The following is a 103,225-nucleotide window of genomic DNA, read 5'->3' on the forward strand; positions in this document are numbered from 1 at the left end:
GAAGATCCACCGCGCGACCGTCACCGACAGCAACCTCAACTACGTCGGGTCCATCACCATCTCGCCGGAACTGCTCGAAGCCGCCGGCATCGGCGTCCACGAACTCGTGCACGTCGTCAACATCAACAACGGCGCGCGCTTCGAGACCTACACCATCCTCGACGAGTCACCGCAGGCGCCCAAGGGACACGTCGTCATCAACGGGGCCGCGGCCCGGCTCGTCCAGCCCGGCGACAAGGTCATCATCATCAGCTACGCCCAGCTCAACGACGAGGAGCGGATCGGCTTCAAGTCCCGCGTCGTCCACGTCAACGAGGCCAACGAGATCACCGACACGGCGCTGCTCAGCTCCTGACCGCAGATCAGCCCCGCTGCATCGCGCAGCCCCCCACGCGCAGAACCTGCCGGCGCCGCAGGGCCGCTCCAGGCACCTGCGGCAGCTCGCCGCAGGTGCCTGCCGCCGCCTTTGCACGCACGACAAGCCGAGGGACACCAAACGATGGAACAGATAGTCCACCCCATTCTGGGCATCGGGTTCGGACCGGCGAACCTCTCCCTGGCCGTGATCCTCGAAGAGGTCGGACGCCTGAGCGACGCCCATTTCATCGAACGCTCACCCGGCTTCCAGTGGCAGGACGAACAGCTCCTGTCCGGCGCGGACATCCAGAACAACCCCTTCCGCGACCTCGCGATGCAGCGCAACCAGGACAGCCCCCACACGTTCATCAAGTACCTGGCCTCCCGCGGAGCGCTGACCGACTACCTCCACCTCAACGCCAAGTTCCCGCTGCGCCGCGAATACGGCGCCTACCTCGCCTGGGTCGCCGGCGCGTTCGCCGACCAGGTCGACTACGGACGGAGCGCCGCGCAGCTCACGCTCCAGGACGACGAGGACGGCAACGAGGTGTTCCGCGTCAATACCCAGGACGGCCGGCACTACTTCGGCCAGACACTCATCCTGGGGACCGGGCGCTCCCCCCGCATCCCCCATCCCTTCCCCGCCAGCCTCGGCGACACCGTGTTCCACTCCACCCGCTACCTGTCCTCCATCAACGCGTTCAACGACCAGGACATCCGCGTCGCCGTCATCGGAGCCAGCCAGAGCGCCATCGAGATCGTGCTCAACCTGCTGGAGCGGCCCAACGTGCGCGAGGTGACCTCCATCCACCGCAGCATCGGGTTCCGCCTCAAGGACACCAGCCCCTACAGCCGCCAGGTGTTCCTGCCCGAATTCGTCGACTACTTCCACCCGCTGCCCGCGGCGGTCAAACGCCGGCTGCGCACCGACCTGCGCTCCATCAACTACGCCGCCTGCGACCAGGACGTCATCGACCGTCTCGTCACCGTGCAGCGCGAGTACGACCTGATCGGCTCCGACCGCCTCCGTCTGCGCCCCTTCACCGAGGTCACGGAGGTCGACACCCCCTCCGGCCACGGACCCCACCGCCTGACCATGCGCGAAATCAACCACCACACCTACGACAGCCTCGACGCGGACGTCGTCATCCTCGCCACCGGATTCAAGGACTTCGGCATCAGCGCCGACGACGAGCGCTACCACCCCCTGCTCGAAGGCGTAGCCCACCGGCTCCCCCTCGACGAGGAGGGCATCCCCGAGGTGGGACGCGACTACGCCATCGAACTCAAGGCCCCCGAGAGCGCCTCCCGCCCGCTGAGGATCTACCTGAACGGCCTGTGCGAGGCCAGCCACGGAATGGGCGACGCCGGCGCCCTGGCCATGCTGTCCGCCCGCGCCTCGGACATCGCCGACTCCCTCCTGACGACCCCCGCACCCTCCCTCCCCCGCCCCGCGCACGAGGCGTTGCGATGACGGCGGCGCTGAGGGCGGACGTCGCCATCGTCGGCGCCGGAATCACCGGCCTGGCCACCGCCGAACGGCTCACCGCCCACGGCGCCGACGTCATCGTCATCGACGACTCCGCCACCGACGCGGCCACGCTCGTCTCCGGCGGCCTGATACGCGCCTTCGACCCGGCCGGCGCCTACGCCGCCTGGCCCGTCGAAAGCTGCGCCCGCTACCTGGCCCGCGGCCCGCACGGCTCCTGGCCCGCCGTCCGCCGGCACGGCAGCCTCACCCTGATCGACGAGGGTGATCTCGGCCGGGCCGCACCCCGCATCGAGGCGGTGCGCGGCGCCGGACTCCCCGTCGACGTCCTCGACGCCGACGACATCGTCAAGCGCCACCCGCAGCTCACCGTCCCCGGCCACGTCGTGGGCGTGCTGGAGCCGCAGGCCGGCTGGCTGCCCGCCGCGGAGACCCTCCAGGCCCTGCACCGCGACGCGGGCCCCGGACTGCGCCTGCTCCGCGCCCGGGCCCTCGGCCTCACGCACTCCTCCTCGCGCGTCCAGGGCGTGCGGACCTCCGGCGCGGACGTCCACGCCGACGCGGTGCTCCTCGCCGCAGGCGTGGGCAGCACGCCCCTCGCGGCGTCCGCCGGCGTCCACCTCCCGCTGCGCACCAGAGCGGTGAGCTACTGCCTGTTCCGCGTCGAGGACACCACCGGCCTGCCCACCATGGTCGACCACACCACAGGCGCCTGGCTGCGCCGATGGGACACGGACCGCACCGTGCTGGCCGGCGTTCCCTCGACCCGCACCGACGTACCCGCCCGCACCCGCGACGGCGTCGACCCGGCCGAAGCGGAACGCGTCCGTGCCGTCGTCGCGCAGCGCTTCCCGCAGCTCGCCGGCGCCGCCGTCGTCGGCGGTGTCACGGCCTACGACGCGATGGTGCCGGCAGGCGGTCCCGGATCGGTGACCAGCCGGCCCCGTCCGCGCGGACTGGTGACCGCGGCCGGCTGGAACGGGGGCGGGTTCAAAATCGCCCCCGCCGTGGGCCGCCAGGCCGCCGACCACCTCCTGGAGGCGCTGCAACGATGACGCGCGCGACACGGTGGCGTCTGAACTCCACCGACGAAATGCTGCACCAGGCCGCCACGGCACTGGGCTCCTCCCGCATCGTCCAGGTCCTGTGGCGCCTGCCCGGTCCGCTGCCCGAGAGCGAACTGTACGCCGAATGGCAGCGCCTCGACGGCGGCCTGCTCAGCCGTACCGCGGCCAGGAGCCCGGTCCCCGCCGCCCGCCGCAAGTGGGTCATGGCCTCCAACACGCACCCCCTGGCGATCGACCGCACGCCCCTGACACCGGACACCGCGCTCGCCTGGGCCGACGCACAGACCCGCACCCCCCTGCCGGCGGACTCCAGCCGCCTGTGGCGTCTGGCGGCCGCCCCCTACGGCGACGGCTCCCTCGTCTCGCTGACCGTCCCGCACTTCCGGAGCGACGGACTGGGCCTGCTCCGCGCGATCGCCGCACGCACACCGGCACAGCAGCCCCCTGACAGCGACCTCACCGACGCGCTGGGGCAGACCACCCGGGCACTGACACGGACGGCGTCCTGGCTGCTGCGCCAGCCACGGCACCAACGACGGGCCGTCCTACGGGCCCTCGCCACCCTGTCCGCACCCGGCCCCGGCCCCCAGCCGGCCTCGACGCCCCGCTACTTCACCACGGCCATCGTCACGGCACAGGCCGAAGCGTGGGAGGCCGCCGCGCGGCGCCACCACGGCACCAGCAACACCCTCCTCGTGGAGATCGCCGCCAACCTCACACGCACCCACGTCCCGCGCACGCACCGCCAGGACGTACAGGTCGGCATCCCCATGAGCCTGCGCCGCTCCGCCGACGACGAACAGGCCAACGCACTCGTGGTCGTCCCGTTGAGCCTGCCCGGCGGCGCCGCGAACCACCAGGACCTGCGGCCCACCCGGCACGCCACCAAAGAGCTGCTCCGGCACTCCGGACAGCACAGCGCCACCCTCGTCCCCGAGGCCCTCTGGCACCTGCTGCCGTCCCGCGCCGCCGCGGCCCTCAAGACCCCCGGAGCGCAACAGACCGACGTCGTCGCCTCCAACTTCGGCGACGTCGACCACGACGTGCTGCACTTCGCCGGCCGCACCGCGGACTCCCTGGCGCTGCGCACCATGAACGTGCCGGGTCTCCTGCCGGACCGAGCCCGCCTGAGGGCCTCACTGTGCCTGGTGCGAAGCGGCCGGCAGCTGACGGTGACCGTGACCGGCATGCCCGAGCACTTCGGGGACGCCGCCCACCTGCACCACCTCGTGAGCGAAGAGTTCGCGGCCTGGGACATCCCCGTGCAGCCCTGGTGGACCTCGACCTCCTACCCCGTGCAGAAAGGCTGACCGATGCCCGGCCCCACGCAGCCTGCCGACCCCGAGCGCTGGTTCCGCACCCGCCCCGACTCCTCCGTCCTGACCCGGCCGCGCCTGCTGGCCCGTTCACTGATCCCGCTGCCGGACCTGGACGAGCACATCGGCTACTACGAGCGCCTCCTCGGCGTTCCGGCCGACCTGCGGATGCCCATCCCCGACTTCGGGGGCCTGGAACTGGCCGCCGTCGGCAACGTCCTGCTCATCGCCAGCAGTCGTCCCTTCACCCCGATCCAGCGGCAGACGCGCTACTCCCTCGTCGTGCCGCACCTGGGGCAGCAGCTGGACCTGCTCGAAGCCACCGGTACCACCGTGGTGGAACCGCCCGAGCCGATCCTGCCCGGCGCGCGGGCACGGGTCCGCTACCCCGACGGAACGCTGGCCGAACTCGTCGAACACCGGCCCTGGTCCGGCGAGCAGCCACGGACGGCCATGCCCGGCACCGCACGTCCGCAGCCGCGGGAGACCGGCCTGCGACTGCTGCCGCGGCACGCCGTCGCCGAGACCGGCTTCCCCGCCACCGTGCGGCTGTACGAAAAGCTCCTCCAGGCCCCTGCCCGTCCCGCCGGCCACCTGACAGGGCCCGTGGACGCACCCGCCGCCACCGTGGGGGACCTCCTCGTCGTCGGCCTTCCGGACAGCGCGGTCACCGACGCCGCACAGCCACGGGTGGCACTGATCGTGCCCGCGTCCGCCCCCGACCCCACCGCCGGCACGGTCCTCCTCGCCGGGCAGTGGGGAGCGGACGTCTGGACCGAGAAGGCCCCGGCGGCCTCCCGGCCCGCCCCGCGGGTGCGGCCCGGAGCGAGTCATGCCTGAGCCCGCCGCCGCGGCGCGCCGCCCCAAGCCCACGCGCCGGCTGCACCAGGTGGTCATCCGCTTCGCCGGCGACTCCGGCGACGGCATGCAGCTCACCGGCGACCGCTTCACCTCGCAGACGGCGGCCTTCGGCAACGACCTGTCGACCCTGCCGAACTTCCCCGCGGAGATCCGGGCTCCCGCCGGGACCCTTCCCGGTGTCTCGAGTTTCCAACTGCACTTCGCCGACCACGACATCCTCACCCCCGGCGACGCCCCCGACGTGCTGGTCGCCATGAACCCCGCGGCGCTCAAGGCCAACCTGCCCGACGTGCCGGCCGGCGCGGACATCATCATCAACAGCGACGAGTTCACCCCCCGCGCGCTGCAGAAGGTCGGCTACGGCGCCTCGCCGCTCGAAAGCGGCGCCCTGGACCGCTTCAACGCGCACGCCGTACCGCTGACCGCGCTGACCACCGAGGCCCTGAAGGACTTCGCGCTGTCACGCAAGGACGCGGACCGGTGCAAGAACATGTTCGCCCTCGGCCTGCTGTCGTGGATGTACCACCGCCCCACGACCGGCACCGAGACGTTCCTGAGGCGCAAGTTCGCGACGCGCCCCCACCTCGCCGAGGCGAACATCGCCGCACTGCGCGCGGGCTGGAACTTCGGCGAGACGACCGAGACCTTCGCGGCCTCCTACGAGGTCCCGCCCGCGGCCACGGCCTTCCCGCCCGGCACCTACCGCAACATCTCGGGAAACCTCGCCCTGTCCTACGGCCTGATCGCCGCCGGCAGACGAGCCGACCTCCCTGTCTACCTGGGCTCCTACCCCATCACCCCGGCCTCCGACATCCTGCACGAGCTGAGCCGCCACAAGAACTTCGGCGTGCGCGCCTTCCAGGCGGAGGACGAGATCGCGGCCATCGGCGCCGCGCTGGGCGCCGCCTTCGGAGGATCCCTCGCCGTCACCACCACCTCGGGTCCGGGGATGGCGCTGAAGTCGGAGACGGTCGGTCTCGCCGTCTCCCTCGAACTGCCCCTGCTGATCATCGACATCCAGCGCGGCGGCCCCTCCACCGGGCTGCCCACCAAAACGGAACAGGCCGATCTCCTGCAAGCGATGTACGGCCGCAACGGAGAGGCCCCCGTGCCCGTCGTCGCCCCCCGCACCCCGGCCGACTGCTTCGACACGGTGATCGAAGCCGCCCGCATCGCCCTCACCTACCGCACACCGGTCTTCCTGCTGTCCGACGGCTACCTCGCCCACGGCAGCGAACCCTGGAAGATCCCCAGCCCCGACGAACTGCCCGACCTGCGCCAGCAGTTCGCGGTCAGGCCGAACCACACCACCGACGACGGAACCGAGGTCTTCTGGCCCTACAAACGCCACCCCGACACGCTCGCCCGCCCCTGGGCCGTGCCCGGCACACCCGGCCTGGAGCACCGCATCGGCGGCATCGAGAAACAGGACGGCACGGGCCACATCTCCTACGACCCCGCCAACCACGACCACATGGTCCGCGTCCGCCAGGCGAAGATCGACGGCATCGGCGTACCCGACCTCCTCGTCGACGACCCCACCGACGACGCCGGACTCCTCGTCCTGGGCTGGGGCTCCAGCTACGGACCCATCACCGCCGCCGTACGCCGGCTGCGCGGCGAGGGCGAGCGCATCGCGCAGGCACATCTGCGTCACCTCAATCCCCGGCCCCGCAACCTCGGCACCGTCCTCGCCCGCTACCGCCGTGTCCTGGTCCCCGAGATGAACCTCGGACAGCTGTCGGCACTGCTGCGCGCCACGTATCTGAAGGACGTCACCGCGCACACACAGGTGACCGGGATGCCCTTCAGCGCGGAACGACTCGCCACGACCCTGCGGGAGGCCCTGCATGCCAAGTGACCCGCTGCCCCTGGTGCCCAGGGCCGAGACCAGGCAGTCCGCGACGGAGTTCAAGTCCGACCAGGAGGTGCGCTGGTGCCCCGGCTGCGGTGACTACGCCGTCCTCTCCGCGGTGCAGGGGTTCCTGCCCGAGCTGGGCCTGGCGCGGGAGAACATCGTCTTCGTGTCGGGGATCGGCTGCTCCAGCCGCTTCCCGTACTACATGAACACCTACGGCATGCACTCCATCCACGGTCGTGCGCCCGCCATCGCCACCGGCCTCGCCACCTCCCGCACCGACCTGAGCGTGTGGGTCGTCACCGGCGACGGCGACGCGCTGTCCATCGGCGGCAACCACCTGATCCACGCCCTGCGCCGCAACGTCAACCTGAAGATCCTGCTGTTCAACAACCGGATCTACGGCCTGACCAAGGGGCAGTACTCGCCGACCTCGGAAACCGGGAAGATCACCAAATCCACGCCGATGGGATCCCTCGAAACCCCGTTCAACCCGGCTTCCCTGGCCATCGGCGCCGAGGCCACCTTCATCGCCCGCACCCTCGACTCCGACCGCCGGCACCTGGTCGACGTGCTGCGCCGGGCCGCCGTCCACCAGGGCACCGCGCTGGTGGAGATCTACCAGAACTGCAACATCTTCAACGACGGCGCCTTCGCCGCCCTCAAGGACAAGCAGAGCGCCCAGGAAGCGGTGATCCGTCTGGAGCACGGCAAACCGATCCGGTTCGGCCACGCGGGCGGCAAGGGCGTCGTCCGTGACGCGGCCACCGGCCGGCTGCGCGTGGTCCCCGTCACCGCCGGCAACGAGGCCGACGTCCTCGTGCACGACGCGCACGAGACCGACCCCAGCACCGCCTTCGCACTGTCCCGCCTCGCCGACCCGCACACCCTGCACCACACACCGATCGGCGTCCTGCGCCAGGTCGAACGGCCCGACTACGACACGCAGATGGCCGGCCAGCTCGACGCCGCCGTCGAACGTGACGGCAAGGGCGACCTCGCGGCGCTGCTCGCCGGCACCGACACCTGGACCGTCAAGGAGTGACCCCATGACCTACGTCATCGCGCAGCCGTGCATCGACGTCAAAGACAAGGCGTGCATCGAGGAATGCCCCGTCGACTGCATCTACGAAGGCCCCCGGAAGATGTACATCCAGCCCGACGAATGCGTGGACTGCGGCGCGTGCGAACCGGTCTGCCCGGTGGAGGCCGTGTTCTACCAGGACGACCTGCCCGACCACTGGGCGAACTACCTCGGCGTCGAGCGGGACGTCTTCGCGACCGTCGGCGCCCCCGGCGGAGCCAGCTCCCAGCCCCCGCTCGAGGCGGACCACCCCTCCGTGGCCGGCGAACCCGAGCGCACCACCGCCTCCTGAGAGCCCACCGCCGTCCTCCTACCGGAATCGAGCCCCATGACAACCCCCATCGTGCTCCTGGCCGAAGCCCTCGCGCCGGCCACCATCGACGCGCTCGGCCCCCAGGTGGAGATCCGCCACTGCGACGGCGCCGACCGCGCAGGGCTGCTGGCGGCCGTGCGCGACGCGGACGCCCTCCTCGTGCGCTCGGCGACCCGGGTGGACGCCGAAGTACTCGCCGCCGCCCCCCGCCTCAGGGTCGTCGGACGGGCAGGGGCCGGCCTCGACAACGTGGACCTCGACGCCGCGACACGGGCCGGCGTCACCGTGGTCAACGCCCCCGCCTCCAACAGCGTCACCGCCGCCGAGCTCGCCTGCGGGCTCATCATCTCGGTGGCCCGCCACATCCCCCAGGCCAACGCGTCGCTGAAACAGGGACAGTGGCGGCGCAGCCGCTACACCGGGGTGGAACTGGCGGACAAGACCCTGGGCGTCGTGGGCCTCGGACGCATCGGACGGCTGGTCGCCTACCGCATGCGCGCCTTCGGCATGCGGGTCATCGCCTACGACCCCTACCTGTCCCCGTCCCAGGCGGCCGAGGCGGGCGCGAAGCCGGTGACGCTGGACGAACTCCTCGCCGCGTCCGACTTCATCACGGTGCACCTGCCCAGGACGCCCGAGACGACCGGCCTCATCGGCCACGAGGAGCTACGACGGGTCAAGCCGGGCGTGCGCATCGTCAACGCGGCCCGTGGCGGCATCGTGGACGAACAGGCCCTGGCCGCCGCGCTGACGGAGGGACGCGTCGCCGGAGCGGGCCTGGACGTCTTCGCCACCGAGCCCTGCACCGACTCGCCCCTGCCGGCCCTCGACAACGTCGTGTGCACTCCGCACCTGGGCGCCTCGACCGTCGAGGCCCAGGACAGGGCCGGCACCACGGTCGCGCACGCCGTCCGGCGGACCCTCGCCGGAGAGCTGGTTCCCGACGCCGTCAACCTGCACGTCACCGCTCCCCTCGCCGAGGTGACGCGCTTCCTCCCGCTCGCCGGCGACCTCGGCCGCATCTTCACGGCCCTGGCCGGTGGGCAGCCTCCCGTGGATCTCGACGTCGAGGTGCACGGCCCGGTCACCCAGCACGACGTCTCCGTGCTCGAACGGGGCGTGCTCACGGGCATGTTCGCCGACGGCCGGCGGGTCACCCTGGTGAACGCCCCCCTCGTCGCACGCGAGCGCATCGGCGCGGTCCGCTTCCTCACCAGCTCCGAGAGCGCGTCCCACACCGACCAGATCACCCTGCGCGGCACCCTGGCCGACGGCCGTGCGCTCGCGGTCTCCGGGGCCCTGTCGGGGCCGAGGAACATCCGCAGACTCACCGGGATCGCCGACTACGACATCGAGCTGGAGATCACCGACCGGATGCTGTTCCTCCAGTACAAGGACGTGCCCGGCATGATCGGCACCATCGGACGGATCCTCGGCGAGGCAGGAGTCAACATCGCCGTGATGCAGGTGGCGCGGGACACCGAAGGAGGCGAGGCCGCCGTCGCGCTGACGGTCGACAGCGTCGTCTCCCCCGGTGTGCTGCACAGGATCAGCGAGGTGGTCCGTCCTTCCTGGGCCCACTTCGTGGACCTGACCACCTGAGTGCCGCCGCGTCGCAGGCACGACGCGGGTGACGGCCGGCGCGGCCCCGCGCCGGCCGTCACGCGTTGCGCGTGCGGTGCGCCGACGGGGGCGGCGAGGTGATGTCGCCGGCGGGCATCTCGTTGATGGGGTGATCTCCCGTGGCCCACAGGTACTGCACGGCGTAGCCGCGCCACGGCTGCCACACCCGGGCGCGGCGCAGCAGCGCGGCCGGTGTGCCCGGCAGCTCCAGGGCGGCGGCGGCCAGCTTGACACCGAGGTCCGTGACCGGGAAGGCGTCGGGATCCCCCAGGGCGCGCAGGGCGATCGTCTCCACCGTCCACGGCCCCACACCGGGCAGCGCGCCGAGCCTGGCGCGGGCCTCCTGCCAGTCGCTGCCCGCGCCGAGGTCGAGACGCCCCGACGCCAGCGCGTCGACCACGGCGAGCACGGCGTCCCTGCGTTTACGCGGCAGGGCCAGGGCGGCCGGGTCGAGGGCCGACAGGGCGGCGGGGGAGGGGAACAGATGCGTCAGACCCCCCGTCTCGTCCAGCACGGGATCGCCGTGGGCCCGCACCAGACGCGCGGCGTGCGTGCGGGCGGCGGCCGTGGACACCTGCTGCCCCAGCATGGCGCGGATCGCGAACTCCGCGCCGTCGACCGTCTGCGGGATGCGCCGGCCCGGGCTCTTGCGGACCAGCGGGGCGAGCACGTCGTCGTCGTGCAGCGCTTCGCCGTAGGCCACCGGATCGGCGTCGAGGTCCAGCAGCCGCCGGCACCTGTTGATGGCGATGGTCAGGTCGCGCAGGTCGGACAGATGGAGCGTGCACTGGATGTACGACGCCCCCGTCGGCCTCAGTTCGACGATGCCGTGCCCATGAGGCAGCCGCAGCGTGCGACGGTACGCACCGGCACGCCATTCCTCGACCCCCGGCACGCCCGTGACGGCCAGATGCCCGAACAAGCTGTCGGGGCACAACGGGGAACGGAACGGCAGACGCAGGGCCACCGCCCCCGCGGTGGCCGAGGGACGGCCGCGACGGCGCAGTTCGGAGGGCGTCATGCCGAACACGCTCTGCACCGTGTCGTTGAACGTGCGGATGGACGCGAATCCTGACGCGAACGCCACCTCCGCCATCGGCAGCGTGCTGGTCTCGATCAGCAGACGGGCGGCCTGGGCGCGCTGGGCACGCGCCAAGGCAGCGGGCCCGGCTCCGACCTCCGCCTGCAACTGCCGTTCGACCTGGCGCGTCGAATACCCCAGACGGGCCGCCAGGCCGGGCACGCCCTCCCGGTCCACGATGCCGTCCTTGATCAGCCGCATGGCGCGCGCGGCGAGACTGGCCCGCACGTTCCATTCGGGCGAGCCCGGCGTGGCGTCGGGACGGCAGCGCTTGCAGGCCCGGAACCCCGCCTGCTGGGCGGCCGCCGCGCTGGGGTAGAAGACCATGTTCCGGGGCTTGGGCGGGACCACCGGGCAGCTGGGCCGGCAGTAGATCTTCGTGGTCAGCACCGCCGTGAAGAACCAGCCGTCGAACCGCGCGTCCTTGGACTGCACCGCCCGGACGCAGTGTTCCGCATTCTCATGCATGGGCCCATCCTGAGTCTCCGCCCCCGCGAGGGCTGGCAGGTTTACGACATCAACCTTGCGGCGTCTCGTGCGCCGCCGCGGCCCCCGTCCAGGGCGCCCGCGCGACACCGGCACGGCAGAACGACGCGAACGCCGCCGCCCGTTGGGTCACGTGCGCGCCCTCCAGACGCGCCAGTCCCACGTCGAGGGGCGCGACCGCGTCGGCGATCCGGCACACCTGCACCGCCCGCCCCTCGTAGCTGACGTTCAGGGCGGGGCGCTGGATGAGCAGGGAGTACCCCGCGCCCCGCGCCACGAGGCCGCGGACCACCTCGAAGCTGGACGTGCTGTGGCGTACCACCGGAGCGATCCCCGCCCGGGTGAGCAGGTCGCTGAAGTAGCGGCGGCTGGGCGGCACGTCGAGCATCACCATGTCGAGGCCGGCCAGATCGGAAAGACGCACACTGTCCCGGTCCGCCAGCGGATGGTCCTGCGGCAGGAGGACGTGCGGCTGGACGGAGTGGAGTCTGTCGAACGCGATGCCGTCGTCCACGTCCACCCCGTACAGCAGCGCCACCTCGCAGCGCCCGTCCCGGAGCAGCCGCTGCAACGTGGTCGCGGAGCCCTCGACGAAGTCCAGGGTCACGCCGGGGTGGGCGAAGGGGAACTCCGCCAGCAGCCACGGGACCAGGAACGGGGCCAGCGTCGTGAAACAGCCGATCACCAGACGCCCGGTCGGGCGGCGCCCCATCTCCTGCACACTGGCGCGCAGTTGCTCGCTGCTCGCCAGCAGGGCCTTGGCCTGGGGCAGCAAGAGGCGTCCGGCGGCCGTCAGGGTGAGCCCTTTGGCCCTGGCCCGCAGCAGCAGCTGCACCCCTACTCGGTGTTCGAGCTCGCCGATGCCGGCCGACACCGCCGAGGGCGACACGTACAGCAGCTCCGCCGCGCCGGTCAGCGTTCCCGCTTCGGCCGCCGCGACGAAATAGTCGAGCTGGCGCAGGCTTATTCGCTCAGACATAAAAAACCCCGCTTGATGCCCAGAATTTTCCGGTTTTCAAAACGGTCGGCGGCGGGTGAGACTGAAGGCCGCCGAGCCCTGGGAGTTTCGTTATGACGGACATGACGGCATGCCCGGTAAACCACAGCTTCAACCCGCTGGGTGACGCCTACGTCGAGGACCCTTACCCGATATTGTCCGCCGTGCGTGAAGAAGGACCCGCCTTCTATGCGCCGGCGATAGACATGTGGGTGATAACCGGGTACGAGGACATCCAAAGCGCGTTGATGAACCCGCGCGTCTTCTCCGCCGCCGTCGGGCAGCGCCCTGTGTTCCCCCTGACGCAGGAGGCCCAGACCATCGTCAAGGCCGGATTCCATGCCTATCCGGTCATGTCGGACTGCGACCCGCCTCGCCACACCCGTATTCGCCGGCACAACCAGAAGGCGTTCTCCGCCCGGCGGATCTCGGTTCTCGAGCCCAAGGTGTGGGCCAAGGCCACCGAACTGGTCGACGAGATCCAGCCCGGGATCGTGGACCTCGTCCCGGCGCTGACCTACCCCCTGCCCGCCTACATGATCTTCACCTTCATCGGCTTCCCCGATGAGGACATGGACATGCTCAAGTCGTGGTGCGGCAACCGCATCGCCTTCAGCTGGGGCAAGCCGACCCCCGACGAACAGCGCGACATCGCCAACAACATGGTCAACTACTGGCGCTACTGCGAGGAGTTCGTCGCCAAGCGCGCGGCCGACCCCGTCGACGACTTCACGAGCGACCTCGTCCGTATCCACCGGGAGGATCCCGAGAGCCTCTCGATCGCGGACATCACCAACGTCGCCTACGGCCTCAGCTTCGCCGGACACGAGACGACCACCAGCTTCACCGGGAACGCCGTGCGCCGGCTGCTGGCCAACCGCGCGCAGTGGGAGGAGCTGTGCGCCGACCGCTCCCTCATCCCCAAGGCGGTCGAGGAAGTGCTCCGCTACGACAGCAGCATCCCCGCCTGGCGGCGCATCACCACCGAGGCCGTCACGGTCGGCGGCGTCGAGATCCCCGCGCAGGCGAAGATCCTGCTGCTGCTGGGCGCGGCCAACCGCGACCCCGCCCACTTCGAGGAGCCCGAGGCCTTCGACATCCACCGCGAGGACTCCCGCAAGCACCTCGCCTTCGGCCAGGGCATCCACTACTGCATCGGCGCCGCCCTGGCCCGCATGGAGGCCCGCATCGCACTCGACCTCCTGGCGCGGCGCGCCCCCGGCATGCAGGTCGTCGAGGACCAGGACTTCGACTTCCCCGCGAACGTCTCCTTCCGCGGCCCGCGCAAGCTGCTGGTCTCCTGGCCCGGCTAGGACGCCGGGCGGAAACCGCCGGCGGTGGGCGGGGCGGCCCGTGCGCACGGCGCGGGCCGCCCCCCGTTCACCGCTCATTGACCAGCAGTGTCTGCGTCACCTGGCCGCACTCGCCGCTCTCGTCGTGCAACTGCCCGACCGCCAGCCCCGACCCGCCGGGGCTGGCGGCCGTGGCCGAGCGCACGCACAGCCACGCCCCGGCCGGCGGCCGGTGCAACGCCAGCGTCACGTCCGTGTTGATGACGAGCCGGCGGTGGTGGTCCAGCTCGAACGCGACGGCCCAGCTGCTGTCCGCCAACGTCAGCGCGCGGGTGAGCGCGGTGTCCGCGGCCCCCGCCACCAGGGGGATCCGCTGCCGCGCCCAGGCCACCCCCGGCCCGGGCACGTCGAAACCCCCGCCCGCCTCGAAACGCCACTCCATGGCCGCGATGTAGCCGTCGAGATGCGCCCCCGCCATGGTGTGCGGGGCCTGGGCGCCGGGCAGCGCGGGCGCGGGCGGATGGGGCCGCAGCGCGGGCGTGTCGGCCGGACTGGCGGCCACCCGCCAGGCCCTGGCCAGCATCACCGGACCGGCGTCCGAGCTGATCTCCCCTTCCAGCAGCTCGACGCGCCGGCCCGCGTGGACGGTCCGCACCGAGACCCGCAGGTCAGCCACGGGAACGGGGCGCGGCAGTTCCACGGTCACGCGGGCGATGTGGAAGCCCTCACGCGGTTCGTGCTCCTCCATGGCGCGGCCCAGCAGCGCCGACGGAGGACCGCCGTGCTGCCATTTCTGGCTCCACGGGCCGGCCGTGGCCGTACTGCTCTCGTAACGGCCGCTTCCCAGGTCGTAGTAGAAGGCGTCCGGCAGCGCCGGAGCAGGCTGGTTCGTCACACGCTTCCCTTTCCTCGGTGAACGGCGGGCGGGGCGGCGCCACCCGCCGGCGGCGCACGGTGCGCAGCACACGGCACTCGGGGCCGCCCCCCAGCCTCAGGCCCGGCCGGGCGGGCTTCCCGCCCCCGTGGCACGGAACCAACGACGATAGGCGTCCGGCGACAGGCCCGTGGTCCGGTTGAAGTGCCGGCGCAGGGTCGCTCCGGTTCCCATCCCGCACTGCGTCGCGATCTGTTCGACGCTCATGGCCGTCGTCTCCAGCAGACGCTGGGCCCGGTGCACCCGCTGCGACAGCACCCACTGCAACGGCGCCATACCGGTGTGCGAGCGGAAGTGGCGAGTCAGCGTGCGACGGCTGACCCGGGCCTGCTCGGCCATGTCGTCCACGGTCAGCTCGTGCTCCAGATGCTCCGAGACCCACGGCAGGATCTGCGCGAGGACCTGGTCCGTCTCGTGCTCGGCGATCGCGGGGGCGTCCGTGCCCGGGTCGGCGAAGGGGGCGAACAGGCGGCGAGCCAGCGCCTTCGCGACGGCACTGCCGTGATCAAGGCTGACCACGTGCAGGAAGAGCTCGAGACTGGCAGCGCCGCCCACGGACGTGAGCAGGTCGCCGTCGTCCAGGTAGCGCGCGGCCGAGTCGGCCTTGACCTGCGGGTAGCGGGCGGTCAGAGCGTCGGCGTGCGCCCAGTGCACACTCGCCCGCCGGCCGTCCAGCAGCCCGGCCGCCGCGAGTACGAACACCCCCGTCGACACGGCCACGACACGGGATCCGGCGCCGTGCGCGGTCCGCAGCGCCCGGACGAGGGCGGCCGGCGGTTCCTCGTGCACGTCCGGCCAGGCCGGCACCACGATGGTGTGCGCCTTCGGCAGCTGGTCTGTGCTCCACAGCCGCTCCACGCGGCAGGCATCGCAGTTCTCGGCATCGTCCGGGGCCCAGCCGGCGAATTCGTACCACGGGTCGACCAGATCGGAACGGTCGACACCGAAAACCTCACGGGCTGCTGAGATGTCCAATCCAGCAACTATTGAAGGGAAAAGTAGAGCCACGGATATCGGCATGGGGCCCACCCTCATCCGGCTCTCCGCACCGGTCAACGCAATCTTGCCGAAGTCGCACACGAGTACGCCCGCAGCGCACATATGTACGGCAATGCGCGTACGTCGCAGAAGGAACTTGCCCAAGTCGCGCATGAACTGAGCGACGTCGGATCTTCGCCGTGGAACCCCCTCATCAAACCGGTGACCTGCGACGACCGCGGGGACGCCGATGAGCGGATTTGCGACGCCACCCTTCGCGACGGCGCTCATGTCGCAGATCTGCCAGCCCTCGCCCCGCCGCGCCTGCTGAACTGATCAGGCAACAGCACACTCATCACAGGACGGAATTCATGGCTGCATCCACCACCGCCACCACGCGCGACCCTGGCGGGGCCGATTCACCGCACCGCTCCCCGGTGATCGGATGGCTGGCCGTCGTCGCGGTGATGCTGGGCATCTTCTCCATCGTCACCACGGAAATCCTCCCCATCGGACTTCTGACGAAGATCGGTGCGAGCTTCACCATCTCCGACGGCATGGCCGGACTGATGATGACCATGCCCGGCTTCCTCGCGGCGATCGCCGCACCCGTCGTCACGGTCGCGACCGCGCGGATCGACCGCCGCCTGATGCTGTGCGCCTTCATGGTCCTGCTCGCCGCGGCCAACTTCCTGGCAGCGGTAGCCCCCGACTACTGGCTGGTCCTGGTCTCCCGTGTCATCGTCGGCATCGTCATCGGCGGCTTCTGGTCCATCGGCGCCTCGCTGGCCGAACGGCTGGTCCCCGCCGAATCCGTCGGCCGGGCCACAGCGGTGATCTTCTCCGCGGTGCCCCTGGGTTCCGTGCTCGGCGTACCGGCCGGCACGTTCATCGGCGACCTGGCCGGATGGCGTACCGCGTTCATCGCCATGGGCGGCCTCACCGTCGGCGTACTGATCATGCTGCTGATCGTCACGCCGCCACTGCCACCGCGGCAGACCACCCGCCTGGGCGTCCTGCGGGGCATGCTCAACAGCGTCGCCACCCGCTTCGCCCTGCTCCTGACCGTTCTCGTGGTGCTGGCGCACTTCGGCACGTACACCTACGTCACCCCGTTCCTCGAGCAGGTCACCGACGCGGGCTCCGGGCTCATCACCGTCTTCCTGCTCATCTACGGCGCGGCGGGCATCCTCGGCAACTTCCTGGGCGGGTCCCTGGTCGCACGGCACCCGCGGGCCACCTTCGGCACCGCCGCCGGCATGATCGCCGCCGCCACCCTGCTCCTGCCCGTTCTGGGTCAGTGGAAAGCCGGAGCGGTCGCCCTCCTGATCGTCTGGGGCGTGGCGTACGGGGCGGTGCCCGTCTCCTCCCAGACGTGGTTCACCAAGGCGAGTCCCGACACCCCCGAGGCCGCCTCCGTCATGTTCACCGCGTCGTTCCAGGCCACGATCTCCCTCGGCGCCCTGACCGGCGGAATCGTCGTCGACGCCAGCTCGCCCTCGACGGTCATGACCCTGGGCGGCATGACGGCCGCCCTCATGGTCATCGCCGTATGGGTCCACTACGCCCGACGCCTGACCTGGCCGGACAACGCCTGACCCGCCCCGGCCCTCCCCAAGACCTGGCACGCCCGGACCTTGCCGCAGCGCGAACGGTCCGGGCGGCCGATCGCAGACCTCCGGTCCCCAATACAGCTACGAGAGGACATCACACATGTGCGGAATCGCCGGATGGGTGGACTTCGAACGTGATCTGACCCGCGAGCGTGCGACGGCGGACGCGATGACCCAGACCATGGCCTGCCGCGGCCCGGACGCCAGCGGCCTGTGGACGGACCGTCACGCCGCCATCGGCCACCGCCGGCTGTCCGTGATCGACATCGAAGGCGGCAAGCAGCCCATGCTCGCGGAGGACGACGGCCGCGCCCTGGCCGTCCTGACCTTCAGCGGGGAGATCTACAACTACCGGGAACTGCGCTCCGAGCTCGTCTCCCACGGTCACCGCTTCCGGACCCAGAGCGACACCGAAGTCGTCCTGCGCGCCTACCTGCACTGGGGCGTGGACTTCGTGACCAAGCTCAACGGCATGTTCGCCTTCGCCATCTGGGACACCCGCCGCGAGGAACTGCTCCTGGTCCGCGACCGCATGGGTGTCAAGCCGCTCTACTACTTCCCCACCCCCCACGGCGTCCTCTTCGGCTCCGAGCCCAAGGCGATCCTGGCCAACCCCGAGGTGCCCCGCCGCGTCAACGCCGACGGCCTCAGCGAGATACTCGACATGGTCAAGACCCCCGAACACGCCATCTTCACCGGCATGTTCGAGGTCCGTCCCGGTCACCTCGTCCGCGTGGGCCGGCAGGGACTGACCAAGCACCGCTACTGGGCGCTGGAAGCCAAGGAGCACACGGACTCCCTGGACCAGACCATCCGCACGGTGCGCGAACTGCTCGAGGACATCGTCTCCCGGCAGCTCATCTCCGACGTTCCGCTGTGCAGCCTGCTGTCCGGGGGCCTGGACTCCTCGGCGGTCACCGCCCTGGCCGCCAAGGCGCTCAAGGACCAGGGGGCCGGACCCGTACGGTCCTTCTCCGTCGACTTCGTCGGCGCCGCCGAGAACTTCGTCCCCGACCCGCTGCGCAGCACCCCGGACGCCCCCTTCGTGCGCGACCTGGCCGAACTGGTCAAGGCCGACCACAAGGAGATCCTCCTCGACAGCGACGACCTCAGCGACCCCGCCGTGCGGGCCGCCGTCCTGGCCGCCACCGACCTGCCGCCCGTCTGGTACGGCGACCTGTGGCCCTCCCTCTACCTGCTCTTCCAGGCCGTGCGCCAGCGCTCCACCGTCGCCCTGTCCGGGGAGTCGGCGGACGAACTCTTCGGCGGCTACAGCTGGTTCCACGACCCCGAGGTCCTCACCGCCGAGACCTTCCCCTGGCTCACCAGCACACCCGGACCGTTCTACGACGGCACCCCCCTCTTCGACACCTCCCTGCTCGACCGGCTGGACATACCGGGCCGCCGCAGCGACAGCTACCACACCGCCATCGCCGAAACCCCCGTACTGCCCGGGGAGAGCGGACTGGAGAAGCGGATGAGGGAGCTGTCCTACCTCAACCTCACACGCTTCGTGAACACGCTCCTGGACCGCAAGGACCGCATGAGCATGGCCGTGGGCCTCGAGGTCCGGGTCCCCTTCTGCGACCACCGGCTCGTGGAATACGTCTTCAACGCTCCCTGGTCGATGAAGAAGTTCGACGGGCGCGAGAAGAGCCTGCTGCGCGCCGCCACGCGCGACGTGCTCCCGCAGTCCATCGCCGAACGCGTCAAGGCGCCCTACCCCAGCACCCAGGACTCCGGTTACGAGAAGAAGCTGCGCGACCGGTTCGCCGAAGTCCTCTCCAGCGGCGACGCGCCCATCCTGCCCCTGCTGGACCTCGGCCGGGTCAAGGACCGGCTGACCCGGCCCGTCAGTGCCGAGAGCACGCAGATCACCCGGATCGACCTCGAGGTGCCCCTGTCGCTCAACGCCTGGCTCGAGTCGTACGACGTCACCCTCGACGTGTAGCACCACCGAGCCGGCCGGCGGCACCGCCGCCGGCCGGCGCCTTCGAGACCGCCCGACGTCCCTGTGAGTCCATCCCCCGTCAGCAGGGGCGTCGGGCACCTCAGCCGCCCGGCGACGACGTCCGTCGCACGAAGTTCCGAGAGGACACACCCATGCCGTCGCCCTCGTGCAGCGCCCCAGGAACGTCCTCCGGCGACCAGCCTGAGGCAGACCTCCCGCAGCACCGGGCCGCGGAGCTGGCGGCCCGCATCACGGGGATCATCAGGACCCTGGACGCGCTGGACCTCACCGGAACCGCACCGGCGCCCGTCTTCACCGTCACCGGCCGCGGCGGCACCGGGAGACTCCGGTGACCCAGCCCTACGAACTCACCGCAGCCGCCGCTGCCCGGGCCATCGCCGCGAAGGAGCTGTCCCCGGTCGAACTGACCGAGTCCGTCCTCCAACGGGCGGCAGACACCGAGGACGCCCTCAACGCCTTCGTGACCCGCACGGCCGAGGTCGCCCGGGCAAGGGCGGCCCAGGCGGAGCGGGACGTGATGGCGGGCCGCTCCCTGGGCCCGCTGCACGGCATCCCCTTCGCGCTGAAGGACAACATCGACGCCGCCGGCGTCCTCACCACGGCCAGCTCCTCCGTGTGGGCCGAGCGGGTCGCCGCCGAGGACAGCGCGGTCATGGACCGTCTGACGGCGGCCGGCGCGATCCTGGTCGGGAAGACCGAGATGCACGAGTTCGCCTACGGTCTCGTCACCCCCCAGACCGCCAATCCCTGGGCGCGCGACAGGATCGCCGGCGGCTCCAGCGGAGGGTCGGCCGCCGCCGTGGCGGTCGGCTCCGCCACCTTCGCCCTGGGCACCGACACCGCCGGCTCCATCCGCGTCCCCGCGTCGTTCAACGGGCTCGTGGGCCTCAAACCCACCTACGGGGTGGTCTCCCGCTTCGGCGTGGCCCCCCTGTCCTGGTCCATGGACCACGTCGGCCCCCTCACCCGGAGCGTCCAGGACGCGGCCCTGGTCCTCCACGCCATCGCCGGCCGGGATCCGCGGGACCCGGCGAGCGTCGTCTCACCGCATCCGCCCAGGCTCGGCAAGGGCACCGAGGACCTCCGGGGCGTGAGGGTCGGGGTCCCCGCGAACTACTTCTTCGACCACGTGGAACCACACGTGGCGGACGCGGTGCGCCGGGCGACGGCCCGGCTCGTCGACCTCGGAGCGACCGCGGTCGACGTGACCGTGCCCCTCACCCCGTATGTGATCCCCACGCTGTGGGGCCATGTCGCCCCCGAGGCGGCAGCGGCGCACGACGATCACCTGCGTCACCACCCGGAGCTCTTCAGCGACGGTCTGCGGACCCTCCTGGAGGCCGGACGGATGATCACGGCCGACGCCTATCTGAGAGCACAGCGAAGCCGCAGCCTCATCAGGGAGGCATGGCGCGAGCTGTTCACCACCATCGACGTGCTCGCCACACCCACCGTCGCCTGCACGGCGCCTCCGCGTTCGCAGGCCGTGATGCGGTGGAACGACGGACACACGGAAGACATCACCGACGGCCTCCTGCGGCTCACCTCGCCGGCCAACATCACCGGCCTGCCCGCCCTGTCCCTGCCGGTCGGGGAGGACCACCACGGCCTGCCCATCGGCATGCAACTCATCGGCGACCACCTGGCCGAACCCGAGCTGCTGCACATCGGCCAGGTCTACGAGGCCGCCCGCGCTGACGCGGACACCCGGCGTCGGGCGCCCCTGCTGCGCGCCTTCTCCGAGACCCGCACGCACGAGCCCCACGCACAGGTCGCGGGCGCCGGCGCTTGACACACAGGGGACGGTTCACCCGTGACTGACGACCTGCCCGGCCAGGCCCGGGTTCCCGCACGCGTCCTGTTGGCGACCATGGCAGCGGGGACGCTCGCTCTGAGCGCCTGCGCCACCCAGGGAGGCGGAAAAGCCGACGCGCCCTCCCCGCCGCGGTCCTCGGCGGGTGCCGAGGCAGCGCCCACGCCGTCGAAGACGGCCGGGGACCTCGGCGAGGCGGCACGAGAGGCGGCCGCCCAGCGCGCGGCCGCCGCCCCCGGCGGGGACCCCGTCAGCCCGGCCGGCACCGCTGTCCCGGATCCCGGCGATGACGGGTTCGGCAAGCCCGCGGCCACGGCGGCGCACGGGGAGGTCGTCGCGTACACCCCCCGCCTGGAGTCGGGACGTGAGGTCGTACCGCTGACCATTCACAACGACGGGGACGAGCGGATGACGTACACCGTCACCGTGACGGTCGTGGGCGGCGCGCGGAAGTCCCCGTTCTCGGTGACCGAGAAGGCCGACGGCGTGTGGCCGGGCACCACATGGCCGACCACGACGGACATCACGGCCTCCGGCCTCCGGGAGACGGCGGACGGCTGGAAGATCAGCCTGAAGGTCGTCAAGGCCGACCCGTTCGCCGGCGCCCGCTGACCCCCGGGCGGGACGCGCTTGTGACGCCGGCGGGCCGGTCTGGCACGATCCCTGCGTGGACTACCCGAACGACCAGGCCCCCGGCGCCCCGGTCCGCTCCGGCATCCCGGAGCACGGCCGGATCCCCAAGTACTACGCGGTGAAGGCGAGGATCGACCGCCACGTGCGCGAACTGGGGGAGGGCCGCCCGATCCCCACCGAGCGTGAGCTGGCCGAGGAGTACGGCGTCGCCCGCGAGACCGTGCGGCAGGCGCTGCGCGAGCTGGTGCTGGAGGGCAGGCTGCGGCGCCGCGGCCGGGGCACGGTGGTCGCCGGGCCCAAGCTGGAGCAGCCGCTGTCGCTGGCCAGCTACACCGAGGGCGTGCGCCGTCAGGGCCGTACCCCCGGCCGTACCCTCGTCACCCTGGACCGCTTCCCCTGCCCGGAGCCGCTGGCCGCCGAGACCGGGCTGACCCGGGGGGAGCCCGTGTGGCACCTGGAGCGGGTGCTGCTGGCGGACGACGAGCGGGTCGGCCTGGAGAGCACGTACGTGGCCGTCGCCCGCGTCCCGCGCCTGGACGCCGACTTCGATCCGGACTCCTCCTTCTACGGCTACCTCGAGGGCCTCGGCGTCTCCTTCGGGGACGCCGACGAACGCATCGAGACGGTGCTGGCCACCCCGCGCGAGGCGCTGCTCATCGGCACGCCGCCCGCGCTGCCGATGCTGCTGATCCACCGCGTCTCCCGGGACACCGACGGCCGCCCGCTGGAGCGGGTGCGCAGCCTGTACCGGGGCGACCGGTTCTCCTTCACCACGCGCCTGCGGGGCTGAGAGACGCACCATCCCCTCCCCGAGGGGATGTATCACGAATGGATAACGGGTCTAGCCCAATCGTGATGGCTCGTTCAGGCTCTCGTTGTCAGCCGGACTCTTCCGGTTCGCCGTTCGAGAGGAACTTTGCCGTCGTGAAAGTGACAATCGTCGGAGCCGGCGTGGTGGGCACCCTGCACGCCTGGCAGGCAGTGGAACGCGGCCATGAGGTCGTGCAGATCGAGCGCGAGGCCGAGGCCCGCGGCGCCTCGCTGCGCAACTTCGGGCAGATCTGGGTGAGCGGCCGCGCGGGCGGCGAGGAGCTTTCGACGGCCCTGCGCGCCCGCGAGCTGTGGGAGGAGATCGGCGGCCGGGTGCCCGCGCTGGGCTTCCGCGCCAACGGCTCCCTCACCCCGGTGCGCGGCGATCTGGAGCACGCCGTCGCCGAGGCGGCCGTGGCCCGCCCGGACGCCGCCGCCCGCGGCTACAAGCTGCTGACCCCGGGGGAGGCCCGCGCCGTCAACCCGGCGCTGCGCGGGTCGTTCGACGCGGCCCTGTACTGCGAGCGGGACGCCGCCGTCGAACCGCGCACCGCCCAGCGCGCCCTGCGCGCCGAACTGCTCAAACACCCCGCCTACACGTTCCTGCCCGGCCGCGAGGTGCGCGAGGTCGTCGGCCGGAGTGCCGTGCGCGACGACCACGGCGACGTGCACACCGCCGACGTGGTGGTGCTGTGCACGGGCGCCTGGCTCGGCGGGCTGGTGCGGGAACTGGCCGGCCCGGACCTGCCGGTGCGCCGGGTGCGGCTGCAGATGATGCAGACCGGCCCGCTGGGCGAGCCGCTGACCACCTCCGTCGCGGACGCCGACAGCTTCCGCTACTACCCGGCGTACGCCTCCGCGGCGCTGGACGAACTCAACGCCCGCCGGCCGCAGCCCGAGACGGCCGCCGCGCACCGCATGCAGCTGCTGATGGTGCAGCGCGCCGACGGCGGCCTGACCATCGGCGACACCCACGAGTACGAGCACCCCTTCGCCTTCGACACCGTCGAGGACCCCTACGACCACCTCACCGGCGTCGTGGAGTCCCTGCTCGGCCGGCCGCTGCCGAAGATCCGCCGCCGCTGGGCCGGGGTGTACGCGCAGTGCACCGACCCGGCGCGGGTGGTGCACCGGCAGCAGGTGCGCGAGGGGGTCTGGCTGGTGACCGGGCCCGGCGGACGCGGCATGACCTGCGCGCCCGCGATCGCCGAGAAGACCGCGAACGACCTGGAGTGGTGAACGACCCGATGACCGACACGACCACCCGCCGCACCCCCGGGCGTCCCGGCGAGCCCGGCACCCCGGCCGTCCCCGACATACGGCTGATCGTCCTGGACATGGCCGGCACCACCGTCGCCGACGGCGGCCTGGTCGAGCGTGCCTTCGCCGCGGCCGCCGCCGAACTGGGCGTCGAGCCCGGCTCCGCCGACCACGCCGGGAAGCTGGCCTACGTCCGCGCCACCATGGGCGAGTCGAAGATCTCCGTGTTCCGGCACCTGTTCGGCACCGAGCAGGACGCCCGGCGCGCCAACGCCGCCTTCGAGCAGGCGTACGGAGAACTCGTCGACGGCGGGCTCGTCGCCCCCGTTCCCGGCGCCCGCGAGGCCATCGAGCAGTTGCGGGCCGACGGCCGCACCGTCGTGCTGACCACCGGCTTCGCCCGGGTCACCCAGGACGCGATCCTCGACGCGCTCGGCTGGCGCGACCTGGTCCCGCTGACCCTGTGCCCGGCCGACGCCGGCGGGCGCGGGCGGCCGTACCCGGACATGGTGCTGGAGGCGTTCCTGCGGACCAAGGCCGCCGACGCCGTCCACCAGGTGGCCGTCGCCGGCGACACCTCCTACGACGTGCTCAGCGGCCTGCGCGCCGGCGCCGGCCTGGTCGCGGGGGTGCGCACCGGCGCCCACGGCGACGAGGAGTTCCACACTGCCGGCGCCACCCACGTGCTGGACTCCGTCACCGCCCTCCCGGCCCTGCTGCGGGGAGAACGGTGAGATGAGCATCCGGTTCGACTCCGTCACGGTCGCCTACGACGGCACCGTCGTCCTCGACGCGCTCGACCTCACCGTCGCGCCGGGCGAGGTGATGGCACTGCTCGGGCCGTCCGGCTCCGGCAAGACCACCGCGCTGCGGGCGGTCGCCGGGTTCGTACGGCCCGCGTCGGGGCGGGTGCTGCTCGGGGAGCGGGACGTGACGGACCTGCCGCCCCACCGGCGGGGCATCGGAATGGTCGTGCAGCAGTACGCCCTCTTCCCGCACCTGCGGGTCGAGGACAACGTCGCCTTCGGGCTCAAGGCCCGCAGGACCCCCAAGGCCGAGATCCGCGAACGGGTCGCCGAGGCCCTGGAGATGACCGGCATGGCCGGCTACGCCCGCCGCCGTCCGCGCGAGCTGTCCGGCGGCCAGCAGCAGCGGGTGGCCATCGCCCGCGCGCTGGCCATCCGGCCGGCCGTGCTGCTGCTCGACGAGCCCCTGTCCGCGCTGGACGCCCGGCTGCGCTCGGGCATGCTCGCCGAACTGGCCCGGCTGCACCGGGAACTGCCCGAGATGTCCATCCTGTACGTCACCCACGACCAGATGGAGGCGCTGACCCTCGCCGACCGGATCGCGGTCATGGACAAGGCGCGCCTACAGGCGTGCGGAACCCCGCAGGAGCTGTACCGGGCACCCGCGAACGCGTTCACCGCCTCCTTCGTCGGCAACGCCAACCTGCTGCCGGTCACCGTCACCGCCCGGGGCGCCGTCCTCGGCGACGCCGAGCTGACGCTGGACACGGCGGGCGCCGCCGCCGGCGCGCGGGCCACCCTGTGCGTCCGGCCGCACCTGGTCGGTCTGGGCGAGGGCCCCAACCGGCTCAACGGCAGCGTCCGCGAAATCCAGTGGCGCGGCTCCACGCACCGGCTGTACGTCGACGTCGCCGGCCACACGGTGATGGTGGACCGGCCCGAGCTGCGCGAGACGCCCGCGCACGGCGAGGAGATCACCGTGCACTTCGCACCCGAGGACGCGGTGCTGCTGGCGGCGGGGGTGAGCGGCGATGACCGGTGAACCCGCGCTGCGGGCGGCCCCCGCCGCAGGCACGCTGGACCCCGCGCCGCAGTCCGGCCGGACGAACCTCACCGCCCCCGGCCCCGGCTCGCGCGACGCGGGCGGCGAGTCCTCCGCCGCGGCGCGCGGCCGGCACGTCCGCACCGCGCGGCGGCTGCTGTGGGCACTGCCCCCCGTCGCCCTGCTCACGCTGTTCTTCCTGCACCCGCTCGCCCTCGTCGTCCGGCAGTCCCTCCGGCCCGGCAGCGGCGGCACGTCCTTCCAGCCGTACACCTACGTGTTCGCCTCGGCCGCGTTCCGCGAGGCGCTGTGGACCACCGTGTGGATCGCGCTCGTCTCCACCGCCGGCTGCCTGGTGCTCGGGTTCCTGCTGGGCCTGGTCATCGCGTTCGTACCGTTCCCCGGTGCCAAGGCGGTCGCCCGGTTCGTCGACGTCTTCCTGTCCTTCCCGTCCTTCCTGATCACGCTGGCCCTGCTGTTCCTCTACGGACGGACCGGCATGGCCAACGGGCTGTGGACCGAGGCCACGGGCGCGGCCCACGGGCCGTTCGACTTCCTCACCACGCCCTGGGGCGTGCTGCTGGCGGAGGTCACCTACTTCACCCCGTTCGTGATGCGCCCGCTGCTCGCCGCGTTCGCGCAGCTGGACACCGCGCAACTGGAGGCGGCCGGCTCCCTCGGCGCCGGCGCCCCGCGCATCGTCCGGCGGATCATCCTGCCCGAGGCGCTGCCCGCGCTCGCCGCCGGCGGCAGCCTGGTGCTGGTGCTGTGCCTCAACGAGTTCGGCATCGTGCTGTTCACCGGTGCCAAGGGCGTCACCACGCTGCCGATGCTCGTCTACGGCAAGGCGATCCTGGAATCCGACTATCCGGGCGCGTGCGCGGTCGCCGTCGTCGACGTCCTGATCTCCGTGGGCCTGTACGGCCTGTACCGGGTGGTGAGCCGTCGTGCTGGTGCATAGCCGCGGGGCCCGCTGGGCGGTGTGGGCGGTGTTCGCCCTGCTGATCCTGCCCCTGTTCGCCCTTCCGCTCCTCGTCGTCCTCGGCGCCTCGTTCGCCACCCACTGGTCCGGTGTCCTGCCCTCCGGCCCGACCACCGCCAACTACCGGACGGTGGCCCGGGGCGAGGCCCTGCACGCGCTCACCACCAGCCTGCTCACCGCCGCGGCGGCCAGTGTGCTCGCGCTGACGGTGGGCGCCTGGGCGGCACTGGCCGCCGCCGCGCTGGGCCGAGCACAGCGCCGGGTGATGGACGCGCTGTTCGTGCTGCCGGTCGCCGTGCCGTCGGTGGTGGTGGGCCTGTCGGTCCTGGTGGCCTTCTCCCAGCCGCCGCTGCTGCTCAACGGCACCCGCTGGATCGTGATCCTCGCCCACACCGTCCTGGTGACGGCGTTCGCCTACCAGTCGGTGTCCGCCGCCCTGGCCCGCCTCGACCCGGCCTACGAGCAGGCCGCCGCCTCCCTCGGGGCCGGCCCGGCGTACGTGCTGTGGCGCATCCGGCTGCCGCTGCTGCTGCCCTCGCTCACCGCCGCGGCCGGGCTGTGCTTCGCGCTGTCCATGGGCGAGCTGAGCGCCACGATGATGCTCTACCCGCCCGACTGGACCCCGCTGCCCGTGCTGATCCACGCCGCCACCGACCGCGGCGCCCTGTTCACCGGCTCCGCCGTCGCGGTGGTCCTCATGACGGCGACCCTGCTCGTGCTGTTCGCCGTCTCCCGCGTGCGCACCAGAGCCTCCTACCGCTGAGACCGGCCCGAGCGCCGGCCCCGCACCCCTCACCAGCCCCAGGCCCTTCCCCTGCCAGGAGATCACTCCGCCATGCCGAGAAACACCCGCAAGGTTGCCGCCGCCCTCACCGTCCTCGCCGCCCCGCTGCTGTCCGCGTGCGGCGGCTCCTCCTCCGCCGACGCCAACGTCGTCACCGTCTACAGCGCCGACGGCCTCAAGGGCGAGAACGGCGACGGCTGGTACGACCGCGTCTTCGAGGACTTCGAGAAGCAGACCGGCATCAAGGTCGAGTACGTCGAGGGCGGCTCCGGCGAGATGGTGCAGCGCGCCGTCCGCGAGAAGAGCAACCCGCAGGCCGACGTGCTGGTCACCCTGCCGCCGTTCATCCAGCAGGCCGACGGCAGGGGCCTGCTGCAGAAGTACGCCCCGAAGGGATCCGACCAGGTCATCGGCTCCGGCAAGGCCGCCGACGGCACCTGGACGACCGTCGTCGACAACTACTTCGGCTTCGTCTACGACAAGAAGGACCTCAGGCAGGCCCCCAGGAGCTGGCAGGACCTGCTCGACGCGAAGTTCAAGAACAGGATCCAGTACTCCACACCCGGGGTCGCCGGCGACGGCACGGCCGTGCTGATCAAGGCGATGCACGACCTGGGCGGCAAGGAGCAGGCCCTGGACTACCTGAAGAAGCTCCAGGCCAACAACGTCGGCCCGTCCGCCTCCACCGGCAAGCTCGCCCCCAAGGTGGACAAGGGCGAACTCCTCGCCGCCAACGGCGACGTGCAGATGAACCACGCCCAGTCCAAGACCATGCCCCACCTCGGCATCTGGTTCCCGGCCGGGCCGGACGGCAAGCCCACCACCTTCGCCCTGCCCTACGCGGCCGGCCTGGTCACCAAGGCCCCGCACAGCGCGAACGGCAGGAAGCTCCTCGACTTCATGCTGACCGAGCGGGCGCAGCGGCAGGTCAGCGCGATCGGCGGCGGCTTCGCCGCCCGCAAGGACATCAAGGCCACCGACGCCGACGCCACCGCCCTGGCCGGGCTGATGAACGGCGTGGAGGTCTTCCAGCCGGACTGGGCCGACATCGAGAAGAACCTCACCCAGTACGTCGAGGACTGGAAGACCGCGACCGGCAACTGACAAGCGCCCCTGACCCCGGCGTCACACGTCCGTACACCCGGACTCGCCGAACGCCCCGTATCTCAGACCAGCTCGGGTCGTGGGTCCGGCCGTGGTGCCGGAGCGGCTCTCGGTTCCCACAGCTCGGTGACGCGTACATACCGGTGGATCACCGACGCCATCGCCAGGAGGAGAAGTGGTCCGAACAGCCAAGGATGCCCGGCCATCTGCGTCGGCAGATAACGGTAGGAGACCAGGAGCACGGCGAAGACCGCCGTCCCGTACGCGACGAGCTGGACGCCCGACCGGTCCCAGCCGCGGTCGAGCGAGCGCAGAGCCACCTCGATCGTGAGCGCGAACACGACGCCGGCGATGAGGTCCGTGCCGTAGTGGTAGCCGAAGCCCAGCGTCGCGCCGAGCGTGGCGACCAGCCAGAACGTGCCCGCGTACCGCAGGAGCCGCGGGCCCTTGCGGGTATGGATGAAGATCGCGGTGGCCCACGCCGTGTGCAGGCTGGGCATGCAGTTACGCGGGGTGATCTCGTCGTAGAACATCGGGTGCGGGGCGGTGACGGGCGGTGGGGTATGGGGCCACAGGTCGGCCACCGCCCACTGCACGCCGCCGGTTCCGGAGGCGCCCGGGCCGTAGGCGAAGACGGGTCCGACCACCGGGAAGAGCATGTAGACGCCCGGCCCGAGGAGGCCGATCACCAGGAAGGTGCGCACCAGATGGTGGCGCGGGAAGCGGCCTTCGACCCCGACGTCGCGCAGCTGGTACAGCGCGACCACGACCGCGGCGACCGCGAGCTGCGCGTAGACGAGGGCGAGGACGTGCGTGCCGACCGGGTCGGTGGCCTGGAGTATCCGGCCCAGCAGCCACGAGGGATTGCCCAGCGCCTGATCGGCGGTCGCCACGTACTGATCGAGCACGGCCGGGCGGGTCTTCGCGGTGATGAGCAGCCAGATGTCACCGGTCTTGCGGCCGATCGCCAGCAGCAGGCCCAGACCGACGCCCTTCAGCAGCAGGACGCGCTCCCGGCCGTCGCGGCGCGCGACGGCGATGACCGCGAGGCCCAGCATCACCCACAAGGCGCCGTTGCCGAAGGCGTGACCGTCGGCCACCTCGGCGTCGGTCGCCCGTCGCACCAGTACGAAGACGACGTCGATGCCGATCGCGGCACCGGCGGCGACGAACCGTTGCCGCCAGGTGAGCACCACCATCGTCAGGGCCAGACCGGCGTACAGGGGCCCCGGCTTGGGCGCGAATATCGTCTCTTTCGCCTGTTCGGTCAACGGCCCCGGTATGCCGGCGCGACGACGCGCGAAGATCTCCAGGGCGATGAGGAAACCGAGTGCCGCCACACCAGCCGTGGCCCACAGTATCGCGCGTGGTTGACGCCACGCGGCGGGTGTCGTTATCCCGGGTATTCGGGGAAACTTCCGCGATGTTTCAGATGTCAACTGTCTGGCCGATGTGTGGGTAGCTGAACAGGGTCACTTTTCGCGCTGGGTGGCATGGATTCCGGTGCAGGCTGAAGGGGCGGTCGGCGCGAGTTCGAACATGTTATCGGAGTGGCGGGGAAATGTTCATGGCGCGTCTCGGTTCTGTCGAACGCGGTGGTGAAGAACGCGCCGGGCCACCGTTTTCACGGACACGCCGGGTTGGTCGGTTACGCGCTGTCGGTCGCCGTGGTGGCGGAGTGTCTCCTCGGTGTCTCCCCGTGCCGGCGCGCGACGGAGGGCAGGCGGTCGCCCGTCAGGTGCCGGCCGCCTGCCCCTCGCTTCAATGCCGCTGCGGCTTGCCGTCGCCGGGCGGTGCGGCCGGCCGGTGGTCCGCGTCGGCAACCGCGGAGGCGTCCTGGCGGGTGACGGTCTCGCCCCGGATCACGCGCGGTTGCGCCGTCGGCTGTCCGTCGTCCATCGCCTTGGCCTCGGCTTTGAGGATGCGTGCCGACTTGCCCGCCGACCGGGCCAGTTCGGGCAGCTTCTTGGCGGCCAGGACGGCTATGACGACGATCAGGATGATCGCGAGTTCGCTCAGTCCGAACACGGAGGGGCCGCCCGTCAGACGTTGACGCCGAAATCGGCGGCGATGCCGGCGAGCCCGGAGGCGTATCCCTGCCCGACGGCACGGAACTTCCACTCGGCACCGTTCCGGTACAGCTCGCCGAAGATCATCGCCGTCTCGGTGGAGGCGTCCTCGGACAGGTCATAGCGGGCGATCTCCGCGCCGCCGGCCTGGTTGACGATGCGGATGAAGGCGTTGCGGACCTGGCCGAAGCTCTGGCCGCGGTTCTCGGCATCGTGGATGGACACGGGGAAGACGATCTTGTCGACCTCGGCGGGTACGGCGGCGAGGTTCACCTTGACGGTCTCGTCGTCGCCCTCGCCCTCACCCGTCAGGTTGTCGCCGGTGTGCTCGACCGATCCGTCCGGGCTGGTCAGGTTGTTGTAGAAGACGAAGTGCCGGTCGGAGAGCACCTTGCCGGATGCGTCGAGCAGCAGGGCCGAAGCGTCCAGGTCGTAGTCGGCGCCGGTGGTGGTGCGCACGTCCCAGCCCAGTCCGACCAGGACGGCGGTCAGGCCCGGCGCCTCCTTGCTGAGCGAGACGTTGCCACCCTTGGACAGGGAAACTCCCACTGCTCTCCTCCTCGGTGAGACGATGACGTTCCAGAATGAATCTACAGGACTGTAGAAGGAGCGGGGGATGGCCGGAGGTCGGGACAACGCCTCCGCCATCGGCACCCTCGTCGAGCGGAGCACCCGCTTCCTCATGCTGGTCCACCTGCCCGACGGCCGTGCCGCCGACTCAACAGCCGATCACGCGAAACGCTCGGCTGGGACACTCCAGCCGAGCGCCTCGCGAACCTCCTGGAGACAGCCGGTTGATCACTGTGGCGCGACGACCGCCGGAATGCGCCTCTCGGCGGTGGGAGGTGTCACGCGGGTAGCGTCACCCCCAACAGCCTGACGCGGTATAGCCCGCGTAGTTGTCGTTGTAGACGTAGAACCAACCGTTGCCGTTCGATGTCCCGCAAGCGGTGTACCGGCCGCCCAGGATGACGCTATTTGCACCACAGGCCCACGTCTGCCCCTTCAGGGCAGTGGTCACCAGAGCGGCACTGGTGCTGGTACTGGTGCGGATGGCCACGTTTTCCAATGCTGTCGCCTTGCCGTCGTTACAGGCCGTGTTGGACCTGAGCTGGGTCGAGCCGTCCGCCGCACCGGCAACTCCCGGAAGGGCGAGGCCGACGACGGCGGCAACCGCCAGCGTGACAGTCAGCCTCGATCGCGTGATCTTTCCCATTGAGCCCCCTTTGATCGGCATTCATACAGTGAGTACCGACAAGTAGCGCCCGAGCTCCGCACCCCGTCAAGCGCCCCGTATGAGGTTGACCTGTTTTCAACGCGAGCACTGGAGACTCGTCGGCCGAGTGCAGCCGCCAGGAGGTGGACGCTGCCGCCGCCGTCGGTGTGGAGGCCGAGGGCCCCGATCAGCCGCCGCGCGAAGCGGGTACCCGGTGCCCGGGCGCAGGCGTCCGGGAAGGCGGTGGGATGGCCGTGACCAGGGATTCAGGCGATCGTGACGCACACGGCCTCACACCCCCGCCGCGCGCCGGCGGCGACGACCTCGACCGCCTCCAGCAGAGCCTGCGGCAACTGGCCCACGCCCACGGGCGGATGCGCTCCCTGCTGGACGCCGTGCTGTCGATCAGCAGCGCGCTCGATCTGACCGTGGTGCTGCACACCATCGCGGAGGCGGCCCGGGGCTTGGTCGGCGCTCGCTACGCGGCCATCGGGGTCCTCGGGGAGGAGGGGGAGTTCACGGATCTGATCACTTCCGGGTTCGGCGCCGACCAGTTCCGCGGCGAGGGCGGCCCCCCGCTCCCGCACGGCACCGGGCTGCTCGGCGAGGTGGTCCGCCACCCCGAGCCCCTGCGCGTGGACGACTTGGCCGCCCACCCGCAGGCCGCCGGCTTCCCCGAGGACCACCCCCTCATGACCACGCTGCTGGGGGTGCCGATCAGGGTGCGCGACACCGTCTACGGCAACATCTACATCGCCGACAAGGAAGCCGGTGTCTTCACCGGCGAGGACGAGGATCTCGTCACGGCGCTGGCGAGCGCGGCAGGCGTCGCGATCGAGAACGCCCGCCTCTACGAGAGGCTGCGGCAGGCCACTGAGGAGTTCCAGCGCCGTCTGCTGCCCGACCTGCCCACGCTGCCGGGACTCGAACTGGAGGCCCGCTACCAACCCTCCACCGACGTCCCCCGCATCGGCGGCGACTGGTACGACCTGATCCACCTGCCCGACCAGGTGCCCTGCCTCATGGTCGGCGACGTCATGGGCCACGGCCTGGAGGCCGCCACCGTGATGAGCCAGATCAGCAACATGCTCCGCGTGATCGCCTTCGACGAGCAGGAGCCGCCCAGCCGCGTCCTGCACCGCCTCGACGACGCTCTGCACCAGCTGCACGGAGGTCCGCTCGCCACGGTCGTCATCGCCCGCCTGGAACCCGCGCCGGCCGGAGGCAGGATCATGCGCTGGTCCAGCGCGGGCCACCTGCCACCCCTGGTCGCCACTCCCGGCCGGTGCCGGCACCTGCCGCAAGAAGTCGGCGTGCCGCTCGGCGTCGATCCCGGTGTTCCGCGCCCCGACCACGAGTGCCGGCTGCCCGCGGGCGCCACCGTGCTCCTGCACACGGACGGCCTGGTCGAGGAGCGCGGCCACTCGATCGACGACGGCATGCGGCAAGCCGCCACCGCCGCTGCCCAGCACGCCCTCGACCCGCTGCCCGAGCTGTGCGAAGCCCTCCTCGCCCAGCGTCAGGGCGCCTTCCACGACGACGTCGCTCTCCTCGCCGCCCGCCTCACGGCATGACCGCACCGCCGGCCCAAGCCGTGGCCTGACGACGCGTGAACCAGCACTCCGGCGGGCATCCGCGTCGCCGGTCGGCGCCGTAGTCGCCGCACATGCTCACGGCGGGGTCGCCCGTCCCGTCCGTGTGGGGTCCGTGGTGAAACCGCAGACCGCCTGTGAACATCGCGGTCCCCTTCTGTGCCCTTCACCACAGCTTTGCCGCAAAGAGATGAAGCCGAGCCACCGCGATATGGCCGGTCGGGGAGCTGATTGGTGGCCTGCATCCACTCGCACGGCGTTGAGCAGCCTTGATGCCGCGGCCGGAAACCCGCGCAAGGACCGCTCTATGATCACCAATGAACTGTTCGCTTCGCGTCCCTCCCCCTGCCGCAGGCGATTCTTGGCGACCGCGAACGCGAGCAGCCGAGCGGACCGTGTGACGGTAACGCATGTGGAGAAAGGTGAACTCAATGGCTCTCAGGTTGCTCCAGCGTCGGCGTTCCCGCGGCGCCTCTGGTGCCGTGCCGAGCCTCTCGGTCCCCCTGCCGGCCGATGCCGGGGCGTTCGGCCTGGTGGTCGTGGATCCCACGGGGCAGCCGATGGGCGGAGCCGAGGTCACGGTGACCGCGCTCGACAGCCACCGGGTGGCCGCGCGGGGCACCACGGACCCCCACGGGTACTTCATGGCGACGCTGTCACCGGGCTCCTACAGCGTGCTGACCGTGGCCGAGGGTCTGTCACCCGCCCGCGAGGACCTGGACATCGCCGCCGGGGTGGCGCTGCCCCAGAGGCGCGTCGCGCTGGAGCCCGCCCGGCAGCTGGAACTCCCGACAGCCGGAACCTGGCTGTTCGACCCTCCGCACACCGCGATCCGGTTCATCGCCAAGCACGTGGGCATGGCCCATGTCCACGGGCGGTTCACCCGTTTCGAGGGCGGTATCCGTATCGCACCGAACATGGCCGACTCACACGTCTCGGTGCGCATCGACGCCTCCAGCATCTCCACGGGCAACAACACGCGGGACAACCACCTTCGTTCCGCCGATTTCCTGGACGTCGAGCGCTTCCCGTACATCGACTTCACCAGCACCCGTTTCGCCTACCGCGGCGGCTCCAAGTGGACCCTGCACGGCACGCTCACCATGCACGGCACCAGCCGTTCCGTCGGACTCGACACGACCTACCTCGGGACGGTCAACGGAGGCTACGAGCAGGAACTGCGCTGCGCGGCCCTCGCGAAGGCGGAGCTCCACCGGGAGGACTTCACACTCAACTGGCGCTCCATGCTGGCCCGTGGCATCGCCGTCGTCGGCCCGACCGTGCAACTGGAGCTCGACGTGCAGGCGATGTACCACACCCACGACACGCCCACGCCCCCGAAGTAAGACCCGGCAGCGACCCGCGGGACGCGGACCGCGCTCCGGCAGCGCACCCCCACATCATGCTGTTCTTGTGCAGCTTTGCGGTGGACCGCATGGAAACCAGACGAGACCACCCATCCGGCCGGGCAGTGCCGGCGAAGCCGTGATAGCACGGAGCGGTCTGATGGAAAGGGCTCACGCATATGGGAATCTTCAGTCGCCGCCAGAGCGCTGTCATCGACCCGACGACGGCTGGCGGCACGGGCGCCCCGGACACGGCGGCCGCACCCCGGAGTGTCGCGCTCGACCCGGCCTTTCAGGCACTGACCGGGCTGTGGAGCATCGACCGTGCCCACAGCCGCATCGGATTCTCCGTCAGGCACGCCATGGTGACCACGGTCCGGGGGGCTTTCGCCGACTACGACAGCACGTTGTACTTCGACGGAACCCGGCCCTCCGAGTCGCGGGCCGAACTCGTCGTCCGGGTCGCCAGCGTCGACACGGGGGTGGAGCAGCGGGACGCGCACATCATCGGCCCCGACTTCTTCGACGCGCGCCGCTACCCGGACATGACCTTCCGCTCCACCTCCACCAGCCACGAAGGCGGCGGGAGCTTCCGCATGACCGGGGACCTGACCATCCGCGACATCACCCGGCCCGTCCACCTGCAACTCGACTACCTCGGGTCGGTCCTGGACCCGTTCGGCTACGAGCGGGCCGGCTTCGACGGCACCACCACCATCGACCGCACCGAATGGGGTCTGGCCTACAACCAGCGCCTCAAGACGGGCGGCGCCATGGTGAGCGAGAAGATCCGACTGCAGTTCGACATCTCCGCGATCCGGTCCGTGTCATAGAGGAGCGCCGGCGGGCAGCAGGCTGCGTTCGCCGCCGTGGACGCCGATCACGGTCCCGTCGACGTAGCTGCTGCGGTCCTCCAGCAGCAACAGCACGACGTCCGCGATCCGTTCCGGGTCGCCGGTCCGGCCGCGCGGTCACCCGGTCCATCGCGTCGGCGTGGACGGTCAGCAGCGGCTCCGTTCCCGGCGTGCGCACGTGCCCGGAGGCGACCGCGTCGACCCGGACGCCGGCGCCGCCTGACTCGGTGGCCCAGTGGCGGGTCAGCGTCTGCGGCGCCGCCTTCGACGCCCCGTACGCGGCCCCGGCCGGCGCGGCCGAGGTGGCGGCGGTCGAGCTGACGTCGACGACCGCGCTGTGGCCGCGTCGGGCCATGCCCGGGGCCGGCGCCGTCACCAGCTGGAACGGCGCCCGCGTGTCGGTCGCCAGGTGCCGGTCGAAGCCGTCCGCGCTCGTGCCGGGAGCGGTGGTGAACTCGTACACCCCGGCGTTCGCCAGGTCGGCGGGGACGAACCGGAGCGCATCCTCCAGGAACACCACAGCGGCCGCGGGGGCCGCACGCTGACCTCCCTGGCCGGCGAACTGAGCCCCACGGACGAGCAGGCCCGGGAAGACCTGTGCAACGCCTTCCAGCGCCGGCGGTCCCTGCTGTACGACGGCCTGCGCGCCGCGCGCGAACGAGGCGACCTACGCTCCCAGGCCGACCTCGACGAGCTGTCGACGGCCCTGCTCACCGCCCTTCAGGGCGGCGGCCTCCTGAGCCAGACCCCGCACACCGCGGAACCGGTGCGGGCATCCCCCCTGCCTGGGGTGGGCGTCGGAGCGGAGCATTATCACGCGGGTACCCGCCAGGCCAACCGGAATCGGTGCATCGCAGACGCCACGGACAGATGCCGCTTATCCTCGGAAGAAGCCGGCCGGTCCTGCCCGGACCAGGCAGCAGCTCCCTCACCCCCGACAGCTCACCGAAGGCGCCATGCCATCCCACTCCGGGGCCCGACCCCGTCCCCTGCCATCCGAACAGACCGCCGCCGGCGAGGACATCAGCGTCGTCACGCTGCACGGCGCCATCGACCACCACAACATCGACGACGTCAGCGACACCCTCCTCTTTCCCCGCGGTGCGGCCACGGCCCGCACCGTGATCAACCTCAGCGCCGTCACCTTCATCGACTCCAGCGGCATCAACGCCTTCATCACCGCCCACCATGCCGCACAGCGCGCCGGAGGCTGGCTGCGTCTGGCCGGCCCCGTCGAATCGGTCCTGCGCATCATCGAGATGGTCGGCCTGGACGAGATCATGGGCTGCTACCCCAGCACCTGCCGCGCGCTCGCCGCCTGACGGCGAGCGGGGGAGGGGCGGCCGCGCGCAGCACCTCGCGTCAGGAGCGGTCGTCGCCGGCGGGGTCGGGGGCGTCCTCGTCGTAGCCGAGGGACAGCCGCGCCCGCGTGCACGGTGCTGCCGCGGTCGTGCCGCCGGCGGAGCCGGGCGTCAGACCGACCGGCTCGCCGACGACCTCGCGCCCTGTGCCCCGCTCACTCCTTCGGGCGGCGGCAGGCCAGCCACGCCAGGACGGCCACGCCCGCCGCGGCCAGCAGCACCTTGCGGTTGCTCCGCGCCAACTGCGCTCCTCGGGCCGTCTTCTGCCGCACGGGCTCGGGTGCCTTCTCGTTCCACAGCTGCCCGGCCTGGGCCGTCTTCGCGCGGGCCTGCTCGGCGGCCTGGGCGGCGGAGTCCTTGACCGTCTCGGGCAGCCGGTCCTGTGCCTGGTGGGCCAGGTCGGCGGCCTTCGCCTTCAACTGCCCGGCCTTGAGGGCGGCCTGCTCCTTCAGCTCGCCGGCCTTCGCGGCGGCCTGCTCCTTGACCTCGGCGGCCTTCTCCTGGGCGCGTGCCTTGACGTCGGTCTTGGCCGCGAGCGCCTCGACCGTGTCCCCGAGTTCGTTCCGGGTCCGTTCGACCTGCTCGCGCAGCTCCTCGGGGCTGGTGGCGGTGGGCTCGTCGTGCGGGGGCTGGGTCATCGGTGCGCACTCTCCTTGATCTCGGCCACGTCGGCCTTCACGTTCTCGACCGTCTGCTCGGGCGTGGGCGGCGCGGCCTGGTCGACCTGCTTCTTTCCACTCATGGCCAGCACGGCGGCGATCACGCCCAGCACCGCTGTGACGATCAGCCCGGCCGCCCACACCGGCAGCGGCACGGCCAGCGCGGCGATCACGGTGGTGACCAGCGCTTGCAGCGTCAGGAAGCCGACGACTCCGGCCCCGCCGAACAGACCACCGCCCTTGCCGTAACGCCTGCCCTTCTGTTTCATCTCCGCCTGTGCCAGGCGCAGTTCGCCTCGCACCAGCTCGGTCAGCTGCTGCGAGGCCCGCTGGACCAGCTCGCCCACCGGTTCCTGACCGGAGCGGTCCGCGCTCCGGCCGGACCCGGCGAAGTGCGGCTGTGTGCTCGACATGACAGTCACCTCCCGTTCCTGAGTCTCGGCCGGACCGCCTCCCGCGCCCGGCCATCCGTCGAGCGCGCGAGTACCCCGAACGGGCAAGTTCAGATCGGGCACCCGGCCCACGGGCACATCCCGCCGGGTGACTCGGTACGGGAGCGCGCCCGACGTTGAGCGCGCCGTCATTTCCGGTGCCTGGCGCGGCGCGGCCGGGAGCGGGTGCCGCGGGTGAAGGCGCAGGCCAGGCCGAGGCATTGCAGGGCGGCGCAGACGGTGATCGTCATGTGCAGGGCGGCGGGGTCGATGAGGGCCATGAGGATGCCGGCGACGGGGTAGGGCGCGAGCAGGATCAGCACGGTGACGGACAGCGTGCTGCCGAACACCTCGGCGGGGATGAGGTGGGATCGCAGCGTGCGCAGTACGACGGCCAGCACGCTGTCACCCGCCATGAAGAGCGCGATGAGGACCAGGTACGACAGGTACGAGCCCGTGTGGGCGATCAGGAAGCACGGCACCACGGTCACGAGAGCGGCGCAGCGGCCCACCCCTTGCAGCCCCCACCGGTCGATCGCGACACGGCTGGTGGCGACCGCGAGCAGCGAGGCCGCGGCCGCGCAGGACCACACCACCCCGACCAGGGCGCTGGACCGGCCGAGTTGCTGCACCACGATCACCGGGGTCGCCGCCTCCAGCAGGCCGAGCGCCAGGTTGGACAGTGCCAGCCCCACCACCAGCCAGGTGAGCGCCGGCAGCGCACGCAGGGTCGCCCAGCCGGTGCGCCATCCACTGGCGGCCGGTACGGTCGCTTCCCCCGCCTGCGCGGAGGGCCGGTGCATGCGAGGGGTGATGGCGGCCGACACCACCGACAGACCACTGATCGCCGTGAGCATGCCGCTGAAGCCGGCCCACTGCAGGAGCAGCCCGCCCGCCGCGGGGCCGGCCAGGGCCGCTGTCTGATCGATGCCCAGCAGGACGGACTGGAGGCGGTGCGCGGTGTCGCCGGCGTCGCGGCTGGCGACGGCCCCGACACTCTCGGCCGCGATGAAGCTGAACTGGGTCAGGCAGCCCGCGCACGCCGCCAGGAGCATGACCAGTCCGGGGGTGCTGGTGTCGTCGGCCGTCGTCAGTGCGGGCACGGCGAGAGCGGTGACGAGCGCCCGTGCCGTGGCGGCCAGCCGGAAGACCCGGGTGGGCCCGAAACGGTCGACGGCCAGGCCGGCCAGAGCGAAGGTGCACAGCCGCGGCGCCCACGCCATGACGAAGGCGATCCCGGTCAGCGACGACGACTTGGTCGCGCCCAGCACCAGCAGGGGAATGCCGTAGGTGGCCATGGAGGAGGCGAGGGCGTCCGCGAGGCGCGGCAGATAGACACCGCGGACCCGACCGTGGGTCACGGTGCGGGCGTGTCTGGGTCCGGCGGACCGGACTTTCGTGGGTATCAAAGGGACGTGTTGTTTCTGTGAACCGTGGCGGCGGTCAGGGGAGCGACCCGGGCGGGGAGAGGCGCAAGTGCCCACAAGGCAGGTAGGTCCGAGTCCACTCCGTTCCAGCGAGAGCCAGGTCGATGGCGGACGGCGGGGCGCGAGGGCGGAGTTCGCACTCGGACGAGTGGAAGCAGGCGCCCGTGGCCGGACAGTCCGCGACGGGCGAGCGGACCCGTCACCTACCATCAGCGTGATCACCGCACCGGATGTTACGCCGGGTAAACCCAGGTCGCGCCCGCGAGTTGGGGAGGTCACGGGTACAGCACGGGCGGCGGGGGAGCAGGGCGGCATTTCAGGCGCCCGCGTCACCCTCACCGACGGCGAGGGGACGGACGTGCCGGCCGAAGGGATGCTCCGGCGTCCGTGCCGCCGTGATGGGCAGGGGCCGGGCCGACAGGCACCGCGAGGCTTCCGCGCCCTTTCCGCCATGCCGTCCGCTTCGAGTGCGGGCGGCGGGTATCCGGCCGGCACCGGCGCTGCCCGCTGCCCGGCGGGGGCCGCATGGGGGCGCCGTGCGGCGCGCCCACGGCGTGAGATGGCGGTTCAGGAGGTCCGAGGAGCCGGCGAAGGCCGGCTGGGATCAGGGCGACCAGACGTACGGCGTCGTCGTGGTGACCGCGTGCAGGCCGAGGCGGGTGAGGATCGGGGCGCTGTCTGCTGAGGCGTCGACGTAGACGTAGGGGACACCGCGGGCGGCGGCGAGTTGGGCCCGGTGGGCGACCATGGCCCGGTAGATGCCCTGTCCGCGCCATGCCTTGAGCGTCGAACCGCCCCAGAGGCCACCGAAGTCGACGCCGTCCTTGAACACCAGCCAGGCCGCACAGACGACTTCGGAGCCTGCCTCGGCGACGAGGACCACGGTGTTCTCCGGGGCGTTCTCTATCCGGGCGGCCAGGTCGTCGGCGAGCCAACTCCAGTCCTCGCCCCAGACGCTGCTCTCCATGGCGGCGACGCGCCGGAGGTCCGACCTGGAGGTGACACGGCGGAGGGACACCCCGTCGGGCAGGACGGGATCGGCGGCAAGGTCCGCGGACTGCCCGATGAGGACGGTCTCGCTGTCCTCGGCGACGAAGCCGGCCGCCGTGAGCCGGTCGGTGAGGTCGGCGGGGAGGTCATGGGCGCGGGTCTTCCACTCGACCGCCTCGCCACGGGCAGCGTAGAAGTCACGCTGCCGCGCTATGAGCGCGTCGAGTTCCGCCCCGTACACCCCGAGGTCGCGTGGGCCCGTGACGAAGCCACGGTGCCAGCCGACGACGCGGGTCAAGGGGCCGTCCTTCTCGATGCGGGCGCTGCCGCCTGGAGGGGTGACACCACGGAGTTGGGCGTCGTACGCGGCGCGGAGTCGGCCGGTCAGAATGTCCTTCACCCGAACACCGTACGGACCGGGTCAAGTGCCCGGAACCACGTGCCGTCGACGTGCCGTCAGCGACTGCCACCGGAAATCCCGGACAAATGCTGTCCTCGGGTATCAACGGAGCCACGATGTCGGGGACGGGCCGTCGGTCAGCCGGTGAGCGCCTGGCGGAGGGTCGCGCGGCAGTCGATGACGGCGTCGACGCCGACGAGGGTGAGGGTGCGCATGACGGATTCACCGACAGCGGCCAGGCGCAGCCAGCCGCCGGCCTCGCCGAGGACCTGGTGGGCGGCGATGAGGACGTTGATGCCGCTGGAGTCCATGAAGGTGACCTGGCGCATGTCCACGACGATGCGGGGGCGGGCGGCGCCGGAGGCGTCCAGGGCGTGGCGCAGCGTGTCGCCGGTGTGGTGGTCGATCTCTCCGGCCAGGGCCAGCACGCGGATGCCCTCGGTGTCGGTGGTCACGACCGACAGCTGCCCGATCCCACCCACGTGTTCCGTACCCGTCATCTCCGCCTCGGACATGCCGGTGATCCTGACACACTCCGACCCTCGGCGCAGCGCCGGCCGGCGTGGTGGGAGCGCTGCCGATGCGTGGCCGATCCGACAGGAACAGGACGGCGTGATTTCGGGCTGCGCGGGTAAACGGGCGGAGATACGAAGGGGGAGCGAATGGTGGCGGTGACGGAAACAGACCTGGTCACGGCAGGCGGCGCGGCGCCGGACAGGCCGGTCGTGCAGACCAGCGTGGCCCTGGTCGGAGACGGCACGGACATCGCGCACGCCCGTCACCTGGCCGCCCGCTTCCTTGCCGGCGTCCAGGCGGGGCACGGCCTGCCCGTCTCGGAGCGTGCCATGGACCTCACCCAGTTGGTGGTGAGCGAACTGGTCACCAACGCCCACAAGTACGCGCCCGGACCGGCACTGCTGGACCTGCGCGTCACCGGTGACACGGTCGAGGTCGCCGTGTGGGACTCCGACCCGACCCTTCCGATCGCACGGGCCGCGGACGTCGGCCGGGTCGGCCAGCACGGTTTGGAGATCGTCATGGCCGTCGCCCAGGGGTTCGAGGCGCAGCGCGAGCCGGTTGGCAAACGCATCACCGCCCGCATCGCCCTGGCCGACGACCCGGACGGCGCCGTCTGCGGGCGCCGCCCCTTGTAGAGCGCTCGGCCGGGCCGGCTCCTTGAGCCCTTCCGGCCTCGGGCGGATCGGCCCCCCGTCCCCGACGCAAGCAGGCGGAAACGGCTGGTCGGCGGTGAGCGTGACGAGGCAGGATGCTCCGCATGGCATTGCCCACCCCTGAACTGCACACCGCCCGCCTGCGACTGCGGCCGTTCACCGACGCCGACGCGGCGCCGCTCTACGCGCTGCACGGCAGCACCCACGTGCTGCGGTACTGGGACTCCCCGCCGTGGACCGAACCGGCCCGCGCCCAGCGCTTCATCGCGACCTGCCGGGCGATCGAGGAGCAGGGCACGGGAGCGCGGGTGGCCGTCGACCGCGTCGCCGACGGCGCGTTCATCGGCTGGTGCGGCCTGACCGGCTGGAATCCGGACTTCCGCAGCGCGTCCCTGGGCTACGTCTTCGACGCCGCCGCGTGGGGCCACGGCTACGCCACCGAGACCGCACGCGCCGTGCTGCGGTGGGCGTTCGACACCCTGGACCTGAACCGCGTCCAGGCCGAGACCGACACCCGCAACGTGGCGTCCGCCCGGGTCCTGGAGAAGCTCGGCTTCGTCCGCGAAGGCACGCTACGCGAGGACTGCGTCGTCAACGGCGACGTCTCCGACTCCTGGGTCTTCGGGCTCCTCCGCCGCGAGTGGCGCTTGACGGACACGCCGACGGGCCTCTAGGAGTATTCGGCCAAGAGGTTGGTGACGCGTCGGTGTCTTCCACGTGCTGCTCGGCAACGCGGCCATTCCGGGGGCGAGTTCGGCTGGTGCGACGGTGGACAGCTGGGGCCGGTTCATGGGAGCGGGCTTCGCCGGCTACGGGCTGGCCTGGTTGTGGGCCGGACGGCAGCACCCGGTCCCGGCCGGGCCGGTGAGGTGGCTGGCCGGGGTCTTCCTGCTGGGCGGCGCGGGTCGGCTGCTCTCCCTCGCCGTGCACGGCCGGCCGCAATGGTTCCAGCTCGCGCTGACGGTCATCGAGCTCGGCCTGCCGGCCGTCTTCTTCTGGCTGGCCGGCGCGGAGGAGCGACCGGTTGCTTCCCCAGCGGAGGCCAAGACGGGAAACGGGTGAAGAGCCCCCGGGTTTCGACGCGGTTGAGGCGGGCCGGCGCCGGCTCGGCCTCCAGGCCGGCTACAAGTGGCGTCGAAGGGGTCGTTTCCGTGGGTGGAGAGGTGCCCGCGACGGTCTCGACGTGCACACCGCGGGTCAGGAGGACGCCGGACAGAAGCACGGCCCGGCCCGTACGCGCAGCGGCGGACCGCATCGGAGCGGGCCCGGCGAGCATCGGTGTGCGTAGAAGGGCCGGCGAGGCCTCCCAGGTCATCGCCCGGCTCGTACGGGCCCGAGTCACCGACGTTACGGGCCCGGTGAGGAGCAGGGGCCCCGAGGGCTGTGCCCCCGGCCGCGTCCCTCCGCGGGGGACGGGCCGGGGGCAGTGGTCGACGGTAGTCCTCATGACGAGTGGCCGCGGAACTACTTCTGGGTGGCGCAGGGGTCGCAGCAGGCGGGGGCCGGCTGCACGCAGACGCTGACGGTGTCGGCGTTGTTGGTGGTGTCGGGATCCTTCTCGTTGCCGGTGGCGGTGGCGGTGTTGCTGATCAGGCCCGTCTTGGTGGCCTTGGCCCGCAGCACGAGGGTGGCGGTGGCGCCGTCGGCCAGGTTGCCCGCGGTCCACTGCCCGGTGGCCGGGTCGTGGCTTCCGGGTCCTTCGGCGGACAGGAAGGCGAGGCCGTCGGGGAGCTGGTCGGTGACGGTGACGCCGGTGGCGTCGTTCGGGCCGGCGTTGTGGACGGTGATGCGGTAGGTGACCGTCTGGCCGACGGTGACGGTGGTCGCGTCCGCCGCCTTCGTCACGATCAGGTCGGCAGCCGGTTTGACCTGCGTGACCTGCTCGTTGGAGGTGGACGTCAGGGACTCCGGGGTGTCGCCGAGTCGGTTCTCGTAGGAGGCGGTGGCGGTGTTGCTGATCTGCTTGCCGGCGCCGGCCCGGCCGATGGTGACCCGGTACTCCACCGTGGTCCCCGCCGGCACGGTTTCGGTGCTGGGCAGGCTGCCCCCGTCCGCGGCGGTGGCACCGTTGCCGAGGTGGAAGACGACCTTGTTCGCCTGGGCGTCGTAGTACGCCTGGTCGTCACCTCGGGCGTCGGTCTTCGCTCCGGCGTTCGGGCCGGCGACGATGCGCAGGGAGCCGGGCAGATACGTCGTGCCCCGCGGGATGCCGTCGGTCAGGGTGAGGTTCTCGGCCGCGCCGCCGCCTTCGTTCCTGGCGGTGATGCGGTAGGTGACGACGTCGCCCACCTCCAGCGGTCCTGCGGGAATCGCGGTCTTGTCCAGCACCACGTAGGGGGCGGTGCCGAAGAAGATGCCGTCCAGGAAGTTGCCGATGGCGCGGTTGCCGCCGGCGGCGGAGATGGAGCGGAAGGCGAAGCGCGTCAGCGTCTGGCCGGCCGGGACGGTGTAGGTGCCGGTGTAGTACCCCCAGGCGGTGTTGCCGTCGGTGAAGCGCCTCTGCTCCACCGTGGAGCCCGGCACGCCGATGTCCAGCGCCATGGTGTCGTCCCCGGCGCGGCCGCGGTGGTACAGCCGCCAGTACAGCTTCTGACCCGGTGTGGTGTGCAGATCCTGGTAGAGCGTGGAGACCTGGTTCGCGTTGAGCTCGGCGAACTGGGAGCCGTCGGCTGCCGGCACACCCTGGAAGCCCGAGCGCCACAGCTCGATCAGGTGGTCGGAGGCGGTGGTGAGCCAGCCCGGGACTCGCTTGGACGCCTGTGTCTGTGAGGCGTCCGGGAGCAGCTCGTAGTCGGTCACGGAGGGCTGTTCGAAGCTGCCGTTGACCAGGGCCACGCGGAGCGGAGCGGCAGGAGGTGTAGCCAAGGTTCTTCCCCTCGAGTCGGCGCTGCCGGAACGCACCGCCGACCGGCCGCACTTCTGCGCGCCGTGGCGGAGCGGGAAACGGGTGGTAGCGCACAGCATTCGATCGGGTACGTAAAGTGACGAGCGGTGGGGTTCGGTCAGCCCGTCGCAGCAGGTTTGCGAAAACCGGTCCCGGACAGCCCTGGCCACGCCGTCACTCCTGAAACGGCCGGCAGACCACTCCCGTCACACACCGGCTCCCAGCTCTCTCCCGCCCATCCCGTCATGACCGAAAGCCCCCGTCGCACCGCTGACGCTCGCCCGTGCTCAGGGTGAATCAGCCGCCGGCAAGTTGACGCTGGTGTGGGGCGCGCATCGGAACCGGTCGCGGTCTTCTCGGTGTCGACCGGCGGTCGGATGGCGGCCCACCGCTTCCGCGAGGACGAACGGACCACGGTCGACGGGGGGTTGGCCAGGCCGGGCGGCGCCCGGGGCGTACGCGCTGCTCCTGAGCTTCATGGGGATCGACGCGCCCGGCGCCGTAGCGGGCACGGAGGCGGCCGGCGAGAGGGCGGGCGGGCTGCCTCCCGCGAAGGCGACGAAGGGACCGCGCTGCTCGGCGGGCACCCCCCGCGCGGCCAGCAGGGCGTCGGACTCGGCGGCGTCCAGCGGCCGTACGGCCAGCGCCGTGAAGAGCCGCGCCCATCCGGGGTCCAGCGACCATTCGACGTCGGGGGCGACCCGGCCGGCCAGGATCACGATCGCGCGGTCGGCGAGCCGCCGCAGGAACGTCTCGCGCAGCCACGCCTCGAGGGACTGGCACTGCTCGAAGGCGTCGATGAGCAGCACCGCGCCGGGTTCGGCGCACGCCGGGGCCGCGGCTTCCTCCAGCCGGCGCGGATCGGCGTCGAGGAACCGGCCGTCCACGTGCACCACGCGGCGGCCGCCGAGCTCGGCCTGCCGCGCGGCTAGCGCAGCAGCGAGGACTTGCCGATGCCGCCGGGACCATGCAGGTAGGCCACGGGCGGAGCGTCCGCCGCGCCCGACGGCATCCGGTCGAGCACCGCCCGCTCGGGCTCCCTGCCCACCAGCGCGCCGGCGCGTGCCGCGGCCAGCCGCTCCGCCAGTCCCACCGCTCCCGATCCGCGCTCCTCGGAGACAGCAGTGACAGTCGGAGCCAGCCGTGACGGTCGGACACGGCCGCGTCTGTGACCGGCCAGGACCCCGGCCAGCCGGCCCCCGGGCTAGACGAACTCGCTCCGGTAGGTCGCGGCCAGTTCGGCCGCGCGGCGGCGACGCTCCATCAGCTCCCCCTGCATACGCCGCCGGCGCCTGGAGGAAGCGGCCGCGGCACTCACCGTCCCCGGATCACGCCTCACCGTGTCCGAGGCCGCCGCACGCTGGCACTTCACCGACAGCAGCCACTTCATCCGCGCCTTCAAGATGCAGTACCGGACGACACCGGCGCGGTTCGCACGCCGGCCGGTCCGATGAGGGGCTGCGGGACCTGCCGAGTCCTCACGCTCCGTCTCTGCGGCGGCGTCGAGGCGCGGCCGAGCGGGGCGGGGTCGAGCGCATGTGGTCGCGCACCGGCGCCAGCAGACCGGCGAGGGTCTTCACGTCGTCGCGCGAAAGCGGCTCGAACAACAGGCCGCTGACCACCTCGACGTGACCCGGCAGCACCTTCGCGAGCAGCTCACGTCCGGCGTCGGTGAGGGTGACGGTGACGCTCCGCTCGTCGTCCGGCGAGGGAGCGCGGACGACCAGGCCCTCCTTCTCGAGCAGACCCACCTGGTACGTCAGGCCGCTGCGGCTGTAGACGACGCCGTCGGCCAGGTCGGTCATGCGGTGGCTGCCCGTCGGCGAGTCACCGAGGCGGGCCAGCAGCTGGAACTGGACGTAGCTGATGTCGCCGCTCTCGCGCAGTTGCTGCTCGACCGCGTGCTTGAGCAGGCTGGTCACTTCGACGAGGTCGAAGTAGGCGCCGAGCTGCACGGGGTCGAGTGACGGCGATGGATCGGGCATGACCGGAGTCTACTGCGGCTTTACCGGGCGGACGCGGGGGTCTCGTCGGCCCGGTGCCGTGACCCGGTGAGCGCGCCGCGTGGGCAGTGCCGGGCCCGGCTGGGCGCCACCGGACATGGAGACCGGGCAGGGGCGCGGCGCAGGGTTGCGCGGAGGAGGACGGCGCCGCCGCCCACGGATCCCGAGGACCGCCATGAGCATCCCCCGCCACGCGCCGCGTGCGGACCAGCAGCGCGTCGCCGCGTGGAGTCCGGTGTCCTTGGCCGTCGTGAGCGCCGGCGCCCGCCACGCGCGTCCGACCCGCCTGCTCGCGGACCGGGTCGCGGAGGCCGTGTGCCGGTCACTGGCGGCCGGCGGTGCGCGCGCCGAGGTGGAGGTGCTGCAGCTGCACCGGCTCACGGACGACCTCGCCCGGCACGTCGCCCAGGGCCGCGCCGGCCGACGGGCTGGTGGTGGCGACACCGGTGCTCGCCGCGTCCCCGAGCGAGGTGTTCGACTCGTTCTTCGCCGTCCTCGGGGACGGAGTCCTCTCCGGCATGCCGGTGCTCCTGGCGCTCGACAGCGGCTCCGGCCGGCAGCCGGCCGACCTCACGCGGGTCATGCGCGGGCGCTGGCCGGCGTGCGCGCCCGCCCGGTGCCCGCGGTCGTCGTCGCCGGTCCCGCCGACCGGCAGGCTACGGCGCGACGCGAGTCCGGGCGGCCGGGCGCGAGCATCGGCCGGGCCGCCGCCGAACTCGCCGCGGCGATGCGCTCGCACCGGCGGTGACCGGCACCACTTGCTTCGAATTCGAAGCAGATGTATCGTCCTCGACAATTGCTTCGAATTCGAAGCAACTTGGATCGCGGTGAAGGTGAGAACCGAAATGAAGGCAGTGCGTTTCCACGAGTACGGCGACCCCGGCGTCCTGCGCCACGAGGACGTGGAACTCCCCGTCCCCGGAGCCGGTGAGGTCCGGATCCGCGTCGCCGCGACGTCGTTCAACCCCGTGGACGGCACCATCCGCGGCGGTTTCATGCGCGGCCCCATCCCGGTGGCGCTGCCGCACACCCCCGGCATCGACGTCGCCGGCACGGTCGACGCGCTGGGCGAGGGCGTCGACGGCGTATCGGTCGGTGACGACGTCGTCGGCTTCCTGCCGATGGACGGCGCCGGAGCCGCGGCGGAGTACGTCCTCGCGCCGGCCGAGGTCCTGGTCCCGGCCCCCAAGAGCGTCCCCCTGGCCGACGCCGCCGCGCTCCCGCTGGTGGGCCTGACCGCGTACCAGGCCCTGTTCGACCACGGCGGTCTGACGGCCGGGCAGCGCGTGCTGATCAACGGCGCCGGCGGCGCGGTCGGCGGCTACGCCGTGCAGCTCGCCAAGAACGCCGGCGCCCACGTCGTCGCCACGGCCGGCCCGCGCAGCGGCGAGGCGGTCAAGTCCGCCGGCGCCGACGACGTCATCGACCACACCACGACCGGCGTGACCGCGGCGGTGACCGAACCGGTCGACGTCGCACTCAACCTCGCACCGGTCGATCCGGCCGAACTGGCCGCGCTGGTCACCCTGATCCGTTCCGGCGGGGTCCTCGTGAACACCACGGTGTGGATGCCGGCCCCCGGCGACGAGGAGCGCGGCGTACGCGGCATCGACCTGTTCGTCCGCAGCGACGCCGACCAGCTGGCGCGGTTGGTGTCGCTGGTCGACCGCGGCGAGCTGCGCGTCGACGTCGCCGAGCGGGTGCCGCTGGCCGAGCTGCCGGCCCTGCACGCACGGGCCGCGGAGGGCGCGGTGCACGGCAAGGTCGTCGTCGTCCCGTAGCGAGGACGTCAGTTCGAGTCCTGGTGGCAGGGTGTCCGACGGTGGCCCCGTACAGGCCCCCTTTGCGTCGAAGTCGACAATGGCGGGCATGGTCGTTGTGGGCGATCAGCGGCCACCGTGACGATTTCTCCCATGGAACGGAACACCGCCGGTGAACTCGAGGACGTCCGGGATGTAGACCACTTCATGACGTTGCTGCGGGAGCTCAAGGCCCGCTCCGGGCTGTCGTACCGGCGGCTCGAGGAGCGGGCCGCCGCCGTGGGGGACGTACTCCCGCGCAGCAGCGTCTGCACCATGCTGAGCCGTGACCGGCCGCCCGGGCCGGAGCTGCTCGCGGCCTTCGTCCGGGCCTGCGGGGACGGCGAGCGGGTCGCGCGGTGGTGCGCGGCCCGGGACCGGGTGGTACGACCCCCCGTGCCGGCGGGGGAGACGTCGAGGGCGTCGGCGGAGGCGCCGGACGCGTCGTCCAGCGCCGCGGGCGCCGGTACCCGGCCGCCGGGGGAAGATCAGGACACGCCGGACACCGGGAGCGGTGGCGTCGCGCCTGCCGGACCGGGGACGGGCGGGCGGCGGGCGCGCCTCGGACGGCACCGGCGGGGTCTGACGGTCGCCGCCGTCGCCGTGCTGACGATCGCCCTCGGGGTCGTCATGGCCTTCCGTCAGGTGCCAGGGCCGTGGCGGCAGTCACGCGCCGCCGACCCGCCGTCCGGCGTACCGGCCGGCGGCCGGCCGACACCGCCAGGCGGCTGGGTGACCATCAGGATCGCGGAGGACCCGGATCTGTGTCTGACCGACGGCCGGGTCCGCGACTGGCGGTACACACCGCTCGTCGCGGTGCAGCGCCCCTGTGCCGAGGCCGCGCCGCAGAGCACCCTGCTGGAGCCGGCAGGCGACGGGAGGTACCACATCGTCTGGTATCACCCCGACTACGGCCGGGGCTGTCTGAAGGCGCTCACCGACGGGGACGGCGCGGGACTGCTGGAGCCGATGGACGTCTGCTCGGACGGCAGTCTGTTCACCATCGAGCCGTCGGGTGAGCTGCGGAAGGGCGGATTCGTGCTCCGGGTCGAGGGAAGCGGCTGTGTGGGCATCGTCGGTTCCAGCTCCGCCCACGGTGCGGAGGCGGTGATGCAGCGCTGCGAGGGCAAGGGCCGTCAGGTGTTCCTCATCCGGCGTGCGGGCTGACCCGGGCCGGTTACCTCGCCCAGGACGCGTGCCGCGGGGAAGTAGCCCACGTGGCGCGAGTCGTGGCTCTGCTCGCTGTTGTCCCCGAGCAGGACCAGCATGCCCTCCGGGACGGTCCGGTCCGGGGTGTCCCGGAGCGCGGGCAGTACGGACCGGGGCACGGGATCGCCCGGTACGGCCGCGACCCGTTTGATGAACCACTGCCGTGCGTAGATCCGGTGCGCGGGCGCGGTCCGCGACACGGGCGGGTCCGGCCACGGCGCCTGGTACGGGGGACGCTCCACCACCACGACCGCCCCGCGCCCGGGCGTACGGCCGCGACGGACCAGCACGGCGTCCCCGTCGTGGTAGGCCGGTTCCATGCTCCGGCCCGAGACGACGACCGCCACCAGCCGCAGTTCCGCGGCCCGCGCGAGGGCGAGCCCGGCGGTGAGGAGGAGGGCAGCCGCCCCGCACGCTGCTCCCCAGCCGGGGCTGTGCGCGGGCCACAGGAGCGTGGCGGCGCCCGCCGCGAGGGCCACGTCCGAGGTGAGCAGGGCGGTCCGGGTGCGGCGTGCGCGCCGGGCGCGGACACGGGCCCGGTCGGGGGCGGTCTCCGCCCAGGACGCCTGGACCTGCGGGACGCGGGGGCCGCTGCCGGGACTCATCGTGGTTCCTCCTCCGCGGGGTGCGTGGGGACGGGGACCGCTCGGGCGATGTGCGGCGAGGCGCCGGGGCCGGTGGCCGGGTCCGGGTCCGCCTCGTGGCGGTACCCCGCCGCCTGGAGGGCGTACAGCTCCGCGTACCGCCCTGCCGCACACAGGAGTTGGCCGTGGCTGCCGCGCTCGGCGACCCGCCCGCCGTCGAGCACGACGATGATGTCGGCCTCCCGTACGGCGCCCAGGCGGTGCGAGACGAGGACGCTGGTGAGCCCCTGCCTGTGGGTGCGCAGCGAGGTGTGGATCTCGTGCTCGGCCGCCGCGTCGAGCCCGGCGGAGGGCTCGTCGAGGATCATCAGCTCGCGGCGGTCGCGTACGAACGCCCGGGCCAGGGCGAGGCGTTGGTTCTGCCCCCCGGACAGCATGACCCCGGTGTCCGGGTTCCGCTTGTCCGCCCCGGCGAAGAACGTCCGGGACAGCAGGGTGTCGTAGCCGTGCGGCAGCGCCGCCACCACCTCGTGGATCCCGGCCCGCCGCGCCGCCCTGCGCAGGCGTTCCGGTTCACGGAGGGCGGCGAGGTCGCCCTGCGCGATGCTCTCGGCAGCCGTCATGTCGTAGTCCATGTAGTCCTGGAACACCGCGCTGATGCGCCGGCGCAGTTCGGCGACGTCGGCGTCGCGCAGGTCGACGCCGTCCCACCGGATGCTCCCCCGGACCGGGTCGTAGAACCGGCACAACAGCTTGACCAGCGTGGACTTGCCCGAACCGTTGAGGCCGACGAGGGCGAGCGACGATCCCGCGGGGATCCAGAGGTCGATACCGCGCAGCACCCAGGGATGGTCGGGCGCGTAGCGGAACCACACGTCGCGCAGCTCGATGCCGCGCCGCAGCTCCGGCAGCGGGCGGGGATCGGCGGGCGCGGAGAGTTCGGGCCCGGCGCGCACCACGGCCAGGTAGTGCCCGAACAGCAGCAGGGCGTGGTGGGTGGTCGCGACCTCGCCCGCGAGCGCCGTCAGGGCCGTCTGGACCCCGGCCACGGCGGCCAGGAAGACCGCCACGTCGCCGGGGGTGAGTCCGCCTCCCCGGGCGCCGGCGACCGTCCACAGCAGCCCGGCGCCCGCCACCGACGCGGACAGCAGGCCGAGTCCGGCGCGCACCCGCACCTCCCGCCGGTCGACCGTCCGGCGGGCGGCGTCCGCGCTCCGCCGGCCGGCGAGCATCCGGCCGCGCAGGAAGGCGCCGGTGCCGAAGAGGCGGATCTCCTTGGCCGCCTCGACGTTGGCGAGCAGGCCCATGTAGAAGAACTGGCGCCGCTCGTCGGGCCCGATCTCCCAGAGGGTGGCGGCGCGCCTGCGCGACAGCAGCAGTTCGGCCGCCAGCACGGGCAGCGCGGCGAGCAGGACGAGCGCCGTCGCCGCCGGGCTGATCACGAACAGGGAGCCGAGGAAGCCGACGACGGTGAGGACGGACCGGACGACGCCCAGGGCTCCTTCGACGGCCTGGCCGGCGACCGGTTTGGCCACCACCGTCTGCTGGGCGAGGCGCAGCCGGTCCAGGAAGACCGGGTCCTCGAAGCGGGCGAGCCCGGGGAACCGGTCGACGGCCAGGAACAGCCGGTCCTGGGCGTACACCCCGACCCGGCGGTCCATCTCGGTGCGCAGGTAGTGGGCCAGGTGCGGCAGCGCCCCGGTCGCCACCCCGGTCGCCGTCAGCACGGCCACGGGGAGCAGCAGGGCGCCCACGGTGGCGCCGGCGGCGAGGCGGTCGACGACGAGTTTCAGCGACCAGGCGGCCGCCACCGGGAAGAACCCCAGGGCCAGCGCGGGTCCCGTGTACAGCGCGAGGACGCCGGGTGCCGCTCGCGCCACCATCCGCGCCGCGTCCAGGACATGGGACGGCCGGAGTCGGATCGGACGTTGGTCGTCGGGGGGCTCGGCGGCGGCGGCCAGGGCGGGGTGTGGAGGCGTCATGGCGTGGTGGACGGCGACGCCGCTCAGCGGGCGGCGACGGCGGGACGGTCCACATCGACCTGGTCGGCCATGACCAGCAGACGGCCGTCCGTGCTCCGGTTGACCTTGAGGACGACGGGGAAGCCCTGCACCTTGCACGCCTCGGCGACGGCGTCGGCGTCCCGGCCGGTCAGCACGCGCGCCACCGGGCGCAGCGCGGTCAGCATCGGGGCCGCCGCCTCCGCCTCCTCCGGGCTGTCGGCGATCACCGCGGCGAGGACCTGTTCGGGTCCGCGCGGCACGCTCCTGGCGTACTCGGCGAACTTCGGGAGCTTCTCCTTGCACGGGCCGCAGGTCGGGGAGAAGAAGGCGACGACGGTCTCACTGTGGATCATGCCGTCGTGCACCCGCTCCCCGTCCACGGTGACGGCGGAGAACTCCCCGACCTCGTCCCCGGTGCCGAGGGAGAGCCGGCCGCCGCCCCGGGCGGCGAGCAGTTCGGTGTGTTCCCGCAGCCGCTTGACGACACCGACGGTGAGCACCAGATCGAGCAGGCACAGCAGCCCGACGAGGACGAGAACGGCGATGACGATGGACACGGTGGTTCTCCGTTTCCTGTGCGGAGGTGGGTGGGGGACGGCGCGGGACCCGGCTCACCGTCCCGGGCGGACGGGACGCCGGGACCCGGTGGTGCCTACGGGGCCCATGGGCCGGAACAGGCCGGCGAGGGTGTCGAGCGCGGCGACGCAGCCGCCCACGAGCAGCCCGCCGAGCGCCGCCACGAGCAGCCCGGCCGGCCGCGCGGAACCGGTGTCCGGGCGCGGCATGGCTCCGGCAGCGGCCAGGGCGAGCCCGGCGAGCAGGACGTTGCGTACGATGTGGCGCGCGCCGAGCGGGCCGGCGGACGCTCCTCCGAAGCACCGGCACACCGCACGGGTGCCCCGGGCCACGGCACAGGCGATGGCCGCCGCGAAGGCCAGGAGCAGGACCGCCGCCACGGTCAGACCGAGCGCCGGGAGACGCGCCCACGGCGCGGCGAGCAGCAGGCAGACCAGCGCCTCGCCCGCGACGACGGCCACCGCCACCGGGCGGACGGCCCGGAGCGGCACCAGCCCCAGGTCGCCCAGGGACGAGGTGAACGCGGCGAACGAACGCCCGCTCGCCGCCTTGCCGACGGCGGCGGCCAGGAACACCGTGCCGATCAGGCAGCGGATGCCGAATTCCAGGTACTGCACGGGGACCTCCTGCGGAGCTGGAGCCCGGAACCGGGAGCCGGGGGCACCGGTGGACGACGGCACGGCGTTCCGCCCGGCGCCGCACGCCGGTGCCCCCGGTCACGTCACCGGATCAGCAGGACGGACAGGACCGCCAGCAGTTGATGGAGCCGCAGGCGGTGTTGACGCAGCATGCGCTGCGCGCGCACTGCCAGCACTCGTTGAAGCACTGGCACGCCTGGGCGGAAGCGGCGGCCTCCACCTTGGGCACGAACAGGCCGAGCAGCCTGCCGCCCATGGTTTCCAGCACCTTGGACATGGTTCTCCTCCTCAGGGGATGGGGTGCGTCGGGAGTACGTCGCGCGAACCGCTCCACGGGAGCGGCGAGCAGCCGTCGGCCGTTTGCCTCCGCCGAGTCGGACTCGCGACGTCTCCGGATCCTAGGGAGGCCCGCACCGCCCCCTCCAGCGTCCCGCCGTCCGGGACACGTCCCGGACAGTCCGGGACGTGTCCCGGCTGGTCCCGCACCGCGCGGGGCAGGTGGCGCGCACCAGCCGACGGCGTCGGCCTGGACGGCCCGGAGGCGGCCGACGGCGTGGACGCCGTGTGCGGGGTGAGCGGACTGGTGCCGGGCACGTCGGCTCCTCGACGTACGAGTCGCCCCGCTGACCGCGCCTCGGACGACGGTGTCGCCGTTCCCGCGCCCGCGTCTTGGACGACGGCGTCCCCGTTCCCGCGCCTGTGCCGCCGCCGCGGCCCGGCGCTGGACTCTCCCACGGGGGGAGAGTCCACGATGACGGCATGCAGGACGGACTTCTCACCATCGGGCGCTTCGCCCGCCTGTGCCGCCTCAGCGTCAAGCGGCTGCGGCACTACGACGACCTGGGGCTGCTGGCGCCCCGCCGCGTGGACGCCGGCTCCGGCTACCGCTACTACGCACCCGAGCAGGCGCGCGACGCCCTGACCATCGCCCTGCTGCGGGAGATGGACCTCCCGCTGGCCGTCATCGCGCGGGCACTGGCTGCCGGGCCCGAGGGCAGGGCGGCGATCCTGGGCGCCGAGCGGGACCGGCTGGCCGAGCGGATCCGCAGGGACCGGGCCCGGCTGGAGATGCTGGAGCGGCTGGCGCAGGACGGTCTGCCCGGCTACGAGGTCACGCTGGGCAGGGAGCCGGAGCGACACCTGGCGGTGGTGCGCGCGGTGTGCACCCCCGCGGGGATCGGCGCCGCGATGCAGGAAGGCATGGGCAGGCTGCTGTCCGGGCTCGGCGGGAGGGGGGTCGCGTGGCAGCCACCGCTGTGGGGGCTGTACCCGCTCGACCTGGAGGAGCGGATGGAGATCGGCGTCGGGGCACAGATCCCGCAGGGGGCCGGCGTGCCCGGTCTGCGCCGCGAGGTGCTGCCCGGCGGCCCCGTCGCCGAGACCGTGCACGTCGGGCCCTACGCCCAACTGCCCCTCGCCTACCACGCACTCTTCGCCGCCGTCCACGAGCGCGGCCTGCGCCCGCTGGCACCGGTACGCGAGACCTACCTCGTCGGACCGGCGCAGGCGCCGCCAGAAGAGCTGACGACCCGGCTGATCGTCCCCGTCGAGGAGAGCGCGGCATGACCACGGTGACGGGCATCGACGCGCGCGGCATGCGGCACTGCGAGACGACGGCCCTGGGCGTGCTGCTCGGGCACGAGGGCCTCGACCTGTCGGAGCCCATGCTGTTCGGTCTCGGCTCCGCCCTGTCCTTCCTCTACTGGGACGGCAGGAGCATGGACTTCCCCTTCCTCGGAGGACGGGTCAAGCCCTTCGACCTCACCAGGAACCTGGCCGGCAGGCTCGGACTGGACCTCCTGGTCCAGGAGACCACCTCCCCGCGCAAGGCATGGGCGCACGTGACGGCCGCCCTCGACGCCGGCCGGCCCGTGGGACTCCAGCTCGACAGCTACCACCTGGACTACTTCGGCTCGAAGGTCCACTTCGGCGGCCACGTCGTCGCCATGTACGGCTACGACGACCACAGGGCCTACCTGGTGGACACCGACCAGCAGGGCGGGGCGGTCTCCGTCGGCCTGGCCGGTCTCGCCCGGGCCAGGGCGGCGCGGGGCCCGATGACCGCCAGGCACCGCTCCTTCACCCTGACCGTGCCACGGGACCTGCCCGCCCCGTACGGACAGATCGTCCCGGCCATCACCGCCTGCGCCGACGCCTTCCTGAATCCGCCCATCGCCAACGTCGGCCACCGCGGCATCGAGAAGGCCGGCCGGCTGGTGCGCACCTGGCTCCAGCGCACCGACGACCCGCAGCGGGACCTGCCCCAGGCCGCCCTGCTGATGGAGAAGGCCGGCACCGGTGGCGCCCTGTTCCGCAACCTCTACCGCGACTTCCTCGCCGAGTGCACCGGGTTGCTCGACAGCCGTCACCTGCGCACCGGCCACACGCTGTACACCGAGGCGGCCGGCCTGTGGACGCGCACGGCGGCACTGATCGCGAAGGCCGGTGAGACGGGTGATGCGCGGTGCCTCGACCAGGCAGGCTCGGTCCTCGGCGACATCGCCCGGATCGAACGCGAGGCCATGCGGGCGCTGAACCGCCTGAGCGGTGAACCCCCGGCGTGAGCCGGCCCTCCGGAAGACGATCCCCTACCGCCGCGTGATCACAGAGGTGAGTGTTCTTCTCCTGGCACCTCCTCACTCGGCGGCCACCATCGCCTGCCACGCGCCCGGACGTCGGCCCGTGGCCTTCTGGAAGAACACCGAGAAGTTGGACGCGTCGGCGAAGCCGAGCACGTCGGCGCAGCGGGCGGCGGTGAGACGGTCGTGCGCGAGGAGCCGTTTGGCTTCCAGGGTGATCCGTTCGACGATGTACGCCTTCGCGGTGCGGCCGGTGGCCTGCTGCACCGCTCGTGAGAGGGTGCGGGGCGAGTATCCCAGCGTCCGGGCGTAGTACCCGGCGTCGTGGTGTTGCCGGAAGTGCGCTTCGACGCCGGCGCGGAACGACCGGAACACCGGATGCGTGAACCGTGCTTCGGCGTGCGGGGGGCGCAGCCGGGTGATGAGCGCGGAGAGCAGGATTTCGGGCAGCTCCGTCGAGGAGTCACCGGGTGGGGCGGAGGCTTCGAGGAGCAGATGGCTGCGCGCCGTGTCGACGAAGGGCCATTCGGCGTCGGGGATGTCCCAGTGCGCGGCCGGGTCCGGGGAGGCGACGAGTTCCCGGGTGGCGTGGGTGACCGGTGCGGTCGGCACGAACAGCACGAGGTGCCCTGCCACTTCGGCGATGTCGTCCCACCGGTGCACCGCGCCGGGTGGAATCCACACCGCGGACCGGTCCCGGAGCGGGTGGCGGCGGAAATCGACCGTGACCGCGCCGGGTCCGGCGTCGATGACGCCGAGGACGTGGAAGTCGGCGCGCTGCGTGCCGCCGTCGTTCAGCTCGCGGAGGCGGCCGAACGTCATCGTCTCGACCGACGCGGCGCGGCGTCCCGCGGGCTGGTAGGTCATCTGCCGGATCACGCTCACGTGTCCAGTTTTCGCCATCGGGCGACCAGTCACGCCGATGCCCCGCCCGGGTGCGGACGCTTCAATGGACACACGGGCAAATCGCCCCAAGCATCGACCGGAAGAGCCTTCGTGAACACCACGCAGCAGACGCCTCTGCCCGCTTACGACCATCGGCCGGGGACCGGTCCGACTCTGGTCCTCCTGCACTACTGGGGTGGTTCGGCCCGCACCTGGGACCTCGTCGTCGACCGCCTGGCGGGCCGTGACGTGCTCACGGTCGACTTCCGCGGGTGGAGCCGGTCGAGCGCTCTGCCCGGTCCCTACACGCTCGGTCAGCTCGCCGACGACACGCTGGCCGTGCTCGAGGACGCGGGGGTCACCGACTACGTCCTGGTGGGGCATTCGATGGGAGGCAAGGTCGCACAGCTGGTCGCGGCCACCCGGCCCGCCGGGCTGCGCGGCGTCGTTCTCGTCGGCTCCGGCCCGGCGAAGCCCGCCCCCCAGGTCACTCCCGGGTACCAGGAAGCCCTGTCGCACGCCTACGACTCCGACGAGTCCGTGGCCGGGGCACGGGATCACGTCCTGACCGCGACCGAGCTGCCCGCTCCGGTCAAGGCGCGGATCGTGACCGATTCGCGGACCGCCACCGACGCCGCCCGCACCGAGTGGCCGCTGCGCGGCATCGCGCAGGACATCACCGAGCACACGCGCATGATCGGCGTGCCGGCTCTCGTCGTCGCCGGAGAACACGACCAGGTGGAGCCGGTCGGCGTGCTCCGCGACAACCTGGTGCCCTACCTCTCCCAGGCCGACTTCGTCGTGATCCCCCGCACCGGTCACCTGATCCCGCTGGAAGCCCCGGCCGACCTCGTCGACGCCCTCACCGCGTTCGCGCCGCCGGCCGGACCGTGACGCCGACCGCCGCAGGCTGTCGCGAGCGCCCGGGTCCCGAGCGCGGGCGGGGGGGGGTGTTCTGCTCCAGGTGGGTGCTCAGGGTGGCGGCGAAGTCCTCGGCGCGGGCCAGTTGGACCCGCGGCTTTGGACGAGGCCACCGTCAAGGCGCTGCGCCGCCAGGACGGGCGGGCGTGACTCATGCCCCGCAACCTGGCCACAGCTCTGTCAACGGCTGGCGCCGATGATTGTCGGTGGCCGTGGTTAGGGTGGCGATCATGAGTCTGTCAGCAGTGATGATCACGGTGGATTGTGCGGAACCTCAGGAGCTGGCCCAGTGGTGGGCCACTGCGTTGGGAGGCGATGTAGCCCAGGACCACGGCGACTTCGTCATCGTCAGAGCGCAGCCTCTGGCACTGGGCTTCCAGCGTGTGGCCGAAGAGCGCCGGGGCAAGAACCGTGTACACGTCGACTTCTCCGCCGCGCCCGGCACGGACATGGCGGAGGAGGTGAAGCGGCTGGTCGCTCTGGGTGCGAGCGTCGTCGGCGAGCACAGCGTTCCGGGCCTCACCTGGACGGTGCTGCAGGACCCGGCCGGCAACGAGTTCTGCGTCCACTGAGTCATGGCCACCGTGCCGATCACAGCCATTCTCCGATGACTGCGCGGACGGCCCGCACGGTCGTCCACGCCTTCGGCCGATACGGCTTGGACGGCCTGACCTCGGCTTGCCCGGTTCTCCGTGACGCCGCGTCAGACGAGGAGGTCCTTGTAGCAGAAGCTGCGTGTGCCGTGGCATGGCGCCTCCGACTGGATCAGCCGGTTCGGTACCTGCCGTACGGGAAGCGGCCTTCGTCTGAACATGTGCTCCGGCCAAGGAACACCTGTCCAGCGCGAAGGCCGTGAGAACGAGTCCGCCCCGGTGCTTGCAGGCGCGGGCAGTCTCGGTGTGCGTCGGTATGGGAGTTCGGCGCCGGCGCGGTGTTCTCCTCGGACCGCGTCACCCCGTACGGAACCGACCCTTGGAGCGACCATGCTCGCCGCTCGTCTGCACACCTGGAACACCGAACCCGGCCTTGAGGAGACCGCGCCCCCCGGGCCGCCCCGGGAAGGGGAGGTGACCGTGGAAGTGGAGGCCGCCGCCGTCACCCACCTGGACCTCACCGTCATGACCGGCACCTTCACGCACCGGCCCGCGCTCCCGTTCACCCCCGGTACCGCCGGTGTCGGCACCGTCGTCGAGGGCGACGCCGCGCTGCTCGGGCGCCGGGTCCTGGTCCGTGGCGGCGGCGTCGGGTTGGAGCGGGACGGCACCTGGAGCGAGCGCGTCGCGGTCCCGGTCGGCGCGATCCGCGCGGTCCCCCGGGAAGCGGACGCCGCGCTCGCCGCCACCTGTTATTCGCCCATGACCACCGCGTGGGCCGCGGTGGAGGCGGTGGGCCGGATCGCGAAGGGGGAGCGGGTACTGGTCACCGGCGCGGCCGGCGCCGTCGGTTCGCTGTGCGTGCAGTTGGCCGCGCGGGCCGGGGCATACGTCGTCGGCGCGGTCCGAGACGAGGGCGCGGCCGACGCCGTGCCCGGTACGGCACACGAGGTCCTGGTCCGCCCGGCCGCGGAAGAGGTCGTGATCAACGGGGAGGTCGACGTCCTGCTCGACACCGTCGGCGGGGACACGGTCCCCGGCTTCCTGAGCGCCATGCGGCCCGGCGGGCGGGCGGTCCTCATCGGGTACGTGGCGGGCACCACACTCCGTGTCGACCTGCCCACGCTGATGTCCCGGGACGTCGCCCTGCTGCCGATGAACATGGTCCGCCGCGCTGTCCCCGCCGAGGTGTTCGACCGGTTGCTGAGGGACCTGACCGAGGGCCGGCTCACCCTCCGCACCGCCGTCCTGCCCTTCGCGCGGATCGCGGAGGCGGTGGAGACCCGCCGGAAGGGGGGAGGGCGCGGCACGCTCGCCGTGCTGATGTGAGGCCGGCGGCACCGAGCGGGACAAACGATCCACGGCATGCCGATGGACCACGGAGCACCAGCTGGTCGCGATCCAGGTGCCGGTCAGCCTGGTGATGATGCCGTCGTTCGCGCCGCCGTACGGTGGCGAACCGCCCGGCATGGCCGACCAGGAACTCGCGGACCTCATCCCTTGCCCCGTCGATCACGCGCGGGCGGGGCACTCGCGGCACGTCACCTGGCGGACGCCGGCCACTTCTCCATCGCCTGCGTCAGCCGGGCCCCCGGACTGCGTCGGGTCGGAACCGGCGCACCGATGCCCCGCAGGCCCGTACTCAGGCCGGCCCTGGTCCGGACGCGCTGCGCGAACTGCCGGCCGAGCGCCCGATGTCGCCTCCGGCTGCGGCGCCGGTGCTCGCCATCGTGAAGGGCCCGATCCAGCGGCGTGCGCGGCAGGGCACCTGCGGCGTCACAGGAAGCGTCGTATCGGAGTGACGGCGGCTTCCTTGGCACGCTGGAGTATGGCCCGCCGTCTCCATCGGGTGAGGTCGATGTCGACGCTGCGCCGCAGGTCCGCGTCGTAGTCGCGGTCGAGTTCCGCGGTGAACGTCTCGTCCAGGACGGCGAGCATGACCTCCTCGTCATGGTCCATGGACCGGCGGTTGAAATTGGTGGATCCGATCAGGGCGGCGACCGAGTCCACGGTGATGATCTTGGCGTGCATCATGGTCGGCTGGTACTGGCGTACCCGCACGCCCGCTTCCAGTAGACGTGTGTAGGAGTGCTGGCCGGCGAGTTGGCAGGCGCGCTGGTCGGTGTGCGGTCCGGGAAGCAGGATCTCCACGCGCACCCCTCGGCGGGCGGTCTGACACAGCAGGTCGATGAAGTAGGTGTCGGGGGCGAAGTAGGCGGTGGCGAGGCGGAAGCGCTCCTCGGCGGAGGTGAGCATGACGCGGATGAGCGTCTGCATGTCCTGCCAGCCGATGCTGGCCGAGCCGCGTACGACCTGGACCACCGACTCGCCGGCCCGCGCGTGCTCGATGAAGCGGTCGCGATCGTCGTAGAGCTGGTCGTGGCACTCGGCCCAGTTCTGCGCGAACGCGGCAGCGATGCCGTCCACGGCCGGTCCGCGCACCTGAACGTGGGTGTCGCGCCACTCCCCGGGGTTGCGGGCGTCACCGCACCACTCCTCCGCGATACCGACGCCGCCGGTGAAGGCGGTCTGCTCGTCGACGATGAGGGCCTTGCGGTGGCAACGGTGGTTCTGCTTGAACGGCGACAGCCAGGCGGGCTTGCGGAACCAGGCCACCTGCACACCGGCCGCATCCATGAGATCCAGCAACCGCTGCTCGATCTCCTTGGCGCCGAAGCCGTCCAGCAGCAGACGGACGCGCACTCCCGCCCGCGCGCGATCAGCGAGAGCGACGGCGAAGTCCCGGGCGATCTGACCACGCCAGTACACGAAGGTCATCATGTCGATCGTGTACTGGGCCGACCTGATCGCCTTGAGCATGGCGGGGAAGATCTCATCGCCGTTGCGAAGGGGCAGGAGATCGTTGCCTTCGGTGGCGGCTACACCGATCAGCCGTTCCAGACGGCGGCGCAGCCGTTGCTTGCGTGCCGCCGCGTCAGACGTCGTGAGAAGGTCCGGGGCTGCCGGTCCACTGCCTGGGGTCACGTCGTATCTCCCGTTCGACCATGAGAACGGATGGTTGCGGGCCGCTGGTGGAGCCCGAGAAGCAACATGCCCGGCGGGTACTGCCGCATGTCGGCGGCCGCGCGTGCGTGGGGAGCGGGGCGGGGGGAACCATGCAGGGCGGGCGGCCCGCATATGCCCCGTACTTTGTGAAAGTAACCCATATTTTATGTGCATGTCAGTGCGAGGTAAGGGCACGTGGGGGCCAGGAGGTTGATAACAATGGTTCCCCTGCTTCTGGTTCTTCTGCTGGCTCTGATCCTCTTCGGTGCGGGTTTCGCGCTGAAGGCGCTGTGGTGGGTCGCGGTGATCGTGCTGGTCGTGTGGCTGTTGGGCTTCGTCGTCCGTACGGCGGACGGCGGCGGCCGCAAGGGCCGCTGGTACCGCTGGTAGACGGCGGACGCGCTCGGCGCGAGGTACGCGCCGCGCACGAGAGGTGAGTGGGGCCCGGCCGGATACGGCCGGGCCCCACTCGCGTACGGAGGCGCGTGGCGAAGGTGGTTGGGAGGGATCGGGCGTATCGGGCGCATCGCTGGGTACGTGAGTCATGCACCGGCTCCGCGGACCCAGCAGTGGAACCCTGCTCCTCCTGTCCGCGGGGCCGTTGCACGCCGCGCGGGCCGCGTCGTCATCCCTCCTGAGCGGATCAACCGAGGCCCACTGGTCCGGCCGCCCGGTATTCGCCCTGCGACGACCGTCCGTCGGACGTCTGCCGCCTGACACAACGCGGGGTCAAGGCAGGCGGATGTTGCCGTACCTGGTGTTCGGCTCGCCGTCGGCGTACACGCGCGGGGACGTGAACACCCCGACCAGTTCCTCACCGACGATCGCCCTCCGGGGAAGGCCCAGCCCGTAGTGCTCGCCCATCAGCCGGTACACGTCCCCGATGTCCGGGACGTGCAGCCTCCAGTTGTCCGGCTCGCCGGGCGAGTCAGGGTTCGGGACGAGGCTGCCGAGCCCGAGCTCGGCGGTCATCCGCCGGGTGAGGGGATGGTCCGCCCTGACCGCCCGGTGCACCTCGCCGTCGAAGTAACTCCAGTCCAGCTTCCCGTCCACGGTCACATGGATGACGGGTGGGTCCATGGTGGTGTCCATGATGGTCAGCCATGTGCGGCCCTCCCACCAGTGCTTCACGTGGTCGGGGCGGTCCATGTAGAACCCGTCGTCACCCCCGCACAGGGCGAAGGCCCACCCCGCGTGCTCGCCCAGCCTGGACCAGTCCGGGATGTCGCCGGAGCGGTCCAGCGCCGTGTTGAACACCTCAGGGGACATGATGCCGAGGCCGGGATCCGCCCCCCGCATCTCCGCCAGTTCCTCGACGCTCACGCCCTTGACCATCTGCAGGTAGAAGCCCCAGGAGGCGAGCTCTTGCTGTATCCACTCGAATCCCTCGTCGCTCATGGACGGAAGTGTGGCAGCCATCGGCACTGCGCCCGGCGTCTCAGGCCGGTACTCGAAGACCGGCTCAGAACAAGGTGTCGGTGGTGTCGGTGGGGGGCGGGGCCGGCGTGCGGGTGCGGCGGGGACGCTCGGGCTCCGGTTCCTTCCCGAACAGTGCCTGTGTCCCGCACTCGTCGGGCACGGCGGGGACCGGCCGGCACACGGCCGCCTCGACGAGATCGAGCGGGGCGGAGTCGTCGAAGTCGGCGCGCCGCATACGGGTCCAGTCGCGGCCCTGGGGTATGTCGGTCACTGGCGCTCTCCTGACTGTGCTCGAGGGCGGGCGGCGGGCTGCGCGGGCGGTCGCCTGCGTGGTGACGGTTGCGCGACGGTTGCGGCCGCTGTCGTCCTCCTCGATGCCGTATCACGATGGTCGTCGCCCAGCGCACCGGCCCGCGCTGTCACTCCATCCTTCTGCCCGCACAACGGTCCCGGGATCGCGCGTCACTTCGGCTCGTGTCCGTCCATGGTTCCCCCTGATCAAGCAGCCCCCGCAGAATGCCAGAACCGCCCGTCCCCGTGCTGCCCTGACCGGACCCGGACGCTCACTGACGGTCGGGCCCTAGCCGATCAGGCGGCGCCGCCAGTCCAGGGGGGTGACGGTGATGGCCCGTCCGGGGTCATGGTCCCACTCGGCGTGGAGACCGACCGCTTCGAGCGCGGCCACGACCTCGTGACCAATGGCCGCAGTGGTCTGCGGCGAGCCGTCGAAACCGCCGTACAGGAGCGTCAGTCCGCGGCCGGCCGCGGCCGAGTCCGTGCACTGGGCGTGGAAGTAGACGAAACCACGGGCGTCGGGGCCGGCTTCACCACCGATCTCGGACTGGCCACAGTTATGGCAACAGGTGAAGTTCTCGCGGGCCGTGATGCCGGCGTCCTGGAGGGCGGTGAACGCGCGGGTCAGCCGCTCAGGGTCCGTCTCGCCCTGCCACCCGGCCTGCTCCGCGACCCGCTCCAGCCACAGCCGGTCGGCCAGCGACTGCGCCTGCTCGCGTGAGACGGGCCGGCGGTCCTGGGTGACCAGGTACTCCTCGGCCAGCTCGGCCAGTTGGGCGCGCGAGGCGTAGCCGCCGACCAGCACCTGACGAACGCGCCCCTCCAGCTCCCCGCGCTCGTCCTCGCCGAGGTCGAGCGGCGGCACCTCCCGGGCGGGGCCCAGGTCGAGCGACGACCAAGCAAGACCACCGTCCCATCCGGCCTCCTGGCGTGCCCAGCCGGTAAGCGCCGCGATCACGGCCTCGGGTCCGTCGACCATGGCCTGGAACTGCCGGTCGGCGGCACCGTCGCGGTACTCCAGCGTGTAGTCACCACCGGCCTGGTGCCACACCTGGGCGAAGACGTCGGGCAGGTCGGGTATCCGCTGGACCACCAGGAACCGGTCACCGTCACCACCGATCCGCCGGACCAGCCCTCCCAGTTCCCCGGCGGACACACGGACGTGCCGCTCCCAGTTCTCCGTCCTCACCACGATCTCGAGCATGCGCAGACTCTGACACACGCCTCTGCGCGCGGTCCTCCCGGGACCCGCGGCGCAGCCGCTGCTGCGAGGGCTCGACCAGCCCTGGAACTGGACGGTGGGAAAGGCGCCCTACTCGGGGTTTCCGGCGCGCGGTTAAGGTGCGGGCATGACCAACCAGGCCCCGACGCTGGAGGACGTCGCCCGTGAGGCGGGCGTCTCGCGGGCGACCGTCTCCCGGGTCGTCAACGGTGTCCGCAACGTGGACCCGGCGATCCAGAAGCTGGTGCACCGTGCGATCGAGCGGACCGGTTACGCCCCCAACCGGGCCGCCCGGTCGCTGGTGACCCGGCGCGCCGAGACGGTGGCGCTCGTGGTGTCCGGCGCCGGGGACACCTCGCGGGAGACCCAGGACGCCTTCGTCGCCCGGGCGTTCGCCGACCCCTTCTTCGGAAGGGTGGTCTCAGGGATCGTCGGCTTCCTGCGACCGCGCTCCATGTACCCGGTGCTGATGTTCGCCGAGTCGCCCGAGGACCGGCAGGAGGTGCTGACCTACCTGCGGCAGGGCCGTGCCGACGGCGCGCTCGTCGTCTCCACCCACGCCGACGACCCGCTGCCCGCGCTGCTGGCCGAGGCGAAGCTGCCCACCGTGCTGTTCGCCCGCCCGGCACGCGAGGTCCCACTGAGCTACGTGGACCTGGACCACCGGCACGGCGGACGGCTCGCGGCGGAGCACCTCCTCGCCCGCGGCTGCCGCAGACCGGCCACCGTGACCGGCCCGCTGGACCTGCCGGCGAGCCGGGAGCGGCTCGCGGGTTTCCGTGACGCGCTGGCAGGTGGCGGCCATCCGCACGTGCCGGTGGCCGAGGGCGGCTTCACCGTCGACAGCGGCATCGCCGCCATGGAGCGGCTGCTCGCCGAAGAACCGCACGTGGACGGCGTGTTCGCCGCCAACGACCTCATGGCACAGGGCGTGTGCCAAGTGCTCCGCGCGTGGGGCAGGCGGGTGCCCGAGGACGTCGCGGTGATCGGCTTCGACGACTCGGGGGTCGCCCGGACCTGCACACCGCCGCTGACGACGGTTCGCCAGCCGGTCGAGCGGATGGCGGCGGAGATGGCCCGCCTCCTCGACGAACTCGTCCGCCGGAACCGTACCGGCCCGACGCGTGTCCTCTTCGAGCCGGAACTGGTCGTCCGGGAGAGCGCGTGACGCGCGTGACCGGGACCGGGGCCGGGAGCGGACCGAGGGCCCGGCCGGCCCCGCGGTGTGCGGGACCGGCCGGGCCGAGGGGCGGGACCGGCGGTCAGGGCAGCCGGTAGTCCGCGTTCAGGGCCGCACCCGCCTCCGGGTGCGTCTGGTCGTAGCCGCGGGCGTCGCACTGGAGGCCGCCCACGATGCAGTGGTCGACCATGGCCTTGAGCGTGCGCTCCTCCCACGCGTTGAAGAAGTCGTAGTGGAAGGAGTAGCCGCGCCCGCTCGCGAGGCGAACCTGCGACATGTCGCCGTTGACCGGGAAGGCCATCTTGAACTCGATCATCGGCAGTGCGACCGGGTGGTCGTCGGGGCACATGTTGTCGTTCGTTCCGGGCTTGACCACCGGGTAGGACATGTGGCTCTTGTGGTCCGGTGTGTCGAGGTACTTCCCGTCCCAGCAACTCGGCGCCTGGAAACGGATGTTGAGCTGTACGTCGGCCCGGTTCGGGCAGCTCGCGGGGAAGTCGGTGTTGAAGTAGCTGTCGCCGCACTCCCAGCCCTCGACGAAGCCGCGGTGGTGGCGGAACTGGTCGGCGCTCTGCATCGGATCGCCCACCACGAACCGCAGGCCCTTGGGGAAGGGCCGGACACTGGTGTAGTCGGTGACGCCGGCCTTGTAGTAGATCGTCTGGGGCCCGACGGGCAGGATCTTCTGGTCGCCCTTGTACAACGAGGGCATCCAGTACCCCGAGGCGTCGGCGGGCGCCTTGCAGGTGGTGGCGCCGCCGTAGAGGGAGGCCGTGGTGCTGCCCGCGTCGGTCGAGGTGTTGCCCATGAAGGTGTGGTCGTGGGACTTGCCGGGCTGGCCCGGGTAGACGATGGGGTCGTCCGGAGCGGTGTGCGTGACCGAGCAGTTGGCCTGGAACTCGTGGAAGTAACGCGGCGGCGGAGTCTTCGTGGACGGCGTGACTCCGGTGACCTGCGGCACGGCCGGTATGTAGCCGTCGCCGTCCGGGTCGTCGCCGGACGCCTGGGTGGAGACGGCCATCACGTGCCCGGTGCGCGCGGCCGCGGCGGCGGGAACCTCGCGGTTGTCACCGGCGGCGGAGGCGATGGTGCCGACGCCCAGGACACCGGCGAGGAGGGCGGTGCCGAGGAGGAGTGCGGGGAGTCGTTTCGGACTCGATCTCATGGGGGGTCTCCTGCCCGTGGGGTGGGAAGAGGGCCCGCGCGCACACGTGTGTCACGCGGGTGGTGCGTCCGGTGCGGTGGCGGCGGAACACCGCGGAGAGTGCCGTCACCGTCGTCCGGGGTCGTCCGGGGCACAGCCGTCAGCTGTAGATCCCCAGTTCGTGGAGGGAGTAGCCCCAGCCCGTGCCGCGTGCCGTCAGCCGGAGGCGCACGTAGCGGCCGGTGGCCGAGACGTCGAGGGTGTCGACGTCACCGTCGCCGGCGGTCGTGGAGTACACCGAGCGCCAGGTGGTCGCGTCGTCGGACACCTGCACCTCGTAGGACTTGGCGTAGGCGGGGTCCCAGACGAGCTGAAGCCTGCGCAGCGCCTTGGAGGAGCCGAGGTCGACCTGGAACCACTGCGGGTCGCTCCAGTCGCTGGCCCAGCGGGTGTCCGCGCGGCCGTCGACGGCCAGCTCCGGGGTGCAGGGGCAGTCGCCGTAGGACTGCTGGGAGGAGGAGGCGGTCGCGGGCCGGTTCAGCGCCAGGTCGGTGCCGCTCACCGGCGGGGCGACGACCTTGACGGACCTGGTCTCGATGCCGGCGTTGCCGTGCCCGTCCTCGGCCTGCACGTAGACCTTCCACACGCCGAGCTTCTGCGGCGCGGTGACCGTGAAGTTCCCGTTCCCGGTCGAGCGCCACTGCGCCTCGACGAGCCGCTTGTCCCCGTTCGCGTAGTTGCCGCTGAGGAAGACCTTGTACGTGACCGCGTCACCATCCGGGTCACGGACGTCGGCGTGCACGGTGAAGTCGCCGCCGGCCGGTGCGGAGGAGGCCGGGGAGACGGTCATGCCGCTGATGACCGGGGGCGTGTTCCCGACGGACGCCGAGCCGGTGTACGCCTTCTTGACGGCGTAGTACGACAGTCGCTTCAGCCCGTCGGGCACGAGGTTGAACCAGACGCCGCCGAAGTCGTGTTCGGTGCCGTAGTGGAAGAGGGTGGCGCCCAGGGCCACGCCCTGGTGGCCGGTGACGCAGTTCCATGCCCTGGTGTACCCGTCCGCCTTCTGCACGTCGGTCGGCTCGTCGGGGACGCCGTTGGCGTCGTCGGGCACCTCCCACTCGCCGGCCGGTCCGGTCTCGGTGATGATGTACGGCTTGGTGTACCCCCCGTCGATCCAGTCCTGGCGGACCTTGCACACGTTGCTGTACGAGTTCATCGCGTACAGATCGAGATCGGGCGCGTTGCGCTTGTAGTACGGCCAGGCGCCGGTCCACGCGTCGGTGGAGGTGACCGGGTGGTCGGGGTCGATGCCGTGGATCTTCCTGGCGACGTCGTTGACGAAGCTGGTGTAGGCGTTGCGCTGGGCCTCCAGTTGGGTGCCGCTGTAGCAGTTCTGGAGACCGAGGACCGACTCGTTGCCGACGTTCCACATCAGCGTCGCCGGGTGGCTCTTGTAGGCGTCCACCCACTTGGCGAACTCGGTGAGCATGGTGTTCTTGTACGTGGTGTCGGTCACGTAGTCGACGCAGCCCCCGGCGCCCGGTCCGCCGCCGGGCTGGAGCCAGAAGCCGTTGATGACGCGGATCCCGTTGGACGCCGCGGCGTCCAGCAGGGCCTTGCTCGTACCGTCGGTGCCCCAGGTGCGGATGGTGTTGGCGCCCATGGCCCTGACGTCCGGCAGGTACCTGGGCGCGTCGGAGACCGCCGGGCCCCAGGTGACTCCCTTGACGGTGTACGGCTGGCCGCCCACGGTGAGGCGCCAGTTGCCCTGGCCGCCCTCGACCTTCACGGCGCCCGGGGCGGGGGGAGGTGCGGTGCCGCCGGCGGAGCCGTAGACCTGGAACTCCCAGAGCGAGTACCCGTACCCGCCGGACCGGGCCAGGCCCTGCATCCGGACGTAGCGGCCGCTCCCGGACACGGCGAGGTCGTCGGTGCCGCCGTCGCCGCCGGTCACCTTCTTCAGGGTGCGCCAGTCGGCGCCGTTGTCGGACGCCTGGATCTCGTAGTCCTTGCCGTAGGCCGACTCCCAGGTCAGCACCACACGGCTGAGGTCCGACACCTGGCCCAGGTCGACCTGGAACCACTGCTGGTCGCTCCACTGGCTGGCCCACCGGGTCCCGGTGAGGTCGCCGTCCACGGCGGCGGCCGCCGCGTAGCCGTCGCCCTCCTGTGAGGAGGCGGTGGCGGGCCTGCCCTGGGACAGGAGGGCGTCGGCCGCGTGCGCGCCCGGGGCGAGCGCCACGGTGAACGAGGAGGCGAGGAGGGCGCCGAGGGCGACGAAGGGCATGGTCGCACGGCGGCGGAGGGGGGTGGTGGTAGCCGGTCTGGACAACGGGTGCTCCTGACGGGTCGGGTCGCGGAGGACGGGACGTGGTGCCGGAGGGGGCCGGTCCGTGGCGGTGCGGGCATGCGCCGGCCGCGCTCCGGCGGAGGGGGCCTTCCCCGTGCGGATCGTGCGGGGGCTGCGGTCCCCTCCGGGCCGCGGTGCGGGGCAGGCTGGTCCGGCCCGGAGGGGAGCCGTCGCCGGTCCGCGTACGGGTGAGGCGGATCGAGTGGGTTCACCACGCTGGTACCGGGACCGGGCACGAAGTCGTCTCCTCTAGAAGCGGAGTTGAGAGAAGGGGGCTCGGAACGGGAGTGCGGGAGAGCGCTCTCCCGACCATGCCCGGCAGTCATCCCCGGGTCAAGGAGTCGGGCGGCTTTTCTTTCAGCTTTACTTAAGTGGGAGTCGAGCGGGCTGCGCCACGGCGGACTTCGCCCACGCGGTCGTCGAGTCGGGGTCCGCCTCCCGGCGGCCGGCCGGGAGCGTCAGAGACCGGCAGCGGTCGGCGACCGACTTCGATTGGTGAAGGGGCGGGTGCCGGTCGGTTGAACGAACCCGGGCCATCGGCCACCCGCCGGGACAGGTCGGCCGTCCGCTACGAGGTCACCGTGCCGGTCGCTGTCCCGAGCGCATGGCCATGACCGGCGGCGGAGTCCTCCTCAGCGGTCACCTTGTAGCCGGGGACAGAGGGCCAGCGGACTGTCAGAACCACGGACTCCTCCTCCGCGAACCAGGAGTGATCCACGCCCCGGCCCCACACGACGTAGTCCCCCTGCTCGGCCAGGAGAACACTGCGCCCGGGCAGTTCCACCCGGAAGCGGCCGCTGATGAGGACCAACAGCGCGGTGCGCTCTTCGCCGGTCACCCACTGGGCCCGCTCATCGCCCTGGGCGTGGACGCCCCATTTGATCTCCACGTCGTCGCTGTGACGTGGATCGGAGGCGTCCTTGAAGTGTCCCAGCAGCCACCCCCGGTCCAGCGCCGCGTCCCTGCCGGCGTTGCCCACGTACACCCTGTCGGTCATGGCTCCCGAAGGTAGCAGCGAGCCGCGTCGACACTCACGGCGGCAACCGGACCGCCGGTACGCCGCCCGTCCCCGCCTGTCACACGTACCGGCCGCGCTCGCGCAGTTGCGGCGGGCAGACCTCCAGGCATGCCGCAACCGGCGGGGACCGGTTCAGCGGCGCAGCACGTTGAAGGCGAAGGCGTCGCCCCGGTGGTAGTCCTCCGCGTACAGCACCGGCCGCCCCGCGGGCGTGATCACCGTCTCCGAGATCAGCAGCCAGGGCCCGAGGCCGCCCAGGGAGTACCGCCGCTGCACGTCCTCGGGCAGCTCCACCGCGCTCAGCCGGGCGGCGGAGGACACCGGTGGATGGCCGTGGGCGGCGAGCATGTCGCTCAGCGACCCGCTCCAGTCGAAGTGCCGTACAGGCCCCGGAATCGCGTCCCTGACGATGCTGGCCACGCTGTAGACGAGCGGGTCGTCACCGTCGGACCGCAGCCGTTCCAGCCGGATCACCGTGTCGTCGTCCGCGAGGCCCAGCGCCTCGCGGGCGACCTCGCCCGGGGTCTGCTCCGCGACGGAGAGCACGACGGTGTGCGCCTGGTAGCCCAGGGCCTCCAGCATGCTGCTGATCGACTCGAAGCGGGTGATGGGACGTTCCACCTTGAGCGCGCCGAGGGGAGACATGAACCGTCCGCGGCCGCGTTCGGCGACCACCATGCCTTCCTGCTCCAGCAGCTTGAGCGCCTCCCGGGCGGTGGACCGGCCGACCCCGCACAGTTCCGCGATCTCCGCCTCGCTGGGCAGCTGGTCGCCGGGGACCAGCCCACGGGACCGGAACAACTCCACCAGCCGGTCGCGCACTTGGGCCGACATGGGGCGTTTTGCGGGCATGTGGGGCTTCCTGTCGGGCGGAGCGGATCCGGCTGCGGACTCAAGGCACCGCACAGTCTATGACGAGCGCCGTGCGGCGGGAGCGTACGCCCGACGCCCCCGTGTACCGGGGCCGTTCACCCGGCCGGAACGGTTTCCTGCGGCCAGGCTCCCTCGTGGGCGCAGGTCTCGGCGGCGGTGCGGGAGCCCGCCCGCATCGACTGTGCGACGTCCGCTCCGGCGGTCCGCGCCGCGAGGAAACCGGCGATGTAGCTGTCCCCCGCGCCTGTGGTGTCCACGACGTCGGTCGGCAGGGCCGGCACCTGCCACCAGGAGCGCCCGTCGTGGCCGATGCTGCCGGCCGCCCCGCAGGTGACGATCGCCAGTGCCGCCCCGCCGGCGACCGCCTGACCGGCCAGCAGTCGGGCGTGGGACACGTCCTCGCCGGCGGAGCAGAAGGCGATGCCGAGTCCGTCGAACCCCTCGGTGACCGCGCAGTCCTGGCTGAGGAGCACGCCCCGGCCGGCGAGCGTCCGGCGGACCAGTGCGGCGGACTCGGCCGGCAGCATGCCGATGTGCACGGCGCCGCACCGGCCGAGCCGCTCCAGTTCGGCTTCGTCCGGCCGGTACTGGGCGCAGACGGCGAAGTCCTCGTACTCGAAGGACCGGTCGCCGGTGGCGTCCACCCGTATCCGGGAGACCGAGGTGCGGCCGGGCAGCACCACGAGTCCGTCGGTGCGCACGCCCTGGGCGGTGAGGGCCGCCCGGACGCGTGCACCCGCCCGGTCGGGGCCGACGGCGCCGGAGTAACGGCAGGCGTTGCCCGCGCGGGCCAGGTCGACCGCGACGTTCAGGGCGTTTCCGCCCACATAGCTCCTGCTGAGGGTACCGACGTACTCGTCGATGGTGTTGTCCCCGACCGTGGCGAACAGCAACGGGCTCTCCTCTCGTGGCGGACGCCGGTGTCAGTAGGACACGCGCTTGTAGTAGCGGCGCGTGGTCAGCGGGTGGTCCCGCTTGACCTCCAAGTGTGCGCTGACCCGCTCGAAGGCCGTGGCCAGCAGCACCGGGGAGATCAGCGACCGGGTGCGGGCGCCGACGCCGGGCAGTTCGAAGGCGGCGGTGTCGAAGACGGAGAGCTTGTCGGTGTAGCGGGGGGCGAAGGACTCGACCCGTTCGACCAGCGCGCGGCCGTCGTCCTCGCCCTTGAAGGTGATGACGCTGACGTCCTTCTCGACCAGTTCGAGGGTGCCGTGGAAGAAGTCGGCGGCGTGCACCGGGCGGGTACGGATCCACTGCATCTCCTCCAGGATGCACATGCCGTAGTAGAAGGCCTCCGCCCAGGTGGAGCCCGCCCCGGTGATGATGTGGTACGGCTCGTCCTGGATCCGCGCGGCGAACCGCTCCGCCTGCTCCTCGAAGCCCTGCTTGACGTCCACCAGGAGCTTCGGCAGCAGCTTCAGGTCGGCCACCACCTCGTCGTAGTCGGTGATCTCGCCGCGCTCCTGCATCAGCGCCAGGGCGAGGACCAGGGACTGCAGGTAGAACGACTCGCAGGAGGTGTCGTCCTCCGCGAAGTTCACGAAGGAGTGGTCCGCGCCTTCGGCGAGCGGGGTGTCCGCGTGCCCGGTGAGCGTGATGACGGTGGCGCCCCGGCTCTTGCAGTATTCGAGGGCCTCGACGCTCTCCGCCGTGGTGCCGGACAGGGACGGGATGACCACCACCGAGTGCGGGCCCAGGTGCACCGAGCCGCCCGCCACCAGCTCCGCCGGGGCCTCGACGTGCACCGGGAAGGCCGAGCGGGTCTGGAGCAGCCGGGCGGCAGGCAGCATCAGGATGCCGGCTCCGCCGGAGCCCACGAAGAAGAGGTTCCGCGCACCCTCGCGCAGACACCGGGCGACCGCGTCCCGCAGCCCGTCGGCCAGGTCGATCGCGCCGGACTGGATGCGCAGGAAACGGTCCGTGTCGAAGTTCAGCATTGACGCCTTCATCTCCGGTGGTCGGACGGCCATGAGGCCGATTTGTTGTCTGACAAGCTCGAATTGAAGTCAGACAAGTTGAGTCTGTCAAGGCGCCTGGAAACTCTTGACACTCGTCGTTCACCTCCGTGACAGTGGCCTGCACCCACGTCAGACTTCCGCAAATCCTGTCTGACAAGTTTTCCGTGAACAGTGCGAGAACCGAACCGGGAGGGCGCCCATGCCCGTCGACCACACATCGGGAACCGTCCGAGCCGGCGGGGAGAAGCAGCGTGCGCGCGACGGAGGCGGAAGCGGCGACGCGCCCGCCGGGCTACGCCGCAACCTCAGTCTGTGGCAGGTGCTCGGCGTATCGATCGGCGTCATGGGCCCGACCCTGTCCGCCAACATCAACCCGCAGGGCGCCGAGCCCGCCGTCGGCCGGGCGATTCCACTGGCGATCGCCATCGCCACGGTGGGCGTGCTCCTGCTGTCGTACAGCTTCGTGCGGCTCAGCCAGCACTTCAACACGTCCGGATCGGTGTTCGGCTTCGTCGGCGCCACCCTGGGCGCCCGCGCGGGCACCGTCGCCGGCTGGTGCCTGCTCGGCACCTATCTGCTGTTCGGCATGAGCAGCGCCTACTCGGCCGCCATCTTCTCGACCTCGCTGATCGAGTCGCTCGGCCTCCTGTCCGACCCCCCGAACTGGCTGCCCCACCTGATCGCCCTGCTCGTCCTGCTGGCCGCGGCGGTGATCACGGTGTTCCCGGCCCGACGCGGCGCCGACCTGCTGCTGTGGATAGAGGGAGCCACCGTCGTACTCATCCTGCTGATCAGCGCGGTGGTCGTCTACCGGATCAGCACCGCGCACGGCCCGCAGGGCCAGCAGTTCACCCTGTCCGTCTTCCGGCCCGCCGAGGGCACCGGCAGTTCGGCGCTCTTCCTCGGCGCCGTGTTCGGCTTCCTGGCCTTCGCGGGCTTCGAGAGCGCGGCCACCCTCGGGGAGGAAGCCCGCGAGCCCCGCCGCACCATCCCCCGGGCCGTCATCGGGACCGTACTGATCGGCGGCGTCTTCTACATCGTCACCAGCGCCGTGGAGGTCATGGGATTCGGCACCCGCGCCCCGGATCTGGCCCGTCTTCATGCCAGCGGTTCGCTCTACGGTGATCTGGGCGGGGCCTACCTGTCCTCCTGGGTCGGTGACATCGTCACGGTCGGGACCACGGTCTCGGCGCTGGGCGGCGCGATCGGCTGCCTGATCGGCGCTTCCCGGATGCTGCTGTCCCTGTCCAGGGCGGCGACGACCAGGGACACGGTGGTCACCCGGGTGTCCCGGCGGTACGGCACACCGGTCGGGGCCGTCGGCGTGGCCTTCGCCGTGATGGTGGCGTCCGTGGTGGTCTTCGGATGGGTGGCCCGCGTGCCCGTCGCCCTGCCCTGGGCGTGGATCGGGACGGTGGGGACCCTGATCGTTCTGGTGGTGTACCTGCTGGCGACGGTGGGCGCCGCCGGGATGCTGCTGCGGACCCGCCGGGTGCCGCGCCGGGAAATGGTCATCCCCGCCGCGACCGTGGCCGTGCTCGGCTACACGCTGTACCGCAACATCGTGCCCTACCCGACGGGCGCGGCCTTCTGGCTGCCGATCACCGCGGGCGCCTGGATAGCGGTGGCACTGGCCGCCGTCCTGCTCTCTCCGGCACTGGTACGGAGGATCGGGCACCGGCTCACCGAGGAGGAAGGACTCACCTGACCCCGACCTGCGGGCGCGGCTCGCGTTTCGCGGCAGCCGGACCGGAGGGCCGTCGTGCCGTGGGCGGTTCGAGCCGCGGGTCGTCATCGCCGGTGGTCCCGGCGTTGACGTGACCTGGGCGACGCCCCGGCGGCGGTCACCGCGCGGGCGAGGCCGGGATCAACGGCCGGGCCGGTCCGGAGCCGGTGGCCCCCCGCATCCCTGCGGGCCGCCGCCGCCAGGACCGGCCGCGCCCTTTCCCGGCAACACCCGCGGTGCCGCCCGGCCGCGCAGTGACCCGCCGGCGAGCCGTCGGGCGCGCGACCCCCTGACGGGGGGAGCGGTCGTGGCTGCCCGGAGCACTCTGCCTCGTGGCGCCGGAACCGGCCGCGTGCGCGCCGCCGGCCCGCCGTCAGCTCGCGGGAAGCCGGCGTGGGATCCGGCCGAACAGCAGCAGGTCGACGATCCGTTCCGCGAGGTCGTGCGGGGGCGGGGTTCCCGTCATCAACTGCCGGTAGAAGACGGGACCGGCCAGGACGTCCATGAAGAGCTCGATGTCCGTGTCGGCGGGAATGTCACCCCGGTCGATGCCGCGGCGGATGACCTGCGCGCAGTTGGCCCGCCGCGGGTCGAGGAAGGCGGCCCGGAACGCCTCCAGCGTGCCGGGTTCGTCGGCGAGGTCGTTCAGGAGCCCGGGAAGGGCCCTGCCTGCCGTGGTGGAGGTGTAGTTGGCGATGGTGACCTTGAGCCAACTCACCAGGTCCTCACGGGTGTTGCCGGTGTCGGGGATCGGCCCGGTGGACAGCGAGGCGCCCAGAGCCCACCCCACCAGGTGTCCTTTCGACGCCCACCAGCGGTACAGCGTGGCCTTGTGGACGCCGGCGTGCGATGCGACGGACTCCATGGTCAGGTCGCGGTAACCCTGCTCGGCGAGCTGCTGCAAGGTGGCGGAGAGGATGGACTCCCTCCGTCGCGGTCCGGCTTCGCCGTCCGGTGACCGCTTTTGTATGGAGACCCCTGCACGCTCTGGCATAGGGGCCATTATGCATGCGAGTATTGCGACGCGACGTCGCGTCGCAGTCGGCTGCGCTCGTGCGTCGTGCACCCCGAGAGGGCGTCGCACGTGCCCGGATATCGCGGACCCTTCCTCGCGGGAGGGCTGGGTGAGAGGTGGCATGTCCCATTCGGTGATCCGGGGACTCCGCGCGGTGGGCTCACGCCGGTTGCTCGCGGCGTGCCTTCTCGGCGGAACCGCGGGATGGTCACTGACCGCGGCAGGAGCGGAAGCGACGTCGCTCGCTCACGCCTATCACCTCAGCCTGCCCCAAGTCGGCATCCTCACCTCGGCGTTCAGCATCACCTACGCCACCGCCCAGGTGCCGTCCGGAATGGCGGTGGACCGGTTCGGCGCGCGGCGGGCGGGTGTGTGGGGAGCGGCCATGGTGGCGGCCGCGTACGCCGTCGCCTCCGTCGCCCCGTGGGGTGGTGTGGCCTTCGCCTGCCGGGCGATCGCCGGCATCGGCGCTGCCCTGTGCTATGTCGCGGGTGCCGAAGCGGCACGCGCCAGCGGCACCGGCGCGGTGGGCCAGGGCGTCTTCGGCGGTGCGGCCGCGGCAGCGGGCGGAGCCGCCCTGCTGGTCGTACCGCTCGCAGGCCACGCACTGGGATGGCGCTCGACATGGGTGACGTCCGCGCTGCTCGCCCTTGCCGGCCTGGCGGCCGTCCTCGGCGCCGTCCCCGCAGCCGTGCCGGACGGGGCACGCGAAGCGAGGGAAGGACCCGGCGCTCGGCACTCCCTCCTCCGGGACGGGGAGTTGTACCGCCTGGCCGCGGTCCACGCCGTCACCTTCGGCGGATCGGTGGTCCTGAGCAACTGGGCGGCCCTGATCCTTCGACGGACCTGGCACGTCTCGGGCACCTTCGCCGCCGTCAGTGCCTCACTGATCCTTCTGACGACGATCGTCAGCCGCCCCTTGGGTGGCTACCTGGCCCGGAGGCGGCCAGGACACGGCCTTCGCCGGACCATCGGCGCACTGCTGACGGGCAGCCTGTGCGTGCTGGCCCTGACCGCCGGTCAGCCCGTCGCCGTCGCACCGCTGCTGTGCGTGGTGCTCGGCATCGCCTCCGGACTTCCCTTCGCGGGCGTCTTCGCCGCGGCGCAGCAGCGCCGCCCGGACCGCTCCGCGGGCGCGGTCGGGCTGATCAACGCGCACGCCAATCTGGTCATCGTCATCGGCACACCACTGCTGGGAGCAGCCGTGGCCGGAGGGTGGACGAGCACGGCGATCGTCGTGTCAGCGGCCGTGTGGACCATCCCCCTGATCTGCCTGCCGGGCGGACCACCCGGCCCAGGGCGCGGCCGGACGGGAGAGAGCCCCGAACGCGGTACGGCCACCGGCCACGGGGCCGCCCCTCCCTCGGAACGAACCACTGTTCGTGACCCATAGACAAGACCCATGGACAAGAAGGGAACGTCACGTGCGCATCAACCATGAGCGCCTCCAGCAGCGGATGGCCGGAGCCCGGCTCGACGCGGTCGTGAGCACCACGGCCGAGAACCTGATGTACCTGACGGGCATCGACAGCGTGCACCTGGACATGTTCCCGCACTCGGGACGCGCCTTCGCGGCCCTGTCCCAGGACACCCGGCGCGGTGCCGTCTTCGTGTGCGGGCGCTGCGAGGTGGACCAGTTCCTCGACGCCGACGAGCCGATCCGTGAAGCGGTCGCGTACGGGCCCTTCTTCCGGGAAGTCCCCGAGGAAGCGGTGCTGGATCCCGAGAACGAGCTGTTACGGGAGGTCAGCTGGGACACCCGCTTCGACGACGCCGGCTCCGCGCTCGTCCACGCCATCCGCAGCGTCTGCCCGGGCGGAGGGCGGGTCGGCATCGACGAAGACGGCGTCCCCTCCGACTTCCTCGACGCCCTGGCGAAGGAACTGCCGGGGTGGGAACTCGTCCCGGCGGCCCGCCACCTGCGCTGGGTACGGCAGGTGAAGACCGCCCGGGAACTCGAACGGGTGGCCGCCGCGGCGGCCGTCGCCGAGCAGGCCATCCGGGCCACGACCGCCATCGCGCAGGAGGGCGTCACCGAGCGCGAACTGGTACGGGAGTTCAACCGATCGGTCGCGGCCCAGGGGGGCGTTGCGAAGTTCACCCTCATCCGCATCGGCGCCAACGCCGTCGCCGGGCAGCGCCGCCCGACCGGCACACCGCTGCGGCGCGGTCAGGCGATCTGGTTCGACGTCGGCGCCGTGGTCGACGGCTACTGGTGCGACATCGCCCGCGTATGCACCCTCGGCGAACCCGAACCGCGTCTGGCACGCCTCTACGACGCCGTACTCGCCGGCGAACAGCGAGCGTTGGAGGCCGCGCGCCCGGGCATGACCGGTGAACAGCTCTTCGACCTCACCGTGGACGCCGTCCGCGCGGCCGGCATACCGCACTACCGGCGCAACCACGTCGGCCACGGCATCGGGGTGGAGGTCTACGACCCCGTCCTGATCCGCCCGGGCAGCACCGACGAGCTGGAGCCCGGAACGGTCGTGAACATCGAGACGCCGTACTACGAGTTCGGCTTCGGGTGTGTGCACGTCGAGGACCCGTTCGTGGTGGGCGCCGACGGCAACCGGCTGCTCACCACCATGCCGCGGGAGCTGATCGTCCTGCCCTGACCCGAAACCGACCCCCCGCCGGATACGCCAGATCGAGGAGATCACGTGATTTACGAGAACGTACTCGAAACCCTCGGCGACACCCCGGTCGTCCGATTGCGCAACCTCCTGCCCCGGCCGCAGGACCGGATATACGTCAAGCTGGAGGGCACCAACCCCTCGGGCAGCATCAAGGACCGGGCCGCCCTCCACATGGTCGAGGAAGCCGAACGCGACGGCCGGCTCGCCCCGGGCCGCACCATCATCGAGTCCACCTCCGGGAACCTGGGCAAGTCCCTGGCACTGATCGGCGCGGTCAAGGGCTACCGCGTCATCCTGGTCGTCGACCCCAAGACACCCCAGTCCGTGCTGTCGTACGCCACCAGCCTCGGCGCGGAACTCGACATGGTCGACCGCCCCGACGCCGACGGCAGCTACCAGGCGGCCCGGATCCGCCGCGTCGGCGAGCTGCTCCTGCGGCACCCGGGGGCCTACAGCCCGGACCAGTACAACAACCCGGACAACCCCCAGGCACACGCGCTGCGCACGGCACCGGAAGTCGCCAAGGACTTCGACGACCTCGGCGCCCTGGTCGCGACGGCCAGCACCGGCGGACACGTCAGCGGTCTCGGCAGCGCCCTCAAGGAACGTTTTCCCTCCCTGCACGTGCGCGCGGTCGACGCCTACGGCTCCGCGGCGTTCGGGCACTCCTTCGCACCGTACAAGATGCGGGGGATCGGACTGAGCTGGCAGCCAGGCAACCTGCACACCCGTTACGTCGACTCCCTGCACCGGGTCGCCGACACCGAAGCACTGTCGACGTGCCGTGTCCTGGCGCGGGAAGAGGGGCTGCTGCTCGGCGAGTCGGGAGGGGCCGCCGTCTTCGCGGCGCTGACCTACGCGGCCGAGCATCCAGGCCGTCCCGTGCTCGCCATCGCCCCGGACACGGGGGCCAACTACCTGTACGAGTCCTACGACGACATGTGGCTCGCCGGCCACGGCGTCCCGGTCGACGTGCTGTGGAGCACCAGCCGGGACCTGCTGCGGCACGTCCGTTCCCCCTTGCATCCGCCGGCCGAGCCGGCACACGCCGGAGCGGACGTACGGACGACGGCGGAAGGGGCGCGGGCATGAGCGTGCGCACCGGAGCCGAGTACCTGCGGGGACTGCGGGACGGACGGGAGGTGTGGCTCGGCGGACGCCGGGTGGACGACGTCCTGGACGAACCCGTCCTCGCCAGCGCCGCACACACCGTCGCCCGCCTCTACGACCTCCAGCACGATCCCGAGTTACGCGACCAGCTCGTGCACGAGGGCGACGACGGCGTGTACCCCGTCTCCCTCGTCGCCCCGCGCACCGCACAGGAGCTGCGGGCACGGGGCCTTGCCTTCCGCACCACCGCCTCCGCCACGTTCGGCCTGCTGGGCCGCTCGCCCGACTTCGTCAACACCGCGGTGACCGCGTTCTCCTCCGCCGAGGAGTTCTTCTCCCGTACCGACCCGCGATTCGGCCGCAACGTCCGCGCCTTCCACGCGTACTGCCGAGAACGCGACCCCTTCCTCTCCCACGCGACCATCAACCCGCCGCTCAACCGCGCCCGCGCGTCCAACGACCAGGACGACCCCTTCGTCCACCTGCGCATCGTCCGGGAGACCAGCGACGGCATCGTCGTCCGCGGAGCCAAACTCATCGGCACCCTCGTCCCGGTCGCCGACGAGATAGTGGTCTTCCCCCTGCCCAAGTACGCCCCGGGAGACGAGCCCTACACGGTGGCGTTCTCCCTTCCCGTGGCCACCCCGGGCCTGCGGATCGTCTGCCGTGAACCGCTCGTGGCCGACCCCACCCGTCTCGTCAGCACCCCCCTCGCCCCGTACGAGGAGATCGACGCGACGTGCGTCTTCGAGGACGTCGTCGTCCCCTGGGACCGGGTCTTCTTCCACGGCGACGTCGAGGCCGCCAACCGCCTGTACGACGCGACGACCGCCCGGCACCACACCGGCCAGCACGGCATCGTGCGCGGCGCGGTCAAGGCCGAACTGCTCACCGGCATCGCGGTGGCCCTCGCCGAGATGTCCGGGACCAACGCCTTCCTGCACGTGCAGGAAATGCTCGGAGAGGTCCTCGGGTCCCTGGAACTGGCGAAGGCCGGCGCCCTGGCGGCCGAAACCGACGCCCGGATCTCCGCATGGGGCACCCTCACGCCCGCCATCGCACCCGTCATGGCGCTGCGCTACCACTTCCCCCGGATGACCGCCCGCATGATCGAGGTCATCCAGGTGCTCGGCGGCGGCAGCCTGCTCAGTACCCCCGCGGAAGAGGACCTGACGAGCGAACTGTGGCCCTCCATCGAACGGTTCTACCGCGGAGCCGACGGCGTCTCCGCCGAGCACCGCGTCCGGCTGCTGAAACTCGCGTGGGACGCCACCGGCAGTGCCTTCGGCCAACGCCAGATGCAGTACGAGCGCTACCACTCCGGCGACCCGGTGCGGCTGGCCGCCGCCCAGTACTTCGGCTACGACACCACCCCGCTCTTGGAGACGGTCAACCGGGCTCTTCAGCCCGTCCCTGCCGACACGACGCCCCGGCAGGAGGCCCGCACATGAACACCCCGACGTCCAGGCGACTGCTGATCCTGTCCGGAGCCGCGTCCCACGGCTCACGCACCCACGCCGTAGCCGAAGCCGTGAGCCGTCACGTCGTCGCCACCGGCGGCCGTCCGGTCCTGCGCGATCTGTCCGAGCACGAGCTCCCGCTCCTGCACACCGCTCCCCAGGCTTCCGACGCCCTCGCGGACCTGCGGCACCAGGCAGCCGAAGCGGATGCCCTCGTCTGGGTCACGCCCTGCTACCACGGCAGTTACTCCGGCCTGCTGAAGAACGCCCTGGACCACTTGCGGGAACCGGACCTGCGGGGCAAGCCGGTGGGACTGGTCGCCGTGGGCACCTCGCTGACGGCGGTCCAGGCCTGCGACCATCTGCGCTCCGTGGCCCGCGCCCTGGGGTGCGTCGCGGTGCCCACCCACGCCGTGATCACCGGCATGGCGGCGTCCGCGGACACCTCGGCGGACGACGGTTCGGAACAGGACACCGCGGCCCGCCTCTCCAGGATGATCAGCGAAATCCACGTGCTGGCCGAGTCGACGTGGCGGCTGCGCCACGACCCCGCGCTCCTCGCCTCCCTGGGAGCCGGTTCATGACCCGCCCGCCGCACCACCGTGCCGGACGAGAGAACGGCACGGTCCTGCTGCGCACCGACCACTCCCACTACACCAGCGTCGAAGTGGCCGCCCCGCACCTCGCCCACCGGATCGGCCCCGGCCAGTTCGTCTCGGTGCCGGCTCCCCACGGCTTCGGCCCTCCCGGCCGCTGGATGTTCTCTCCGGCGGCGGTGCGGCACGACGCCGGAGACACCTCGGCCCTGCGCCTGGTCGCCCGCAGGGGCGGCAACGGACCAGGGGCGCTCGACCACCTGCGCGCGGGAGACACACTGCCGCTCATCGGCCCCCTGGGGACGCCGCTCCACCTGCCCGAAGCCGACGACACCACGGTGGTCGTCGGAGTGGACCACGGCGCCTCCGCCGCGCTCCTCACCGCCGAGGCCCTCCACATCGACGGCCGGTCGACCCGCCTGCACCTGTTCGCCCCCGAGCCGGTGGAGGAGACCGCCGCCCCCTGGCTCGAACCACCTCCTCGCGTCGCGGCCCGCGCGGAGGCGACGCCCGATCCGCGGGAGTGGCCCCGGCGCGTCGCGGCCCTGACGGACGGCGCCGGCCGGGCCGTCGTCGCCGCACCGACGCCGCTCGCCCACGCGGCGTTCCAGGTCTGCCGCGAGCGAGAAGTGCCCTGCTGGGTCCTGGTGGAGCCCTTCATGGCCTGCGGGATCGGCGTCTGCCTCACCTGCGCCGTCCCGCTCGCCACGGAAGACACCTATCTGCGCGCCTGCGTCGACGGCCCCGTCTTCCCCGCCGACCGGCTCGCATGGGAGCGGATCACGCCCGCCGGGAGGCCGGCATGACCCTCCGCCCGGACGACGTCGACCTCACCGCCGACCTCGCGGGACTCGAACTGTCGACGCCCCTCGTCCTGGCCTCGGGGACGGCCATGTACGGGCGGGAGATCGCCGACTTCCTCGACCTCGCGGAGATCGGCGCCATCGCCACCAAATCGGTCCTGGCAGGACGACGGGCGGGCCTGCCACCCGTCCGGGCGGCCGTCACACCCGCCGGGATGCTCAACAGCATCGGCCTGCAGGGCGACGGCGTAGGGAGACTGCTCGACGAACACTTGCCCTGGCTGGCCAAGCAGGGGGCCACCGCGATCGTCTCCATCGCCGGGCACAGCGTCGACGCGTACGCGCATTGCGCACGACTCATCGCCGGACACGACCAGCCTGTCGACACGGTGGAGATCAACATCTCCTGTCCCAACGTGGAGGACCAGAACCAGGTCTTCGCCCGCGACTCCCGCGCCGCCGCCCGTGTCGTCGCCGCCGTGCGCGGCGTCCTCCCGGACACCCGCATCACCGCCAAACTCAGCCCCGACGTCGCCGACATCGTCGAGATCGCCCGGGCCTGCGTCGCCGAGGGGGCCGATGCGCTCAGCCTCGTCAACACGGTCCTGGGCGCGGCCGTCCACCCGCGGACCCTGCGGCCCGCACTGTCCCACGTCTTCGGCGGCCTCTCCGGTCCCGCGATCAAACCCATCGCCGTCCGCTGCATCTGGCAGGTCCACCAGGCCCTGCCCCACATCCCGATCCTCGGAGGTGGCGGTGTCCGTTCCGGCCAGGACGCGCTGGACCTCACAGCCGCCGGGGCGTCCGCCGTCTCCATCGGCACCGTCAACTTCGAGGAACCCGACGCCGCCCTGCGCATCGCCGCCGAACTGCGCGCCCTCCTGGCCGCCCACGACATCGCCCGCTACCGCGACGCCGTCGGAATCGCCCACACCCCCCTGGAGCCACGATGACTTCCCCAGCTCGCCGTGACACCGGTGAACTCGCTGACCTCATCAGAGAGTTGGCCATAGTCAAAGGGGAGGTCACCCTGTCCTCCGGGGCTGTCTCCGACCACTACTTCGACCTGCGCCGTGTCAGCCTCCACCCACGCGGCTTCGACCTGATCGGGCCGGCCGTCCTGCACGAGGCCCGGTCCTGGCGGTACGAGGCCGTGGCGGGCCTCGTCCTGGGCGCCGTCCCCCTGGCCCTGGCCACCATGGCGGCCGCACACCAGGCGGGCCGGGAACTCCCCGCGGCCGCCATCCGCAAGGAGGCCAAACAACACGGTCTCGCCCAGCGGATCGAGGGCGCGGACCTGACCGGCACACACGTACTGGTGGTCGAGGACACCTCCACCACGGGCTCCTCCACCCTCACGGCCATCGAAGCCGTCGAAGCCGAGGGCGCGACCGTCACAGGCGTCGTCCTCCTGGTGGACCGCGGCGGCGCACGGACCGTCGCCGCCACAGGTGTCCCGGTCCGCAGCGTCTTCACGGCAGCCGAGCTGCTGGAAGGAGGAGGGCGTCCATGACGCGACATGCCGCAGTGCCCGCCCCGGCAGGGGCCGGCAACGGCCAGCCGCTGGTCGTCGTGGCGGCCGCCGTCACACGCGCCGGACGGCTCCTGGTCGTGAGCAAGCAAGCGGCCCCGGAGGTCTTCTACCTGCCCGGCGGCAAGCCCGATCCGGGCGAGAAGCCGCTGGAGGCGCTGTCACGCGAGCTGGACGAGGAACTCGGCGTCCGGCCCGTCGAGCCGCGCCTGCTGGCCGACGTCGAGGCCATCGCCGCCCTGGAGAAGGTGCCGATGAGAATGACGGTGTACGAAGCCGGCATCAGCCAGGCGCCCCGGCCCGCCGCCGAACTGGCGGACCTGCGATGGATCTCCGGTGCCGAAAACGGCGTCGAGCTGGCTCCGGCGGTCAGGGACCACGTCCTGCCCCTGCTGTGGGACCGAGGCCTGCTGGCGCGCTGAGCGGGCCGGACCCGGGTCGCCGGCCTGGTCACTCCGGCGCCGGCGACAAGAGCATGTGGATGCCCCGACATTGCCGGAGACGCCGGCCGCGGTCACCCAGACGGCGAAGAGGGGAGACGGAGAAGCTGCCGTGACCGAGGACAAGACGAACTCGGAGAAGGCGGCCCGGGCTCAGTCGGCGAGGGCGTGGGCCGGGGAGGGCGGGCCGGCGGGGCAGGGCCCGGCGGCCGGCTCGCGATGGTCCGAGGGCGTCGACTCCGGCCGGGCGTCCGCGGATTCCAGACGGAGCATGGCCTTCTCGTCCGGGGTGCCGGGGGCCGCCTGGTAGACCACCATCCGCTGGCCGCCAGTCCGGGCCAGCCGCATGACCTCATAGGTCAGCGTCATCGGTCCGGCCTTCGGATGCCGGAAGGACTTCTGCCCGCCGCCGCGCTCGCAGACGTCGTACCGCTCCCACAGCCGCGCGAATTCCGGTGACTTCAGCACCAGTTCGCCGACGAGCGCGGTCAGCTCGGGGTCGTCCGGGTCGGCCCCGGCGACCGCGCGCAGATGTGCCACCGAGAGCGCGACCGTTTCCTCCCACGGCTCGTAGAGCGTCCGGCCGACCGGGTGGAGGAAGAGGTAGCGGGTCAGGTTGCGGCGGTTCTCCGGCCAGTCCCAGAGCCCGGGCATCAGGCGCCGGCCGGGCGGGTTCGCGGCCAGGACGCGGTTGTAGCGGCTCACCACATAGGCCGGCAGCGGACGCACCGACTCCAGCATGCGCACCACCGAGTCGCGGACGGTATGGTCCGAGGACGCCGGCAGCTCCGAGACCCGGCCCGAGGCCAGTTCCGCGAGCTCGTGCAGGCGTTCGTAGCCGTCCCCGCGCAGCCGCAGGGCGCGGCCGAGGGCGTCCACGACGGCGGGGGAGGGGTTGGTCTCCCGGCCGCGCTCCAGGCGGATGTAGTAGTCGACGCTCACCCCGGCCAGCGCGGCCAGCTCCTCACGGCGCAGTCCGGGGGTGCGGCGCAGTCCCCCGCCGGCCGGGAGACCGACATCCTCCGGGCGTACCTGCGCCCTGCGCGCCTTCAGGTACCGGCCCAGCTCCGTGCCCCTCGTATCCCCTGCTGCTGCCATTCGGTCATTGTCGCAGGCGGTCGAGGAGCGTGGGGGGCCGTGTCAGGGCCCCGAACGCCGCACCCCGGGTACGGCGCGGTCTGGCGGGCGGGCGGGCACGGGCGGAGAGTCGGTCCCGGAGCGGGCGGCCCGGCCGCCGGAGCCCAGGGGGTGCGAGACACCGGACCGCGGCCCCGGCGCGCTGCGACCGCCCGCCCGTTCATCTGCGATGAGCCGCCACCCGCACCCGCCCAGGAGTTCACCATGCCCGCCACCCCGTCCCCGTCCAGGACCACCGCCGTCCCCCGCGGGCACGACGACGAGCCGCCGGCGCCCGGGCTCCGACGGCGACAGGCGGAGGGGGCCCGGGCGACCGCGCCACCCCCCGGGCCCCCCGCCGTGCAGCGGCGGAGCGGCGTCGAGCTGGTCGCTTCGCTGCTCGGATTCACCGTGATCACCATCGATGTCTCGGCCGTGAATATCGCGCTGCCCGCGATCCGGGACTCCCTCAGCGGCGGGATGGCCGGGCTGCAATGGGTGGTGGACGCGTACACCCTGATGTTCGCGGCCCTGATGCTCTCCGCGGGCGCCCTCGCCGACCGGGCCGGTGCCCGCCGCGCCTACTCCTGGGGCGTCGCCCTGTTCACCGTCGCCTCCCTCGGCTGCGCGCTCGCGCCCGGCATCGGCATGCTGGTCGGCGCACGCGTGGCGCAGGGCGCCGCCGCCGCGGTCGTGATGCCGGCCTCGCTGGCGCTGATCCGGCAGGCCTACGAGGACGCGCGGGCGCGCGCCCGCGCCATCGCGCTGTGGACGGTCGGCGGCTCGGTGGCGATGGCCGCGGGTCCCGTGCTGGGCGGGCTGCTCACCGACTCGGCCGGCTGGCGTGCCGTCTTCCTGCTCAACCTCCCCGTGGGCGCGGTGATCCTCGGCCTGCTGCTCCGGGTCCCGCGCTCCCCGCGCCGGCCCGCCGCGCTGGACGGCGGCGGCCAGCTCACCGCCGTGGTGGCTCTGGCCGGGCTGGCCTTCGCGGTGATCGAGGGCGGCCACCTGGGCTGGACCAGCGGCCCCGTGCTGACAGCCGCCGCGCTCGCCCTCGTCTCCGGGTACGCCTTCCGCGTGGTGGAGGCCCGGCACCGCCAGCCCATGGTTCCGCTCGGCATGCTCACGAACCGCCGGGTGGCCGTCCCGCTCGCGGTCGGTTTCGCCGTCAACGCCGCCTTCTACGGCGGGATCTTCCTCCTCGGGCTGTACTACCAACAGCTGCGCGGGATGACGGGGATCACAGCCGGGCTGATGTTCGTCCCGATGTCGGCGGTGGTGACGGCGACCAACCTGGTCTCACCACGGCTGGCGGAGCGGATCGGGCGGCGGCCGGTGATCGTCGCCGGGCAGCTGGTCTTCACCGGCGCGATGGCGGCCATGCTGCCGCTGGCCGCGCACACCCCCGTATGGCTGGTGCTCGTACTGCTGCTGCCGCTGAGCGTCGGCGGGGCGCTCGCGGTGCCCGCGCTGACCGCGCTGCTGATGGACGCCGTCCCGCAGGAGCGCGCGGGGGCCGCGTCAGGGCTGCTCAACTCCCTCCGCCAGACCGGCGGTGCGCTCGCCGTCGCCCTCTTCGGCAGTCTGCTCACCGGCCCCGGCGGCAGCTTCTCCCTCCCGGGCATGCGCATCGGCCTGCTCGCTGTCGCCGCCCTCCTCTTGGTCACCGCCGCCCTCTCCCGCCTCCTCCTGCCCCGTGGCTGACCCCCTCAACGGGCTCCGCTCGCCCGCGTACAGCCGCCCGAGCTTCGTCGATTCCCGAGGTTCACGGCGGTGCCTTCCCGTCATGCGCGCCTCGACCGGCGAGGCCGCATTCTCCGGCACGATGTGTACCGCGGGCGGCGGCACCGCCTGGTGCACGGTCATTCACGTCCGGGCCTCGCCGCGGACGGTGTGCCGGCGGCGTGGTGCAGCGAACGCCACGTCACCACCGCCCAGGCCGCCGCGAGCAGGAGGTACAGCCCGACCGCCGTCCACACGAGGGGCTGTGACCCGGTGCGGGCGGCCAGCGCACTCGTGCCGGTGACGCAGGCGCCCAGCGGGAAGATGAAGGACCACCAGGTCGGCGCGAAGGGAAGTCCCGACCGCAACTGCCGTACGGTCAGCGCCGTGGCGAGGACCAGCCACAGCATCGCGAAGCCCCACAGCCCGATTCCCCCGAGCAGCGCGAAGGCCGCCGCGCCCCGTGCGTACGGACCGGACAACGCGCTCGGCGTCGCCGCGGCGAGGGCGCCCATCGCCGTCACCGCCTGGTCGACGGCGCCCAGACCGATCCACACCGTGGGCACCACCGCTCCCGTGGGAGCGTCGTGGTGGACCAGGCGGCTGAAGACCATCGCCAGCACCAGCAGCGCCGCCACCAGGCCGAGCCCGAGCATCGCGTAGCAGCCGAGCAGCAACGCCAGCCGCGGCTGGCCGGCGGGTGTGTGCGGGACGAGCAGTGCGCCCGTCGCGGCGGAGACCAACGGCGGCACCACCGGCATCAGCCAGCCGCCGAACGCCGCGTCCGGCCCGAAGCGGTGCCGGGTGACCATCACGAACAGCACCGCGCAGGTCGCGGACAGGCCGAGCGCGGTGCCCAGCGACCACAGCACCCAGTCGACGGTCAGGGCCGTCCGCGCCCCGATCACCGGTCCGCCGAGCAGCAGCGCGCCCGAACCCACCGTGAGCAGTGCCATCGGCGGGGCCCCGAGGAACGGCGCCAGCACCGGATCGGTGACGTGCGCCCGCAACGCCCGCTGCCCGAGGTACCGGACCGCGAGGACGACCAGCAGCACCGCGGCCCCCACCCAGACCACTCTGGCCGCGTCATGCAGCCAGGGGGAGCTCCGCGGCAACGTCACCGCCGCGTTGGCGACGATGCCGGTGCCCATCACGGCCGCGAACCAGCTGGGGCCCACGTGCGGACGTCGCGTCGCGCCGGCCGCCGGAGGCCGGGGGCGGGCATGGGCGGCGTGCCGGGTCCCCGGCCCGCTCCGAGACAGGAGGGACCGGGTGTCGCTGGGATCGGATGTCACGGCGGAGAACGCTTCTTTCCTCTGGTCGGCAATCACCGTCGGCAATCGGCACACCGGCACCCCGCCCCCACGGCACACGGGCCGCGGCCGCAGCCGTCGGCTCGTTGGCCCCACGACGTTACGGTCACATCCGGCCACCACCGCAGCATTCCGCGTGCCAGGACACCCTCACATCAGGACGTCCGGCCCCCGCTCCCGGCGGACACCGCGTCCACCGGCACGGCACGGCGCCGGCAACGTCCTGATGTGAGGCCTCCCCGGCACCTTCGGACCCCGGCAGCGACCCGGCGCTGCCGTAGCGTCGGTGGTGCCACACGGTCAGCGATGCGCGCACCCCACCGCGACGGAACGCGGCCGCACTCCCGCCGGGAGCGACCCCCGCCGCGGGCGACGCGCGGACGACGGGGCCCGCGTGAACGCGCCCGCCATCGGCTGTCCCGAACGAGGAAAGAAGGCGATCCACCCAGTGGCGTCGACATCCAGCGCCGGAGAAAGGGCGCTTCAAGGACCGGAATTCGGCCTCAACGAATGGCTCGTGGACGAGCAGTACGAGCGCTACCTGCACGATCCCGAATCGGTCGACCAGAAGTGGAGGGACTTCTTCGTCTCCCGGACCTCCGCGACGGGCTGGCGCGGGCGTACGGGCACGCCGTCCCCGGACGGCGACGCGCACGAGGCGGCACTCAAGGCCGTGCGCGTCGCCGCGCTGATCCACGCCCATCGCGTGCGCGGACACCTGGCGGCCCGCACCGACCCCCTCGCGGCCGGCGGACCGGTGCCCGCACACGCGGAGCTCGACATCGCGGCCTTCGGGCTGAGCGAGGAGGACCTGGACGAGGAGTTCGTCGTCGACGGCTTCGCCGGGCGCGACACCATGACCCTGCGCGCCGTGCTGGACGTCCTTCACGCGTCCTACCGCGGGACGGTGGGCGCCGAGTACATGCACATCCAGGCCGTCGAGGAGCGCCGCTGGGTGCAGGAGCGGATCGAAGGGCCCCCACCCCTGCCGGACAGGGCGGACCAGCTGCAGATCCTGTACCGGCTGGGCGCGGCCGAGGCCTTCGAGACGTTCCTGCAGACCAAGTACGTCGGCCAGAAGCGGTACTCGCTCGAAGGCGGCGAGTCGGCCATCGTGCTGCTGGACGCCCTGCTGCACCGCTGCATCAGGCGCGGGGTGCGGGAAGCGGTCATCGGCATGGCCCACCGGGGCCGGCTCAACGTCCTCGCGAACATCGTCGGCAAGTCGTACGGGAGCATCTTCCACGAGTTCGACGACGCGGTGGACATCCTGTCGGCCCAGGGGACCGGCGACGTGAAGTACCACCTCGGGGCGGACGGGACCTACCGCGCCCTGGACGGCGGCTCGCTCGCCGTCTCCGTCGTGGCCAACCCCTCTCACCTGGAGATCGTGGGTCCGGTGGCCGAGGGGGTCGTGCGCGCCAAGCAGGACCTGGCCGACGGCGGCGGCGAGGACTTCTCCGTCCTGCCGGTCGTCGTCCACGGCGATGCCGCCTTCGCCGGGCAGGGCGTGGTCTTCGAGACGCTGAACATGTCGCAGCTGCCCGGCTACCGCACCGGCGGGACGGTGCACGTCGTCATCAACAACCAGCTCGGCTTCACGACCTCGCCCGCCAGCGGCCGCTCCAGCACCTACGCCACCGCCGTGGCGCGGACGGTCGAGGCCCCGGTCTTCCACGTCAACGCGGACGACCCCGAAGCGGTCGTCCGGATCGCACGCCTGGCCTTCGACTACCGCCAGACGTTCCACAAGGACGTCGTCATCGACCTGGTCTGCTACCGCAGGCACGGCCACAGCGAGGTCGACGACCCGTCCATCACCCAGCCGGGCATGTACGACCGCATCGGCGTCACACCGTCCGTGCGTACGCTGTACGCACGCGCGCTGGTCGGCAGCGGGGCCATCGACGAGCGGCAGGCGGAGGGCGCCCTACGGGACTACCGGCAGCGCCTGGAACGGGCCTTCGCCGAGACCCGGGCCCTGCCGGCCACCGGTTCCCCGGGGCCCGCCACCCCGACGGGCTCCGAGGACGGCACCGCCGTGCGCAGGCCGACCGCGATCACGGAGGCCACCGCCCGGCACGTCCTCGCCTCTCAGACCGGGCAGCCGGCGGACTTCACCGTCCACCCGCGCGTCCTGCCGCAGCTGCGCAGGCGCACCACGATGCTGGACGCCGGAACCGTCGACTGGGCCACCGCCGAGGCCCTGGCGATCGGCTCGCTGCTGATGGAGGGGGTCCCGGTGCGGCTGGCCGGTCAGGACTCCCGTCGCGGCACCTTCGGCCAGCGCCACGCGGTGCTCACCGACCGGCGCACCGGAGCGGAGTACACCCCGCTGAACGGACTCGGCGCGGGCGCAGCGGACTTCACCCCCTACGACTCGATGCTGTCCGAGATGGCGGCCCTGGCCTTCGAGTACGGCTATTCGCTGGAGCGGCCCGACGCCCTGGTGCTGTGGGAGGCCCAGTTCGGCGACTTCGCCAACGGCGCGCAGAGCGTCGTCGACGAGTACGTCGCGTCGTCGGAACAGAAGTGGGGAGAACGCTCCGGGGTCACGCTGCTGCTGCCCCACGGCCTGGAGGGGCAGGGTCCCGACCACTCCTCGGGCAGGATCGAGCGGTTCCTCCAGCTGTGCGCGCAGGGGAACATGACCGTCGCCGTCCCGACGCTGCCCGGCAACTACTTCCACCTGCTCAGGCAGCAGGCGCTCACCGAGCGCAGGAGGCCGCTGGTGGTGTTCACCCCCAAATCGATGCTGCGGCTGAAGGAGGCCACCTCCGGGCTGACGGACTTCACCGCGGGCTCCTTCCGTCCGGTCCTGCCGGACGCAGCGGTCGACGGTGCCGGGGTCCGGCGCGTGCTGCTGTGCTCGGGGAAGGTCTTCTACGACCTGGACGCGTACCGGCGGAACGCCGGCCTGCGGGACACCGCGATCGTCCGGCTCGAGCGCCTGTACCCGTTCCCAAACGCCGAACTCGCCGCTGAACTCGCCCGCTTCCCTCGTGACGCCGAGGTGCGGTGGGTGCAGGAGGAGGCCGGCAACCAGGGCGCGTGGTCGTTCGTGCGGCCGCACGTGGAGCGGCTGGCGGACCGCTCCCCGGAACTGGTGGGCCGGCCGCCCGCCTCGGCCCCCGCGGTGGGCTCCGGCAGACGGCACGCGGCCGAGCAGAAGGAGCTGGTGGAGGCAGCCTTCCGCTGACGGATCCCGTCGCCGCCCCGGCGATGCCCGAGAGCGACGGTGCCTCTCCCCTCGCAGGAGAGGCACCGAGGTCCACCCCCCCCGCTACGGCTCGGGTCCGGCGTTCGGCACGCGCGTGATCCACCCCACGGCACTTCCGGACACGCCGCGGGCACTTCGGGCCGTGCGCCTCCGCAGCGCCCGAACGCGCGGATCGGAGACGTAGCTTCGATGTCGGCAGTCCTGCCCGTCCGGGCGGTGCAGGCGAATCCGTGGCCGGGCCGCGGACCCTCCGGCTGACCTCGACGCCCTTGTGGCGGGCGCCCGGAGCCGTATGACAGCCCGCCGCCCTCACCTCTGAAGGAGTTCCGCAATGAAGACCGTCGTCCACTGGATAGGTGGCAAGCCCTTCGGGGACGCCGCGGCCGCTTCCGGCACCTGGGGCCGTGTGACCGACCCGGCGACCGGAGAGGTCACCACACGGGTCGCGATGGCCGGAGCCGACGAGGTCGATGCCGCGGTCGCGGCGGCGAAGGAGGCCTATGCGACCTGGCGCAGGTCACCCCTCGCGCGGCGGACGGCGGTCCTCTTCCGCTACCGTGAGCTGCTGGACGCGCACCGGGACGAACTCGCCGCGCTGATCACCGCCGAGCAGGGCAAGGTCCACACGGACGCGCTGGGCGAGGTGGCGCGGGGCCTGGAGATCGTCGAGCTGGCCTGCGGGCTCGGCACGGCCCTCAAGGGGGACACGTCCACGGAGGTGTCGGACCACGTCGACGTGGAGTCGCTCCGCCAGCCGCTGGGCGTGGTCGCGGGCATCTCGCCGTTCAACTTCCCCGCGATGATCGGCATGTGGATGTTCCCCATGGCGATCGCCTGCGGGAACACCTTCGTCCACAAGCCGAGCAGCAAGGCTCCCTCCGCCTCCGTGTTCCTCGCGGAACTCGCGGCCGAGGCCGGTGTGCCCGACGGTGTGCTCAACATCGTCCACGGCGACGAGACCGCCGTGAACGCGCTGCTCGACCACCCGGACGTGGCGGCCGTGTCGTTCGTGGGCTCCACGCCGGTCGCCCGGCACGTCTACCGCAGGGCGTCCGCGAGCGGCAAACGCGTCCAGGCCCTCGGCGGCGCGAAGAACCACATGCTGGTGCTGCCCGACGCCGATCTCGACGCCGCCGCCGACGCCGCCGTGACCGCCGCCTACGGCTCTGCGGGGCAGCGCTGCATGGCGGTGTCCGTGGTGGTCGCCGTCGGCTCCGCGGGCGACGCGCTGGTGCCCCGGATCGTCGAGCGGGCCACGAAGGTCAGGATCGGTCCGGGCAACGAGCCGGGGTCCGAGATGGGCCCGCTCGTCACCAGGGAGCACCGCGACGAGGTCGCGGACTACGTCGCCGGGGCGGCCGCCCAGGGCGCCGACGTGGTCCTGGACGGCAGGGACTTCACCGTCGAGGGCTTCGAGAACGGGCACTGGATGGGCATCTCGCTCCTCGACCGGGTCAGTACGCGGTCGGACGCCTACCGGAACGAGATCTTCGGCCCCGTCCTGTGCGTGGTCCGCGCGGAGACCTACGAGGAGGCCATGCGCGTCATCAACGGTTCCCCGTTCGGCAACGCGAGCTCGATCTTCACACGCGACGGCGGTGCGGCCCGCCGGTTCAAGCTGGAGGCCGAGACCGGCATGGTCGGCGTGAACGTGCCGATGCCGGTGCCGGTGGGCTACCACTCCTTCGGCGGCTGGAAGGACTCGGCCTTCGGCGACCACCGCATGTACGGCAGCGAAGCCGTGCACTTCTACACGCGCGGCAAGGTCGTCACGAGCCGCTGGCCGGACTCCGCCGGGACGGCGGCCGGCTGACGGCGTTCCGCTCCCGCTCCGGCCGAGCGGGGGCCGGCGACCGCAGTGGCCGGAGTCCGGCGTGCCACGAGGTCTTCCACGTCCTGATGTGCGGCCGACGTGACCTGCGGGAACCTCCGCCCCCGGCCTCTTCCGGATCTACCGTCGTCACCGCGAGGAAGGAGCAGCGGCATGAGCCTGCTGGCAAGGATCGGACAGCCCGCGGACCTGAGGGGGCTGAGCCGTCCGGAGCTGGTGCGGCTGGCCGGGGAGATCCGCGAGTTCCTGGTCCGGCACGTCGCGGCCACGGGCGGGCATCTGGGGCCCAACCTGGGCGTGGTGGAACTGACCCTGGCACTGCACCGGGTCTTCGACTCCCCCCGTGACCGGCTGCTGTGGGATGTCGGGCACCAGGCGTACGTCCACAAGATTGTGACGGGGCGGGCCGGTGAGTTCACCGGCCTGCGGCAGCGCGGCGGTCTGTCCGGATACCCCAGCCGGGAGGAGTCCGCGCACGACCACATCGAGCACTCCCACGCGTCGGCCGCGCTGTCGTACGCCGACGGTATGGCCAAAGCCGGGGCGCTCGCGGGAGCCACGGACCGGCACATCGTCGCCGTGGTGGGCGACGGAGCACTCACCGGGGGGCTGGCCTGGGAGGCTCTCAACAACATCGCGGAGGCACCCCACCGGCCCGTGGTGATCGTCCTCAACGACAACGGCCGTTCGTACGCGCCGACGGTGGGCGGACTCGCGAGGCACCTGGCGGCCCTGCGCGGCCATGCCGGCTACGAGCGTCTGGCGGGCTGGGGCAGACAGGTCCTCGGCGGCGCCGGGACGCCGGGGCGCGCGCTGCACCGCACCCTGCACGCGGCCAAGGAAGGCCTCAAGGAGGGCATCAAGGAGGGGCTGAGGCCGGGTCCCGGGGAGGGCTCCGCCGAGGCCGTGGCGCCGCACTCGCTCTTCGGCGCGCTGGGACTGCACTACCTCGGTCCCGTCGACGGCCACGACCTCACCGCCGTGGAAGAGGCCCTGCAGCGGGCCAAGGCCCACGGCGAGCCCGTCGTCGTGCACTGCATCACGCGCAAGGGGTTCGGATACGCGCCTGCCGAGCAGGACGAGGAGGACCACCTGCACGGCGTCGGCACCATCGACCCGCGGACGGGGCGCCCCCTGCGGGCTGCCGGTCTGACCTGGTCGGCGGCGTTCGGCCGCGAACTGGTGGACCTGGCGGACACGCACCCGGAGGTCGTGGCGATCACCGCGGCCATGCCCGGCTCGGTCGGTCTGAACGACTTCGCCGCACGGTACCCGGCACGTTTCTTCGACGTCGGGATCGCCGAGCAGCACGCGGTCGCCTCGGCCGCCGGGATGGCCATGGCCGGACTGCATCCGGTGATCGCCCTGTACGGCACCTTCCTGAACCGCGCACTCGACCAGGTGCTGATGGACCTCGCGCTGCACCGGCTCGGCGTGACCCTCGTACTCGACCGGTCCGGAGTCACCGGTGACGACGGACCCAGCCACAACGGGCTCTGGGACCTGGCGATGCTCCAAGCGGTCCCCGGGCTGCGCATCGCGGCTCCCCGGGATGCCCCTACGCTGCGGCAGCGGCTGGTGCAGGCGGTCTCGGTCACTGACGCGCCGACGGTCCTGCGCTACCCGCGGGGCGCCGTCGGCCCGGAGGTTCCGGCGGTCGGCCGAGCCGGTGCGGTCGATGTGCTGCGTGAGGGCGCCGTCGCCGGCGGCGTCCTGCTGATCGCCGTCGGGACGATGGCCGTGGTCGCCCTCGAGGCGGCGGGGCTGTGTGCCCGGCACGGGGTCGAGGTCACCGTGGTGGACCCGCTGTGGGTCAAGCCGCTTCCCGGTGAACTGACCGCCCTCGCCGCCGATCACGCGCTGGTCGTCACGGTCGAGGACGGCCTGCGCCACGGGGGAGTGGGTACCGCCGTGAGCCAGGCGCTGCAGGAAGCCGGCATCCGCACTCCGGTGCGTGTCCTGGGCGTGGCCGACGGGTTTCCCCGCCAGGCCGGCCGTGCCGAGATTCTCATGGAGGCGGGCCTGACGGCCCAGGCCATCGCGCACACCGTCACCCAGGCCCTTGCCGGGGCTGCCGCCGGGGTGGTGCCGGACGATGCCCCGACCGTCCGGCGCCCGAAAGGCGGTGAAACGCACATATCGGTAACGTCTCTACCGCGGGGGCATCCGGAGGATGTGTGACAGCCGAGATCATCTGCCGTGGAATCGACGAGCAGACGCCCTCCGAGGACGGCGTGCGCGTGCTCGTCGACCTGGTCTGGCCGCAGGGCGCGCGCCGGGACGGCGCGCCGTTCGACGCGTGGGTGCCGGAGGTCGCACCCTCCGTCGAACTGCAGCGCTGGTACGACCGCAACCCCCTGCAATTCGGTGAGTTCCGCCGCCGCTACCGGACCGAACTGGGCGACCAGCGGCACCAGCACGCGGCTGCCCGACTGCGGGACCTGGCCGGACACGGCGGCCTCACCCTGCTGACCGCCGCCCAGGACACGGGCCGCAGCCATGCCGCGGTCCTCGCCGAATGGCTCACCGACACCGGCCCCCGCGACGAACGGCGTCCGGACGCCGGACCTCCCACGCCCCGAGACACCGCGTCCGGTGTCCGGCCGGCCGGCCGCCGCGCGGGCTTGTCCGCCGCGGTGGCCGACCTCAACGCGGGCGCGCTGGCCTTCGTCATGGGCACCGGCATCGTCTCCACGGCCCTGTACGTCAACGGCGCCGGCACCGCCTCCGCGGCACTGCTGTGGGTGGCACTAGCCGGATTCGCCGTCCTGGTACCGGCCTACGGCTGGCGGCTGCTGCGGTGGCGAGAGCGGTTCGTCGCGGACCTCCTCGGGCCGCGCGCCTTCGCGTTCCTCACCCTCGCCATCTCCTCCAACGTACTGGCCGCGCGCTTCGTGCCGGACGGCCACACCGCGCTCGCGGGTGCGTTCCTGGCGTTCGGGACGCTGGGGTGGGTGGTGCTGGACTACGGCATTCCGGTCGCGCTCATCACCACGTTGAAACGGGGGCCCTCGTTCGACCAGGTGAACGGCACCTGGTTCCTGTGGGCGGTGGGATCGGAGTCGGTGGCGGTCGCGGCGGCCTCGCTCGCGCGGGTGATCCCGGGCCACGTACTGCCCGTGCTGGCGGTGGTGTGCTGGTCCGTCGGCCTGACGCAGTACCTCTTGACCGCCGGCATCGTCCTGGCCCGGCTGCTGGGCCGGCCGGTCCAGCCGGAAGGTCTCATGACGTCCGTCTGGATCTTCATGGGAGCGGCGGCGATCGCGGTGCTCGCCGCGGTGCGGCTGATCGCCCTCCCGCCCGGCGGCGCCGTGCTGTCGCGCCCGCTCCTGGTCGGGTCGGCCGTCGTCCTGTGGTCGTTCGCGAGCTGGCTCATCCCCCTCCTGCTGGCCCTGGGCGTATGGCGGCACGCCCTGCGCCGCGTTCCGCTGCGCTACGAGCTCGGCTGGTGGAACCTCGTCTTCCCGGTCGGCATGTACGCGGTCACCACACACGAGTTGGGACGTGTCACCGCAAGCTCCTGGATGACGAGCGCGGGCCGCTGGGAGGTCTGGATCGCGGCGGTGTTCTGGGCCGTCGTCTTCGTCGCCATGGCGGCCGCGAGGCTCCGGCCCCGCCGCACGGCCGTGCACGGTTGCGCTGCCGGTGCGGGGCAGGGGCCGCCCGCGGGGTAGCGATGCGACGCCGTCCCGGACGCTGCCGTGGACCGTGAAGGGGAGCCCGCGCGGTTCCGGCCGGACAGCCCCCGACGCTGCCCGCGCACGGACGCCTGGACTACGACCGGCCGGCCGTGGAGGTGCGGTCGCCGGTGCCCAGGCCGGTCGTCCGGAAACTGGCCCGGAACGCGGCCGGTGTCACGCCCAGGTGGCGCACGAAGGCCCTGCGGAGCGACTCGGGTGAACCGAAACCGGTGCGCCGCGCGACGACCGCCATGGGGTCGTCACCGGTCTCCAGCATCGCCTGGGCGGCCTCCAGCCTGACCTGCTCCACGTACCGGCCGGGACTGGTGCCGACCTCTTCGTAGAACAGCCGCGTGACGTGGCGGACGCTGACGCCCGCCCTGCGGGCCATCGCCGTCAGGGAGTGGTTGCCTCCGGGGTTCTCCGCGACCGAGTCCAAGACCTCGCGGAGCATCTCCTGACGCGGGTTCGCAACCCGGGAACGGGCGCTGAACTGGGACTGGCCACCGGGTCGCTGCATGAAGACGACCATGTCCTTGGCGACCGCCCGGGCGACCTCCGCCCCGTAGTGCTCCTCGACGAGGGCGAGGGACAGATCGATCCCGGCGGTGACACCGGCGGAAGTCATCATCTTCCCGTCGCGCACGAAGATGGCGTCCGGCTCGACACGCACCGACGGGTAGCGCAGGCCCAGTTCACGCGTATGCCGCCAGTGGGTCGCCGCCCGCCGGCCGTCCAGGAGCCCCGCCGCGGCCAGCAGGAAGGCTCCCGTGCACACCGACGCCGTGCGACGTGCCCTGCCGCTCAGCCCCCGTACGGCGTCCAGCAGCGCGTCGTCCTTGACCAGCGTCTCCCACTCCGGACCACCCGGGATCACCAGGACGTCGCAGGTCTCGTGCGCGTCGCCGACCGACATGTCGGCGGCCAGACGCGTCCCGGCGGCGGTGACCACATCCGCGCCGTCCTCGGACGCGACCTGGACCCGGTACTGCCCACCCCAGTCATTCGCCGACGTGAAAACCTCGATGGGGCCCGTCACGTCGAGCAGGCGTACCCCCGGGAAGACGAACACCGTCACCGTGAGCGGACCCGCTCCAGGGTACTTGTGGTACATGAGGCGCCTCCCGGTTTCCGCCCACCATCGTGCGCCCGCCCCGCACGCCGATGCCACGACCTGTTGGCTCCCTGTTGGTAGGCGCAGCCTCCCAGTCGGCCCGGCCAGTACCGCTGTCCCGCGGTGCCGCGACGGCCGCCGCGCCGCGCCGCGTTCCGGTTCGTGTCACGGGACAACACGCTCGCGTGCCCGGCCCCTTCGCGGGAGTCGTGCGCACCGGCTCGCCGCCCGTCCCCGCTGTGGACCGCGCCCAGGAACTGCGCGGAACCATCACGGACTTGACGGACCACACCGCCGGCTTCCGGCCGGCACCGGTCGTCGTCCTCGACGGCGCCCGTCACGTCCGTCTCGCCGGACCCCTGCGGCCACACGCGCGTACCCCGTTGCCGGGGACGCGGGACACGGGTGAACAGATCACGCGACCCACCGCGTTGACGGCCCCGGCGGGACCGGGCGCGGGTCCGGTCGAAGAGCCGGCCCCGCGCCCGGGCGGATGACAGGGTGGAGTTCCACGGTCGGCGGTGTCAGACCTCGCCGCGCCAGGCGCCGGTCTCATTGCCGCCGCGGGATTCGATGAACTCCTTGAAGCGCTTCAGGTCGCCGGTGGCCTGCCGCTTGACGAAGCCGAGTTTGTCGCCGACGGTCTCGGTCAGCCCTTCGGGCTCGTACTCGAGCTGCAGCATGACCTTCGTGGTGGTCGCGTCGATGTAGTGGAACGTGACGACGCCGGCCTGCTTGGCCTCACCGTCGACGCTGGTCCAGGCGACCCGCTCGTCCGGGATCTGCTCGGTGATCGCCGCGTCGAACTCCCGCGTGACTCCGCCGATCTTCGTCACCCAGTGGGTGAGGGTGTCGCTGCGCTGCTCGATGCGCTCGACGCCGTCCATGAACTGCGGGAAGTCCTCGAACTGGGTCCACTGGTTGTAGGCGGCGTTGACGGGGACGTTGACCTCGATGGATTCCTCGACCTGCGACACGGGTGATCCTCTCCGGAAGGTGATGTCAGTTGTGCTGTGACAGGTTCCTCCTGAGGCGGTTCTCATGCCTGCCCGCGTACGCCCGTCGCGGCCGGCCTTTGCCGACGCCTGCACGACAGCGCCGGCGACCGGCTGACCGTCAGGGCAGAAGCGGGGTGACGGCGCGGGCGTGCTCCCACATCCCGTGCAGTTGCTCGAGGGGCCGTTGCTGTTCGCCGTGCAGGGCGTTGAGGACCACGAGGCCTCCGGTCAGGGCCGGCACCGCCCACTGCACACAGGCGAGCCGGCGCCGGGCCTCGGCGGTGTCGATGGGGTGCTCGGCTGCCTTCCCGGCGTCCTGGGGGTCGGGGGAGGAGGCGAGTTCGATCTTCTTGCCCAGGACGCGGGCATAGGCGGTGGCGGCCAGCGCCGCCGCCGTGACGACCGTCTTCGCGGTGGTGGAGCCGGCCACGCCCTTCTGCTTGCACACCCGGTGGGCGTTGACGGCGAGCAGGCCTCCGCCGCCGTACAGGTGCGCGGCGACCGCGGCCGCACTGACCGGCATCCACTTGGTCCAGCCGGCTGACGCGATGCGCGCCTGGCCGGTCTCCGTACCGCCTTCCTGCCGGGCGGCGCCGTTGAGACCGACGGCGCCCATCAGGGAGCCGCCGAACCACGCGGCCAGCCCCAGATCGTGCAGGCTGCGGATGACGGTATTGCGTCCGGACATGACGGCGCTCCTTGCGATGCGGGACATCGGCGAGCCGATGACAGGGCAGGTCTCCGATCACCCTCGCCCGGTGACGGGCTGCTCGCGATCGCTGATCGCCCAGTCGTGGCCGGTGGCTTGCCGTGGCTCTCGTCCGCGGTCGGGCCCTGCCGTCGTCAACCAGACCCCGGCCGTCGGTCAGGGCGCACGGTGGACCGGATGCCACGGACCGTCGCCCGGCGGCACGATCCGTACCGGCGGCTGTACCGGCGGCTGTACCTGCGGCTGTACCGGCGGCTGTACCTGCGGTGCGGCGCTCGGGTCCTCCGCGGGCTGGTTCCCCGTGCCCGGGGCCTGCGCGAGTCCGGTGGTCCCCCACAGCTGGTCGACACGCGCGCGCTCGGTGGCGTCCGGGTACCGGTTGGTGCAGGACGGGCCGGGGCCGCCGCCCGACATCAGCTCACTGCACGGCCCGCTGTAGTCGTCCGGAAGACCCAGCACGTGTCCGGTCTCGTGGGTGACGACGCGGATCGAGTCGTTCTGCTGGGCCTGGGCGTAGTCGATGAAGACGGAGCCTTTTCCGTGGCCGTTGGTGTCCGCGTGGGACCCCCGGGGGTCGTTGCCCTCCGAGTAGGAGAAGTCGGCACCGCTCGAAGCCTGGGCCTCTTTGAGCTTGACGTTGGATTCGGAGGCGTTCCAGATCGAGGCCGCGCTCGATATCTGTGAGCGGAAGCTCGGCGCCTTGGAGGCGTCGTAGTAGAGGGTCACTGCCTGCGCGCCGGGCTGGGCGGCGCGCTTCTCGGCGACCGACTTGACCACAGCATCGAGAAGCGCCTTGTTGTTCGCGGCCTCCTGGGCCGACCCGTCGTACCGCGCCACGGAGGTACCGGCGGAAGCGGGCGGGGTGGCGGCCGGCTGTGCGCTCGCCGGCACTACCGCGCCCAGCGCGCTGGAGGCCAGACCCAGGCCGAGAGCGAGGGAGAGGAGTCTCGGGGACGGTCGGGACAGTTTCACGTAGGGGGCTCCTGCTCACTCGGTGACCGATCGCCGCAGTGCGCGGTCGAGTCGGTGTGAACACCGGCTCTCAACTGCGGCGACGTCCTGTGGGCCGCCATTCTTAGAACGGCTCGACAGGGTGCGCAACGGGTCCCGCCACTACGCCGCCTCGTAGGCCCCGGGACCTCGCTGGGCCGGCGCGCAGGCACCCGATCAGGACATGGCGACAGCAGGATGAAGCTGTCGTGACGTCAGAAGCCGCACAGAACGGCGCAGTTGGTACGCATGCCGACCGGGCGGAGTTCTCGTACGTACGACCGGATGCCCATCCAGTCCAAAATGGACAAAGCTGTGCATACTCATCGCGGCGCGTCTACTAAGAGCTCTGGTTGATTGGCGTATGGCCGTGACCGACGTCACCGGATCGGCATTCATCGATCAACGGGAACGGACGGCTGTGACGATCGCGTTCCCTGGCGGAGCTGGTCCGTCCGGCATCACCGGACGCGGCGACCGTTCCGCCGGCGTCTTCTGAAGCACTCCCGCCTGCCGGACGCCGCCGCGGTCCAGGGGCCTCGCGGTCGGCGACTCCCCCCCACGCGGGCGGCAGGCAGGCGACGGCCGCCACCTCACGGAGTGGTCCGCACCCGCGGTGCGTGAGGAGGACACGCTCTACGACACGATCGAGACCGTCGTCGGCATCGCCTCCGTCCGGGGCGCCTCGCCCGCCCATGTCTCTGCTCGCCAAGCCGCGAAGCCGGACCTCTTCCTGCGCCGTCCAGCCAAGTGACCGGCCGGGGTGCCGTAGCGCTTCCCGGGTCCGGCCGAAATTGCGTACAGCTGACATATACGCCGTCGGTATGCGGCCCTGTCGCACCGGTCGTATTGTTTTCAAGAGCGCGTCGCTGTCGGATCAAGCAGGTGATACGCGAAGGAGGCCCCCATCAACCGGTCGGCGGGACAGCCGAACCGCCCATTTCCTCCAGGAGCAACACCATGCCTGAGTTCCACCACAACATGTTCGAACACGAAGGCGTCCGCATCCATTACGTGACCGCGGGCGAACCGCCGTCCAAAGGCGGGGACGACAAAACCATCGTGCTCATCCACGGCTGGCCCCAGACCTGGTGGGAATGGCGCCACATCATAGAACCCCTGCACTCCGACGGCTGGTTCGTCGTGGCTCCCGACGTCCGGGGCGCAGGCGGGTCCTCGAAGCCCGAGGGCGGTTACGACAAACAGACGATGGCAGGCGACATCAGGGCACTGCTGCGGCACCTCGGCGTGCAGAAACCGATCACCATCGTCAGCCACGACCTCGGGATGCTGGTCGGCTACGCCTACGCCACCCTCTGGCCGGACGAGGTCGCACGCCTCATGGTCTCGGAAGCCCCCATCCCGGGCACCGAGGGATACGAAAACGCTGTGGCGACGACCAATTACAGCAAGAACAGGATCTGGCATTTCCACATGCACGGCGCGGCGGACAACGCCGCCGAAATGCTCATCGCCGGCCACGAATTCCCGTACCTGCGCTCGTTCTACGTCAGGCTGAGTGCCAATCCTGACGCCATTTCGATCGCGGACGCGGAGCGCTACGTCGCGGACTACACACAGCCAGGAGCCATGCGGGCGGGCATCGAACTGTTCAGGGCGTTCGAGAAGGACGCCGAGGACAACCGGCGCATCCTGGCGGAGAAGGGCAAGATCAAGATGCCCGTGCTGGGACTCGGGGGACCGCCAGCTTCTTCCTGCCCATAGCGGAGAAGATGCTCTTGGAGGTCGCCGAAAACGTCACCGTCCGCGCGGTCGAGGGCTCGGGCCATTGGATGGCCGAAGAACAGCCGGAAAAGTTCCTGGAGCGCCTGCGGGAATGGTTCCAGGAGACTGGTGGGTGACGACGTGTACACGGCGATCTCTCGGGGTCTTCCCCGCCGCGCGGCTCCCGCTCGTACCAGCCGACGGTGATCGCCTCGGCCGGGCCGGTGAACCTGCAGCCGGCAGCCCGCCGACGCGGCGATGCCCGCGGTGCATGACGGCGATGTGACCGGCGTGTCCGCTTGCTCCTCCGGGCGTCTGCGGTGACGTGGGTCGG

98 protein-coding genes and 5 pseudogenes (1 of these 103 cut by a window edge) are annotated in these 103,225 nt (G+C 72.0%); 60 read left to right on the forward strand and 43 right to left on the reverse strand.

From position 1 onward, the window contains the following. The 9 genes from panD to serA all read left to right on the forward strand — a co-directional run. Positions 1 to 355, forward strand: the 3' portion of a protein-coding gene (gene panD / locus ACZ5DC_RS28995; protein WP_366753371.1) for an aspartate 1-decarboxylase. Its footprint begins 23 nt before the window's first position; only the last 355 of its 378 coding nucleotides appear in the window; its start codon lies off the left edge, out of view; it ends in the stop codon at positions 353 to 355. Between the two features lie 144 nt (positions 356 to 499). Continuing rightward, positions 500 to 1,831 carry a SidA/IucD/PvdA family monooxygenase gene (locus ACZ5DC_RS29000; RefSeq protein ID WP_468657489.1) on the forward strand — a complete coding sequence of 444 codons (1,332 nt, stop codon included), beginning with the start codon at positions 500 to 502 and terminating at the stop codon, positions 1,829 to 1,831. Then, positions 1,828 to 2,901 carry an NAD(P)/FAD-dependent oxidoreductase gene (locus ACZ5DC_RS29005; RefSeq protein ID WP_468657491.1) on the forward strand — a complete coding sequence of 358 codons (1,074 nt, stop codon included), beginning with the start codon at positions 1,828 to 1,830 and terminating at the stop codon, positions 2,899 to 2,901. Before ACZ5DC_RS29000 ends, ACZ5DC_RS29005 begins: the two co-directional genes overlap by 4 nt. Beyond that, positions 2,898 to 4,223, forward strand: a complete 1,326-nt coding sequence (locus ACZ5DC_RS29010; RefSeq protein ID WP_468657493.1) for a condensation domain-containing protein — start codon at positions 2,898 to 2,900, stop codon at positions 4,221 to 4,223. Before ACZ5DC_RS29005 ends, ACZ5DC_RS29010 begins: the two co-directional genes overlap by 4 nt. 3 nt (positions 4,224 to 4,226) lie before the next feature. After that, positions 4,227 to 5,069: a VOC family protein gene (locus ACZ5DC_RS29015; protein ID WP_468657495.1), complete on the forward strand. Its 843-nt coding sequence runs from the start codon at positions 4,227 to 4,229 to the stop codon at positions 5,067 to 5,069. After that, on the forward strand, positions 5,062 to 6,951 hold the full coding sequence (locus ACZ5DC_RS29020) for a 2-oxoacid:acceptor oxidoreductase subunit alpha (protein ID WP_468657497.1): 1,890 nt from the start codon (positions 5,062 to 5,064) through the stop codon (positions 6,949 to 6,951). The genes ACZ5DC_RS29015 and ACZ5DC_RS29020 overlap by 8 nt, the downstream gene beginning before the upstream one ends. Beyond that, positions 6,941 to 7,993, forward strand: coding sequence for a 2-oxoacid:ferredoxin oxidoreductase subunit beta (locus tag ACZ5DC_RS29025; protein ID WP_468657499.1), 1,053 nt, complete (start codon positions 6,941 to 6,943; stop codon positions 7,991 to 7,993). Before ACZ5DC_RS29020 ends, ACZ5DC_RS29025 begins: the two co-directional genes overlap by 11 nt. Positions 7,994 to 7,997: 4 nt before the next feature. Beyond that, entirely contained in the window at positions 7,998 to 8,324 is a 327-nt protein-coding gene (gene fdxA, locus ACZ5DC_RS29030; RefSeq protein ID WP_468657501.1) for a ferredoxin, read from the forward strand. Between the two features lie 36 nt (positions 8,325 to 8,360). Further along, entirely contained in the window at positions 8,361 to 9,947 is a 1,587-nt protein-coding gene (serA, locus tag ACZ5DC_RS29035) for a phosphoglycerate dehydrogenase (RefSeq protein ID WP_468657503.1), read from the forward strand. A gap of 58 nt (positions 9,948 to 10,005) precedes the next feature. Here the strand turns inward: serA and ACZ5DC_RS29040 are convergent, their stop codons facing one another. Both ACZ5DC_RS29040 and ACZ5DC_RS29045 read right to left on the reverse strand, forming a co-directional pair. Beyond that, the gene (locus tag ACZ5DC_RS29040) at positions 10,006 to 11,517 is read right to left on the reverse strand and encodes an AlkA N-terminal domain-containing protein (RefSeq protein ID WP_468657505.1); all 1,512 of its coding nucleotides are present in this window, start codon (positions 11,515 to 11,517) and stop codon (positions 10,006 to 10,008) included. 49 nt (positions 11,518 to 11,566) lie between these two features. Then, entirely contained in the window at positions 11,567 to 12,514 is a 948-nt protein-coding gene (locus tag ACZ5DC_RS29045) for a LysR family transcriptional regulator (protein WP_468657507.1), read from the reverse strand. A gap of 182 nt (positions 12,515 to 12,696) precedes the next feature. Here ACZ5DC_RS29045 and ACZ5DC_RS29050 point away from each other — a divergent pair, with 182 nt between their 5' ends. Next, positions 12,697 to 13,845: a cytochrome P450 gene (locus ACZ5DC_RS29050; protein ID WP_468657509.1), complete on the forward strand. Its 1,149-nt coding sequence runs from the start codon at positions 12,697 to 12,699 to the stop codon at positions 13,843 to 13,845. 67 nt (positions 13,846 to 13,912) lie between these two features. Here ACZ5DC_RS29050 and ACZ5DC_RS29055 read toward each other — a convergent pair whose 3' ends face one another. Together ACZ5DC_RS29055 and ACZ5DC_RS29060 are read right to left on the reverse strand one after the other, a co-directional pair. Next, a complete protein-coding gene (locus ACZ5DC_RS29055; protein WP_468657511.1) occupies positions 13,913 to 14,719 on the reverse strand; it encodes a thioesterase family protein in 807 nt (268 codons plus the stop codon). Between the two features lie 96 nt (positions 14,720 to 14,815). After that, on the reverse strand, positions 14,816 to 15,778 hold the full coding sequence (locus ACZ5DC_RS29060) for a GlxA family transcriptional regulator (RefSeq protein WP_468657684.1): 963 nt from the start codon (positions 15,776 to 15,778) through the stop codon (positions 14,816 to 14,818). A 329-nt stretch (positions 15,779 to 16,107) separates the two neighbouring features. Here ACZ5DC_RS29060 and ACZ5DC_RS29065 point away from each other — a divergent pair, with 329 nt between their 5' ends. The 12 genes from ACZ5DC_RS29065 to ACZ5DC_RS29120 all read left to right on the forward strand — a co-directional run bounded on the left by ACZ5DC_RS29065 (position 16,108) and on the right by ACZ5DC_RS29120 (position 28,495). Further along, positions 16,108 to 17,334, forward strand: coding sequence for an MFS transporter (locus ACZ5DC_RS29065; RefSeq protein WP_468657514.1), 1,227 nt, complete (start codon positions 16,108 to 16,110; stop codon positions 17,332 to 17,334). A gap of 115 nt (positions 17,335 to 17,449) precedes the next feature. Further along, complete coding sequence (asnB, locus tag ACZ5DC_RS29070; RefSeq protein WP_468657516.1) at positions 17,450 to 19,300, forward strand: asparagine synthase (glutamine-hydrolyzing); 1,851 nt, start codon at positions 17,450 to 17,452, stop codon at positions 19,298 to 19,300. Between the two features lie 152 nt (positions 19,301 to 19,452). Further along, positions 19,453 to 19,653, forward strand: coding sequence for a hypothetical protein (locus ACZ5DC_RS29075; RefSeq protein ID WP_468657518.1), 201 nt, complete (start codon positions 19,453 to 19,455; stop codon positions 19,651 to 19,653). Continuing rightward, on the forward strand, positions 19,650 to 21,113 hold the full coding sequence (locus tag ACZ5DC_RS29080; RefSeq protein ID WP_468657520.1) for an amidase: 1,464 nt from the start codon (positions 19,650 to 19,652) through the stop codon (positions 21,111 to 21,113). Before ACZ5DC_RS29075 ends, ACZ5DC_RS29080 begins: the two co-directional genes overlap by 4 nt. Positions 21,114 to 21,134: 21 nt before the next feature. Then, positions 21,135 to 21,746 (forward strand): hypothetical protein, encoded by a 612-nt coding sequence (locus tag ACZ5DC_RS29085; RefSeq protein ID WP_468657522.1) that lies wholly within the window; start codon positions 21,135 to 21,137, stop codon positions 21,744 to 21,746. Between the two features lie 55 nt (positions 21,747 to 21,801). After that, entirely contained in the window at positions 21,802 to 22,557 is a 756-nt protein-coding gene (locus ACZ5DC_RS29090) for a GntR family transcriptional regulator (protein WP_468657524.1), read from the forward strand. Between the two features lie 134 nt (positions 22,558 to 22,691). Then, entirely contained in the window at positions 22,692 to 23,816 is a 1,125-nt protein-coding gene (locus ACZ5DC_RS29095) for a TIGR03364 family FAD-dependent oxidoreductase (protein WP_468657526.1), read from the forward strand. Between the two features lie 8 nt (positions 23,817 to 23,824). After that, entirely contained in the window at positions 23,825 to 24,571 is a 747-nt protein-coding gene (locus tag ACZ5DC_RS29100) for an HAD family hydrolase (protein ID WP_468657528.1), read from the forward strand. Position 24,572: 1 nt separating this feature from the next. Continuing rightward, positions 24,573 to 25,625 carry an ABC transporter ATP-binding protein gene (locus tag ACZ5DC_RS29105; protein WP_468657530.1) on the forward strand — a complete coding sequence of 351 codons (1,053 nt, stop codon included), beginning with the start codon at positions 24,573 to 24,575 and terminating at the stop codon, positions 25,623 to 25,625. Continuing rightward, a complete protein-coding gene (locus ACZ5DC_RS29110; protein WP_468657532.1) occupies positions 25,615 to 26,586 on the forward strand; it encodes a 2-aminoethylphosphonate ABC transporter permease subunit in 972 nt (323 codons plus the stop codon). Before ACZ5DC_RS29105 ends, ACZ5DC_RS29110 begins: the two co-directional genes overlap by 11 nt. After that, the gene (locus ACZ5DC_RS29115; protein ID WP_468657534.1) at positions 26,573 to 27,370 is read left to right on the forward strand and encodes an ABC transporter permease; all 798 of its coding nucleotides are present in this window, start codon (positions 26,573 to 26,575) and stop codon (positions 27,368 to 27,370) included. The genes ACZ5DC_RS29110 and ACZ5DC_RS29115 overlap by 14 nt, the downstream gene beginning before the upstream one ends. A 72-nt stretch (positions 27,371 to 27,442) precedes the next feature. Then, positions 27,443 to 28,495: a 2-aminoethylphosphonate ABC transporter substrate-binding protein gene (locus ACZ5DC_RS29120; RefSeq protein ID WP_468657536.1), complete on the forward strand. Its 1,053-nt coding sequence runs from the start codon at positions 27,443 to 27,445 to the stop codon at positions 28,493 to 28,495. 62 nt (positions 28,496 to 28,557) lie between these two features. Here ACZ5DC_RS29120 and ACZ5DC_RS29125 read toward each other — a convergent pair whose 3' ends face one another. The 4 genes from ACZ5DC_RS29125 to ACZ5DC_RS29140 form a co-directional block, all read right to left on the reverse strand. Continuing rightward, positions 28,558 to 29,856, reverse strand: coding sequence for a phosphatase PAP2 family protein (locus tag ACZ5DC_RS29125; RefSeq protein WP_468657686.1), 1,299 nt, complete (start codon positions 29,854 to 29,856; stop codon positions 28,558 to 28,560). Between the two features lie 400 nt (positions 29,857 to 30,256). Continuing rightward, entirely contained in the window at positions 30,257 to 30,523 is a 267-nt protein-coding gene (locus ACZ5DC_RS29130; protein ID WP_468657538.1) for a twin-arginine translocase TatA/TatE family subunit, read from the reverse strand. A 14-nt stretch (positions 30,524 to 30,537) separates the two neighbouring features. Further along, on the reverse strand, positions 30,538 to 31,113 hold the full coding sequence (locus ACZ5DC_RS29135; RefSeq protein WP_366754062.1) for a TerD family protein: 576 nt from the start codon (positions 31,111 to 31,113) through the stop codon (positions 30,538 to 30,540). 313 nt (positions 31,114 to 31,426) lie between these two features. Then, positions 31,427 to 31,780 (reverse strand): hypothetical protein, encoded by a 354-nt coding sequence (locus ACZ5DC_RS29140; RefSeq protein WP_468657540.1) that lies wholly within the window; start codon positions 31,778 to 31,780, stop codon positions 31,427 to 31,429. A gap of 254 nt (positions 31,781 to 32,034) precedes the next feature. Between ACZ5DC_RS29140 and ACZ5DC_RS29145 the strand changes: the two genes are divergently transcribed. The 3 genes from ACZ5DC_RS29145 to ACZ5DC_RS29155 all read left to right on the forward strand — a co-directional run bounded on the left by ACZ5DC_RS29145 (position 32,035) and on the right by ACZ5DC_RS29155 (position 35,551). Next, positions 32,035 to 33,354 (forward strand): PP2C family protein-serine/threonine phosphatase, encoded by a 1,320-nt coding sequence (locus ACZ5DC_RS29145; protein WP_468657542.1) that lies wholly within the window; start codon positions 32,035 to 32,037, stop codon positions 33,352 to 33,354. 449 nt (positions 33,355 to 33,803) lie between these two features. Next, on the forward strand, positions 33,804 to 34,718 hold the full coding sequence (locus ACZ5DC_RS29150) for a YceI family protein (RefSeq protein ID WP_468657544.1): 915 nt from the start codon (positions 33,804 to 33,806) through the stop codon (positions 34,716 to 34,718). 179 nt (positions 34,719 to 34,897) lie between these two features. After that, positions 34,898 to 35,551, forward strand: a complete 654-nt coding sequence (locus ACZ5DC_RS29155; protein ID WP_468657546.1) for a YceI family protein — start codon at positions 34,898 to 34,900, stop codon at positions 35,549 to 35,551. Here ACZ5DC_RS29155 and ACZ5DC_RS29160 read toward each other — a convergent pair. Continuing rightward, positions 35,546 to 35,677: pseudogene (locus tag ACZ5DC_RS29160) on the reverse strand (hypothetical protein); the annotation flags it as partial. The gene ACZ5DC_RS29155 and the pseudogene ACZ5DC_RS29160 overlap by 6 nt on opposite strands. Positions 35,678 to 35,774: 97 nt before the next feature. Beyond that, positions 35,775 to 36,092 (reverse strand): annotated as a pseudogene (locus ACZ5DC_RS29165) (SDR family NAD(P)-dependent oxidoreductase); the annotation flags it as partial. Between ACZ5DC_RS29165 and ACZ5DC_RS29170 the strand changes: the two are divergent. Beyond that, positions 35,982 to 36,284, forward strand: a pseudogene (locus ACZ5DC_RS29170) (TetR family transcriptional regulator C-terminal domain-containing protein); the annotation flags it as partial. The pseudogenes ACZ5DC_RS29165 and ACZ5DC_RS29170 sit on opposite strands and share 111 nt — an antisense overlap. A 244-nt stretch (positions 36,285 to 36,528) precedes the next feature. Beyond that, positions 36,529 to 36,894 (forward strand): STAS domain-containing protein, encoded by a 366-nt coding sequence (locus ACZ5DC_RS29175; RefSeq protein ID WP_468657548.1) that lies wholly within the window; start codon positions 36,529 to 36,531, stop codon positions 36,892 to 36,894. Positions 36,895 to 37,088: 194 nt separating this feature from the next. Here ACZ5DC_RS29175 and ACZ5DC_RS29180 read toward each other — a convergent pair whose 3' ends face one another. From ACZ5DC_RS29180 to ACZ5DC_RS29200, 5 genes are all read right to left on the reverse strand, one after another. After that, positions 37,089 to 37,571, reverse strand: coding sequence for a DUF3618 domain-containing protein (locus ACZ5DC_RS29180; protein ID WP_468657550.1), 483 nt, complete (start codon positions 37,569 to 37,571; stop codon positions 37,089 to 37,091). Beyond that, the gene (locus ACZ5DC_RS29185) at positions 37,568 to 38,005 is read right to left on the reverse strand and encodes a phage holin family protein (protein WP_468657552.1); all 438 of its coding nucleotides are present in this window, start codon (positions 38,003 to 38,005) and stop codon (positions 37,568 to 37,570) included. Before ACZ5DC_RS29185 ends, ACZ5DC_RS29180 begins: the two co-directional genes overlap by 4 nt. 167 nt (positions 38,006 to 38,172) lie before the next feature. Continuing rightward, positions 38,173 to 39,384 carry an MFS transporter gene (locus ACZ5DC_RS29190; protein WP_468657554.1) on the reverse strand — a complete coding sequence of 404 codons (1,212 nt, stop codon included), beginning with the start codon at positions 39,382 to 39,384 and terminating at the stop codon, positions 38,173 to 38,175. A 670-nt stretch (positions 39,385 to 40,054) separates the two neighbouring features. Continuing rightward, a complete protein-coding gene (locus ACZ5DC_RS29195; RefSeq protein ID WP_468657556.1) occupies positions 40,055 to 40,840 on the reverse strand; it encodes a GNAT family N-acetyltransferase in 786 nt (261 codons plus the stop codon). Positions 40,841 to 40,977: 137 nt separating this feature from the next. Further along, entirely contained in the window at positions 40,978 to 41,355 is a 378-nt protein-coding gene (locus tag ACZ5DC_RS29200) for an STAS domain-containing protein (RefSeq protein ID WP_468657558.1), read from the reverse strand. A 147-nt stretch (positions 41,356 to 41,502) separates the two neighbouring features. Between ACZ5DC_RS29200 and ACZ5DC_RS29205 the strand changes: the two genes are divergently transcribed. The 3 genes and pseudogenes from ACZ5DC_RS29205 to ACZ5DC_RS29215 all read left to right on the forward strand — a co-directional run. Further along, positions 41,503 to 41,994, forward strand: coding sequence for an ATP-binding protein (locus ACZ5DC_RS29205; RefSeq protein WP_468657560.1), 492 nt, complete (start codon positions 41,503 to 41,505; stop codon positions 41,992 to 41,994). Between the two features lie 122 nt (positions 41,995 to 42,116). Beyond that, positions 42,117 to 42,686 carry a GNAT family N-acetyltransferase gene (locus ACZ5DC_RS29210; protein ID WP_468657562.1) on the forward strand — a complete coding sequence of 190 codons (570 nt, stop codon included), beginning with the start codon at positions 42,117 to 42,119 and terminating at the stop codon, positions 42,684 to 42,686. Between the two features lie 28 nt (positions 42,687 to 42,714). Then, positions 42,715 to 43,074 (forward strand): annotated as a pseudogene (locus ACZ5DC_RS29215) (DUF4345 domain-containing protein); the annotation flags it as partial. Positions 43,075 to 43,476: 402 nt separating this feature from the next. On the opposite strand, the gene ACZ5DC_RS29220 reads toward ACZ5DC_RS29215, so the two are convergent. The 3 genes from ACZ5DC_RS29220 to ACZ5DC_RS29230 form a co-directional block, all read right to left on the reverse strand. Beyond that, a complete protein-coding gene (locus ACZ5DC_RS29220; protein ID WP_468657564.1) occupies positions 43,477 to 44,877 on the reverse strand; it encodes a DUF7507 domain-containing protein in 1,401 nt (466 codons plus the stop codon). A gap of 306 nt (positions 44,878 to 45,183) precedes the next feature. Continuing rightward, positions 45,184 to 45,792, reverse strand: coding sequence for a hypothetical protein (locus tag ACZ5DC_RS29225; protein ID WP_468657566.1), 609 nt, complete (start codon positions 45,790 to 45,792; stop codon positions 45,184 to 45,186). Between the two features lie 32 nt (positions 45,793 to 45,824). Further along, positions 45,825 to 45,989, reverse strand: a complete 165-nt coding sequence (locus tag ACZ5DC_RS29230; protein WP_468657568.1) for an ATP-binding protein — start codon at positions 45,987 to 45,989, stop codon at positions 45,825 to 45,827. Positions 45,990 to 46,173: 184 nt separating this feature from the next. Between ACZ5DC_RS29230 and ACZ5DC_RS29235 the strand changes: the two genes are divergently transcribed. Beyond that, positions 46,174 to 46,350 carry a helix-turn-helix domain-containing protein gene (locus ACZ5DC_RS29235; protein WP_468657688.1) on the forward strand — a complete coding sequence of 59 codons (177 nt, stop codon included), beginning with the start codon at positions 46,174 to 46,176 and terminating at the stop codon, positions 46,348 to 46,350. 24 nt (positions 46,351 to 46,374) lie between these two features. Here ACZ5DC_RS29235 and ACZ5DC_RS29240 read toward each other — a convergent pair whose 3' ends face one another. Continuing rightward, a complete protein-coding gene (locus tag ACZ5DC_RS29240) occupies positions 46,375 to 46,881 on the reverse strand; it encodes a MarR family winged helix-turn-helix transcriptional regulator (protein WP_468657570.1) in 507 nt (168 codons plus the stop codon). A gap of 340 nt (positions 46,882 to 47,221) precedes the next feature. Beyond that, positions 47,222 to 47,419, reverse strand: coding sequence for a hypothetical protein (locus ACZ5DC_RS29245; protein ID WP_468657572.1), 198 nt, complete (start codon positions 47,417 to 47,419; stop codon positions 47,222 to 47,224). An 81-nt stretch (positions 47,420 to 47,500) separates the two neighbouring features. Between ACZ5DC_RS29245 and ACZ5DC_RS29250 the strand changes: the two genes are divergently transcribed. The 3 genes from ACZ5DC_RS29250 (at position 47,501) to ACZ5DC_RS29260 (ending at position 49,865) form a co-directional block, all read left to right on the forward strand. Beyond that, positions 47,501 to 47,647 (forward strand): hypothetical protein, encoded by a 147-nt coding sequence (locus ACZ5DC_RS29250; protein WP_468657574.1) that lies wholly within the window; start codon positions 47,501 to 47,503, stop codon positions 47,645 to 47,647. Between the two features lie 97 nt (positions 47,648 to 47,744). After that, entirely contained in the window at positions 47,745 to 48,680 is a 936-nt protein-coding gene (locus ACZ5DC_RS29255; protein ID WP_468657576.1) for an NADP-dependent oxidoreductase, read from the forward strand. Between the two features lie 132 nt (positions 48,681 to 48,812). Beyond that, positions 48,813 to 49,865, forward strand: coding sequence for an RICIN domain-containing protein (locus tag ACZ5DC_RS29260; RefSeq protein ID WP_468657578.1), 1,053 nt, complete (start codon positions 48,813 to 48,815; stop codon positions 49,863 to 49,865). On the opposite strand, the gene ACZ5DC_RS29265 is transcribed toward ACZ5DC_RS29260, so the two are convergent. The 5 genes from ACZ5DC_RS29265 to ACZ5DC_RS29285 form a co-directional block, all read right to left on the reverse strand. Continuing rightward, positions 49,835 to 50,512: a S26 family signal peptidase gene (locus ACZ5DC_RS29265; RefSeq protein WP_468657580.1), complete on the reverse strand. Its 678-nt coding sequence runs from the start codon at positions 50,510 to 50,512 to the stop codon at positions 49,835 to 49,837. The two genes, ACZ5DC_RS29260 and ACZ5DC_RS29265, sit on opposite strands and share 31 nt — an antisense overlap. Further along, the gene (locus ACZ5DC_RS29270) at positions 50,509 to 52,473 is read right to left on the reverse strand and encodes an ABC transporter ATP-binding protein (RefSeq protein ID WP_468657582.1); all 1,965 of its coding nucleotides are present in this window, start codon (positions 52,471 to 52,473) and stop codon (positions 50,509 to 50,511) included. The genes ACZ5DC_RS29265 and ACZ5DC_RS29270 overlap by 4 nt, the downstream gene beginning before the upstream one ends. 23 nt (positions 52,474 to 52,496) lie before the next feature. Next, positions 52,497 to 53,051, reverse strand: coding sequence for a thioredoxin domain-containing protein (locus ACZ5DC_RS29275; protein WP_468657584.1), 555 nt, complete (start codon positions 53,049 to 53,051; stop codon positions 52,497 to 52,499). Between the two features lie 54 nt (positions 53,052 to 53,105). Next, positions 53,106 to 53,687, reverse strand: coding sequence for a MauE/DoxX family redox-associated membrane protein (locus ACZ5DC_RS29280; RefSeq protein WP_468657586.1), 582 nt, complete (start codon positions 53,685 to 53,687; stop codon positions 53,106 to 53,108). A 112-nt stretch (positions 53,688 to 53,799) separates the two neighbouring features. Next, complete coding sequence (locus tag ACZ5DC_RS29285) at positions 53,800 to 53,985, reverse strand: hypothetical protein (RefSeq protein ID WP_366754033.1); 186 nt, start codon at positions 53,983 to 53,985, stop codon at positions 53,800 to 53,802. A gap of 482 nt (positions 53,986 to 54,467) precedes the next feature. Here ACZ5DC_RS29285 and ACZ5DC_RS29290 point away from each other — a divergent pair, with 482 nt between their 5' ends. Both ACZ5DC_RS29290 and ACZ5DC_RS29295 read left to right on the forward strand, forming a co-directional pair. Continuing rightward, a complete protein-coding gene (locus tag ACZ5DC_RS29290) occupies positions 54,468 to 55,274 on the forward strand; it encodes a MerR family transcriptional regulator (RefSeq protein ID WP_468657588.1) in 807 nt (268 codons plus the stop codon). After that, the gene (locus ACZ5DC_RS29295) at positions 55,271 to 56,272 is read left to right on the forward strand and encodes a BtrH N-terminal domain-containing protein (protein WP_468657590.1); all 1,002 of its coding nucleotides are present in this window, start codon (positions 55,271 to 55,273) and stop codon (positions 56,270 to 56,272) included. The genes ACZ5DC_RS29290 and ACZ5DC_RS29295 overlap by 4 nt, the downstream gene beginning before the upstream one ends. A 72-nt stretch (positions 56,273 to 56,344) precedes the next feature. Here ACZ5DC_RS29295 and ACZ5DC_RS29300 read toward each other — a convergent pair whose 3' ends face one another. Then, positions 56,345 to 57,172 (reverse strand): helix-turn-helix domain-containing protein, encoded by an 828-nt coding sequence (locus ACZ5DC_RS29300; RefSeq protein ID WP_468657592.1) that lies wholly within the window; start codon positions 57,170 to 57,172, stop codon positions 56,345 to 56,347. 111 nt (positions 57,173 to 57,283) lie between these two features. On the opposite strand from ACZ5DC_RS29300, the gene ACZ5DC_RS29305 reads away from it, so the two are divergent. The 3 genes from ACZ5DC_RS29305 to ACZ5DC_RS29315 all read left to right on the forward strand — a co-directional run bounded on the left by ACZ5DC_RS29305 (position 57,284) and on the right by ACZ5DC_RS29315 (position 60,015). Beyond that, positions 57,284 to 58,066, forward strand: a complete 783-nt coding sequence (locus ACZ5DC_RS29305; RefSeq protein ID WP_468657594.1) for an alpha/beta fold hydrolase — start codon at positions 57,284 to 57,286, stop codon at positions 58,064 to 58,066. Between the two features lie 257 nt (positions 58,067 to 58,323). After that, positions 58,324 to 58,665, forward strand: coding sequence for a VOC family protein (locus ACZ5DC_RS29310; protein WP_468657596.1), 342 nt, complete (start codon positions 58,324 to 58,326; stop codon positions 58,663 to 58,665). A gap of 411 nt (positions 58,666 to 59,076) precedes the next feature. Then, the gene (locus ACZ5DC_RS29315) at positions 59,077 to 60,015 is read left to right on the forward strand and encodes a quinone oxidoreductase family protein (RefSeq protein ID WP_468657598.1); all 939 of its coding nucleotides are present in this window, start codon (positions 59,077 to 59,079) and stop codon (positions 60,013 to 60,015) included. A 447-nt stretch (positions 60,016 to 60,462) separates the two neighbouring features. On the opposite strand, the gene ACZ5DC_RS29320 is transcribed toward ACZ5DC_RS29315, so the two are convergent. Then, positions 60,463 to 61,599 carry a phospholipase D-like domain-containing protein gene (locus tag ACZ5DC_RS29320; protein WP_468657690.1) on the reverse strand — a complete coding sequence of 379 codons (1,137 nt, stop codon included), beginning with the start codon at positions 61,597 to 61,599 and terminating at the stop codon, positions 60,463 to 60,465. Positions 61,600 to 61,911: 312 nt separating this feature from the next. Here ACZ5DC_RS29320 and ACZ5DC_RS29325 point away from each other — a divergent pair, with 312 nt between their 5' ends. Then, the gene (locus ACZ5DC_RS29325) at positions 61,912 to 62,082 is read left to right on the forward strand and encodes a hydrophobic protein (protein ID WP_225812692.1); all 171 of its coding nucleotides are present in this window, start codon (positions 61,912 to 61,914) and stop codon (positions 62,080 to 62,082) included. 339 nt (positions 62,083 to 62,421) lie between these two features. Here the strand turns inward: ACZ5DC_RS29325 and ACZ5DC_RS29330 are convergent, their stop codons facing one another. The 3 genes from ACZ5DC_RS29330 to ACZ5DC_RS29340 all read right to left on the reverse strand — a co-directional run bounded on the left by ACZ5DC_RS29330 (position 62,422) and on the right by ACZ5DC_RS29340 (position 64,609). Then, on the reverse strand, positions 62,422 to 63,090 hold the full coding sequence (locus ACZ5DC_RS29330; RefSeq protein WP_468657600.1) for a hypothetical protein: 669 nt from the start codon (positions 63,088 to 63,090) through the stop codon (positions 62,422 to 62,424). A gap of 64 nt (positions 63,091 to 63,154) precedes the next feature. After that, the gene (locus ACZ5DC_RS29335; protein ID WP_468657602.1) at positions 63,155 to 63,382 is read right to left on the reverse strand and encodes a hypothetical protein; all 228 of its coding nucleotides are present in this window, start codon (positions 63,380 to 63,382) and stop codon (positions 63,155 to 63,157) included. 309 nt (positions 63,383 to 63,691) lie between these two features. Further along, the gene (locus tag ACZ5DC_RS29340) at positions 63,692 to 64,609 is read right to left on the reverse strand and encodes a DUF6891 domain-containing protein (protein ID WP_468657604.1); all 918 of its coding nucleotides are present in this window, start codon (positions 64,607 to 64,609) and stop codon (positions 63,692 to 63,694) included. 145 nt (positions 64,610 to 64,754) lie between these two features. On the opposite strand from ACZ5DC_RS29340, the gene ACZ5DC_RS29345 reads away from it, so the two are divergent. After that, positions 64,755 to 65,795 (forward strand): LacI family DNA-binding transcriptional regulator, encoded by a 1,041-nt coding sequence (locus tag ACZ5DC_RS29345; RefSeq protein ID WP_468657606.1) that lies wholly within the window; start codon positions 64,755 to 64,757, stop codon positions 65,793 to 65,795. A gap of 94 nt (positions 65,796 to 65,889) precedes the next feature. Here ACZ5DC_RS29345 and ACZ5DC_RS29350 read toward each other — a convergent pair whose 3' ends face one another. From ACZ5DC_RS29350 to ACZ5DC_RS29375, 6 genes are all read right to left on the reverse strand, one after another. Further along, complete coding sequence (locus tag ACZ5DC_RS29350; protein ID WP_468657608.1) at positions 65,890 to 66,972, reverse strand: DUF1996 domain-containing protein; 1,083 nt, start codon at positions 66,970 to 66,972, stop codon at positions 65,890 to 65,892. A 139-nt stretch (positions 66,973 to 67,111) separates the two neighbouring features. Then, a complete protein-coding gene (locus ACZ5DC_RS29355) occupies positions 67,112 to 69,241 on the reverse strand; it encodes a discoidin domain-containing protein (RefSeq protein ID WP_468657692.1) in 2,130 nt (709 codons plus the stop codon). 631 nt (positions 69,242 to 69,872) lie between these two features. Further along, positions 69,873 to 70,301 (reverse strand): cupin domain-containing protein, encoded by a 429-nt coding sequence (locus ACZ5DC_RS29360; RefSeq protein ID WP_468657610.1) that lies wholly within the window; start codon positions 70,299 to 70,301, stop codon positions 69,873 to 69,875. Positions 70,302 to 70,454: 153 nt separating this feature from the next. Next, the gene (locus tag ACZ5DC_RS29365; protein WP_468657612.1) at positions 70,455 to 71,174 is read right to left on the reverse strand and encodes a GntR family transcriptional regulator; all 720 of its coding nucleotides are present in this window, start codon (positions 71,172 to 71,174) and stop codon (positions 70,455 to 70,457) included. Between the two features lie 116 nt (positions 71,175 to 71,290). Then, positions 71,291 to 72,088, reverse strand: a complete 798-nt coding sequence (locus tag ACZ5DC_RS29370; RefSeq protein WP_468657614.1) for a PfkB family carbohydrate kinase — start codon at positions 72,086 to 72,088, stop codon at positions 71,291 to 71,293. 30 nt (positions 72,089 to 72,118) lie between these two features. Then, positions 72,119 to 73,132, reverse strand: a complete 1,014-nt coding sequence (locus tag ACZ5DC_RS29375; RefSeq protein ID WP_468657616.1) for an SIS domain-containing protein — start codon at positions 73,130 to 73,132, stop codon at positions 72,119 to 72,121. Between the two features lie 220 nt (positions 73,133 to 73,352). Between ACZ5DC_RS29375 and ACZ5DC_RS29380 the strand changes: the two genes are divergently transcribed. Next, positions 73,353 to 74,861: an APC family permease gene (locus tag ACZ5DC_RS29380; protein WP_468657618.1), complete on the forward strand. Its 1,509-nt coding sequence runs from the start codon at positions 73,353 to 73,355 to the stop codon at positions 74,859 to 74,861. A gap of 391 nt (positions 74,862 to 75,252) precedes the next feature. Here ACZ5DC_RS29380 and ACZ5DC_RS29385 read toward each other — a convergent pair whose 3' ends face one another. Continuing rightward, complete coding sequence (locus ACZ5DC_RS29385) at positions 75,253 to 75,873, reverse strand: TetR/AcrR family transcriptional regulator (protein WP_468657620.1); 621 nt, start codon at positions 75,871 to 75,873, stop codon at positions 75,253 to 75,255. A 142-nt stretch (positions 75,874 to 76,015) separates the two neighbouring features. Here ACZ5DC_RS29385 and ACZ5DC_RS29390 point away from each other — a divergent pair, with 142 nt between their 5' ends. From ACZ5DC_RS29390 to ACZ5DC_RS29430, 9 genes are read left to right on the forward strand one after another with little or no spacing between them, the layout of a single operon-like run. Next, the gene (locus tag ACZ5DC_RS29390; RefSeq protein WP_468657622.1) at positions 76,016 to 77,287 is read left to right on the forward strand and encodes an MFS transporter; all 1,272 of its coding nucleotides are present in this window, start codon (positions 76,016 to 76,018) and stop codon (positions 77,285 to 77,287) included. Between the two features lie 31 nt (positions 77,288 to 77,318). After that, entirely contained in the window at positions 77,319 to 78,512 is a 1,194-nt protein-coding gene (locus ACZ5DC_RS29395; protein ID WP_468657624.1) for a M24 family metallopeptidase, read from the forward strand. 45 nt (positions 78,513 to 78,557) lie between these two features. Then, on the forward strand, positions 78,558 to 79,625 hold the full coding sequence (locus tag ACZ5DC_RS29400) for a PLP-dependent cysteine synthase family protein (RefSeq protein WP_468657626.1): 1,068 nt from the start codon (positions 78,558 to 78,560) through the stop codon (positions 79,623 to 79,625). Beyond that, on the forward strand, positions 79,622 to 81,094 hold the full coding sequence (locus ACZ5DC_RS29405) for a 4-hydroxyphenylacetate 3-hydroxylase family protein (RefSeq protein ID WP_468657628.1): 1,473 nt from the start codon (positions 79,622 to 79,624) through the stop codon (positions 81,092 to 81,094). The genes ACZ5DC_RS29400 and ACZ5DC_RS29405 overlap by 4 nt, the downstream gene beginning before the upstream one ends. Further along, positions 81,091 to 81,687, forward strand: coding sequence for an NADPH-dependent FMN reductase (locus tag ACZ5DC_RS29410; protein WP_468657630.1), 597 nt, complete (start codon positions 81,091 to 81,093; stop codon positions 81,685 to 81,687). The genes ACZ5DC_RS29405 and ACZ5DC_RS29410 overlap by 4 nt, the downstream gene beginning before the upstream one ends. Beyond that, the gene (locus ACZ5DC_RS29415) at positions 81,684 to 82,505 is read left to right on the forward strand and encodes an iron-sulfur cluster-binding protein (RefSeq protein WP_468657632.1); all 822 of its coding nucleotides are present in this window, start codon (positions 81,684 to 81,686) and stop codon (positions 82,503 to 82,505) included. Before ACZ5DC_RS29410 ends, ACZ5DC_RS29415 begins: the two co-directional genes overlap by 4 nt. Beyond that, entirely contained in the window at positions 82,502 to 83,455 is a 954-nt protein-coding gene (locus ACZ5DC_RS29420; protein WP_468657634.1) for a dihydroorotate dehydrogenase, read from the forward strand. Before ACZ5DC_RS29415 ends, ACZ5DC_RS29420 begins: the two co-directional genes overlap by 4 nt. Positions 83,456 to 83,505: 50 nt before the next feature. Then, positions 83,506 to 84,015: an orotate phosphoribosyltransferase gene (gene pyrE / locus ACZ5DC_RS29425; RefSeq protein WP_468657636.1), complete on the forward strand. Its 510-nt coding sequence runs from the start codon at positions 83,506 to 83,508 to the stop codon at positions 84,013 to 84,015. Continuing rightward, complete coding sequence (locus tag ACZ5DC_RS29430) at positions 84,012 to 84,455, forward strand: NUDIX hydrolase (RefSeq protein WP_468657638.1); 444 nt, start codon at positions 84,012 to 84,014, stop codon at positions 84,453 to 84,455. The genes pyrE and ACZ5DC_RS29430 overlap by 4 nt, the downstream gene beginning before the upstream one ends. A 171-nt stretch (positions 84,456 to 84,626) precedes the next feature. On the opposite strand, the gene ACZ5DC_RS29435 is transcribed toward ACZ5DC_RS29430, so the two are convergent. Then, on the reverse strand, positions 84,627 to 85,571 hold the full coding sequence (locus tag ACZ5DC_RS29435; protein ID WP_468657640.1) for a helix-turn-helix domain-containing protein: 945 nt from the start codon (positions 85,569 to 85,571) through the stop codon (positions 84,627 to 84,629). Positions 85,572 to 85,814: 243 nt separating this feature from the next. On the opposite strand from ACZ5DC_RS29435, the gene ACZ5DC_RS29440 reads away from it, so the two are divergent. Continuing rightward, positions 85,815 to 87,293: an MFS transporter gene (locus ACZ5DC_RS29440; RefSeq protein WP_468657642.1), complete on the forward strand. Its 1,479-nt coding sequence runs from the start codon at positions 85,815 to 85,817 to the stop codon at positions 87,291 to 87,293. Positions 87,294 to 87,451: 158 nt separating this feature from the next. Here the strand turns inward: ACZ5DC_RS29440 and ACZ5DC_RS29445 are convergent, their stop codons facing one another. Beyond that, the gene (locus ACZ5DC_RS29445) at positions 87,452 to 88,489 is read right to left on the reverse strand and encodes a TDT family transporter (protein ID WP_468657644.1); all 1,038 of its coding nucleotides are present in this window, start codon (positions 88,487 to 88,489) and stop codon (positions 87,452 to 87,454) included. A 583-nt stretch (positions 88,490 to 89,072) separates the two neighbouring features. Here ACZ5DC_RS29445 and ACZ5DC_RS29450 point away from each other — a divergent pair. The 4 genes from ACZ5DC_RS29450 (at position 89,073) to ACZ5DC_RS29465 (ending at position 97,349) form a co-directional block, all read left to right on the forward strand. After that, positions 89,073 to 91,823, forward strand: a complete 2,751-nt coding sequence (locus tag ACZ5DC_RS29450; RefSeq protein ID WP_468657646.1) for a multifunctional oxoglutarate decarboxylase/oxoglutarate dehydrogenase thiamine pyrophosphate-binding subunit/dihydrolipoyllysine-residue succinyltransferase subunit — start codon at positions 89,073 to 89,075, stop codon at positions 91,821 to 91,823. A gap of 352 nt (positions 91,824 to 92,175) precedes the next feature. Beyond that, the gene (locus ACZ5DC_RS29455; protein WP_468657648.1) at positions 92,176 to 93,657 is read left to right on the forward strand and encodes a CoA-acylating methylmalonate-semialdehyde dehydrogenase; all 1,482 of its coding nucleotides are present in this window, start codon (positions 92,176 to 92,178) and stop codon (positions 93,655 to 93,657) included. Positions 93,658 to 93,828: 171 nt separating this feature from the next. Then, the gene (gene dxs / locus ACZ5DC_RS29460) at positions 93,829 to 95,856 is read left to right on the forward strand and encodes a 1-deoxy-D-xylulose-5-phosphate synthase (protein WP_468657650.1); all 2,028 of its coding nucleotides are present in this window, start codon (positions 93,829 to 93,831) and stop codon (positions 95,854 to 95,856) included. Next, a complete protein-coding gene (locus ACZ5DC_RS29465; protein ID WP_468657652.1) occupies positions 95,853 to 97,349 on the forward strand; it encodes an SLAC1 family transporter in 1,497 nt (498 codons plus the stop codon). Before dxs ends, ACZ5DC_RS29465 begins: the two co-directional genes overlap by 4 nt. A gap of 100 nt (positions 97,350 to 97,449) precedes the next feature. On the opposite strand, the gene ACZ5DC_RS29470 is transcribed toward ACZ5DC_RS29465, so the two are convergent. The 4 genes and pseudogenes from ACZ5DC_RS29470 to snpA form a co-directional block, all read right to left on the reverse strand. Further along, on the reverse strand, positions 97,450 to 98,469 hold the full coding sequence (locus ACZ5DC_RS29470; RefSeq protein WP_468657653.1) for a GlxA family transcriptional regulator: 1,020 nt from the start codon (positions 98,467 to 98,469) through the stop codon (positions 97,450 to 97,452). 524 nt (positions 98,470 to 98,993) lie between these two features. After that, complete coding sequence (locus ACZ5DC_RS29475) at positions 98,994 to 99,446, reverse strand: SRPBCC family protein (RefSeq protein WP_468657655.1); 453 nt, start codon at positions 99,444 to 99,446, stop codon at positions 98,994 to 98,996. A 139-nt stretch (positions 99,447 to 99,585) separates the two neighbouring features. Further along, positions 99,586 to 100,155 carry a hypothetical protein gene (locus ACZ5DC_RS29480; protein ID WP_468657657.1) on the reverse strand — a complete coding sequence of 190 codons (570 nt, stop codon included), beginning with the start codon at positions 100,153 to 100,155 and terminating at the stop codon, positions 99,586 to 99,588. 330 nt (positions 100,156 to 100,485) lie between these two features. Then, positions 100,486 to 101,142, reverse strand: a pseudogene (gene snpA, locus ACZ5DC_RS29485) (snapalysin); the annotation flags it as partial. A 394-nt stretch (positions 101,143 to 101,536) separates the two neighbouring features. On the opposite strand from snpA, the gene ACZ5DC_RS29490 reads away from it, so the two are divergent. The 4 genes from ACZ5DC_RS29490 (at position 101,537) to ACZ5DC_RS29505 (ending at position 103,028) form a co-directional block, all read left to right on the forward strand. Then, positions 101,537 to 101,665, forward strand: coding sequence for a hypothetical protein (locus tag ACZ5DC_RS29490; protein WP_468657659.1), 129 nt, complete (start codon positions 101,537 to 101,539; stop codon positions 101,663 to 101,665). A gap of 117 nt (positions 101,666 to 101,782) precedes the next feature. Next, positions 101,783 to 101,920, forward strand: coding sequence for a hypothetical protein (locus ACZ5DC_RS29495; protein ID WP_468657661.1), 138 nt, complete (start codon positions 101,783 to 101,785; stop codon positions 101,918 to 101,920). Between the two features lie 206 nt (positions 101,921 to 102,126). Further along, the gene (locus ACZ5DC_RS29500; RefSeq protein WP_468657663.1) at positions 102,127 to 102,891 is read left to right on the forward strand and encodes an alpha/beta fold hydrolase; all 765 of its coding nucleotides are present in this window, start codon (positions 102,127 to 102,129) and stop codon (positions 102,889 to 102,891) included. A 14-nt stretch (positions 102,892 to 102,905) separates the two neighbouring features. After that, positions 102,906 to 103,028, forward strand: a complete 123-nt coding sequence (locus tag ACZ5DC_RS29505) for an alpha/beta fold hydrolase (protein WP_468657665.1) — start codon at positions 102,906 to 102,908, stop codon at positions 103,026 to 103,028. The last annotated feature ends 197 nt before the right edge of the window (positions 103,029 to 103,225 follow it).

It is taken from the genome of Streptomyces sp. NPDC031445 (assembly GCF_055581365.1).

What these genes read in the sequence shown, in the direction of transcription:
- ACZ5DC_RS29065 (WP_468657514.1), top strand. Translation starts at nt 16,108, where the DNA reads ATGGCTGCATCCACCACCGCCACCACGCGCGACCCTGGCGGGGCCGAT.
- ACZ5DC_RS29420 (WP_468657634.1), top strand. Translation starts at nt 82,502, where the DNA reads ATGACCCTCCGCCCGGACGACGTCGACCTCACCGCCGACCTCGCGGGA.
- ACZ5DC_RS29150 (WP_468657544.1), top strand. Translation starts at nt 33,804, where the DNA reads ATGGCTCTCAGGTTGCTCCAGCGTCGGCGTTCCCGCGGCGCCTCTGGT.
- ACZ5DC_RS29340 (WP_468657604.1), bottom strand. Translation starts at nt 64,609, where the DNA reads ATGCTCGAGATCGTGGTGAGGACGGAGAACTGGGAGCGGCACGTCCGT.
- ACZ5DC_RS29270 (WP_468657582.1), bottom strand. Translation starts at nt 52,473, where the DNA reads ATGACGCCTCCACACCCCGCCCTGGCCGCCGCCGCCGAGCCCCCCGAC.
- ACZ5DC_RS29480 (WP_468657657.1), bottom strand. Translation starts at nt 100,155, where the DNA reads ATGTCCGGACGCAATACCGTCATCCGCAGCCTGCACGATCTGGGGCTG.
- ACZ5DC_RS29045 (WP_468657507.1), bottom strand. Translation starts at nt 12,514, where the DNA reads ATGTCTGAGCGAATAAGCCTGCGCCAGCTCGACTATTTCGTCGCGGCG.
- ACZ5DC_RS29455 (WP_468657648.1), top strand. Translation starts at nt 92,176, where the DNA reads ATGAAGACCGTCGTCCACTGGATAGGTGGCAAGCCCTTCGGGGACGCC.
- ACZ5DC_RS29100 (WP_468657528.1), top strand. Translation starts at nt 23,825, where the DNA reads ATGACCGACACGACCACCCGCCGCACCCCCGGGCGTCCCGGCGAGCCC.
- asnB (WP_468657516.1), top strand. Translation starts at nt 17,450, where the DNA reads ATGTGCGGAATCGCCGGATGGGTGGACTTCGAACGTGATCTGACCCGC.
- ACZ5DC_RS29345 (WP_468657606.1), top strand. Translation starts at nt 64,755, where the DNA reads ATGACCAACCAGGCCCCGACGCTGGAGGACGTCGCCCGTGAGGCGGGC.
- ACZ5DC_RS29110 (WP_468657532.1), top strand. Translation starts at nt 25,615, where the DNA reads ATGACCGGTGAACCCGCGCTGCGGGCGGCCCCCGCCGCAGGCACGCTG.
- ACZ5DC_RS29075 (WP_468657518.1), top strand. Translation starts at nt 19,453, where the DNA reads ATGCCGTCGCCCTCGTGCAGCGCCCCAGGAACGTCCTCCGGCGACCAG.
- ACZ5DC_RS29175 (WP_468657548.1), top strand. Translation starts at nt 36,529, where the DNA reads ATGCCATCCCACTCCGGGGCCCGACCCCGTCCCCTGCCATCCGAACAG.
- ACZ5DC_RS29260 (WP_468657578.1), top strand. Translation starts at nt 48,813, where the DNA reads ATGGAACGGAACACCGCCGGTGAACTCGAGGACGTCCGGGATGTAGAC.
- ACZ5DC_RS29285 (WP_366754033.1), bottom strand. Translation starts at nt 53,985, where the DNA reads ATGTCCAAGGTGCTGGAAACCATGGGCGGCAGGCTGCTCGGCCTGTTC.
- ACZ5DC_RS29140 (WP_468657540.1), bottom strand. Translation starts at nt 31,780, where the DNA reads ATGGGAAAGATCACGCGATCGAGGCTGACTGTCACGCTGGCGGTTGCC.
- ACZ5DC_RS29375 (WP_468657616.1), bottom strand. Translation starts at nt 73,132, where the DNA reads ATGCTGAACTTCGACACGGACCGTTTCCTGCGCATCCAGTCCGGCGCG.
- ACZ5DC_RS29015 (WP_468657495.1), top strand. Translation starts at nt 4,227, where the DNA reads ATGCCCGGCCCCACGCAGCCTGCCGACCCCGAGCGCTGGTTCCGCACC.
- ACZ5DC_RS29500 (WP_468657663.1), top strand. Translation starts at nt 102,127, where the DNA reads ATGCCTGAGTTCCACCACAACATGTTCGAACACGAAGGCGTCCGCATC.
- ACZ5DC_RS29025 (WP_468657499.1), top strand. Translation starts at nt 6,941, where the DNA reads ATGCCAAGTGACCCGCTGCCCCTGGTGCCCAGGGCCGAGACCAGGCAG.
- ACZ5DC_RS29120 (WP_468657536.1), top strand. Translation starts at nt 27,443, where the DNA reads ATGCCGAGAAACACCCGCAAGGTTGCCGCCGCCCTCACCGTCCTCGCC.
- fdxA (WP_468657501.1), top strand. Translation starts at nt 7,998, where the DNA reads ATGACCTACGTCATCGCGCAGCCGTGCATCGACGTCAAAGACAAGGCG.
- ACZ5DC_RS29415 (WP_468657632.1), top strand. Translation starts at nt 81,684, where the DNA reads ATGACCCGCCCGCCGCACCACCGTGCCGGACGAGAGAACGGCACGGTC.
- ACZ5DC_RS29355 (WP_468657692.1), bottom strand. Translation starts at nt 69,241, where the DNA reads ATGCCCTTCGTCGCCCTCGGCGCCCTCCTCGCCTCCTCGTTCACCGTG.
- ACZ5DC_RS29255 (WP_468657576.1), top strand. Translation starts at nt 47,745, where the DNA reads ATGAAGGCAGTGCGTTTCCACGAGTACGGCGACCCCGGCGTCCTGCGC.
- ACZ5DC_RS29330 (WP_468657600.1), bottom strand. Translation starts at nt 63,090, where the DNA reads ATGAGCGACGAGGGATTCGAGTGGATACAGCAAGAGCTCGCCTCCTGG.
- ACZ5DC_RS29385 (WP_468657620.1), bottom strand. Translation starts at nt 75,873, where the DNA reads ATGCCAGAGCGTGCAGGGGTCTCCATACAAAAGCGGTCACCGGACGGC.
- ACZ5DC_RS29185 (WP_468657552.1), bottom strand. Translation starts at nt 38,005, where the DNA reads ATGTCGAGCACACAGCCGCACTTCGCCGGGTCCGGCCGGAGCGCGGAC.
- ACZ5DC_RS29430 (WP_468657638.1), top strand. Translation starts at nt 84,012, where the DNA reads ATGACGCGACATGCCGCAGTGCCCGCCCCGGCAGGGGCCGGCAACGGC.
- ACZ5DC_RS29060 (WP_468657684.1), bottom strand. Translation starts at nt 15,778, where the DNA reads ATGCCGATATCCGTGGCTCTACTTTTCCCTTCAATAGTTGCTGGATTG.
- ACZ5DC_RS29405 (WP_468657628.1), top strand. Translation starts at nt 79,622, where the DNA reads ATGAGCGTGCGCACCGGAGCCGAGTACCTGCGGGGACTGCGGGACGGA.
- ACZ5DC_RS29005 (WP_468657491.1), top strand. Translation starts at nt 1,828, where the DNA reads ATGACGGCGGCGCTGAGGGCGGACGTCGCCATCGTCGGCGCCGGAATC.
- ACZ5DC_RS29040 (WP_468657505.1), bottom strand. Translation starts at nt 11,517, where the DNA reads ATGCATGAGAATGCGGAACACTGCGTCCGGGCGGTGCAGTCCAAGGAC.
- ACZ5DC_RS29265 (WP_468657580.1), bottom strand. Translation starts at nt 50,512, where the DNA reads ATGAGTCCCGGCAGCGGCCCCCGCGTCCCGCAGGTCCAGGCGTCCTGG.
- ACZ5DC_RS29315 (WP_468657598.1), top strand. Translation starts at nt 59,077, where the DNA reads ATGCTCGCCGCTCGTCTGCACACCTGGAACACCGAACCCGGCCTTGAG.
- ACZ5DC_RS29200 (WP_468657558.1), bottom strand. Translation starts at nt 41,355, where the DNA reads ATGTCCGAGGCGGAGATGACGGGTACGGAACACGTGGGTGGGATCGGG.
- ACZ5DC_RS29290 (WP_468657588.1), top strand. Translation starts at nt 54,468, where the DNA reads ATGCAGGACGGACTTCTCACCATCGGGCGCTTCGCCCGCCTGTGCCGC.
- ACZ5DC_RS29020 (WP_468657497.1), top strand. Translation starts at nt 5,062, where the DNA reads ATGCCTGAGCCCGCCGCCGCGGCGCGCCGCCCCAAGCCCACGCGCCGG.
- ACZ5DC_RS29245 (WP_468657572.1), bottom strand. Translation starts at nt 47,419, where the DNA reads ATGCCGGAGAGGACTCCGTCCCCGAGGACGGCGAAGAACGAGTCGAAC.
- ACZ5DC_RS29240 (WP_468657570.1), bottom strand. Translation starts at nt 46,881, where the DNA reads ATGCCCGATCCATCGCCGTCACTCGACCCCGTGCAGCTCGGCGCCTAC.
- ACZ5DC_RS29310 (WP_468657596.1), top strand. Translation starts at nt 58,324, where the DNA reads ATGAGTCTGTCAGCAGTGATGATCACGGTGGATTGTGCGGAACCTCAG.
- ACZ5DC_RS29295 (WP_468657590.1), top strand. Translation starts at nt 55,271, where the DNA reads ATGACCACGGTGACGGGCATCGACGCGCGCGGCATGCGGCACTGCGAG.
- ACZ5DC_RS29350 (WP_468657608.1), bottom strand. Translation starts at nt 66,972, where the DNA reads ATGAGATCGAGTCCGAAACGACTCCCCGCACTCCTCCTCGGCACCGCC.
- ACZ5DC_RS29435 (WP_468657640.1), bottom strand. Translation starts at nt 85,571, where the DNA reads ATGGCAGCAGCAGGGGATACGAGGGGCACGGAGCTGGGCCGGTACCTG.
- ACZ5DC_RS29000 (WP_468657489.1), top strand. Translation starts at nt 500, where the DNA reads ATGGAACAGATAGTCCACCCCATTCTGGGCATCGGGTTCGGACCGGCG.
- dxs (WP_468657650.1), top strand. Translation starts at nt 93,829, where the DNA reads ATGAGCCTGCTGGCAAGGATCGGACAGCCCGCGGACCTGAGGGGGCTG.
- ACZ5DC_RS29360 (WP_468657610.1), bottom strand. Translation starts at nt 70,301, where the DNA reads ATGACCGACAGGGTGTACGTGGGCAACGCCGGCAGGGACGCGGCGCTG.
- ACZ5DC_RS29365 (WP_468657612.1), bottom strand. Translation starts at nt 71,174, where the DNA reads ATGCCCGCAAAACGCCCCATGTCGGCCCAAGTGCGCGACCGGCTGGTG.
- ACZ5DC_RS29410 (WP_468657630.1), top strand. Translation starts at nt 81,091, where the DNA reads ATGAACACCCCGACGTCCAGGCGACTGCTGATCCTGTCCGGAGCCGCG.
- ACZ5DC_RS29180 (WP_468657550.1), bottom strand. Translation starts at nt 37,571, where the DNA reads ATGACCCAGCCCCCGCACGACGAGCCCACCGCCACCAGCCCCGAGGAG.
- ACZ5DC_RS29470 (WP_468657653.1), bottom strand. Translation starts at nt 98,469, where the DNA reads ATGTACCACAAGTACCCTGGAGCGGGTCCGCTCACGGTGACGGTGTTC.
- ACZ5DC_RS29440 (WP_468657642.1), top strand. Translation starts at nt 85,815, where the DNA reads ATGCCCGCCACCCCGTCCCCGTCCAGGACCACCGCCGTCCCCCGCGGG.
- ACZ5DC_RS29325 (WP_225812692.1), top strand. Translation starts at nt 61,912, where the DNA reads ATGGTTCCCCTGCTTCTGGTTCTTCTGCTGGCTCTGATCCTCTTCGGT.
- ACZ5DC_RS29105 (WP_468657530.1), top strand. Translation starts at nt 24,573, where the DNA reads ATGAGCATCCGGTTCGACTCCGTCACGGTCGCCTACGACGGCACCGTC.
- ACZ5DC_RS29390 (WP_468657622.1), top strand. Translation starts at nt 76,016, where the DNA reads ATGTCCCATTCGGTGATCCGGGGACTCCGCGCGGTGGGCTCACGCCGG.
- ACZ5DC_RS29380 (WP_468657618.1), top strand. Translation starts at nt 73,353, where the DNA reads ATGCCCGTCGACCACACATCGGGAACCGTCCGAGCCGGCGGGGAGAAG.
- ACZ5DC_RS29205 (WP_468657560.1), top strand. Translation starts at nt 41,503, where the DNA reads ATGGTGGCGGTGACGGAAACAGACCTGGTCACGGCAGGCGGCGCGGCG.
- ACZ5DC_RS29210 (WP_468657562.1), top strand. Translation starts at nt 42,117, where the DNA reads ATGGCATTGCCCACCCCTGAACTGCACACCGCCCGCCTGCGACTGCGG.
- ACZ5DC_RS29155 (WP_468657546.1), top strand. Translation starts at nt 34,898, where the DNA reads ATGGGAATCTTCAGTCGCCGCCAGAGCGCTGTCATCGACCCGACGACG.
- ACZ5DC_RS29010 (WP_468657493.1), top strand. Translation starts at nt 2,898, where the DNA reads ATGACGCGCGCGACACGGTGGCGTCTGAACTCCACCGACGAAATGCTG.
- serA (WP_468657503.1), top strand. Translation starts at nt 8,361, where the DNA reads ATGACAACCCCCATCGTGCTCCTGGCCGAAGCCCTCGCGCCGGCCACC.